Source organism: Klebsiella sp. 2019SCSN059 (genome assembly GCF_021739525.1).
GTDB classification, from domain to species: domain Bacteria; phylum Pseudomonadota; class Gammaproteobacteria; order Enterobacterales; family Enterobacteriaceae; genus Klebsiella; species Klebsiella quasipneumoniae.
On the sequence record NZ_JAKKOM010000001.1, the window covers coordinates 338,861 to 449,585 of the forward strand.

The following is a 110,725-nucleotide window of genomic DNA, read 5'->3' on the forward strand; positions in this document are numbered from 1 at the left end:
CCATCAGCCGCTGCGGCCGCTGGGCTGCCCGTTGCGCACCCTGCGCCTCGGCGACGACGGCGGGAGGCGGCAATGATGAGAGCGCTGTTGGCCCGGGAACTGCGCCTGGCGTGGCGCAGCGGGGCGGAGATCCTCAATCCGCTATGGTTCTTTCTGATCGTCATCACCCTGTTTCCGTTCGGCGTCGGCACCGCGCCGCAGCTGCTGGCGCAGATTGCGCCGGGCGTGGTGTGGGTCGCCGCGCTGCTGGCGGCGCTGCTGGTGATGGATCGGTTGTTTCGCGACGACTGGCAGGACGGTTCCCTGGAGCAACTGATGCTTCTGCCGACGCCGCTGGTGGCGGTGGTGCTGGTGAAGGTGGTCGCTCACTGGATGATGAGCGGCCTGCCGCTGCTGATCGTCTCGCCGCTGGCGGCGCTGCTGCTGGGGATGAATCTGCACGACGCCGGCGTGCTGGCGCTGACCTTGCTGCTTGGCACGCCGACGCTCAGTTTTCTTGGCGCGGTGGGGGTTGGCCTGACCGTCGGCCTGAAGCGCGGCGGCGTCCTGCTGAGCCTGCTGGTGCTGCCGCTGGCGGTGCCGCTGCTGATTTTCGCCACCGCGGCCTGCCAGGCGGCGGCCGCCGGGCTCCCGGTCGGCGGCTATCTGGCGATGCTGGCGGCGTTCTTAACCGCCAGCGCCACCCTGTGTCCGTTCGCCACCGCCGCCGCGCTGCGGCTGACCGTGCAATAATTCGCTGCGCCTGCGGGCGCGGCCATCATAACCGTGTGAGTAAGCGTCTATGTGGAAAGCGTTACATCAACTGGCGATCCCCGAGCGGCTGTACCGCCTGTGCGGATGCTGGATCCCCTGGCTGGCGGCGTTGAGCGCGCTGTTGCTGGTCATCGGCCTGGGGTGGGGCTTTGGCTTCGCCCCGGCGGACTATCAGCAGGGGGAAAGCTACCGGATCATGTATCTTCACGTCCCGGCGGCGATGTGGTCGATGGGGCTGTACCTGGCGATGGCCGTCGCGGCCTTCGTCGGGGTGGTCTGGCAGATCAAAATGGCCGACCTGGCGATCGCCGCCCTGGCGCCGGTGGGGGCGGTCTGCACCCTGGTGGCGCTGGTCAGCGGCGCGGCGTGGGGCAAGCCGATGTGGGGGACCTGGTGGATCTGGGACGCCCGTCTGACCTCGGAACTGGTGCTGCTGTTTCTGTATGCCGGGGTCATCGCCCTGTGGCACGCCTTTGACGACCGCCGCCTGGCCGGGCGCGCGGCGGGGATCCTCGTCCTGGTCGGGGTGGTCAATCTGCCCATCATTCATTACTCGGTTTACTGGTGGAACACCCTGCACCAGGGTTCGACCAACCTGCAGCAAACCATCGACCCGAGCATGCGTCTGCCGCTGCGGATCTGCATTTTTGCTTTCCTCGCGCTGTCGGTCACCCTGACCCTGATGCGCCTGCGTAACCTGATCCTCCAGCTGGAACGTCGTCGACCGTGGGTGGTGGCGCTGGCTAACAAAGGAGCCGCCCGATGAGCCCCGCTTTTTCTTCGTTCGCCGCCTTCCTGAATATGGGCGGCTATGCCCTGTACATCTGGCTGGCGGTGGCCGTGGCCATCGCCGCCTTTGGCCTGCTGACGGTTCATACCCTGTGGGCGCGGCGGGCGCTATTCCATGAGGTGCGACGCCAGCAGGCGCGTGAGCGGCGGATCGCGGCCGCTCGCGAACATGACAAGGAGGCCGCGGATGCAAGCGCGTCGTAAAACCCGGCTGTATATCGTGCTGGCGGTGCTCGCCGGCCTTGGGCTGACCGTCAGCCTGACGCTGTACGCCCTGAGCAGCAATATCGATCTGTTCTACACCCCGGGGGAAATTATCTACGGTAAAACGGAAACCCGGGCGCTGCCCCATACCGGGCAGCGCCTGCGGGTAGGGGGCTACGTTCAGCCCGGCTCCCTGCAGCGCGACCCGCAAACCCTCGACGTGCGCTTTAAGCTGTATGACGCCCGCGGGGTCGTGGACGTCAGCTATAAGGGCATTCTGCCGGACCTGTTCCGTGAAGGACAGGGCGTGGTGGCCCAGGGCGTTCTGGACGGCGAGCGGCATATCACCGCTCAGCAAGTGCTGGCCAAGCATGATGAAAATTACACCCCGCCGGAGGTGAAAAACGCCATGACGCCGGCGAAAGCGGAGGCGCAGCCATGATGCCGGAGCTGGGCAACTTTTTATTGTGTCTGGCGGCGGGGCTGGCGCTGCTCCTGAGCGTCTATCCCCTGTGGGGCGCGGCGCGGCAGGACCGGCGGCTGATGGCCCTGGCGCGGCCGCTGGCCTGCGGGCTGTTCGCCTGCATCGGCGGCGCCTTCCTGCTGCTGGTGCACGCCTTTGTGGTCAATGACTTTACCGTCCGCTACGTGGCGGAAAACTCCAACAGCGCACTGCCGGTGTGGTATCGGGTGGCGGCGACCTGGGGGGCGCACGAGGGCTCGCTGCTGCTGTGGGTCCTGCTGCTCAGCGTCTGGACCTTCGCCGTCGCCCTCTTCAGCCGCCGGATGCCGCTCGACGCCGTCGCCCGGGTGCTGGCGGTGATGGGGATGATCGCCTTTGGGTTCCTGCTGTTCATCCTCTTTACCTCCAACCCGTTCAGCCGCGGCCTGCCGCAGTACCCCATTGACGGCCGCGACCTTAATCCGCTGCTGCAGGATATCGGCATGATTTTTCATCCGCCGATCCTCTATATGGGGTACGTCGGCTTCTCGGTGGCTTTCGCCTTCGCCATCGCCTCGCTGCTGGCGGGGCGGCTGGACACCGCGTGGGCGCGCTGGTCGCGTCCCTGGACCCAGGCGGCGTGGATGTTCCTCACTCTCGGCATCGTGCTGGGCTCGGCGTGGGCCTATTACGAACTGGGCTGGGGCGGCTGGTGGTTCTGGGACCCGGTGGAAAACGCCTCGTTTATGCCGTGGCTGGTAGGGACCGCGCTGCTGCACTCCCTGGCGGTGACCGAGAAGCGCGGCAGCTTCCGCGCCTGGACGGTGCTGCTGGCCATCGCCGCCTTCTCCCTGTGCCTGCTGGGCACCTTCCTTGTGCGCTCCGGCGTGCTGGTCTCGGTGCATGCCTTCGCTTCGGATCCATCGCGCGGGCTGTTTATTCTGGCGCTGCTGATTGTCGCCATCGGCGGGTCGCTGCTGCTGTACGCCCTGAAGGGCGGCAGGGTGCGGGCGCGGGTGGAACATACGCTGTGGTCGCGCGAGTCGTTCCTGCTTGGCAACAATATTTTGCTGATGGCCGCGATGCTGGTGGTGCTCCTCGGAACGCTGCTGCCGCTGGTGCATAAAGAGCTGGGCCTCGGCAGCATCTCCATCGGCGAGCCGTTCTTTAACACCATGTTCACCGCCCTGATGGCGCCGTTTGCGCTGCTGCTGGGGCTGGGACCGCTGATCCGCTGGCGGCGCGATGACATCGCCAGGCAGATTAAGCGCCTGGTGGTCGCCCTGATGGTGACATTGTCACTTTCTCTGGCGCTGCCGTGGCTGCTGCAGGATCGTATCACCGCGATGGCGGTCATTGGCCTGATGATGGCCCTGTGGGTGCTTATCTTCGCCCTGATGGAGGTTCACGAACGGGCCACCCATCGCCACGGCTTCTGGCGCGGCCTGCGGACGCTGACCCGCAGCCAGTGGGGGATGGTGCTCGGTCACGTCGGCGTGGCGGTGACCGTTATCGGCATCACCTTTAGCCAGAACTACAGCGTGGAGCGCGATGTACGGATGCGCCCTGGCGACAGCATCGATATCCACCGTTATCACTTTGTGTTTAACGGCGTGCGCAATATCGTCGGCCCCAACTGGACCGGCGGGGAAGGCATTATTGCCGTGACCCGCAACGGCCGCCCGGAAGCGACGCTGTATGCCGAGAAACGCTTTTATACCGCCAGCCGGATGATGATGACCGAGGCGGCGATCAGCGGCGGGCTGACCCGCGATCTGTACGCCGCGCTGGGGGAAGAACTGAGCGACGGCAGCTGGGCGGTGCGTCTGTACTACAAACCGTTCGTTCGCTGGATCTGGTATGGCGGGGTGCTGATGGCCCTCGGCGGTCTGTGCTGCATGCTCGACCCGCGCTACCGGATGCGTAAGAAACTGCAGGAGGCCTCATGAACCGGAAGCTGCTGTTTATCCCGCTGGTGCTGTTTCTGGCGCTGGCCGCCGCGCTGTTCTGGCAGCTGATGCGTAACGCCGATGGCGACGACCCGACGACCCTCGAGTTGGCGCTGATTGGCAAACCGCTGCCGGAATTTCGCCTTGAAGCGCTGGATACCCCCGGCCAGGCGCTGGACCGACGGACGCTGATTGACGGCAAGCCGCTGCTGCTTAACGTCTGGGCCACCTGGTGCCCAACCTGTCGCGCCGAGCATCAGTTTCTCAACGGCCTGGCGCAGCAGGGCGTGCGGGTGGTGGGGATGAACTACAAAGACGATCGGCAGAAGGCGATCAGCTGGCTGCAGCGCCTGGGTAATCCGTACAGGCTGAGCCTGTACGACGGCAACGGCATGCTCGGCCTGGATCTGGGGGTTTATGGCGCGCCGGAGACGTTTCTCATCGACGGTCAGGGCATCATCCGCTGGCGGCACGCCGGCGACCTGAACGACCGGGTGTGGCGCGAGGAGCTCCAGCCGCTGTGGAATCAATACAACCGGGGGGCGGGCTGATGAGAGGTGTCATAGGCATCCTGCTGGCGCTGATGCTGACCGGCCAGGCGTGGGCCGCCATCGATACCTGGCAGTTTAAAGACGAGGCCCAGGAGCAGGCGTTCCGCGAGATCACCTCCCGGCTGCGCTGCCCGAAATGTCAGAACAACAGCATCGCCGACTCGAACGCGATGATTGCCGCCGATATGCGGCAGAAGGTGTACGAGCTGATGCAGCAGGGGAAAACGAAAGGGCAGATCGTTGACTATATGGTGGCCCGCTACGGCAATTTTGTCAGCTACGAGCCGCCGCTGACCGCGGGCACGGTGCTGCTGTGGCTGGGGCCGGGGCTGTTCGTCCTGGCGGGCGCGGGGGTGATTATCGCCCGCGCGCGTCGTCGCGATATTCCTGACGCGGCGCTCAGCGTCGAAGAGCGCCAGCGGCTGGCGGCATTATTGAAAGAAGGAAAAGAACGATGAGCCTGTTGGTGGTTATCGCCGGGCTGCTGCTGGCTGGCGCGCTGGGGCTGCTGTACTTCCCGTGGACGGGCAAAGGGGCGGTGGACCGCGATACCCTCAACCGCGCCCTGTACCAGTCGCGCCTGCAGGAGCTGGCGCAGGAGCGCGGCGAGGACAACCCGGCGCTGGTCGTCGAGCTGCAGCGCACGCTGCTGACGGATATCCCGCCCCAGGCACAGCCTGGCGAACGGCCGCTAAGCCGCTGGGCGCTGCTTCCGGGCGCGCTGCTGCTGGTGGTTCTGAGTCTGGGCCTGTATCTGAAAACCAGCGATATTGGCCAGGTGCTGCTCTGGCAGCAGGCGGAGCGGCATTATCCTGCGCTGTTACAGCAGGTTAAGGACCCGACCGCGCCGCCGCTGCGTATGGATGAGCTGGCGGAGCTGCGGCTTGGCCTGCGCAGCCATCTGCAGAATACTCCGCACGACCTCGCCGGCTGGCAGTTGCTTGGGCGGCTGGGTCTGCTGTTGAACGATGGCGAGACGGCGATCGGCGCCTTTGGCCGGGCGCATGCGCTGGCGGCGGACGACCCGGCGGCGGCTTTCGATTATGCCAGCGCGCTGGTGCGGGCGGGGGATAGCGGTCAGGTCCGGATGGGCGAGCTGCTGCTGCGCGACCTGCATCAGCGACAGCCGACCAGCCTGCCGGTGCTGGAGATGCTGGCCCTGAGCGCGGTGCGTAATGAAGATTACCCCGAAGCCGTGGCGGCCCTGCAGGCGTTGCTGGCCCGGCTGCCGGAAGGGGATGCGCGGCGCGAGGCGATTGTCCGCCAGCTGGCGCAGGCGCAGCAGCAGGCGCAGTAACTGCCCGGCGGCGCTGAACGTGGGGTCTGCCGCGAGGACGGTACGGACAGCCCTGGTTTTGTAGGCCGGGTCAGGCGCAGCCGCCATCCGGCACAAAATCGGCTCCGTGCCCGCTGTCCTTGCCCGGCGGCGCTACGCTTGCGCGGGCCTACGAAGGGCGCGAATAGAGCGCCAAATCGCGGGCAGCTTTTGTAGGCCGGGTAAGCGAAGCGCCACCCGGCAACATGTTGAGCTCGGAGCCTGATACCTTCCCGGCGGCGCTGCGTTAGCGTGGGCCTGGGGATATGAGCTGACGGGAGGCCTTTGTAGGCCGGGTAAGGCGCAGCCGCCACCCGGCAACATGGCGGCCACGGTGCGATATCTTGCCCGGCGGCGGGGGAGACTGTTATCGGTTTTACAGGTTCTCAGCCCGGAGAAAGCGTTTATCACGCGTGACTTCAGCGTAGTTTGCGCTCCCGGTTAGTCTTCTGCGTTATGTCAATCATGGCGCATGGAGCGCACAGGGGGCGGCCAGTCGCCGCCGCCCCCTGTACCCCCGGGCTCCGGCCAGCAAAATCGCCGCTACGCGGTCCCTTCGACTTATCCCTGCAGGCTTCGGGTCGGGCCGAGGCAGCGTCCGTGCAAAACACGGCCCTCAGCCCGCATCCATGCGGGCTGCCCCGGCCTTCCGGGAACGTCTCAGCGATTTTGAGGCCGCCAGCACCGGCAGTTTCAGTAGCCCCAGCGCCAGCGGTGATTTGGGGCTCCAGGCCGGGTAAGGTGTAGCTGTCACCCGGCAAAAATACGGCACAAGAGCGGCACAAATACGGCCCAACAGCGTAGCCGGGATAAGGTCTCACGCATCGCTCTCCGGGATTCTCCCTGCTGGCGCTATGCGCAGCCGCTTCCGTGTTAAGCTCCCAGGTGTCGCAGGAATGACTGAAGAATCTCCCCCTTAGCATCAGCAGCAGGCTGCCGCTTAGGCCCCGGAGATCACTCCATTAACGTTGCAAGCGCGGTAGATCCCGAGCACCGGAGTGAAAAAGGATTAGCTGAACGTCTTCAGCGCGGGACGCGAATCCATGCTAATCACCTGAGGGGGTTAGCTCGCTCATGTTCCCCGACGAGCCGGATAGCGCTGCCGACAACTGGCAAAAGAGTCGTTGATATAGTCGCTCAGCGGCCACTTGTCCTGATAGCCAAACGTCCTCGGGAATGGATGCAGTACGAAGCGCCAAGTAAGGAGTTCAATGTGATTGCCGCTGAAGACGCGGTGTTCACGGATCATCTCATCTGGTAACCTGTCACGCGCGCCGTTGGTAACGTGAATATTCATGGTTAACTTTGGAACTCAGACGATTAATGAAAACTAGCAGACTATTCACTTTAATTTTGCCATTGTTACTGACACTCTGCGTTGGCACAGAGGCCAGCGCCAGCACACCTTCAGGCAGCATTTCCTCTGCAAACACATCAATTACCACTCGTGATAAGAACGGAAACCTACTGCCGAGTTTCCTGCGGATTCAGTACGATGTTGATTCAGATGGCAGAGTTCAGAATGTAAAGATACTTGAATCGACAACGACTCCGGAGTTGGAACATCAAATCATTGATAAAATGATTAAAAAATGGCGCTTTGAAAAGGGCAAACCGGGAATAGCTCAAAGATTAGTCGTCAAGATCCCACCCAAATCAGACGGCGGTCCCGCGAATAAGCAATAAGCACTTTTGAGGATTAATAGCCTGACGCATCAATACAGGGTTCGTTTTACCGTAATGCTTACTCTCCAACAAAAAAAGCCCCTGCATATCAGCAGGGGCAAGCCATGTCAGAGCTTATTATTTATTAGTTAAATACCATCCCGCCGTCGATCAGCAATGACTGACCGGTCATGTAATCAGAATCCGGGCTGGCAAGATAGGAGACGCAGGCGGCGACATCTTCCGGTTCGGACAGACGACCGAGGGTGATGCGTTTGGCGAACTCGGCGGTACCGTAGCCCAGCGGTTTACCGGCAGCTTCGGACACCTGGCGGTCAATTTCGGCCCACATCGGCGTTTTGACGATCCCCGGGCAGTAGCCGTTGACCGTGATGCCCAGCGGCGCGAGGTCGCGAGCGGCGGTCTGGGTTAAGCCGCGTACGGCGAATTTACTGGAGCTATACACCGCCAGCTCCGGGTTGCCGACGTGGCCGGCCTGGGAACAGGCGTTGATGATTTTCCCGCCGTGACCCTCTTTCTTAAAGGCCTCGACCGCCGCCTGAATGCCCCAGATCACCCCTTTAACGTTGATATTGTAGACTTTATCGACAATCTCCGGGGTAATGGACTCGATCGGCGTGGACGGCGCCACGCCGGCGTTGTTGACGATGACGTCGAAGCCGCCCAGCGTTTTGCGCGCCTGTTCGACGGCGGCAAACACCTGATCGCGGTCGGAGACATCCACTTTCACCGCCATGGCGCGGCCGCCGGCCTGGTTGATTTCGGAGGCGACCGCTTTGGCGGTGGCGTCGTTATAATCGGCAATGGCCACGGCAAATCCATCCTTCACCAGACGAAGGGCGATAGCTTTACCAATCCCCTGGCCGGCGCCGGTAACAAGTGCGACTTTTTTCATTTTCCTTTCCTTATTGTGATGACTTACAGAATCTGACTCAGATGCAGCTGGCCCATCAGCAGCGGGTTATCGCGATAATCCACCGGGATGGCCACTACCGCCGGGCCGTCGACGTCCATCGCCGCGCGCAGGGTCGGCTCCAGCGCCTCGGCGCTTTCCACGGCAAACCCTTTGGCGCCGAAGGACTCGGCATAGGCTTTAAAATCCATCGGCCCGAACTCGACGCCGGACAGGCGCTGGTATTTTTTCTCTTCCTGGATGGCCACCATGTTGTAGCCGTTATCGACCCAGATCAGGTGCAGCACGTTGGCTTTCAGGCGGACGGCGGTCTCCAGCTCCATGCTCGACTGCAGGAAGCCGCCGTCGCCGGAGACGGAGACCACTTTGCGCTCAGGATTGACCAGCCAGGCGCCGATGGCCCAGGGCAGGGCGACGCCCATGGTCTGCTGGCCGTTGGAGATCATCACCTGACGGGCGCGGAAGCTGTACAGGTAGCGGGCGATCCAGATATGGAAGCTGCCCATGTCCACGGTCAGCGTGACGTCGCTGTTGACGATATCCTGCATCGCGCGAACGATACGCAGCGGATGCAGGGCAAACTGATTCAGCTGCGCGCCGCGGCGGTCCAGCAGTTCGCGCTGGTGCTGGCGGTCGCGGAGGATCTCCGCCGCCTGCGGGGAGAGCACCAGCCGGCGATCGATATTTTGCGCCAGCTTGCTGAGGGTGCCGGCGATATCGCCCACCAGCTCGACGTCCGGGGTATAGTTGCGTTCTTCATAGGCGGGCAGGACGTCGATATGCACCAGCGTCGCGTTGCCGCTGTTCCACATCGCCGGTTCATATTCCACCGGGCTGTAGCCGATGCAGATCACCAGGTCGGCGAGCTGCAGCAGACGGTCCCCGGCCTGGTTGTTAAACAGCCCGACCCGGCCGGCGAAGCGAGAGAAGTTATCCTGATTTACCGCCCCGGCGGCCTGATAGGTGCTGGTGACCGGAATATGGCTGGCCTCCAGCAAACGGCGTAGCGCCGCGCTGTTTTCCGGCTGGCTGGCCATCAGGCCGAGCAGGAAGATCGGGTTCTTCGCCTGAGCGATAAGCTTCGCCACCTGGTCGATGGCGGCATCCGGCGCGGCGCCCATCTGCGGGGCCCCGCTGGCCGGCAGCACTTTGCCGCTGACCGGGCCATCGACCACATCCTGCGGCAGACTGACGAAAGCGCTGCCCGGGCGGCCCTGCTCGGCGGCGCGGAAGGCGTTGGAGACCACTTCCGCCAGCGCGTCCGGCGCGGTCACCTCGACGGCGTATTTCGTCACTGGGCTGAACATCGCCACCGTATCCATACTCTGGTGGACCTGTTTGGCCTTATCGGCGCGTTTCACCGCGCCGCCCAGGGCCACCACCGGGTCGCCTTCGCTGTTGGCGGTGGCCATACCGGTGATCAGGTTGGAACAGCCTGGACCGGAGGTGACTAGCGCCACGCCCGCTTTACCGGTAATGCGCCCGACGGCGGCGGCCATAAAGGCGGCGTTAGCTTCGTGGCGTACCGGAATAATGCGAATGGAGGAATCCAGCAGTGAGTCGAATACCTTGTCGATTTTGGCGCCAGGGATGCCGAACACCTGACGTACCCCCTGGGCTTCCAGCTGGCTGACGACGAGATCGGCGCCGTGCGCCCACTGGCGTACCGGATACTGTTTGTCCATGTGACCCCCTTAACTTTCTACGGAACGGATGGCGGCATCGAGATTATCGGGATGCAGATTGGCCTGCAGGAACGCGCTGTCGGCGGGCAGGTCGATCATCAGCTTGTGAATTTCGCCGAAGGTCAATACCCCGTGGTCGAGCTGGTAATCCAGCAGGTGACCGCCGCCTTTGCGGTCATCGGTTATAAAGTGCTCGTGATACCCGGCGACGTTGATCCCCTGCATATGCTGCGGGGTACGGAAGCCGACCAGCACCCCTTCGCGCTGGTTAAAGCGGAACACCGGCTGATCGTCGAGGACGTCGGTCATCGCCCGGTACGGCGGCGTCTGGCGCGGCACGGTGCGGGTATGGGCATGGCGGAAATGGCCGTCGATGCGCAGGGCGCAGAACAGGTTGTCAGAGGGGATTTGCTGGTCGATCACCTCGTGCAGCTGCTGGCGGCTCACCGGATGGTCGAAGGTTTTCCGGTACTGCGGCTGGAACCAGGTCATCACCGCGAACGGCGTTTTCTGATCCGGCTGGGCTTTGCGCGCGCTGCCGTCGGCCCGCAGCTGATAGACCTGACTGCTGAAGGCGATCAGCTCCCCGTCCAGCTCATTAAAGGTGCCGAGACCGAAATCGCCGTGCTTCAGCAGGTCCGCGATGGTGGTGCTGCCTTCGTAAACCCCGCTCAGCAGGGCGCTCATGAGCGATGTCTGATAGAGCACGCTCTCGGGATGCTGCGCGGAAAACGCCCGCAGGGTTTCGCACAGACTCTCTTCGCAGGTGCATTCAGCAGAATGATTCATATACCACTTCCTCGTTCAACAAATATAAGAAAGGTTAAATAAATGTTGACCCGATTCAGCTCACAGTTCCAATATAGAAACCATGCTGGTTTGAGACGTTTTCGATATGGAACTTCGTTATCTTCGCTATTTTGTCGCCGTCGCCAGGACGCGGCACTTCACCCAGGCCGCCAAGGAACTGGGTATTTCACAGCCTCCGTTAAGTCAGCAAATTCAGCGGCTTGAGCGCGAGGTGGGGACCCCGCTGTTTCGGCGTTTGACCCGCGGGGTGGAGCTCACCGAGGCCGGTGAGTCGTTCTATGAGGATGCCCGCCAGATCCTCGCCATGAGCGATGCGGCGCTGGAGAAGGCCAAGGGCATTGCCCGCGGGATGAACGGCAGCCTGTCGCTAGGCATTACCAGTTCTGATGCTTTCCACCCGCAAATCTTCACGCTGCTGCACCGTTTTCAGCTCGATCACCCCGGGGTGACCCTGCACCAGATGGAAGACAATATGGCTAATCTGATGACCGCCCTGAGCGAGGCCGAGCTGGACATCGCCTTCGTCCGTCTGCCGTGCGAGAGCAGTAAAGCCTTTAATCTGCGGATTATCGATGAGGAGCCGATGGTTATCGCGCTGCCGCGCGACAACCCGCTGGCGACGCAGCCGACCCTGGCCCTGGAGCAGCTGCGCGACGTGGCGCCGATCCTCTTCCCGCGGGAGGTGGCCCCGGGGCTGTATGAGCTGGTGTACAACAGCTGCCTGCGCGCCGGCATCGATATGGAGCGCGCCTGGCAGTCGTCGCAGATTTCGTCATCGCTGAGCATGGTCAATGCCGGGTTCGGCTTCGCGCTGGTCCCGCAGTCGATGACCTGCATTCAACAGCCGAACGTCAGCTATCACCCGCTCAGCGGGGCGCCGCTGAAGACCGATATCGCCATCGCCTGGCGGCGCTTCGAGCGCTCGCGCACGGTGAAACGCTTTCTGGCGATGTTCTGATCGTCGCGACGCCTGCGGTTTACTGCGCCACCCAGCCGCCGTCCATGTTCCACGCCGCGCCGCGCACCTGGGCGGCGGCGTCGCTGCACAGAAACAGCGCCATTTCGCCCAGCTGCTGCGGGGTGACAAACTCCCCGGAGGGCTGTTTTTCCGCCAGCAGCTGCGCGCTGGCCTGCTGCGGGTCGACCCCTTCGGCGATGCGCTTATCGATCTGCTGCTGCACCAGCGGGGTCAGCACCCAGCCGGGGCAGATGGCGTTGCAGGTGATGCCGCTGCGCGCGGTTTCCAGGGCCACGGTTTTGGTCAGGCCGACCACCGCGTGCTTGGCGGCGACGTAGGCCGATTTCTCTTTCGACGCCACCAGGCCATGCACTGAGGCAATGTTGATGATGCGCCCCCAGTTGCGCTGGCGCATGCCTGGCAGCGCCAGGCGGGTGGTGTGGAAGACGCTGGAGAGATTGATCGCGATGATGTCGTTCCATTTGTCCACCGGGAACTGCTCCACCGGGGCGACGTGCTGGATACCGGCGTTATTGATCACGATATCGACGCCGCCGAAGGTGCTTTCGGCATAGCGCATCATCGCCTCGATCTGCCCGACGTCGCGCAGGTCGGCGTCGTGATAGCCGGGGATCTTGCCCAGCGCGGCGACTTCAGCCCGGGCGTGGCTGCTGTCGCCGAAGCCATTGAGCACCAGCTGGGCGCCCGCCTGCGCCAGCACTTTGGCGATCCCTAAGCCGATGCCGCTGGTGGAGCCGGTGACCAGCGCCGTTTTACCGTCTAAATTCATTTTATTACTCCTTCAATCTGGTCTCAGACAATGCCGGTCACATAGAACGTGGCAATGACAAACAGCACCGCGAGGCTTTTGATCACCGTGATGGCGAAAATGCCGCCGTAGGCCTGGCGATGGCTCAGGCCGGTGATCGCCAGCAGGGTGATCACCGCCCCGTTATGCGGCAGGGTGTCCATGCCGCCGCTGGCCATGGCGGCGACGCGGTGCAGGACCTCCAGCGGAATATTGGCGGCGTGGGCGGCGGCGACAAAGGTTTCGGACATCGCCGCCAGGGCGATGCTCATTCCCCCGGAGGCCGAGCCGGTGATCCCGGCCAGCACCGTGACGCTGATCGCCTCGTTTAACAGCGGATTGGGAATGGCCGCGAGGGCTTTCGACAGCACCAGGAAACCCGGCAGGGCGGCGATAACTGCGCCGAATCCGTACTCAGAGGCGGTGTTCATCGCCGCGAGAATCGCCCCGCCCACCGCCGTTCGGCTCCCCTCCGCGAGCCGGCCGCGAATATTGCGATAGCCGCAGACCAGCACCAGCACAATGCCGGAAAGCAGCGCCGCCTGCACCGCCCAGATGGCGGTGATTTTCCCCACCTCGGTGACGACAGGCTTCGCCAGACCCGGCAGGGTGAGCTCATGGCTGGCGCCGTACCATTGCGGGATCCAGTGGGTAAACAGCAGATTCAGCACCCCCACCAGCAGCAGCGGGGCGATTGCGATCAGCGGATGCGGCAGGTCGATGTCATCCGGGGTCTCCGGCTCATTTTGCAGATCGGTCCCATAGCCTTCGCCACTGGCCTGCGCTTTGCGGCGCTGGCGCTCCAGCCACAGCAAACCGAAGAGGATAATGAACAGCGAGCCGATAAGCCCCAGCCACGGGGCCGCCCAGGCGTTGGTGCCGAAGAAGCTGGTGGGAATAATATTCTGGATCTGCGGCGTGCCGGGCAGGGCGTCCATGGTAAACGAGAACGCGCCGAGGGCGACGGTGGCGGGGATCAGCCGCTTGGGGATCCCGCTCTGGCGAAACAGCTCGGCGGCGAAAGGGTAAACGGCAAAGGCCACCACAAACAGCGACACCCCGCCGTAGGTCAGCAGCGCGCACACCAGCACGATCACCGGGATCGCGTGGCGGCGGCCGAGGATGCGGATGGCGGCGGCGACAATCGACCGTGAGAATCCCGACAGCTCAATCAGCTTGCCGAACACGGCGCCCAGCAGAAACACCGGGAAATAGAGCTTCACAAAGCCAACCATTTTTTCCATAAACAGGCCGGTAAAGGCCGGGCCGACCGCGCCCGGGTCGGTGAGCAGCACCGCGCCGAGGGCGGCGATCGGCGCAAAGAGGATCACGCTGTATCCACGGTAGGCTGCCAGCATCAGTAACGCCAGCGCGGCCAGGGCTATTATCACACTCATCACGACGTCTCACTCTCATTGTTATTGTAGGGGTACAGAACGCGATACTAGGGTTTCAGGGCGAAGCGCAGCTGGTGTTCCCGGCGCGACTGGATGCGCTGGCGCCGCGCCTCGTCCCAGCGGTAAAAGCCTTGCCCGCTGCGGGTGCCGGTGTCGCCTTGCGCCACTTTCTCCGCCACCAGCGACATCATCTCCGTACCGCTGGCCAGCTCCGGCAGCAGGTGCTGGCAGATATCCTGGACTGTCGCCAGGCCGGTCATGTCCGCCGCCTCCAGCGGGCCGACCATCGCATAGCGACGGCCCAGCGAGGCGCGCATCACCTGGTCCACCACCTCCGGGGAAGCGATGCCGCTGTGGACGATGTGCAGCGCTTCGCGCAGCAGGGCGAACTGCAGTCGGTTGCCGACAAAGCCCGGCGCGGCGCGGTTGAGCACCACCGCTTCCAACGCGCAGCCGGCGCAAAAGTCGCTTACCTGGCGCGCCAGATGGGGCAGCGTGGCGCTCCCGGGCACCACTTCCACCAGCGGGATCAGGTGCGGCGGATGCCAGAAATGGGCGATCAGCAGGCGTTCCGGAAGGCGCATGCCCTGCGCCAGCCGATCCGGCGGCAGGCCGCTGGTGTTGCTGGCGATAATCGCCTCGTCGGCGATCAGCGTTTCCAGTTCGGCATACAGGGCGTGCTTCAGCGCCAGCCGTTCGGGGATCGCTTCAATCAGCAGCGTGGCGTCGGCCAGCGCCTGCAGCGCCAGGGTGGGGATTAAACGGCTCAGCACGGCGTCGCGGTCGGCGGGATCCTGCTGACCGCTCGCCTCCAGCTCGCGCAGGATCGCCCCGGCCACCGTGGGCACCTCGGCAAGACGTTGCGGATCGGTGTCATACAGGCGGACGGCGTGACCGTGACGGGCGAAATGGCAGGCAATGCCGACGCCCATCAGTCCCGCGCCGAGTACCGCCAGACGTGGTGTAAACATAGTGGCTCCTGTTAACGTTGAAGGGTCATGGCGATGCCCTGGCCGCCGCCGACGCACAGGGTGGCCAGCCCTTTACCGGCGCCCCGGCGCTGCATCTCATGCACCAGGCTGACGAGGATCCGGCAGCCGGAGGCGCCGATGGGATGGCCCAGGGCGATGGCGCCGCCGTTGACGTTGACTTTCTCGCTGTCCCATTCGAGCAGCTGACCGACGGCCAGCGCCTGGACGGCAAAGGCCTCGTTGGCTTCGATAAGATCCACTTCGTCCAGCGTCCAGCCGGCGCGCTGCAGCGCCTGGCGGCAGGCGCTCACCGGGCCGATGCCCATCACCGACGGGTCGACCCCGGCGACCGCCGCGCTGACGATGCGCGCCAGCACCGGCAGCCCAAGCTCGCGGGCTTTATCGACGCTCATCAGCAGGACCGCCGCGGCGCCGTCGTTCAGGGATGAGGCATTCCCGGCGGTGACGCTGCCGTCAGCCGGGCGAAACGCCGGGCGCAGCTGGGCCAGCTGCTGCTCGCTGGTCTCCGGGCGCGGTTGTTCATCATCGGTCACGACACGCGGCGGCTTTTTGCCCTGCGGAACGCTGACCGGGACGATCTCCTCGCGAAAGCGTCCGGCGGCGATAGCGGCCGCCGCTTTGCGCTGGGAGCTGGCGGCGAAGGCGTCCTGGCGCTCGCGGCTGATATCGAAGGCATCGGCGAGGTTCTCGGCGGTGATGCCCATGTGGTAGTCGTTAAAGGCGTCCCACAGGCCGTCCTGGATCATGCTGTCCTGCAGGCTGGCGTGGCCGAAACGCAGGCCGTCGCGGGCGCCGTGCATCAGATAGGGAGCATTGCTCATGCTCTCCTGGCCGCCGGCGATAACGATCCCGGCGTCGCCGCAGCGGATCGCCTGCACCGCCTGCTGAACCGCTTTCAACCCGGAGCCGCACACCAGATTGACGGTGACCGCCGGGGTGTCCACCGGCAGGCCGGCCCGCAGCGCGGTCTGGCGCGCCGGGTTCTGCCCGCAGCCGGCGGTGAGCACCTGGCCGAAAATCAGTTCATCGACCGCCGCGGCGGGCAGCTGGCAGCGTTCAAGCAGGCTGCGCACCACCGTCGCGCCGAGGTCGACGGCGGAAAGCGGGGCGAAGGCGCCGCGAAAGCTGCCGACCGGGGTGCGTAGTGCAGCAACAATGGCAATATCGGTCATGGTCTCTCCTTAGCTGAAGCGCATTTCGCGCACGTCGTCGGCGACGATCAGCCGTCCCGCCGTTTTACGCCTCACCTCGTCGGGGCTGACCCCCGGAGCCACTTCGCGCAGGACAAACGCCCCGTCGACAATGTCCAGCAGGGCCAGGTCGGTGAGCACCCGGCGAATGCAGCCCACGCCGGTGAGCGGCAGGGTGCACTGCGGCAGCAGTTTGGATTCGCCGTTCTTTGAGGCGTGGGTCATCACCACGATGATGTTCTGCGCGCCGGCCACCAGGTCCATGGCGCCGCCCATCCCCTTAACCATTTTCCCGGGGATCATCCACGAGGCGATATTCCCCGCGACGTCGACCTCAAAGGCGCCAAGAACCGTAAGATCGACGTGGCCGCCGCGGATCATGGCGAACGACTGGGCGGAATCGAAGATCGCCGCCCCGGTTTGCGCGGTGACGGTCTGTTTGCCGGCGTTAATCATGTCGGCGTCGATGGTTTCCTCATCGGGAAATTCGCCCATCCCCAGCAGGCCGTTCTCCGACTGGAGCATCACTTCAATACCGGCGGGGATATAGTTGGCCACCAGCGTCGGGATACCGATCCCGAGGTTGACGTAGTCGCCGTCGCGCAGCTCCTGGGCGACGCGCATCGCCATTTGTTCACGGGTTAGCATCTCAGTGCCCTCCGGCGCGCAGGGTGCGCTGTTCAATACGTTTTTCGAATTGCCCGACGATCAGCCGGTCGACATAGATCCCCGGGGTGTGAATGGCGGAGGGCGGCAGTTCGCCCGGCGGCACGATCTCTTCCACCTCCACCACCGTAATGCGCCCGGCGGTGGCCATCAGCGGGTTGAAATTCTGCGCGGTGTGGCGGTAAACCACGTTGCCGTACCAGTCAGCTTTCCAGCCCTTCACGAGGGCGAAATCGCCGCGAATGGCCTGTTCGAGAATGTAATTTTTACCGTCGAACTGGCGCACCTCTTTGCCTTCGGCGACCGGGGTGCCGTAGCCGGTAGCGGTGTAAAAGCCGGGGATCCCGGCGCCGCCGGCGCGGATTTTTTCCGCCAGCGTTCCCTGCGGGGTGAGCTCTACCGCCAGCTCGCCGCTCAGCACCAGCTGTTCAAAAAGCGCGTTTTCCCCGACGTAAGAGGCCACCACTTTGCTGACCTGGCGCGATTCCAGCAGCATGCCGAGACCGAAGCCGTCGACGCCGCAGTTGTTGGAAACCACCGTCAACCCCTGCACCTGGCGGCGCTTCACCTCGGCGATCAAATTCTCGGGTATACCGCACAGGCCGAAGCCGCCGGCGAGCAGCGTCATGCCGTCCGTTAACCCTTCCAGCGCCGCTTCGTAGCTGGCGACGCGTTTATCCAGTCCTGCCATCTTGTCTCTCCTGCCTTGCGATAGCCTTATCATTGGCGCTGGCGACTGATTTGATAATTTTGAATTTGTGACCCACTCATTTGGAAATTTTATTAATTTCCTGTTAACTAATTTCTTTCAATTAGTTAACAGGATGAAAAATGAGAATGAGTGTCAAACAGTTACGCGCGTTTTTAGCGGTAGCTCACACTCTCAATTTCGCCCACGCCAGCGAAAGGCTGAATCTGTCGCAGCCAGCTCTCAGCCTGACCATCAAAGGATTGGAGGAGGCGCTGGGGGGCGCGCTGCTGCAGCGCAGCACCCGCAAAGTGACCCTCACCCAGGAGGGGGAACTCTTTCTGCCGATGGCCCGTCAGCTGCTGGCCGACTGGGATAACGTCGAGGAGGCGATGCGTCAGAGCTTTACCCTGCAGCGGGGCAAAATCTCGGTCGCCGCGATGCCGTCGTTCGCCGCCAACGTTCTGCCGGAGGCGCTGAAAGCCTTCCGCGACCGCTATGCCGGGGTGAACGTCACGGTGCATGACGTGATAAATGAGCAAGTGATCGAGATGGTGCGCGAGGGGCGGGTGGAAATGGGTATCGCTTTCGAGCCATCGCCCAGCCACAACCTGCTGTTTACCCCGCTGGCGGTGGACCGCTTCGTGGCGATCGTTCCCCGGCAATCGCCGCTGGCGAAGAAAAAAAAGCTCACCTGGCAGGAGCTGTTAACCCTCGACTTTATTACCCTCCAGCGCCCTTCGGCGGTGCGCCTGATGCTGGAGGAGGCGCTGGCGCGCAGCGGGCGTCAGCTGGACGTGGCCCTGGAGAGCCACCAGCTGGTGACGGTGGGGAGAATGGTGGCCAGCGGGCTGGGGGGCAGCGCGGTGCCAGCGCTATGCAAAACGCAGATGGCCTCGCTGGGGGCGGTGTGCATTCCGCTTAGCGATCCGCCGATTGAAAAGTGCGTTGGGGCGATTTATGCCGGACATCTGCCGCTGTCGAAGGCGGCGCAGGCGCTGCTGGATACGCTGAAAGGGTTTTTACCCAGCTGAGGCGGGCGGGAGGCAAAAAAAAACCGGCCCGCGGGCCGGTTTGATAATCAGATTTTGCAGGCGTCGCCGCAATCGTCATCGGCAACGATCGCCTGGGCTTTTTTGTCCGCTTCTTCCAGACGCTCCGCGTTGCGCTCTTCCGCTTCATCCAGGCCGCTGAAGACCAGGTTGTCGAGATCAATTTCCATAAGTTACCTATCGTTGCTGGTTTTGGATCAGCGTCAAGTATAGGGTAAAACCGCCCGCGGATGTACCCGCGCTTCGCGCCGAACGCACAGAGCGTTAAGTCGCTGGGCGGCGGGCATCACCTACCATAATTAACCGTTGACAGGATGGCGTTAATTTTAATTATCGTCGGCAGAACAATTTCCTGCCGCAATATTAAATGAAAGGACAACGAAGGTGTAATTAAGCGTTGACGAATATCTTTTATGTTAATATGGCCGCGATTATGGATGAATCTATGGATCTTAATCAATGGGACATACTGTTGCAGGCGCCATCAAAGAATGGCGTAAACATAATAAAGTGATCGGTCAGGTCAAAATAAACTATAAAAAAATTTTACGAAAATGCAGAGAGCTCTCGCTCGCAGGAGGTAAGTACAGAGAATATCAAGGACTTTGCGCCAAATATCAGTGCGCGCGGTTGACCGCCGTAACCCAGGGGCTGGTGCCTTTCGAGGATAAACCCTTTAAGGCCTATCTTAATAAACGGATGTCAAAACGGCGCAAGCTGGATATTGCCCACGGTTCGCTGAATTTTATCGAGAAAACATTTCAGCCGGATGTGCTGCCGCAGCTCTATAACGTGGCGGATTTTGGCCGGGCGATGTTTGCTATTCCTTTGAAAAATGGCGATAAGCTTGACGTTAAGCTGCTGGCGTCGCCGTTTCAGGAGGAGGGTGAACTGATGCTGCAGCTGTTTCTCGGCGACCGTCGCGTCTATAGCGTCTGTTTTTCCTGTACCGACGATGGCCGCGCCTATATCGGCGGTATTCAGGGCGGGAAAGATATCACCAATGAAGAGGTGAAGGCGCTGACCAAAGAGCTGCATGGCGCGCGGCCGAAAAATATCATCATGAGCGTGCTGTATGGTTTCTTAGGCTATTTCAACATCACCACGGTCTACGCGATCGATTCCGATTACCACGTGAAAAGCGATCTGGTGAAAGCCAGTTACTCATCGCTGTGGCTGGAAATGGGCGGTGAGAAACAGGCTCGCGGCTGGTATAAACTGCCGGCGCAAGAGATCAAAAAAAGTATTGAAGAGGTGAAAAGTAAACACCGCAGCCAGTTTATTAAGCGCGAAGGCATTAAAGAGCTGATTCAGCTCGATATGGCCAACGCCCTGCGGCAAATCACCTTGCGTTCGCGGGTGAATTAACGCCTCTTATACGTCAGGCGGACAGCAGGGGGTTGTTGTCCGCCTGACGATATCCTCTCTTTACTGGCCGCTTTCGCCGACCGGCGGCGACGCGGAGGCGGCGAGCAGCGGGGCGCTGCGCCACCACACCATCAGCGCGACTAGCGCGATAACGCTCAGCACCCCGAAGGCGGTGGCAAAGGAGTAGCGTCCGGCGATAGCGCCGGTTAACGCCGGACTCATTGCCGCCCCGGCCCCCTGCATCAGCATCACCACGCTCTGTCCGGCGTTGACGTGCCCGCTGCCGCGCAGCAGCGAGACGATAAAGCTGGGCACCGCCACCCCCAAAATCCCTGCCGCCAGACCATCAAGAATTTGCACCGGGACCATCATCGCCGGGGCGTCGCTGGAGGCCGCCAGCGCCGCGCGGATGGGCATGATCAGCAGCGCCAGCAGAATGCATCGCCAGTAACCATATTTGTCGATGCTGCCGGCGACCCGAATGGCTACCGGGATCATCACCACCTGCGAAATAATCACCGTGGCGGCGGCAAACAGCCCCGGATTGAGGTGTCCCGGCGCGGCGGCGATCCGCATGCTCAGCATCGGCAACAGCGCGGCGTTGGCGAGATGGAACAGCATCAGGGTCACGCCGGCGATCAGCAACGGCGTATGGCGGAACAGGATGGCAAACCCAGGCAGAGAGGGCGGGACGGCCGACTCGAGGCCGCGGGCGGCGTCATCGTCGATATCGCTGCCGCGGATCGCCAGCAGGGCGATGAGGGTGAACAGGGTGGTACCGGCCATCAGAATGAAAATGCCGCCGATGCCCCAGTACCAGGCGATGGCTCCCGCTATCAGCGCAGTGAAGAAATTACCCGCGTGGTTGAAGGCTTCGTTTTTGCCCATCTGGGCGCTAAAACCGCGCTGTCGGGTCAGCCCAAGGGTGATCCCGGCGATTAACGGTCCGACAAAGGCCGCGCAGATCCCGGTGGCGACTTGCGAAAGGGCCACCACGCTGGTCTTCTGACTGAACCAGAGCAGCAGAGTGGTCAGGGTTATCACCAGGCAGACCACGGCCAGCAGCACGCGCTTATGCCGCGAGGTGTCGGTGATGAAGCCGGCGGGCAGGGTCGCCAGCAGGCCAGCAACGCCGCCGATGGTCATCAACAGGCCGATATCCTCCGCCTGCCAGTGACGCTGGGTGAGAAAGATCCCCAGAAACGGCCCAAGGCCGTCGCGAACGTCGGCGATAAAGAAGCTGGTCAAACATAAAGCCCGCAGTGAACGAAGCGACATTTTCTACCTTTAGCATGAGCGATCCGCGGATCAGCGGCGGACCAGGGCGGTCATGGCGTGCGCCACGGATAATGGCCGGGATCGGACCCGGCAGAGAGCGTCATCCTTTATCGCACAGTTCGATGAAAGCAAAATGTCCCGCTGTCTTCGGGTAACGTGGCAATGCAACATACCTGCTCGTCGCGGCTTCCGCCAGAGGTCTACGAAAGTTCTGTAACGGGGCAACCGCGCCGCAGCCTGCGCCGCGGGGCTATCAGCGTTCGTCTGCTTTAACGATCTGCAGCGCGGCGGGATTCGCCACGCTGCCGCTGGCGGTGACGAACCTCGGATGGACGGCCTCGCCGCTGACGCTATCCACCAGCGCAATATGCGGCGCGCTGTGCAGCACCTGCTGGTGGCCCCATTCCATCAGGGCGAACAGCACCAGCGCCAGGCTACGGCTTTTATCGGTGAGAACATATTCATAGCGCTCGCGAGCCCCCGCTTCCCGGTAGGGGACTTTGCGGAGCAATCCCATTTCGGTCATTGTTTTCAACCGGGTGGTGAGCGTCTGGCGGGTGATATGGGTATGCGTCTGCATCGTTTCAAAGCGCGTCACACCGTAAAACGCCTCGCGGAGGATCAGCAGCACCCAGCGGTCGCCGAGTATTTTGGCTCCTTCCGCCAGGCCGCACAGCTCCGGATCGAGGTAGGGCAGTGATTTATTTTTTGACATCGCGAGATTGACCTTCTACTCTGAGTTTGAAATATAGACTTAGATGCTAAGGAGCATAGCGTGCCATTTGTTAACGTGCAAACCATTAAAGGGATCATGACCGCGGAACAGAAAAGTGAGCTGCTGCGGCGGATGACCGATCTGCTGGTGGAGATTGAGGGGCAGGGCGATCCGCAGTTCCGCCAGTCGGTATGGATCCGCATTGATGAACATGACCCGGAACAGTGGAGCCTGGGGGGCGTCCAGCCGACGGCCGCGATGATTGCGGCTAAATTCGCCGCGGCGCGGCGCGACTGATCCCCTGAATAAACCGGGCTGCGAAGCCCGGCCCGGCGATCTGGCGCAGAAGAGGAGTCAGATCGCCGGGTAATATTGCTATTCGCTATGGTGCAAAAGCGTATTTTGCGGCTAAGGTAACGGTCAGGGAACCCAACAAACAGGGCGCGATGCCAGACGGCCAGCCTGGCGCCACTCTCACACCGGTGAAAACAACGGATGTCTACAGAACAGATGCTGCCGCTGGCGGCGCAGAACAAAAATATCATCCGCCTGGCCGCCGCTCAGGCGCTGGCCGGCGCCAACTCGGTGGTGTTCTACGCCACCGGCGCTATCGTCGGCAATACCCTCGCCCCCAGCCCGTCGCTGGCCACGCTGCCGATCACCCTGTTTGTGCTGGGGATGGCGGCCTCGATTTTGCCTTTCGGCGCGCTGGCGCGAAAGCGGGGCCGCAAAGCCGCGTTTATGGCCGGTACCGGCGCCGGGGTGGTCACCGGTCTGGCGGCCGCTCTGGCGGTGGTGCTGGGCTCTTTTCTGCTGTTTTGCTTCGCCGCGATGCTCGGCGGCGCCTATGCCGCGGTGGCGCTCAGTTTTCGCTTTGCCGCCACCGACGGCGTCGCTCCGGAACGTCGCGCCCGCGCGCTGTCGCTGGTGATGGGCGGCGGCGTGGCCGCCGGGATCATTGGCCCGATGCTGGTCACCGGCACCATGCACCTCTGGCCGACCCATACCTTCGCCTTCACCTTTCTCGCTCAGGCGCTGGTGGCGGCGCTCGCCGCCATTCTGCTGGCCGGCGTGACGTCGGCAGAGCCCGCGGCGGCCAGCGTGCGCGGAGGGCGGCCGCTGCGCGAGATTATCCGCCAGCCGGGCTTCGCCACCACGGTGTTCAGCGGGGCGGTGGCCTATATGGTGATGAATTTTCTGATGACCGCCGCGCCGCTCTCCATGCATATGCACGGTCTTTCCCAGCAGGCCGCCAACCTCGGGATCCAGTGGCATGTGATGGCGATGTACGGCCCGGGATTTGTCACCGGCCGGTTGATCCAGCGCTTCGGCGCCGTGCGCATGGCGGCGGCGGGATTGCTGATCACCGGCGCGTCGGTGGCGGTCGGTCTCAGCGGCGTCGGGGTATATCATTACTGGCTGTCGCTGATTTTGCTCGGCATCGGCTGGAACTTTGGCTTCACCGGCGCCTCGGCGAAAATCATCGATTTCCACCGCCCGGAAGAGAAGACCCAGGTGCAGTCGCTCAACGATTTTCTGGTCTTCGGCGTGATGATCGTGGGTTCGTTTTCGTCCGGCGTTCTGCTCAACGCCTTCGGCTGGAACGCGGTGCTGTGGGGCTCCCTGGTGCCGGTGGGGCTGGCGCTGTTCACCCTGCTGCTGCGCCCTTTATCGCCACCCCGCGCTTAGCGCCAGGTCTGCCGCTGCGCGGGCCGTCTTTTTGCGCTTTTCGCAAATGCGTTGCCAAACTTTATCAAAGCCAGCGCGTGGGAAAACGTCACATACGCGACATGCTGTAGTAATGTCTACTGCATGAGAATGCATCTCCTGACCCTCAACCTGACGATGTCTCAAGCCGCTGAACCCTGAAGAGCACGTCGGCACGCGGGTGACCTTCGACGTTCTGGCCCGACGCTGTGCTCTGGAGGCCGCGATCCCCGATACCCTGGGGCGGCTTATCCACTTCCTGGACGTCGGTGGGGAACCGACCCCGGAGGCGGCGGGGGGAGAAAGCATTCTTGCAGGGCTGCGGGAAACCATTACGGACGATCACCAACTGCTGGCGGCAGCCTGCTCGCTGTTCGACGGCCTACTGAGATCCTGTGAAATGAGGTCTGGCAATCATGAGCAAAACGGTGGTTCTTCCGCAGAGTGACAGTCCTTCCGTCGTCGCCTACGTCTCCTTCTGGCAGGCCTTTCGCTTCTGGCTGAAGCTCGGCTTTATCAGCTTCGGCGGGCCTGCCGGGCAGATCGCCATGATGCACCAGGAGCTGGTGGATAACCGCCGCTGGATCTCGGAAGGACGATTCCTGCACGCGCTCAACTTTTGTATGGTCCTGCCCGGCCCGGAGGCGCAGCAGCTGGCGACCTATATCGGCTGGCTGATGCATAAAACCTGGGGAGGCGTTATCGCCGGGGTGCTGTTTATTTTGCCCTCGCTGGTATTACTCATCGCGCTGGCGTGGATCTACCTCGTCTGGGGGGATGTCGCGGTGGTGGCGGGGATTTTTTATGGCATCAAACCCGCCGTGGCGGCTATCGTGCTGCAGGCGGCGCACCGCATCGGCTCGCGGGCGCTGAAAAATGGCGCCTACTGGGCCATCGCCGCCGCTGCCTTTGTCGCTATTTTTGCGCTGAACGTTCCTTTTCCGCTGATCGTCCTGACCGCGGCGATCGTCGGGTTTATCGGCGGACGGATGGCGCCGGCGACATTCGGCAAAGCGGACGCCCACCGTGCGCAGAGTCACCCCGGCGGGGCCGCCATCATTGATGATGCGACGCCGATCCCGGCCCATGCCATTTTCAGCTGGCGGCGTACCGCCCAGGTACTGATCGCCGGGATGCTGCTGTGGCTGGTGCCGATGGCCGCCCTGGCGCTAATGCTGGGCTGGGCGCATCCGCTGACCCAGATGAGCGGGTTCTTTACCAAAGCCGCCCTGATGACCTTTGGCGGGGCGTATGCCGTCTTACCTTACGTTTACCAGGGGGCGGTAACCCACTATGGCTGGCTGACCGCAGGGCAGATGATGGACGGCCTCGCCCTTGGGGAATCCACCCCCGGGCCGTTGATCATGGTGGTGACCTTTGTCGGGTTTGTCGGCGGCTACACCAAAGCGGTATTGGGCGTCGATGATGCGCTGCTGGGGGGCATCGCGGCGGCGTGCCTGGTGACATGGTTTACCTTTTTGCCCTCGTTTATCTTTATTCTCGCCGGCGGTCCGTTTATTGAAACCACGCATAATAAAGTGGGATTTACCGCGCCGTTGACCGCCATTACCGCCGCGGTGGTGGGCGTTATCCTGAATCTGGCGCTGTTTTTTATCTGGCATAGCGTCTGGGGGCCATCCGGTTTCGACCCATGGTCTGCGGCCATTGCTCTCGCCGCCGCCGGGCTGCTGTTTCGCTATAAGTGGAAGCTGACCTGGGTACTGGCCGCCGCCGCCGCGGCGGGCCTTATCGTCCATATGGCGGGACTGTCCGGCGCAGGATAAGGTCGGCGTCGGGCTGAGATAGACCTGGATAGATGGGGGAGTGGGGAAGGAGGCCAGTGCCTGTGCAGGCCCTGGCCGGATGGGGAGCACTTATTTATCTACGGGAGGCTCCACCGCGAGATGCAATTGACAATATTGTTCAACTCCTTCTTTAAGCATCTTAATAATCATTAGCAGCATGGGTAAGTACGGAACGAACTTAACAAGCAGTGAGCCTGTAGATCCGTCAAGCAGCGTCAGCGCGGCATCCACTTTCTTTTTCCATGTTTTGTTATATTCCACGCAAAAATTCTTTACATCGGCTGGCTGCGTTGAACGGGCAATCTGTTCGAGTTCTTCGATGGCGTTGAGTGCCGCTTTTATTTTCTCAATATCAGTTTGTTGTGTCATGTTAGCCTCGTAGTAACAGGAGAAAGAGGATTAACTCATTTTTACTTCCAGGTTTGTGGCTTAAAGAAAAGCCACGGTAAGGTGTAATCGTACAGCGCTTTCACCGGCACTACGGATAAGTGGAAATGCTTATCGTGCGGGCTGGCGCCATGGTAATCGCGCCATACCCATGGCTGGACAGAAGCGCTAATAATATGTTTGTTCCAGATAATGTATTTAATTCGTTTGTCTTTGCTGTCGACCAGTGCATTGACAATCGCCTGAGCATCACACCCCTGAGCGGGATCGTGCGTAATATCGATAGCCGTAACCACACCAATATTTCCATCCAACACCTGCGGGTTATGATCCGAGTTTGTGTGGGCATGATGTTCATCACCAATGGTGCCATCGCTGGCCTTATTGCGGTGCGGAGCATATTGATTAATCTGATCTCTGAGTATCAGCAGACTCTTTGCGACACGCCATACCATGTTATTTACCCTCCGGATTGAAACAGGGGTTTGAGCTGACCGGTTCTGCGCCAGGAACCATGTCCTGATAAACCGGAGATGGGGGGAGAGGATCGACTACTGCATCCGCTTTCACGCTGTTGACTTGTTGCTTCTTCAGGTTCTTCACTTGCAAAAGATAATTAAGGATAGCGTTCCAGAACGCAGACCCGCCGCTCGCCATCAAGCCAATACATAATGTCATCAGATCCGGGTGTTTAAAGGCCGAAAAACTGCCGGCGACGAAGGGTTGCGTCAAAAACGCCGTCACAATTCCGGCCCCCACCGCTAATAGCTGCAGGGCAGATTTGCGTTTTCCTTCTATGACTGGATCCTGCTTTTCCAGATTAAGCCAGGGAAAATATCCTTTAATAATCTCTACCACTCTTTCCGAGGCGATACTAATGGCGATCAGCATCGTAATGATGTTTTCAAGTTGCGAAGAAATGGCATCGCTCATATCACCCTCACTATTTCTGTGTTGAATAAAAATAAATGACAACGTTTTTAACAAGTGTTTACTGCACAGGAATAATTCCTGGCGGGTAAGTTTCACGGTCATTTTTTATTGTTCAGATAGGCAAGGGGCAAGTGATAATTTAATGATCGCGAATAATAAACTATTTGCCAGTACCTGCCAGAAATGACAATTTAACTCGAGAGCAATATTGAACCGTGAATTTAACCCGCGATAATAAATTTATCGTCGCTTTTTTGATGAGTATAACGGAGGAAACAGAGACGCCACTCATTCATATGAATGAGTGGCGTAAAAAAACTCGCCGTGCGGGTAGGGGGAAGAGAGACGGGCCCGCTCCGCGTTAGCCTGCACGCGGAGCGGAGCGGGGCGATCAGGTCGCGGGAGTTTCGCGGGTGGCCCGCGCCAGCGGGTTGCTGTCCAGTTCCAGCTGGTCGCGCAGCGCCCAGCCGCGCAGCTTGCCGGGGTTAAGCAATCCCGCGGGGTCGAGAGATTGTTTCACCGCCACCACGTCAGGGCGAATTACCCCTTGTTTGCCGTCCTCAACCTGCAGCACGTGGGGGTTGTTAATTTTGACGTCGTTATCGCGAAATATCTGCATGATCGCGTTGAGACGTTCGGGCGTGGTATAGCGCACCAGCTGCAGACCGCTGGCGGTGAGGTTGCCTTCGATATCGCGCAGAAATTCAATATGGGACATCACCTCCCCGGCGAAATGCTGTTCCATCTGTAAAATTTGCTGCGGATAGCGCTGCGGATCAAACGCGGTCTGCAGATAGGTCAGCGTATTGTCCACCTTGAGCGCATGCAGGGTGGTGTGGTTCCAGCAGTATTCCATTAACGAGCTATTGCGCGCCCGGGCCTCGTCGCTGGCCTGGCGGATGGCGTTGGCCCCGCGATGGCGCTGTAACAGGCTGGCGCACACACCTTCGCTCTCTTCGGCGATCAGGCTGATAACCGCATGCTGTCCGGCGCGGTAACGATCGTTGAGGTGGCTAAAATAGTCGGCGATCGGGGTGGCCAGCAGCGCGACCTGGCGCTTCACCAGCCCCGGCGAGCGGACGCAGGCGTTGGCATAGTTCAGGGCATCGGCGAAATCGTCAAACACGTCCAGGCGTTCTATCCACTGGTGCACGGGAGCCAGAGCCAGCTCAACCTCGAGAATGATGCCGTTGGTGCCGTAGGCATGATGCAGCAGCAGCGCTTCGGGAGCCGGGACGGTCAGTACGCGAGGGACCGGTTCGACGGTCATCACTTTGACGCTGAGCACATTGCCGGGCGCCGCCAGCGGCCCATAGTTGATGGAGCCGATGCCGCCGAACCCGCCGCCGTAAAGGCCGCCCAGGCTCGCCAGGCGGTAGGTAGACGGCATACAGCGCAGCTCCCAGCCCGTCGGGCGGGCGGCGGTTTCGATGTCCGCCAGGCGAATGCCGGCCTGGGCCCTCACCGTGCCGTTGCCGAGGGCGACGATCTGGTTGAGCCCGGTCATATCCACCAGCATCCCTCCTTCGAGAGGGACCAGCTGTCCATAGTTGCCGGTGGCGCTGCCGCGCAAGGTCAGCGGCAGCTGATGCTGCGCGCAGGCAGCGACCAGCTGGCGCAGCTCCTCTTCATCGCGCGGGCGAACCACCGCGTCCGCCTGTTTTCCCGCCAGCTGCTCGGCGAGTACCGGACTGAACCAGTGAAAATCACGGGAAAGCCGTTTGAGTTTCGCCGGCTGCAGGGTCCACTCCAGCGCCGGGAGTGCCTGCTGGATCGCCGCGACCGCTTGTTGACGCTGTTCATCAGTCATCATTCTTTTTCCTGTTCGTCAGCAAAACATTAATGAGATTGCACGGCTTCGCTTTCATGCCAGGCGCTGAGCGCCCGGCGCGAGACCCAGGACATCACGCCGAACAGCGCGATCCCGGCGAGAGAGATCAGCAGCAGCGCGGCAAACATCAGCGGGATATCCAGCTGGTAGCCGGCCTGCAGGATCTGATAGGCCAGCCCGGTATTGGTCCCGCCAGTGCCGGCGACAAACTCCGCCACCACCGCGCCAATCAGCGACAGCCCGCTGGAAATACGCAGCGCGCCGAAGAAATAGGGCAGCGCCGAGGGGATACGCAGCCGCACCAGCGTTTGCCAGCGGCTGGCGTGATTGAGGCGGAAATAGCTCAGCAGGCCGGGGGAGACGCTGCGCAGTCCCTGGGTGGTATTGGAGATGATGGGGAAGACCGCCATCAGGGTGGCGCACACCACCAGCGAGAGGGTGGCGTCCTTCACCCAGATGATGATCAGCGGGGCGATGGCGACTATCGGCGTCACCTGCAAAAACACGATGTAGGGAAACAGGGCGGTCTCCACAAAGCGGTTCTGCACCAGGATAAACGCCACGGCGGCGCCGATGACAATCGACAGCAGAAACGAGATCAGGGTGATCTTGAGGGTGAACAGCAGCGCCAGCAGCAGCGGCGTGAGATGCGTCCACAGGCTGTCCAGCATCACCAGCGGCGACGGCACCAGAAAAGCCGGGATGCGGAAATAGCTTACCGCGCCCTGCCAGAGGAGCACCACCGCCACCGCGACGAGGGTCGGATAGAGAATTTTGAGAAAACGCGGATGCTGGATCCACGGCGTTGAGGTTGTGGTCTTCATATTATGGCTCCATACCGGACTGGCTGGCCTGCAACAGACTGTCCTGCAGCTGACGGGCATACAGGGAAAATGCCGGACTGACGCGGAACGCCTCGCTGCGCGGGAACGGCTCCCGGATGGCGATATCTTCCACCACCCGTCCGGGACGGGCCGCCATCATGATCACCCGCTGCGAGAGAAACACCGCTTCGTGGATCGAGTGGGTGACGAAGACCACCGTCAGATTCTGCTCCTGCCACAGGCGCAGCAGATCGCTGTCGAGCTTGTTCCGCGTAATTTCATCCAGCGCGCCGAAGGGCTCATCCATCAGCAGCAGCTTTGGCCGGGTGACCAGGCCGCGGGCGATGGAGACGCGCATTTGCATGCCGCCGGAGAGTTCGCGCGGCAGGACGTCGGCGAACTTGCCGAGCCCCACCAGCTCAAGGACTTCACTCACCCGGGTGTTGCCCTCCGCGCGCGGCACGCCGGCCAGATCCAGCGGTAGCCTGACGTTATTGCGCACGCTGCTCCAGGGCATCAGGGTGGCCTCCTGGAAGACGAACGAGAGCGGATGCTGCGCTTTTTCCCGGCTGTCGCGCCGCCACAGCATCAGCTTGCCGTCGCTGGGCTCCACCAGGCCGGCGACCATCTTCAGCAGCGTACTCTTACCGCAGCCGGACGGGCCGAGCAGGGTAATGAACTCCCCCTGGTTGATGGTCAGATTGACGGGCAGCAGCGCCCGGGTGCCGTTGCTGTAGATCTTCTCCGCCGACAGCACTTCGATGGCCGGCGTGGCGGAGGCGGGTATAAAGCGGGTGTCGCTCATCACGGTCAGTTTCGGGGCGGTATTCATGGCATCACTCCGGCGTCTTTGACCATCTCCAGGGTATATGTCTGCTCAAACGGCACCTTGCTGGCGTCGATCAGGTTGTTTTTCACCAGCATGTCCCAGGTTTTCTTCAGCCGCGGCTCGGTGATGATGCCGATGCCGCCGGTCATGGCGTCGCCGCCGGTCACCAGCTGGTACTGTTTCATCTGGGCAATGCCAAAGGCGATCTGCTCGGCGCTCATTTGCGGGTTCGCTTTGCCGATCAGGCTGTTGCCGGGGCCAGGATCCTGCAGGTAGCTTTTCCACCCTTCCATGGAGGCTTTGACGAAGGCCGCCACCGCCGCCGGACGTTTGCGGACGGTGTCCGCCATACAGATAATCGAGTTGCCGTAGGGCGGGTAGCCCCAGTCGCTGAGCGGATAGACATAGAACGGCTGCCCGCCTTTGGCGACGGAGAACGGCTCGGAGGTCACGTACCCCTGCTGCACCAGATTTTTATCGGCGAGGAACGGCTGGACGTTAAAGGTATAGGGGCGCACTTTGCTGCCAGCCAGACCCAGCTCGCTCTTCGCCCACGGCCAGAAGGAGGTATAGGCCTCGGTGGCGAGCAGGAAGGTTTTGTCTTTAAGCTCCGCCGGGTTACTCACTTTGTCATGAGTGATAAACACCGTCGGCGAGTGCTGGAACACGGTGGCGACGGTTACCGCATGCACTCCGGCCTGCCAGGTCTCCAGCGCCTGGCCGTTGTCGCCAAGGGTGCAGTCCGCCTGGCCGGCCGCCATCAGCTGCATGACGTTGATCTGCGGGCCGCCCATTTTAATCTCGACATCAAGTCCGGCGTGCTTATACAGCCCGGTGGCCTGGGCCTGGTAAAAACCGCCATGCTCCGCCTGGGCATACCAGTTGGTGAGAAACGTGAACTTCTCCGCCGCGACGCAGGAGGCTGAGGCCGCGAGGGCGGCCACGGTCAGCAGGGTAAAAACTGGCGTTGATCGGGTATTCATCAGGGCTCCTTGGATTCAGCAGCGAAAGAGGGTGGTAGGGACTGCACAAAGCCGTGCCAGTGCTGTTTGCCCCATGTCGGTTCGCGACGTTCGACCCAGGCCATGCGGTGGATCTCGATGATTGCCTGCGCCCAGCTGGCGGCGAGGGAGTCGAGAAGCCCTTCGCCTTGCTCCCGCGTCGCCGGGGTTGGGTCGCCAATCACCCCGCTGGGGCCAAAGTCATAGGACGCCCACGCCGCCGCCGGACGGCCTTTCGACAGGGTCGGGCAGGGGAATTCCGGCGGGAAGTTGGCGACCGCCCGCTCCATATGAACGCACTCCGGCGCCAGCGCCAGCATTAGCGCCGTTTCGCTATGCCCGGCGTGCATTGCCATCCGCTGTTCATGCGGGCTGAGGAACTGTTTTTCGCAGTTGGGCACGTTGAACACGTCGTGCGGGATGGCGATGAAATCCCCGTGGCGCAGGCGCATTTCCCGGCAGGCGATCTGCAGGATCTGCGGCTGGCCGCCGTGGCCGTTGATCATCAGCAGCTTGCGAAAACCGGCCCGATAGAGGGATTCGGCGATCTCCAGCAGGGTATGCAGCAGGGTATCGCCGCTGAGGGTCAGGGTGCCGGGAAAATGCAGATGCTCCTCTGACTTACCGTAGACGATCGGCGGGATGGCGTAGGCCGGGATCGCCGCCGGCAGCCGGGCGAGGGCATGGCCCGCCACGCCGGAGGAGATCACGCTGTCCACCGAGCAGGGCAGATGGGGGCCGTGCTGTTCGATCGCCCCGGTGGGGAGGACGATAACCGTATTGCTTTTATCCGGCAGGGCGGCCACGTCCGTCCAGCTCAGAAAAGGGAGAAAGCGCGCTGCAGGAATGTAACCGTTAATCATCGCGGTGCCTCGGAGTGAATTGGCTGGGGTAACCAGACGGTTGCTTCGACTTCAATCAATACCGTGGCGTCGGGCAGCATTTCGCTGACCTGCACCACGGTGGATACGGGCGGCTGGTCGGGATAAAACAGCTTCCTGACCCGGCTGTAATAGGGAAAATGGTCAAGGTTGCGGAAGTACTGCACCAGCTTGATAACGTCGCTCATCTGCCCCCCCGCGGACGCCACGGTGCGGCGGATGCTTTCCAGTACGTACCAGCTCTGGGCGAGGATCGGCCCCTGCTTCGCATCGGTTGAAAATTCCCCGGTCGCCCCCAGCAGCTCCCGCACCGGCTCAGGCACATCCTGAAAGCCGTTGACGATGGTGCCGGTCAGGGGATTGACCGGAATAATGCCGGAGAGAAAAATAAAATCGCCGGCTCTGCGCCAGGCGGCATACCGCGCCAGCGGCGCCCCCGCGCCTGCTTCAAGACTCATGTGCCATCTCCTCCTGCCACACTCGCCGGTGGGTTAACCTGCCGTGGTTAACCACCAGACGGGCGGCGCTGTTTAAAGGCCAGGTAAAACGGTCGCTACCCGGGAAAATCACCACGCTGGCCGCCGCCCCGACGGCAAAAGGGGCCGCGTCTGCCGGCGAACCGGTTAGCGCCGCGCGATCGCAGATCAGCCGAGACTGCCGGTCGAACGGGTCGCTGAGCTGGGCGCTGAACAGGCCGCAGGCCAGGGTATCCAGCGGGTCGTAGCTTCCCGCCGGACAAAAAGCGTCCTGCACGTTGTCGCACCCAAGCAGGGTGGCCACGCCGGCGGCCTGCGCCTCGTGCAGCAGGGTGATCCCCCGCTGGCGCGGCGTGCGGCCGAACGTCGCATCCTGCAGCAGCAGGTTGGTCATCGGCAGGGCGATAAGGGTGACGCCGTGCGCCGCCAGCTGGCGCAGGATCAGCGCCGCCTGCGCGTCGCTGCCGGCGGCCAGCGCGCAGCCGTGGCTGCAGCAGATATGCCCGGGGAATGGGTGGCGGGAGAGATGATCCGCCAGCCAGGTCAGCCCCTGAGACACCTCGCTGAGCTCCTCATCGATATGCAAATCCAGATCCAGTTCCCAGCGGGCCGCGCTGCGCAGCAGGTTTGCCATGGCGGCGGCGTCCCAGTTGGAGGAGTGAATGAAGCCCCCCAGCAGGCAGCGCTCCCCGCTGTTGGCGACCGTCCTGGCAATGGCCTCGGCGTCCGCCGGATCGCGAAACAGGGGCAGCGGGACCAGCGCCACCCGTTCCAGGGTGATGCCGCCGGTATCGAGACGGGCGATCTCCTGCCAGGCGTCCGGCGCGTCGGCGGTAAACCAGTCGATATGGCTGCGTAAATGGGTCACGCCATTTGCTGCCGCCCGGGCCAGCGCGGCGGACGCCCGACGTTGAATATCCGCCCGGGTCCAGTGTCGGCGATCCTCGTGCATGGCGTGGATCGCCGCCAGCAGCCCGGCCTGCGCCGGACGGCAGCGTTCAATGGTAAAGGTTTTGTCCAGATGGGCATGGGGTTCCACCAGGCCGGGGAGCGTCAGGGTCCCCGCCAGGTCCCACAGGCCGGGAGCCGGCTCGACGGAGGGCGTCACGGCGGCGATCCGTCCATCGCGAAAGGCCAGGTCCGCCAGCCGCGGTTCATCGTTGGCCTGCGTCGGCCAGCCGTCGGGCAGCGCCCAGGCCGGAAGTCGGGCGCGGCTGATGCCGGCGAGCGGCGCGCAAGAGGAGGGGAACGTCATCGTCAGTCTCCTCACAGATCCAAAACCAGACCCGGCGATTTCGCCCGCGAACAGCAGAGCGTGATCTGGTCGTTGCCGGCTTTCTCTTCCGCCGTCAGCACGCTGTCCCGGTGCTCGGGGAGCCCGTCGAGAACCCCGGTAATACACGATCCGCACATTCCCTGTTCGCAGGAGAGCATCACCTCCACCCCGGCGTGCTGTAATACCTGAGCAATGGTTTGATCCGCGGCGACCTGCAGACGCTGCCCGCTGGAGGCCAGCTCAATATAAAATGCGTTGTTCGCCGCGATATTATTTTCCGCCGCGGGAGTAAAGCGCTCGAATACGAATTGCGACGGCGACCAGCGATATTCCTCCATGACTGACCGCAGTCGCTGAATAAAGCCCTCCGGGCCGCAGGCCACCACTGTGGTATCAGGTTGGGGCGTGGTTAAGCATTCGGGGATCCGCTGGCGAAACGACGCGCCTTCCTCGCTGCAGTGGATCGCCACCGTGCCGCTCGCGGCCAGCTGGGCCAGGCGCGATGTGAAAGCCGTCTGGCGCGAGCTGGCGACATAATAATGCAGCTCCAGCGCCCCTTTTCTGGCGGCAATCGCTTCGGCCATCGCCAGCAAAGGCGTGATGCCGATTCCGCCGGCAAACAGCAGGTAGCGCCCGGCCTCCGGCAGGGGAAAATGGTTACGCGGCGACGAAATGGAGAGTCGATCGCCGTGTTTGAGCTGCTGGTGCAAATAGCGTGAGCCGCCGGTGGACGCGTCCGTCAGCCGGACGCAAACTTCATAATGATTACCGCGGTCAGGCATGCCGCACAGGGAATATTGCCGCGGGCCAACGCCGGGAATAATAATATCGATATGCGCCCCGGCGGAATAGGCCGGTAATATTTCCCCGGCTGCCGCCTGCAATATTAAAGATAGATTTCCCTCGCCGTTGGGGCGTATTTCTCCCACCGAGACCGAAATAAGATCGTGGCTGTGCATTACCGTTTTCTCTCCCTCAATCCGCTGTCTGCAGGGCGGCCAGGGGCAGCGAAGGGATACCCGCTCCTTCGCGGTGACTGTCCGGCGTGCAAAAATGGATGAAACGATCGTTTCTCCGCTATGAATGCTACGGTATTGTGATAAAACTGTTGCGTCCAGAGCTTTGATTCGCACAACCCGTTGCAAAAAAGAGAGCACCCAAACGATGTTTGCCTTCTCCCGATTTCTGCTCTATTTCACCGAAGTGGCCCGTCAGGGGTCGTTTCGTAAAGCGTCAGAGGCGCTGCATGTGTCTGCGTCTTCTATTGACCGTCAGATTTTGCGCGTGGAACAGGAGCTGGCGATGCCGCTCTTCGAGCGCCATCCCACCGGGCTGCGGCTGACCGCCGCCGGGGAGCTGCTGCTGCACGCGGCCAATAACTGGAAAAAGGACTTTACCCGGGTCTGCGAGCAGCTGGATGACCTGCGCGGACTGCGGCGGGGACATGTGCGCATCGCCACTATCGATGCCATTAACCGGCATTTCTTTTCGACGATGCTCAAAGAGGTGCATAAACATTATCCCAACATCTCTTTTACATTGACCACCATCAACAATATCCACATCCAGCAGGCGCTGATCTCCGGCGAGGCGGATTTCGGCATCATGCTCAATCCGCAGACCTCCCGCGAACTGCAGGTGCGGGCGTTTGCCGAAATGAATATGGGGATCGTAGTGCCGACCGGCCATCCGCTGGCCAGCCGCAGCGCTGTGCGCTTTAGCCAGTGCATCGACTACCCGTTTATCCTGCCATCCGCCCCGTTGATGATCAGCGAACCGGTGGAGGCGCTGGTGAACATCAGCGGCAACGAGGTGAAGGAGGTGGCGGTATCGAATAACATCCACATGATCCGCACCCTGATCAAAGAGCAGATGGGCATCGGCATCCTGTGCCGGCTGGATATTCTCGATGAGATCGAGTCCGGCCAGCTGGCGTTTGTGCCGCTAACCGATCCGCAGCTTAAGCCTTTCACCCTGGCGCTGTGCGTCTCGCCCGCCCGCCAGCTTTCCCTTGCCGCCTCGATGATGCTGAACCAGCTGGAGATGCTCTTCAGCCAGCTGTGAGAGACCGGACAGGCACTAAAATCATTCATCAACGCACCAAAGTGGTGCATTTATTGTGTGCATGAATCAAAGGTTGCATTCCCAAGGGCGGCGGCGCAGGCGATTTTTCGCGGCCGCTCGCGGGCCATCAAATCTGGCATTGTTTTTGTATATCTGAGTGTGAGTAGAAGCGGTCAGTACGGGTTATCCATACGGGACATTGCTCAGTCACCATGTCGCGGTTCAATGTTGACCGGGATGGGAGGCTGAGCCACATTCGCTCGCTCCCCCTCCCGGCGTAAAGAGGAGAGGGATAATGAAAACAGGCGCACGCCTTCCCCGGGGCTTACGCTGGCTGGGCCTGATGGCCCTCGGCGGTGTCTCGCTGGCCGTTCAGGCCGAGGAAAAAATCGTTCTGCTGACCTCCTGGTACGCTCAGGCGGAGCAGGGGGGTTATTATCAGGCTCAGGCCACTGGGCTGTACAAAAAATATGGTCTCGACGTCGAGATCCGCTCCGGCGGACCGCAGGTCAACGGCATGCAGTTGCTGTTGTCCAATCGGGCCGATGTGATCATCGGTTACGATCTGCAGCTGCTGGAAGGCATTCAGCGCGGCTTCCAGGCGAAAGCCATTGCCGCGCCCTTTCAGTACGATCCCCAGGGACTGCTGACCCACGCCGATGTCAGCTCCCTGCAGGGGCTGAAAGACAAAACCATTCTGGTCTCCAGCTCCGGTCAGGCGACATGGTGGCCGTGGCTGAAGGCGCAATACCAGCTGAGCGACGCTCAGGTTCGCCCCTATACCTTCAATATTCAACCCTTTGTCGTCGACGACGCTGTCGCCCAGCAGGCCTATGTCAGCTCCGAGGTGTTCCAGGTGCAGAAGGCCGGGGTGAAGGCGAACTTCTTCCTATTTTCTGAGCATGGTTACCCTCCCTATGGCGGCATTCTCATCGCCCGCCCGGACACCATCGCTGAGCGTAAAGCGGCGATGGCGAAGTTTGTCCGAGCCTCAATGGAGGGTTGGGTGAGCTATCTCAAGGATCCGGCGCCGGGAAATGCGTTGATTAAGCAGGACAACCCGAAAATGACCGACGATCTGCTCGCCTGGGGCGTGACCCAGATCCGTGAGCATCATCTGATCGACGGCGGGGATGCCGCCAGCCAGGGCTGGGGGACGATGACCGACGCCCGCTGGCAAAAGACGCGCGACTTTATGGTCAGCGCCGGTCTGCTGGCGGCGGCCACCGACTGGAAACAGGCCTATACCACCGACTTTGTCCAGACCATGCAGGTAAAACCCTGAGGAGCGACGCCATGTCATTCATCATTAAAAATGCCCATGCCATCCTCAGCGGTCTGTCCGGAGAGGCGGCGCGGCTGGCTGGGCCGGATATTCGCATCCGCGACGGCAAGATTGCGGCCATCGGCAGCCTGACGCCACTGCCGGAAGAGCGACTGATCGACGCCCGCGACTGCGTGATCTATCCGGCATGGGTGAATACGCACCATCATCTTTTTCAGTCGCTGCTGAAGGGCGAGCCGCAGGGGCTGAACCAGAGCCTGACGGCCTGGCTGAGCGCCACGCCGTACCGCTTTCGCGCGGCTTTCGATGAACATACCTTTCGTCTGGCGGTGCGCATTGGTCTGGTGGAGCTCCTGCGCTCGGGCTGCGCCAGCGTGGCGGATCACAACTACCTGTACTGGCCAGATATGCCTTTCGATACGTCGGAGATTCTCTTCAGCGAAGGGGAAGCGCTGGGGATGCGCATCGTTCTGTGCCGGGGTGGGGCGACCCAGGGTCGGGCGGTGGAGCAGGATCTGCCGGTGGCGCTGCGTCCGGAAACCTTCGACGGCTATATGGCGGATATTGAACGGCTGGTCAGCCGCTATCACGACCCGCGGCCCGACTCGCTGCGCCGGGTGGTGATGGCGCCCACTACCGTCCTGCACTCCGCGCCGGGCGCCCAGCTGCGGGAGATGGCGAAGCTGGCCCGCCAGCTGGGGATCCGGCTGCACAGCCATTTATCGGAAACCGTCGATTATCTTGACGCCGCGCGGCAGAAATTCGCCATGACGCCGGTGCAGTTCTGCGCGGAGCACGACTGGCTGGGAAATGACGTGTGGTTTGCCCATCTGGTGAAGCTTCTGCCGGAGGAGATTGCCCTGCTGGGCCGCACCGGAACCGGCATTGCTCATTGTCCGCAAAGCAACGGCCGGCTGGGCAGCGGCATCGCCGATCTGCTGGCGCTGGAGCAGGCCGGGGTCCCGGTCTCGCTGGGGGTGGACGGCGCTGCCTCCAATGAAGCGGCGGATATGCAAAGCGAAGCCCATGCCGCATGGCTGCTGCAGCGCGCGCGCAAAGGGATGCTGGCGCAGCCGCGCTACGCCGGAGGCACCTTCGAGGGCGGAGCCGATGCGGCCACGGTGGAGGATGTGGTGCGCTGGGGCAGCGCCGGCGGGGCGCAGATCCTTGGCTTAGCGCAGAGCGGCACCCTGCAGGTCGGGATGCAGGCGGACCTCGCCATTTACCGGCTGGACGATCCGCGCTACTTCGGCCTGCATGATATGGCGATTGGCCCGGTGGCCTGCGGCGGCCGCGCCGCGCTGAAGGCGCTGCTGCTGAATGGCCGGCCCATCGTGGAAGATGACGCCATTCCCGGTCTCGACCTTGACGCGATGCGCCACGACGCGCTGGCGGCAGTCCGTACCCTCCAACAGCGCGCCGCTGTTTAACTGATCACAGGATAATGACAATGAACGCAACCACCCAAAATCAACGCTATGCCTTACAGGAACTGGAAAAAGAGGCGCTGATGGGCGCCCAGGGCGAAGAGACCTTCGCCCGCGAAGTGCGCTGTATCGACCTGTCTCACTTTGCAGAAAGAAAAAATGACATTGCCGAACAACTGTGGGAGGCGGCGGTGGAGATCGGTTTCTTCCAGGTCAGCCACCACGGTATTCCGCTGGCGGCGATCCGCCAGGCGTTCAGCACGACCGAGGCGTTTTTCGACCTGCCCGACGAGGTGAAGCGCCAGTATCCGCTGGCCGGCAACGCCGGCTGGGAGAGCAAGGCGCAGGTCCGGCCATCGACCCGCACGCCGGATCAAAAAGAGTCATATCAGATAACCCGTCCGCTGATGGACGGGCGCTGGCCCAGCGAACGGGAGCTGCCAGGCTTCCGACAGACGATGCTCGGATTTGAATCGCAGTGCTGGCAGCTGGGGATGAAGATCCTCTCCTGCTTTGCTTTAAAGCTCGGTTTTCCGGAATCGTTTTTTACCACCGCGCACGATCCGCAGCGTGACACCTATCAGAGCACCTTGCGCATGCTGCACTACTATGCAACCGAGCAGTCGCAGCAGGGGATGTGGCGGGCCGGCGCGCATACCGATTTTGACTGCCTGACGCTGCTGTTCCAGCGCCCCGGTCAGGGCGGCCTGCAGGTCTGCCCTGGCAAGGACCGCGAAAGCCAGCAGTGGACCAGCATTGAGCCAAGGGAAGAGGTCATCACCTGCAATATCGGCGATATGCTGATGCGCTGGAGCGACGACCAGCTGCCGTCTAACTTCCACCGGGTGAGAAACCCGCAGCCCCACGAATATCAGGGGCCGCGCTACAGCCTGGCGTTTTTCTGCCAGGCCAATAAAGATATCGAGATCCTTGGGCCGCAGAGGAAGTACCCGCCCATCAGCGCCGAGGATTATCTGCAGCAGCGGATCCAGGCCAATTTCGCCAAAGGGTAAACCTACCGGCGCGGGTCACTGCTGTTCAGGAGCGGCATGACCACGCGCCACGACCACCTTTTCCCGGCCGAGTACGGTAGCGAGATGGTCGGGCAGGGGCTGGTCAGTAATTAAACGGCTGATGCCCGACCAGCCCGCGTAGTGGTAGGGGTAGGTGAGGCCGAACTTCGAATGGTCGGCGACGACAATGCTCTTCGCGGCGCGCTGGATCATCGCCCGGTAAACCGTTCCGCTGTCGATTAACGCCTCGCTTGGTCCATCGGCGGCGATACCGCTGGCCCCTAGGAGCGTATAGTCCGCCGTGAACTGGCTGAGGAACTGTAGCGTCTGCGCACCGGTCATTGCCCCTTCGGTCGCGCAGTACTCCCCGGGAGCGACGATCACCCGGATGGTTGGATTCATCGACAGCACCGTTGCGACGCCGAAGGCGTGGGTGATGACTGTAATATCCCGCAGCTCGCTGGCCATCCGGCGGGCAACATGTACCGTGGTGGCGCCGGAGCCGATCATAAATATTTTGCCGTCGCGCATACAATGGACGGCGTCCCGGGCGATGCGCTCGCGCTCTTCGGTAAACAGCTGATGGCGCTCCGTGACCGTCGGTTCACTGTTCATGGCCCGCACCGCACCGCCGTAAGTTCGGTTCAGAACGCCCCGGCGGGTAAGTTCGTCAAGATCGCGACGGATGGTTTCGGTAGAGACACCGTGGGTGCGCGCCATATCCCCAATCCGCAGGGTCGGGGTCTCAGCCAGTTCGCGCAGGATCTGTTGCTGACGGTCTTCTTTTCTCTTCGACATGAACGCTGGTTACTCTCCCTGAAGTCGCTGATGCCGTTAATATACCTGCACGCCGAGGGCAAACAAACTGGATGTTTGCCCTCCCGGTTAGACTATGCGTTCAGGTGGCCCATTACTTTCGCCAGCCGTTCGAGGAAGAAATCTGCATCATCGCGACTGAAGCACAGCGGCGGACGGATCTTCAGGCTGTTGCCAAAGCGACCGGCCGCGCCAATCAGCACGCCCTCAAGCTTCAAGTGATAGATAACGCGACTCGTCAGCTGCGGATCCGGCTCTCCGCTGTCTGGCCGGGCAAACTCGATGGCGTTGAACAGTCCGGCGCCGCGAATGTCGGCGATGGCCGGGAAATCCTGGGCCAGCTGGCGCAGTCCGGCACGCAGATAGTCCCCGTTGCGCTGGGCGTTGGTCATCAGGGCCTCCTGCTCAATCACCTCCAGTACCGCGAGGCCCACGGCGGCAGCCACCGGGTTACCGCCAAAGGTGTTGAAGTACTCGGTCTTTTCGCTGAACGCCTGCAGAATAGCCGGGCGCGTGATGACCGCGGCCATGGGAAAACCGTTCCCCATTGGCTTGCCGAGCGTGACGATATCCGGTTGCACACTGTGACGCTGGAAGCCCCAGAAATGAGAGCCTGTCCGACCAAAGCCCGGCTGGACCTCATCGGCGATAAACAGTCCGCCCCGCGCCTGTACGCGGGCGACCGCCTGGGCCAGAAATCCTGGCGGATCGGCGAAAACGCCATCGCTGGAAAAAATGGTATCCACCAGTAGCGCCGCGCAGCCGAAGCCCCGCGCCTCCAGCGCGTCCATGGCGCGCTCAACGTCGGCGGCGAAGAGGTCTGACAGCGTCTGGCCCGCGGTCAGCCTGCGCAGGTCAGGGGCGGGAATGGTATGCACCCACGGGGGCAGGAGGGCCTCTTTGTGCCCGGAGGGAGAGACCTCCATCACCGCCGTTGTATTGCCGTGATAGGCACTTTCGGTGACGATGATCCCCTGTCGACCACTGATAAAGCGGGCCATCCGCAGGGCGATGTCGTTGCTCTCGCTGCCGGTGCAGGTGAATATCACATTCGACAGCCCGGCGGGGAAAGTCGCCAGCAGACTGTCCGCGTACTGCTCCAGTACCGGGAACAGATAGCGGGTGTTGGTGTTCAGTAACCCGGCCTGGCGCACCATCGCCTGGGTGATATGCGGATGACAATGCCCCACGCCCGGCACGTTGTTATACATATCCAGATAACGGTTGCCGGCGGAGTCCTCCATCCAGGCTCCGGAGGCCGACGCCATGACGATCGGTTGTGGATAAAACAGCACCGAACTGGTCCCCTGGGTGGCGTGGCGACGGGCAATCTGTCTGCTCAGGTTTTCGTCGGCCACGCCGGTCAGCGCGTCAAAACGGTTCAGTTGAAGAATGGGGGTTTTATTGTTCATCAGCAGGTTCCTTGCAGTTAACGGTAGCGCTAAGCGGTGACGCCTGGAGGAGAAACGCCTGGGCCAGGCGCACGGTGATGGCGCCCCACTGCGGGCTGTAGCGACGGGCGGTGGCTGTCTCGCTATGGCTGGCCAGCCAGGCCGTCAGCTGTAAACGGCGCAGCATCACTAGCACCGGAAGCATCATTTCGTCCTGCTGGCTGAAGGGGCGGACGCTACGGTAACCCGCAAGCCACGCAGCACGGTAGTCCGCAAGGGCCGGGTCGTCTTCAATGAAACTGACGGCGGTGGCAAAATCCCAGCCAAACCAGCAGATGCCGCAGTCGTCAAAATCAATCACCGTCAGCGAATTCCCATTCACCAGCAGGTTGGCCAGCCGCATGTCGCAGTGCACCAGCCCATAGCGGTCGGCGTCCTGCCCGTACGCTTCCAGTCTGGCGACCACTGTGGCCTCCACCGCCTCCAGCAGTGTAATATCGTCGGTGCTCAGTTGCGTCATTTTCCGCCAGTCCCCCCACCAGGCATGACGTCCGATAATCGTCTCGGTGTTCCACACCTTGCGATGAAACCCCTCGGGTTTTACCCAGCCTTCGCTGTGCCTGTGCAGTTCTCCCGCAACCCTTCCCAGGGCATGGTACCAGCCGGTGAGATGGCTACCGGTATCCGGTTCGCTGCCCGCAACAAAGGTGAATCCCACGACGTGGGTGACCGTTTCGCCGTCGATGAGGCTGGCGATACAGCTCCCATCATCCAGTACAAGCGGTACGGCGATGTTGATACCTCCCCGGGTATGCAGGGCGTTTAGCCACATCAGCTCAGAATGGATCTCCACCGCTGAGCTGTAGTTTGGGCGATGCACTCGCAGCACGATCTTTCTCTGCGTCGCCTTATCGCTGACCAGAAACGTGGCATTTTCTGAAACCGTCAGCAGGCCAATCTCTGCGCCTTCGCTGAGCCCCCAGCGGGGCAGGAGCGGCCGCAGCTTCAGGGTAAGTGTTGTTAAATACTCGTCGTTAAACATGCTGTCCTCAATTTGAAATGACACGCTTAACACATTTTTATGTTGTGGTTGCGGGATTTGCAAGATGTGTGAGGTTTTTTTTGTTTCCTATTGCGCTCCAATCATGGTTTTTGTTTGTTAATTACTTTAATAACATGTATTTAGTGTTATTTTGTTGGCTGGGTTCAGTCGGTTGCACCATAACAGAACGTATAATGTGTGTTTTTCTCATTCAGGCGTAAAAAACGCGAGCTTATCCTTTTTAATTTGTTGATATATATGGATAAATTAATTAGTTGTTTGCACCAGTTCTGTGCCCAATCATAGCGCATTATTTTTATGCTGAAATCTCACATTAAAATGTTGAACATTCAACATTTACGTGATTATTCTTTTCCTGCCAGCGACGGAGATCGCTGCACGGCCAGGCCATATGGATGGGATCGCAAAACTTTCACAGACGGGGAAAAATGATGTCAGATTTTATGAACAAACATGTGCTGGTGACCGGCGGGAGTAGTGGGATCGGTCTTGGCATTGCACTCGGCTTTGCCCGCGCCGGAGCGAAGGTGACCATTACCGCCCGGACACCATCGCGTATCGATAGCGCGATCGGCCAGGCGGCGGAGCAGGGACTAACGCTACGCGGCCTGACCTGCAACGTCAGTCATGCCGAAGAGGTAAAAGCCTGTGTGGCAGAAGCCGCACAGCAGTGTGGGGGGCTGGATATTGTCTGCTGCAACGCGGGGATTTTTCCTTCGGCGCCGCTGGCAGAGATGAGCGAACAGCAGTGGGATGAGGTGCAGGCGATCAACAGTAAAGGGACTTTTTTAACTGTCCAGGCGGCGCTGCCATGGCTGAAACGGGCAGAGTATGGTCGCATCATCCTCACCTCTTCGATTACCGGCCCGGTAACGGGTTATCCGGGCTGGGCTCACTATGCCGCCAGCAAAGCGGCCCAGCTGGGTTTTATGCGTAGCGCGGCGTTAGAACTGGCCGGCGACAACATTACCGTCAATGCCGTCCTGCCGGGGAATATCATCACGGAAGGGTTGAGGGATATGGGCGAGGACTATATCGCCGGGATGGCCAGCGCCGTGCCGCTCAAACGCCTTGGAACGGTGGAAGATATTGCCGCGGCAGCGCTGTTCTTCGCCTCCCGTCAGGCTGGCTACATCACCGGCCAGTCGCTAATTGTTGACGGTGGGCAGATCCTGCCTGAATCCGCCGCGTGCCTGAACTGAACGGAGCGTTCATCATGAGCAATGAAATTCTTGCCAATCCCGCGCCAGCGGCGGAGAAACATGTTGTACAGCGGCTGCGGCCAAATGCGGTAGGCCTTGGCGGGGTGCTGTTTATGACTATCGCCACGGCGGCGCCGATCACTGCGATGCTGGGCAATGTGCCGATCGCGGTGGGCAGTGGTAATGGCCAGTATGCGCCCGCGGGGTTTATGGTCGCCACCCTTATCCTTGCCCTGTTTGCCATCGGCTATGCGCAGATGGCCAGGTACATTACCGCTACCGGCGCATTTTATGGCTTCATTTCACATGGCCTGGGGCGGATCGTTGGCATGGCGTCAGGAGTGACGGTGACCATGACCTACATTGTCTTTGAGGCCGCGCTGGTCGGGATCTTCGCCTTTTTCTGCGAGGATTTAATCAATACGGTCTTCAGCGTACATATCCCCTGGCTCATCTTCGCCTTCGCCATGCTAATGACCACCGGAGTGCTGAGCTATTTCGATATTTCGCTCACTTCCAGGGTGCTCGGCCTGTGCCTGGTACTGGAAATTTTGATCCTCACCGCCGTCGCGGTGGCGGTGCTGATCCATGGCGGAGGGCCACAGGGTTTTGTCCCCGAGTCGATCAACCCGCTGAACGCCTTTACCCCGGCGAAAGGGGTGGTCGGCGCCAGTGCCGGAATTGGTTTATTCTTCGCCTTCTGGTCATGGGTGGGCTTTGAGTCATCGGCAATGTACGGTGAAGAGTCGAAGAACCCGAAAAAGATCATTCCCCTGGCCACTCTGCTGGGCGTGATTGGTATCGGCGTGTTCTACGTGTTCATTTCGTGGATGGCGATTGCCGGAACGGGACCGGAGCGGGCTATTGCCCTTGCGCAGGATCCTAACCGCGCAGGAGAGATTTTCTACGGTCCGGCACGCCAGTATCTGGGGGAGTGGGCGGTCGGGGTGTTTAAGCTGCTAGTGATCACTGGCTCTTTTGCCTGCGGGATGGCGTTTCATAACTGCGCGGCGCGCTATCTCTATGCGCTCGGGCGGGAAAATCTGTTTCCGTTCGCCGGGCGCACGTTGGGCCGTTCACACTCACGCCATGGCTCACCCCATATTGCTTCTACCGTGCAGACCGTTATCGCCACGCTGATTGTGTTGCTGTTCTTTATCACCGGGAAAGATCCTTACGCGGATATTTACACCCTGCTGGCGCTGTTGGGTACGATGGGCATTATGATTGTCCAGGCGCTTTGCGCCTTTGCGGTGATAGTTTACTTCCACGGCAATAAAGAAAATATTGGCAAAGGACACTGGTTTAAAACGGGCGTTGCGCCGTTGCTTGGGGGGATGGGGATGATCTATATCGTCTATCTGTTATTCAAAAATATGGCGTTTGCCGCCGGCGCTGCCGCCAGCTCCTCCTTTTATCATGCTATTCCGTGGATCGTGTTGGCCTGCTTCTGCCTTGGCGCCGCCATTGCGGTCTGGTTTTACCTCTTTGATACGCAAAAGTACCGGATCATAGGACGCATTGTACTGACGGATGATTGATGATGCGCACCTGCCGCCGGCTTTCGCTGGCCGCGCGGCAGGATATCCGGCGCTGGGCTTTTCAGCTACCGTGTTAAGTTCCCTGGTGTTGCTGAAATATCTGAAGAACATCCCCCTAAGCGTCAGCAGCAAGCTACCCTGGTAAAGGCCCCGGACATCACGCCCTTTATGTCGTAAACGCCGTAAAGCCCGCTCACCGGGGTTAAAAGTTCTTCATTGCTGATAGCGGGTTAAGGCTAACCAGGGCAGGGGGAAGACAGGCAGAGTTTATGAACCCGTAACCAGCTACGCCGGGCTTTCGGCGCCATTTGACTCTACAGACATATGTAACCTTGTCTGGCGCCTCCATGCCGCTGATGTGGCATTCAGAAGCTTCCCGATGCTGTAGGTGTTAACGTCTGCTCTGTGCCAAGAGCGGACGTTGCTGACCATAATCATTGACGAAAGTATTGCGCAAAGTATACTGTTCTACGTACTGGCATCATCGTCTAATTGGATAAGACACTGGAAACTAAAAATTTTTTGAAATCTAGAAATGCGGGTTCAAATCCTGACAATGCCACCAAGGTTTAAGCAGATGACTGAGACTAAATACCTTAAATTTTTTTTAAATGAAATTGGATATAGCGTACATAATCTTAATACTATAGCTGTTGCTCTCTCAAATCTGCCTGCCAATTCAGTTCCAAATCCTGAGTTAAATATCAAATGGGAACCTAAAAATTTAGAAAAATCCTGCATTGCTGCGCGTAGATTTGCAGTTCGTTCTTCTTTGGTGTTTGCAGTTGAAGCTCTATTTGAATATATGAGCAACATTAGTGATGATGAGCTTTGGAAGAAACTCAATTTTGATTTGGATTTCAAAAAAAAACTTTCTACCAATGACTCAAAAGCGAGAAGATTTTCTGAGTTTTGCAAATCTATACCTGGAATAGAAATGGAATGGTATTTGCTAGTTGAGCTTATGTGTCATTGGCGCAATCAAATAGTCCATGCCAGCACTTCAAATGCTGGATTATCCTCTTCTGACAAGAGATTCTTGGAGACTAAGATTTCTTTTTTATATGATAATTTTTATCATTTTGATGTAATGAAAACATTAGAGGACTATGATGCGGACAAAGTTACACTAAAAGAAGCAACGACACTGATTACCTTTTTAATAAAGTGTTGCAGAAAAATAGATGAGCATTATATTTCCTCTATTTCTGGTTTAAGCAACCAAGTATATAGTGAAGTATTAGACAACGATGACCAATTTAACCTATTGAAAAAACAGGTAGGCAGTGCCAAACGCAATCGCCAAATTATGAAATATATCGGAGTTAAGTTACCTTATCTATCGGCAGAAAAAATAACAATGCTCGCGAATGAATATAAATAAATATGATTGTGCGTCTAAACTCTTTTTGATTCACATGGCCATTTAGTTGGAAGTGCGTCCATTACTTCAAAAAATACAAACACCATGTTTATCTCCTGCTAAAATTAGATATGATGATGTTGTTCAGACCGGCAATTAATACCTCGAGCAACTTCAATTCCAGCTTTCCTGTGGACTTTCGATATCATTCAAAAATTCACTGCATTGTTAGTTGCATTGTCCACCCATCACTCATAGTAGTGCTTCAGTGCAGTCCGCTTCGTGCCAAAAGCGGATGCGACCCATCGGCATGTTTTAGTCGTCGCAAGCAAATCATAACGGTTAATTGTTGAGTAGATTTTTCATGTCAATTTATATTATTGTAGATAAGTCTGATAAAAATTTCAGTCACATCCTCTTGGATAATAAGGAAGTTATATGAAAGCTCGTTTAATACCACCGTACGAAAACTGCACTGGCAATGTTTTATGGCGAAAAGAGGATTTTATTAATAAAGTCGACGATATCTCAACATCTCTAAAAAAGTTAAGAGATATGGGATATTGGGCCAGTGCCTATCCTGAAGGAGATGGCATTACATTTAAATACACCAAGGATAGTTATCAAAAAAGCAGTATCGAAATTCTACAAGACTTCTCAATATGCTTTGAGTGGGTAGAAATAGAGTTAGCTAAATCAAGAAGCTCTAACCTAGAATTAGCTGAATTAGAGGGTAAAAACAAAAATATGGAGTGCATAGTTATTGTGCCGATTGAGAAGATTTTCATTCAGGAAACCATTGAGATCGGAAAGTATATTTTTTATTGCGGAAGACAATTTGATGAAGAGTCACATAAGCGATTATCAGAGCAAGATGGTTCGTATATACAGTTTAACTGTGACCTACCATATATTGATTTATTAAAACTTAATTCAAGCATTGATCATAACAGCCATGTTATAAACATGTGTTTGTCTATAGCTGAATATGCGCTTGATTTAGTCAGATTTTCTCACAGCTCATTTACAAGTATGGAATATACCCCTAATCCTGCAGGTCAACGCTCTGACGGATTTTATGATGTAGAAATCATTCCTCGTGAGATGACTCATCTTAAACCAATTAAGATAAGTGGAATATCAAGACCCCTTGCCGTGAGTAATAATTGGCTAGGCCCTCAGGTTGACAGCTTGTATTACCCTGGGTTGCAATATTTATCTTCTATCTACGATGGAATCGTTGAAAATGAACTTTCAAAATTAGTTAGCTCCGTAGTTAGGGCATGTAGGCAATCTTTTTATTCAATTGGCGCGGAATCACAATTTCTAAACCTGGTCTTTGCACTTGATGGTCTTGCTAATATTGACCCAGATTGGAAAGGATGGAAGCAAAGGACCTACATTGCAGCACTTACATGTAATAACTCACTAATCAAATTTAAGAAAAACCTAGAAGTTTATGACGAGTTATATACTGACGTAAGAAACAAGCTTGTTCATGATGGTAAAGATTTTTACGAACTTAACGTCAACGCGAACGAATCCTCTGAACAAATCTTTAAGTATATTAAGATAATTATAATACTCATCGAAAGTAACGGCTTTTCCACTTTGCAAGAATTAAAAGATTATGCAGTTCACCTACTTCAGCAGGAGGGTTATAGAACTGCTTCTGTTGAGATAATTGACAAAGTATCTCTTTTAAGAGGAAAGAAACCTAATTATCCTTCATGGTGATTAAATCAACGTGCTAATTAATTTTTAATATAACTTCTGCTCCTCGCTCTCAGCGGACCTTCAGCTCAGTTATATCGTCCGCTCTGTGCCAGAAGCGGACTATGTTAAAGAAAAGAGCTTGAGGTGGCTGAAGTCAGTATAGGTGCAACAAATGTGGTAAATGAGGGTTGAACCAATGGGAAGCAAAAGCTATTTTCGTCTATGTAGGATATATCTCCAAATAGCTTAAAATCCCCAGATGGAAGAATGGTAGTATGGTTTTGATAATTAGAACAGCGAGTACATCAGGCACTCTATTCAAATGATTTATAAGGGAAAAATGACAATGCTTAAAACCTGGAATGATTTAGAAAGTTATACCCAATATGTCTACTCGACCTTGCTTAACCCACGAGATAATGGAGTGGAAGTTAGCCGTAACGTTATCCTTAAGGGATTAAAAGGTGAATATCAAATTGATGTATATTACCAATTTGAAAATGCAGGCTTTATACATCGTGTAGCGATAGAGTGTAAATATCACAATCGCCCGCTTGATCGCGATACTATTATGCCATTTTGCAACAAAATCACAGATATTGGTAATATTATCGGGGTAATAGTCAGTAAGTCTGGTTACCAAAGTGGCGCACAAGAATACGCAGAAAAACATGGCATTACTTTACTGACAACTGATGATTTACCAAAATTTAACATATTGATTGCCGATTACTTGATAAATTCAACCTTACCTACAAAAGACTGGATCGGCGAGCCTTTTTGGATTTTGATGGAAAGAGAGGAAGATAATGTTTCAGGTTCATACTACAAGTTTGCACAAAAACATAACGGAAGAGATGTAATACCCTTATTCTTTTCAAAGCGTGAAGCAATTGACTTTCTAAATGAATCTGAGCAGTCACTGCATTTTGCAATAAGAGGTGTTCCACAACATTATTTGAAACGGTTGATAGCAATAACAGAGCGGTTAAAACCTTTATTCTTCTTAATGCTTCCTGCTTTGAATGAAGAACAAGCCAAAGGTTTATTAATTGAACCAACTGAATTAATGAAAAGATATCTACTATCAGAAATATCACCTGAAGAATATCAAGAGTTTTACGTTAAAAGGAAGTCGCGTTACAAGAATGAGCTTACTCTTTTTAAAATATTAAAAGAAATGAAAGGTAAAATTGGTGCAGAATTGGCTGAAAAAATTTTAAAAAATAAAAAAACGTAATAGCGGAGCCGTGATCACGGGAACCGTTCAAACTGATGTGCTGGCGTTAAAGGTGAAGTGAAGGGCCATTTGCTGAAAAAAAGATTAAGACTTCGATGCAAAGCAAACGGTCTGCTGTGTACCAAGAGCGGAATCTGGAGCGCCAGAGGTCCTCTAAAAATTGATAGTTCGTTTTGCAGGGATACTTACACTTACAGTAGGGCATCTAGCTTTTCAACAGGAATGATGTGTCCTAAGATTGATGAAATTTTTAACTCGAGCAAACGTTATGGCAAAAAAACTAGAGCAATGGAAAAATACACTTGCCGTAGAGAAAATTGTAGAAGGCATGAATGCTGCATCATCTAACGCACGAAGGCTTCTGAACGATGCCTCTGCTTTGTTTGATTTAGAACGCTATCCCTCTGCTACCTCTCTGGCAATCTTAGCTATAGAAGAAGCAGGAAAGGTGTCAATACTTCGAGAGATGTCGCTGTTGAAAGATGGTAAAGATATCAAACAGATTTGGCACAGGTATCGCTCACATACTGAAAAAAATATGATGTGGGTGTTTCTTGATGCAGTTAAAAAAGGCGCTAGGAATCTTAACGATTTTGCACCAATTTTCAGCGATGAATCAGAACATCCCTTTATATTGGATCAATTGAAGCAAATATCATTTTATACGGATTGTCTTGGTAAGGCACATTGGTCGATACCAGACAATGTAATCAATAGAGATACAGCTATAAGCATCATAGAAGCCGTTAAACCCTTAGTGTCGTCAAAATTACACACAGTCGAGGAGGTTGAACTCTGGGTGAAGTACTTGGGACCTGTGTGGAACACTAATGATGCTCTTAAGCGTGAGGCATTAAAAAGTTACTTCGATGCCATGTCTGCAAAAGGACTACTTTCAAATAAAACAGCCGTCTCAGCATTCTTAAGCATCTGAATCAATATTTCTTAAGGGGATATTGCTGTTGGCGCTGCGAGAGACCTGAGATGGTTGATTTGCTACCCGTTGATTAACACGCCGCAATGCTAGTAATGTGACTGTTTGGCAACGAGATCAACTGCGAACTTCCGCTTTTCGCTCGCAGCAGACTTTAAACTTACCCAGTACGTCCGCTTCGTTCTGTGAGTTCAATCGGTCGATGCAGCGCTTTCCTTAATCAAGGGGGGACGTTGTCATGAAACGAAGAACTCGGATTTACTCCACACCTGTTCGCCTTGGATATACGGAGTCGAGCTCCCGGTAACCGTTCAACCGGATGTGCTGGCGTGAAAGGTGAAGCAGAGGGCCATGTGCTGCGAATCAAGGTTCAGCGGTGCTGACTTTACTGACCTTAAGGGAAGGGGGCGGCTCACTCTGCTTCAGTGGGGGTAGCTAATCACCACAAATTGTTAGACATAAGGGACGGGAGTTGTCGATGCGGGCGACAAGGGTATCTCTGCCGCAGCCATAAAATCGATAAAACAGCGTATTCGCGGCGACAGGTAGCGGCTGGCAGGCCACAGGACGGAGAAATGCCCATCCTTGACGCAACAGCCGGGCAACACCTCCTGCAGGTGTCCCTCATTGATGGCCTCACGCACAACAAAATCAGGGATATAGGCGATACCCATCCCCGCCGCGCTTAAGCGAATGGCAGCCTCAATGTTATTGACCCTCATCACGGAAGCGGCCCTGAAATCCCCCGTCAGCCGCATATCGCGCAGTTCCCAGGGCTGGATCAGCCCCGTCGAAGGGAAGCGAAACAAAATGCACTTGTGCGCCGCCAATTCCGCTGGCGAGCCGGGAACGCCGTATTCCGCCAGATATGCCGGGCTGGCGCAGAGCACAAAACGAAAACCCCCCAGCTTTCTGGCGATCAAGCGGGAGTCCGCTAGTTCACCGCTGCGGATAGCGATATCAAATCCTTCATCGATCAGATTGACCAGCCGGTCACTAAAATCGAGATCCAGTTCAACCTGCGGATAAAGACGGCTAAAGGCGGTGAGGGCAGGGAGCAGCAGGCGGTAGCCGATGACAGGCAGTGAAATTCTCAATTTGCCGGAGGGCTGTGAGAGACTGCTCGTCAGCTCAGACTCGGCCTCCTGGATCTGCTCCAGGATACTCTGGCAGCGGGTCAGAAACGCGGCCCCCTCCGCCGTCAGGCTGACGTTTCTGGTGCTGCGGTTAAACAGCCGGACCCCCAGTTTATGCTCAAGCCTGGCGACATTCTTACCCACCGCCGAGGCTGAAATGCCCAGCAGCCTGGCGGCCTGAACAAAGCTTAGCGTTTCGGCGGTGCGGACAAAGGACGTTAGCGAGGTGAGGCTGTCCATCGATTATAAACCTTATGTCTCTTAAGAAGATATTTTCAGTCTATTTATCGGCATTAACATCCGCAATAGGATGGCGGCAGTTTATTCATTCCTTCCTTGCCGACTGATGAGGGCCGCCTGATGTTACTCACCGCCAGAACACATTCCCGATCCGCCAGCGCCCTGGCCGCGCTTTCTGTCTTTATGGCGGCCATGCTGCTGCCGTTAAGTTTTACCGGCGGCGTCATGACCACCCCGGCGATACAGCAGTCGCTGGGCGGCTCTCCCGCTGCGCTGTCGTGGCTGACCAATGGCTTTATGCTGACCTTCGGCAGCTTTTTGCTGGCCGCAGGCGTGACGGCGGATGCCATTGACAGAAAACGCATCTTTCTCGCCGGCGCCGCGCTGTTTTGCCTGAGCAGTCTGCTGTTTTGCCTGACGGACGATCTCTTCCTGTCAGGCGCGCTGAGGGCTCTGCAAGGTCTGGCCGCGGCGATGATTTTAGCCAGCGGCAGTGCGGCGCTGGCCCAGTTGTATGACGGCGCTCAGCGGACGCGGGCATTCAGCATCCTGGGCACGGTGTTCGGCGCCGGCCTGGCGTTCGGTCCGCTGCTGATCGGCTTCATGACCGACGCGGTGGGCTGGCGCGGCGTATACGCCCTGTTTGCGCTGCTCTCGGCGATGGTTCTGCTTATCGGTCTGGCGTATCTGCCCGCGGCAGAAAAAAGCGAGCCGCGGACACCCGACAATCTCGGCTTAACCCTGTTTACACTGGCCCTGATGCTGTTCACTGCCTCGCTGATGGTCATTCCGGCCCGCGGTTTTTTATCGCTGACCACGCTGGCCTTGTTCATCGTATCGGGGGGGCTGTTCGTTGCGTTTGCCGTGCGCTGCCGAAGAGTGAACAACCCGGTGCTGGAACTCTCCCTGCTGCGCCATCCGCGTTTTGTCGGCGTACTGTTGCTGCCTGTCGCCACCTGCTGTTGCTACGTTGTCCTGCTGATTATCGTTCCACTGCATTTTATGGGCGGAGAGGGGATGAGTGAGTCGCAGAGCGCGCTGTATCTGATGGCGCTGACCGCGCCGATGCTGATTTTCCCATCCGTTGCGGCCCTGCTCACCCGCTGGTTTTCACCGGGGCAGGTGGCCACGGGGGGGCTGATGATTGCCTCCGTCGGGTTGCTGTTGCTGGGTGATGCTTTTCACAGCCACCGCCTCCCGCAGCTGGTGCTGGCGCTGATCCTGTGCGGGGCGGGGGCGGCGCTTCCCTGGGGATTGATGGATGGCCTGGCGATATCCGCAGTGCCGGTCGCCAAAGCCGGTATGGCGGCAGGCCTGTTCAACACCGTTCGCGTTGCCGGCGAGGGGATCGCCCTGGCGGTCGTCACCGCGGTATTAACGGCAAGCAATAACCTGACTCTGCAGAGTCGCGTTCACGGGTATGCGCCCGAGGTGATTCACCGCGCCGCAGGCTGGCTGGGGGCTGGTAATATGCCGCAGGCGGCTGCGCTTTTGCCTGACTTTTCCCTTCGGGCGCTGCGCGAGAGCTATGACACTGCTTATACGGTACTGTTTAGCGGGCTGGCGGTCGTCACCCTGCTGTGCGCCCTGATGGTCTGGCGAACGCTATGCCGCAAGGGGGGCGCTATCCAGACCCGCAACAGCGGATCCTGAACCCCCATGACGGTGCATTGGCGTCACGCTCCCGGCAATCGCCTTTTCAGGTCTGCTCAGCGCACCGGGACTGTCATTGTTTCGCTGGCGGAACTATGCTGATTAGGGCGGCCACATGCGCCGCTCCGGCAGCGGAAACAGTGACTCACAGGTGGCGGTATGGCGAGCGATCCGGAACTGATTTACATCGAGATCCTTGAAACGGTGCTGATGGCCACCCTGGATCCTGATTTGTGGAAATCGGCGCTGCAGAAACTGGCGTTCCTCACCGGCCATCAGTACGCGGCATTTCTGTTCTACGATAAAGGCAACGCGCACCTGCTGACCGATTCACTCCTGCTGGAGGAGAAGGTTTTCACCGCCTATCGCGACGTGTTTCTGGCCATCGATCCCGCCGAAAAAATACTGACCGCGTTACCGGTCGGGCAGATGTACCGGGACCGCGAGTATTTAGGCGATAAGTTTATTGCCGGCAGCGTCTATTACAATGAGTTTCATCACCCCAACGATCTGAATAATCTTACCAGCGTCAAGCTGTGCACCCTCAATGGCTATGCCACCTATCTGTCACTGATGACGGCCAATACGGCAGCTTATCCGCAGCCGGCGCAGTTTGAGCTGTTCAGGCGCGTGATCCCGGCGCTGAAAACCGCCTGCCAGCTACACGCCCGGTTTGAACAGCTGCGGGACACCATAAAATACCAGAGCGCGGTGATGGACAATGGGATCTACCCGGTATGGCTGGTGGATCATGGCGGTAACATTCTCTACGCCAGCGCGCATGCCGAACGCTACCTGCGCGCCAACGCCCGCCTCTCCTGGTACAGCGGGGGCGATACGCTGTGCCTTGATACCGACAGCAAAAAACTGAAACGGGCTATCGAGCAGGCCACCCGAACGGCAGAGCCGCCAAGGGCAGGGCTGTGCTATACCGCCGGCCGCCAGCCGAAACCGATCCTGGTGATCCCGGCGGCCCGCCTTGCCGGGGTGGCCTGCGTGATTATTCCCGAGCCGTTTCTCACCGGCAGCGCCGTGATGGAGCTGTTTAACGTCAAGCCTGCCGAGAACGCAGTGGCGGAGCTGCTGGTGCGGGGCATGACGCCGGATGAGTGCGCCTTACATCTGGGCGTATCTATCGCCACCATCAGAACCCACCTCAGCGCCCTGTACCGGAAAACCCACACCCGTAATCAGGCAGAACTGTTGCTGATCATCCGCGCGATCCACGGCTGACAGCTTGCTCAGGAATGATGGTCGCGCAGGAAAACGGTCAGCACCTCTTTCGGCGGCACGCCGCCGCATTCGCCAATCATCCAGCCTACCGCGCCGCGGTGATAGGCGCCGTGAAAGAGCATGTGGTTGAGCATCTCCATCGCGGTCATATTGCCGTCGCCGCCGTCGACAAATTTGAAGGCGATACGTTCGTGGAAATCGGCGGGCGTCATGGCGCTGACGTACTGAATGTATTCGTCCGTACAGGCGGTCATGGCCGTTTCCAGCTCATCAACGGTTGGCGTCCCGGGGGTATTCAGCGCGGTGTAACCATGCGTCTTGCCGCGCAGATTCGCCCGGAAAATCATGTCAACGACATGGATATGGTTCATCAGCCTGAGGGTCAGGTGACGCTTTTCGCCATGTACTGTACCGTCTATCGCGCGGATCGCCTGCAAGGTGGCAAGGTCAATCCAGCGCTTGTATTTCAACAGCGTCACTACGGTGTCTTTGTCCATTGTCGGTCCCGGGTTGGTTGTGAGCCATTATCTTAGCGATGATGCCAGCGAGTTGTCACTCTCCCGCGCCAGGCACAAAAAAGCCTCGCCGGGGCGAGGCTTTTTAATCAGCAGGTGATTTAGTCAAACACACCGTTAATCACGGCGGTAACGATGGCGGTGCTCAGGGCGACCAGCACCAGGTCATCGCCGACCGCGCGCCATTCATAGCCCGGATAATAGGGCAGGTCGTTAATCATAGAAGCGGGCAGGGTCTTTTTCGCGATACCCGGAGGTAACGGTTTGCCGCGGGCGACATTTTTGGCGATACCCGGAGGTAGGGCCTGATAGCCGACCAGACCGTAGTTCACGGCAAGGGAGCGCGCCCGTGAGAAGCTAATATCGCTGTCGACGTGGTCGGGCTTGCCGTAGTTTTTGCGGTTGCCATGATCGTCATTGGACTGACCTTTATTTTGTCCTTTATTGCCATGGTCGCCGCTGTTACCGCTGTTACCATGATTGCCGCTATTGCCATGGTTACCACTGTTCCCGTGATTACCACCGCCGCCGCCATTGCCATTGCCGTTACCCGGGTTGGCATAGGCCGGAGCCGCCATGACGGCGAGAGAAATAACCGCCGCCAGTGCTGTTTTAATAGTGCGACGCTTAAGCATGATCTTGATTCCTTAATGTGGAGTACACGCATAAAAAATAAGATAAAGCTATGCCCCAGGCAATCTCATATAGTCTTATTTTTGCCGGGCTTTCGCGGGAAGGTCACAAAGGGATAGCGGGGCGCGGACGAGCAGTTCCATTGCTGCGTTTTGACAGACGGGCGACCGCGCCCCGCTAAATGTGTCGCCGGCAGGATCGCTCCCGGGCGTGTCGCAAAAAAATGCCCGAAGCCATCGGGCAAAAATGAATAAAAATATTACGCTTCATTCATAACGCGTCTCACAAGACGGAGCGGATAGTAAATCCTGGCGCCGCTGCGCACAATCGGCCGCTTGTTTAGAAATAAATAACCACGCCGACCGCGCTCAGGACGCGATCCAATGGCAGGCGACCCGATGGCCAGGGGCCACCTCGCGCAGCGCCGGCGCTTCTCTGCGGCACCGCTCGCCGACCTGCGGGCAACGGGATGAAAAACGGCAGCCGGCGGGAGGATTGACCGGATCCGGGATCTCGCCTTGCACCAGCGCTTGCGGTTCGCTGTGCGGGTCGAGGGTCGGCACCGCGGCCAGAAGCGCGCGGGTGTAGGGGTGGAGGGGGCGGCTGAACAGCGCATCGCGGCTGGCGCTTTCCACCAGTTGCCCGAGATACATCACCGCCACATCGTCACATAGATGCTCCACCACCCCGAGGTCGTGGGAGATAAACAGAAACGTGACGCCGCGGTCGTCGCGCAGGTCGGAAAACAAATTGATGATCTGCGCCTGAATGGACACATCGAGGGCCGAGATGGGCTCATCGGCGACGATAAAATCCGGGTTGAGGATCAGCGCCCGGGCAATACCGATCCGCTGGCGCTGGCCGCCGGAAAACTGATGCGGGAAGCGGGCGTAGTGTTCCGGCGCCAGGCCGCAGATCTTCATCACGTCGATCACCCGGTCATACAGCTCATCGCGGGCGCAGAGCTTGTGCTGCAGCATAGCTTCGCCTATCGCCTCGCCAATACGCAGCCGCGGGTTCAGCGAGCTGTAGGGATCCTGAAAGACCAGCTGCATCTTCGGCCGAATGGCGCGCAGGGCAGGCGCGGTCAGGTCGGCCAGCTCCTGACCGTGAAATTTCACGCTGCCGGCGCTCTTCTCGTACAGGCCAAGCAGGGTTCGGCCGACGGTGGTTTTCCCGCTGCCGGACTCGCCCACCAGGCCAAAAATGGTGCCCGGACGGATGTTAAAGCTGACGCCGTCCACCGCGCGAAGCTCGCCGGTCTGTTGGCCAAACAGGCCGTCGCGCAGCGGAAAATATTTTTTCAATCCATCCACTTCAATAACATAGCGTCCGCTCATGCTGTCGCCTCCGCAAATTCGCTGTAAAAGCAGGCGGCCCGCTGGCGCTCGCCGAGCAGCGGCGGAATCGCCTCCCGGCAGCGCGCCGTCGCCCGCTCGCAGCGCCCGGCAAAGGCGCAGCCCGTCGGCAGGGCGGCCAGATCCGGCACCTGCCCGGGAATCGAGTACAGCCGCCGACGCCGCTCGCCCGGCACCGGGCGGGAGGCGATGAGCCCACGCGTGTAAGGGTGCTGCGGATGGCGTAACACCTCCGCGGTGGCGCCCTGTTCCACAATCCGTCCGGCATACATCACCACTACCTGCTCGGCCATCTGCGCGATCACCCCCAGGTCGTGGGTAATCAGCATCATCGCCATCTGGCTGGCCCGCGCCCGGTCCCGCAGCAGGCGCAGGATCTGCGCCTGCACGGTGACGTCAAGCGCGGTGGTGGGTTCGTCGGCGATCAGCAGTTTGGGCTGACAGCTCAGCGCCATGGCGATCATCACCCGCTGCAGCATGCCGCCGGAAAGCTGGTGGGGATAGCTGACCATCAGGCTGTCGCCGCGCGCCAGGCCGACCTCGTTGAGCAGCCGGGTAGCCTGCTGCCAGGCGGCTTTCGGCGAGGCGCCGAGGTGGCGGATCGGTGGTTCGCACAGCTGCTCTCCGATGGTCAACACCGGGTTCAGGGCCGACATCGGTTCCTGAAAGATCATTGCCAGCTGGTGGCCGCGCAGGTCGGCCATCTGTCTGGCTTTTACCCGCAGCAGATCGCGGTCCGCGAAACGGATCTCGCCGCCGTCGATGCGCGCGGCCTGCGGCGGCAGGAGGCCCATCAGCGCCATCGCGGTGACGCTTTTGCCGCAGCCGGACTCGCCCACCACGCCAACGGTTTGCCCGGCCTGAATCGTGAAAGAGACGTCCTGCACCGCGCGCACGCGATGGCGTTCGCCAGCGAAAGAGACGGAGAGATGATTAAAGGAGACTAACGGTATGCTCATTTCAGCCTCGGTTTCATATTGGGATCCATGGCGTCGCGCAGGCCATCGCCCAGCACGTTAATGGCGATCACGGTGATAAAGATGGCGATCCCTGGCGGCATCCACAGCCAGGGACGGCGCTGGAAATCGATCAGACTATTGGCGGCGTCCATCATATTGCCCCACGACGGCGTCGGCGGCACCACGCCGAGGCCGAGATAGCTCAGCGCGGATTCGCTGAGGATGGCGTTGGCGACAGCCATGGTCGCCATCACCACCAGAATCGGAATGGTATTCGGCAGCAGGTGGCCAAACAGCCGGCGACGCGCCGACAGGCCCAGCACCTGGGTGGCCAGCATAAAATCGCGTTCGCGCAGGGAGAGACATTGTCCGCGCACCAGCCGCGCCAGTCGGGGCCACTCCAGCAGGCTGAGCATCACCACCACCATATAGATGCGCGAGTCCGGAGAAAAATCGAGCTCGGAAAGCATCGCCCCGGCGACAATCAACAGCGGCAATCCGGGGATGGTCATCACCAGGTCGGCCACGCGCATGATCACGCTGTCGGTTAACCCGCCGACATACCCCGAGAGAGCGCCGAGCAGATAGCCCAGGAACACCGACATCACCATGGTCAGCAGACCGATAATCAGCGAGATGCGCCCGGCCAGCAGCAGGCGGGTGTAAACATCGCGGCCGAGGAAATCGGTCCCCAGCCAGTGTTCGGCACCGGGCGGTTGGTTGATGCTCAGGGCGTCGGTGGCATCCTCTTTCCACGGCGACCAGACGGGCCCCAGCGCGCACCACACCGCCATGACCGCCAGCAGGATCAGGCAGAACATGGCCAGCCGGTTACGGCGCAGCTGTCGCCACCCCTGGCGCCAGGGAGAGGGGGTAATGTGCGCCAGCGCCGGGATAGCCGCCTGCCGCTGGCGACGACGGGAAGCAAAGTAAGACAGGATCATCATGACCTCACCCGAATACGCGGATCGGCCCAGGCGTACAGCACGTCGGCGAGCAAATTACCGACGATCGTCAGCACCGCCAGAAACAGGGTGAACCCCATCAGCACCGGATAGTCGCGGGCGGCCAGCGAGTCGATATGGATGTGGCCCGCCCCCGGCCAGTTGAATACCTTTTCGGTAATGATCGCCCCGGAGAACAGCCCCGGCAGCTCGAAGCCCAGCAGGGTGATGATCGGCAGCAGGGCGTTGCGTAGCGCATGTTTGAGGATCACCGTGCGCTCCTGCAACCCCTTGGCGCGGGCGGTACGGATAAAATCCATTTTCACCACGTCGAGCATACTGGCGCGCACATAGCGCGTCAGGCTGCCCGCCTGCAGCATCACCAGCGCCAGCACCGGCAGCGCCAGGTGGGCCGCCACCTGCAGCACATACTGCCAGCCGCTCTCGTCGCTGCCGGTATTGGTCATCCCGCCTACCGGCAGCCAGTGGAGATCGACGGCAAACCATTTAATCAGCAGCAGGCAGAGGAAAAAGGTGGGGAACGACATGGCGGCAAACACCGCGACGCTCACAAGATGATCAAACCAGGAGCCGGGTCGCAGGGCTGACACCACGCCGACCGCCAGGCCAATGCCCCAGTAAAAGACCAGCGCGACGCTGGCCAGCAGAAAAGAGTTCCAGATGTACTGGTTGAGCAGCTGGCTGACCGGGATCTGATACTGCAGCGAAAAGCCTAAATCGCCGCGCAGCAGCTGTCCCAGCCAGTGGAGATAGCGGGTGAACAGCGGCTGGTCGAGGCCATAGATCGCCTTCAGCTCAGCGGCGCGGGCGGCGGTCAGGCTGATATTGCCATCGATAAAGTCGCCGGGGGTTTTGGCAAACAGCATAAAAATAATGAACGAGGCCAGCAGCAGCATCGGCAGCGTTTGCAGCAGGCGCCTCAGGATGAAATTTTTCATGACGATCTCGCATCAGCCGCCGGTTAACCCGGCGGCCAGGGGATTTACTTGACGATTTTTACATCCGGCAGGCTGCCGGTCAGGCCGTTGTAGATATCCGGTTTAAAGCCGGTGACGCGGGCGCTGCTGGCGGAAAGAATGTTGCGATAGCCGAGCAGGATCACCGGCGGATCGTCGGCCAGCACTTTGTACAGCTGGTGATAGATCGGCTTGCGCTGTTCGATGTCGAGCACCGCGTTGCCGGCGTTAATCAGCTTATCGACCTCCGCGTTGTGGTAGCCGGACGCTTTCGCTTCGCTGCTGTAGAAATCCCATACCCCATCGTGCGGGTCGTTGAGGGTGCTGGTGCTGAACGAGGCCAGATCGTAATTTCCGGCTTTGCGCTGCGCCATCAGGGCGTTGAAATCCACCACCTGCGGCTTAAGCTGCACGCCGATCTGCCGCCAGTTCTCTTTGGCGATGGGGATCAACGCATCGTTGAGCACCTTCTTGCTCACCAGCAGGGTCAGCTCCAGACGCTGGCCCTCTTTGACGCGGATACCGTCGGCGCCAGCTTTCCAGCCGGCCTCATCCAGCAGCTTTTTCGCCTGCGCCGGATCGTAAGGGTAAGGATTGACGCCTTCTGCGTTAAAGGCCCAGGAGATAGGGGCGATCGGCTCGATGGCGACTTTGCCGTACCCCTGATAGACCACGTCGATCAGCTTTTGCCGGTCCAGGCCGTAAATCAGCGCCTGGCGCACCCGCTTATCCTGCAGCGCCGGGCGATGAACGTTGAATTCCACCTGGCTGTAGTCGCTGGAGCCGTAAAGGTTAATGTTGGCGAAGCCGAGCATCTTCAGCTGTTCGATATCGTCAGGACGTGAGGTAAAGGCGTCGTAGTCGGTCTCCCCGGTCTGGAACAGCTGGAAGTTGGTCGACGGATTGGTTACGCGATAGATAAAACGCGGCGTTGGCGGCGTCCCACGGTAAAAGTGGCTATTGGCATGGAAACGAATTTCCTGACCGGGAATATAGGTATCGTACACGTAAGGGCCGTTGCCCAGTGGCTTGCCGTGCAGTGAGCGCAGATAGTCGAGATTTCCCCGCTGATATCCTTTGCCGTACCAGGTTTTCGACAACACCGGCCCGCCAATTTTGGCCAGCGTGGTGGCGCCTGGCTGGGTGGTGGTCACCTGCAGGGTGAGCGGGTCGATGACCTTCAGACCGCTGACGCGGTCAGCCTTGCCGGCTTTGTATTCTGCGCCGCCGGCGATATTGGCCAGAGTGATGTCGGTATCGCCATCATATTTGGGGTCGAGCAGGACCGTCAGGGTAAAGGCGACATCTTCCGCCGTCAGCGGTGAACCGTCGCTGAAGGTCAGGCCAGGGCGCAATTTGATGGTATAGACTTTATTGTCCGGGCTGACCGTCCAGCTCTCCGCCAGCCCCGAGACCAGCTTGCCCTGGCTGTCCCAGTCGATCAGGCGTGAAAAAATGACGTTAGTGACGTTTTCATCCCAGCCGTTGACGAAAAAGTAGGGGTTGAAGATCCCCTGCGGCTCGGAGATCCCGGCCACTACCGTGTCTTTGCGCAGCTTAGCGCTGGCCGGGATCTGACTGGCGTCGGCGGCCGGGGTGATGCCTTCTTTCAGGAGACCCTCAGCAAAGACGGCAGAAGAAAATGCTACCACGCCGCCGAGCAGGGCCACTTTTAGCGCCAGGGCAAAGCGGGTTTTTCTGGTTTTTAATCCTTGTTGTAATCTGGACAAAAGTGCTACCTCATCAAGTGATTGCGTGGTGATTTACAATTCATGACGAAAGATAAGAGGCGCACTTCGCCCTGTCTAACACTGAAACGCTATGATTTATAACCAATTATCCTTAGCAAAGGATCGGAAATATAATCCCATTCTATGGCTATAAAACAGTGGTTTCCGCTGTGCGATGAGGGAGGCAACATGCTGTCCGCGACCCAGCCTTTCCATCGCGAGGTTCTGAACAGGCGTCACACCTGCGCGGTATTCGCCGGCTGGGCGAGAACGATGAAAGTGAACCCGTACCGACCGCCGTGTACGGCGTAAGGCACCGTGACGGTCGGTTCCGGGCAGACGTTAACGCTCCTTCGCCGCAGGGGGAAGCAGTGAGGGGGCGGTTGCGGCTAGCGGCTGCCAGAGCCGCTCGGGGTCGCAAAACCCCTCTTCGATGAGGGCATAAAAGCGGCTGGCGTGGAGACCGTCGACGAAGGCATGGTTAAATCGCCCGGCCACCGGGATCACGCCGTTCTGCAGTTTCCCCCAGGTGAGCGCCGGAACCGCGGCGCCCACCGCGTATTCCGCATGGGTCATCGAGGTGAAGTGGAGCCACGGCAGACAGCTGGCGCAGATAAAATGTTCGCCATCGACGATGAGCGGCGCAGGCGATGTCTCTCTTGCCGCGACGATCTTTGGCGTTGCCGCGGCGCTGAAGGTGGTGAACTCGGGAGCGTTGTCGCACCATACCTGGCGGAAGCCCTCCTCGACGGTCATCACCGGCGTCATGACCGCCAGACTGTCATATTCAATCACTTCGCCATTGCGCATGCGCTGTCGGAGCTGCGGTACCCCGTTGGCCGCGCGCAGCAGGGCATAGAGCGCGAGCTGAAAAAACGAGACCCGACGGTCCTTCGCACATTCGTACAGGCGCTGCGCCTCTATCGGAACGCAGAGATTAAAGCTGGGGTTGGCAAATTGTCGGTAAAAGGTGAAATGGTCCCGGCGGGGCCAGGCCGCGGTGTCGATGATCCGGTAATGTGCCATGGATGCCTCCTTATGGCTGGCGGTCTGCTGACTATGCGACGATTTCAATCAGGTTGCCATCGGGATCGGCGATCACCGCCTCATAATAGCCGTCGCCGGTGGTGCGCGGCGGTGAAACCAGTATTCCCGCCGCGCCGGCGCGCTGGGCAAGGGCATCGACCTGTTCTGCGCCGCCCACCGAGAGGGCCAGGTGCGCCCAGCCGGTATGGTTATTATCGGCGCTGGCCTGCTGCAGGCCAGGCTTGGTCATCAGCTCGATCACCACCTCGTCGTCGATGGTGACAAAATAGGAGGCAAAGCCGGGATTGGTCTGGCTGAGGTATTTTTCATTGATGCTGGCGGCAAAGAACTCGACCCAGAAGCGGGCCTGAGCCTCAAGCCGTTGGGTCCACAGGGCGAAATGGGCAATTTTCATGGTAAACCTCCGGGCAGGAACATTGACAATCACGGCAGGGCAGACGATCATGCTTGCTGTTGCTCGTTTATGATGATTTAAGGAGTTTCTTTGCTCGATTATGCTGCTTTTCCTCAACAGCGACAAGCGCTGATTTGCCAGATCCTGCAGGAAAACGGCAGGGTGGTGTGTGCGGAGCTGGCGGCGCGTCTTCAGGTGTCTGAGCATACCATCCGCCGCGATCTGCATGAGCTTAGCCGCGAAGGCGTCTGTAAAAAAGTCTACGGCGGGGCGGTGTTGAGCCTGCCGGAAGCGGGAGATTACAGTGAACGGAAAGATAAAAACCGAGCAACAAAACTCAGGATCGCGCAGCAGTGCGCCCGGCTGGTGAAACCCGGCGGCATCCTTTTCATTGATACCGGCACCACCAATCTGGCGATGGCCGAGGCGCTGCCCGCCGAGCTGGCGCTGACGGTGGTAACGAACTCTCCGGAGATCGCCGCGGTGCTGGTGAAAAAGCCGCTCTACGAGGTGGTGATGCTCGGCGGCCAGGTGCAGCGGGCGAGCGGGGGCTGCGTTGGGGCCGCGGCGGTGGCTCAGGTGCAGGGAATGTTATTCGACCAGGGGTTTATCGGCGGCTGCGCCATGGCGCCAGAGTCGGGCCTGACCGGCTTTGACTATGCCGACTGCGAGTTTAAGAAAGCGGTGATTAAGCAGTGCAGCGAAATTATCATCGGCCTGACCTCGGATAAAATTCCGGCGGTGGCGCGATTCGTGGTGGCCGCGAGCAGCGATATCGATGTGCTGGTGGTGGAGGAGAACATCAGTCGCGAATATCGCGTTGCCTTTCAGCAACACGATATTCGCATCCATACCGTGTAGCCGCTAGCGGGTGAGGGAGGTGGCGATAAGCCGCAGTCCCAGCGCCCCCAGCACCGTCGCGGTGGCGATATCGATTCGCCGCTTCAGCCGCAGGTAGACCCGACGCGGACGATCAGCGGAGAGCACCAGCGCCACCAGCGAATACCAGCTGACGTCAATCAGGAAACTCATCAGCGGCACGATGTAATAGAAGGCGGTGGGGATCTGCGCCGGCAGCACGGCGGTAAAAATCGAGGCAAACACCAGCGCGGTTTTGGGATTGCTCAACTGAGTATACAGCCCGTCGCGGAAAGTCTTCAACAACGAACGGTTGCCGTCCATGCCGCTGGCGGAAAAATCCATCGGCTGCGCCGAACCGCGGAAAATCTTATAGCCCAACCATAACAGGTAGAGCCCGCCCGCTACTTTCAAGCCAATAAACAGCTCCGGCACCGCGGTGAGTACCTTCTGCAGGCCCAGCATCGCCATAATAGAAAAAATGGCGGCGCCGGCGCCGGTGCCCAGGGCGGTCACCAGACCGTGCAGACGCGAGCGGGCGACCGCATTGCGCGCGACAAAAATAAAGCTCGGGCCGGGACTGATCACCCCCATGATCAGCACCGCGGCAAGGGCCATCAGGCTGGATAAGAACATAGCAACTCCTGGTATGTCCGCCGCCGGCAGGCGGTCGGCAACGTGGGGACGGTACGAGCAAACAGAGTAACAAACTGGCTCAGGAAAGCACGTGAAAACCCTGTGGAAAAGGCGAGGCTGAACGGGCATCCGCGGCGCGCGTTTTCTGCGCAACTGTTTGAATAACGATTCCCATTCCTGTCAGCGATGGTAAACTGAATAACTGTGATCTTTGTCATACCGTAATAACTACAGAGAAGAGACACTGCTATGCAACATATCATTGAGGGCTTCCTCAACTTCCAGAAAGAGATCTTCCCCCAGCGTAAAGAGCTCTTCCGCAGCCTGGCCTCCAGCCAGAATCCCAAAGCGCTTTTCATCTCCTGCTCTGACAGCCGTCTGGTGCCGGAACTGGTTACCCAGCAGGAGCCGGGACAGCTCTTTGTTATTCGTAATGCCGGGAATATCGTGCCGTCTTTCGGGCCGGAGCCGGGCGGTGTATCCGCGACCATTGAGTATGCCGTGGTTGCGCTGGGCGTGACGGATATCGTAATCTGCGGCCACTCTAACTGCGGGGCGATGAAAGCGATCGCCACCTGCCAGTGCCTGGAGCCGATGCCGGCGGTGTCTCACTGGCTGCGCTACGCTGATGCTGCGAAAGCGGTGGTGGAAAAGAAAACCTGGGCCAGCGAAACCGATAAGGTCAACGGCATGGTGCAGGAAAACGTGATCGCTCAGCTGAACAACATCAAAACCCATCCGTCGGTGGCGGTCGGTCTGCGCGACCAGACCCTGCGCCTGCACGGCTGGTTCTATGACATTGAAAGCGGCGAGATTCAGGCGCTGGATAAAAACACCAAATCCTTTGTTTCGCTGTCGGAAAATCCGGACGTCTTTTTCGAATAAAGCTGTTCCCAGGGCATGGAGGCCCTGTTCATCTCATCTCCTCACCACTACCACTCCACGCAAATTTTGCCGAAATGGGCGCCGCTTTGCAGATAGCGGAAGGCGTCTGGTAAGGCAGCAAAATCAAACACTTTATCGATGACTGGCCGCGACGCCTGCAGGTTCAGCGCGTTGACGTAGTCCTGTTGTTGCCGGCGATGACCCACCACCAGCCCCTGCAGTCGGGCCTGTTTACTCATCAGCAAATGGGTGGGCACATGACCTTCGAAGCCAGTCAGGACGCCGATCAGCGCGATGTGTCCGCCAACACTGACGGCCTCGAACGACTGGCCCAGGGTGCCCGGTCCGCCGAGCTCCAGGATAATATCGGCCCCGCGATGACCGGTGATGTCCAGCACCGTCGCGCCCCAGGCAGGGGTGGTGCGGTAATTGATGAGATGGTCAGCCCCCAGGGCGCGCGCGCGGGCGAGCTTTTCATCGGATGAGGAGGTGACGATGACCTGCGCGCCCATGCTTTTCGCCAGCTGCAGGGCGGTTATCGACACGCCGCCGGTGCCGAGCATCAGCACCGTATCGCCCGCTTTTAGCCGCCCCTCCACCACCAGCGCGCGCCAGGCGGTGAGGCCGGAGGTGGTGATCGTCGCCGCCTCCCTGAAGCTCCATCCGTCAGGCGCATGGGTAAAATGACTGGCCGGTCTGACCACATACTGGCAGGCGAACCCCTCGGCGCCGTCGCCCGGCGTCTGGCTGAAGTCCTTCACCTGCGGGCCCGGACGGCCATCCAGCCACTGCGGGAAAAAGCCAGCGACCACCCGGTCGCCTGGTTGAAACTCGCTGACCCCGGCGCCAACCGCTTCGACCACCCCCGCGCCGTCCGCCATCAGGATCCGCCGATCGGCAGTGGGAATCACCCCCGTCGCTACCAGCAAATCGTGATAGTTCAGGGAGGTGGCGTGTAGCGCTACGCGGATCTCGCCTGCCGCCGGCGCGCCGGGGTCGGCAAGATCGACAAGCTGCAGATTATCCAGCGAACCGGGTTTGTTGACGATCCAGGCTTTCATCATGGGGCTCTCTTTTCCAGGGGATGCGCTAAGTATTGGCCCGTCATCGGCTGAACGCCACAGTGCGCCGGTCAGGAAATCACTGCCCGGAGAAAGAGGCGAAAAAAAAGCGCCGTTTTTGACGGCGCTTTTTTTTTAATCGCGAAAGAGGGAAGAGATTATTTGCTCAGCTCAGCCGTCATATGAACGCGATTATTAAACTGGGCGCTGGTGATTTTATAGGACGCACCCTGCTCAGCGGCCTGGGCGGCGATTTTGGCTTCTGCACGGTCCAGGGTGGAAGCGGTGGCGCTGACGCTCTGGGCGAAGCTGACGGAAGAGAACAGCGACAGTGCAGCAACAGCAACGAAAGTTTTGATGGATTTCATGGTCATATTCCTTAATCTGGTGTCTGATATAGGGCTTGTCGCCCTGATGTGATAAAGAATACGCGCAAAGCCTGGCGGTTAAAATCAAAACAATTTGCGAAACTCATTCAAATAATATGAATGATTTTCGGCCGGTCGCGATGCAGCACGTCGTTGCCGGGCTGGCCGTAGCCCTGGTCTATAGCAACTCAGATCGGCGCAGAGGCGGCTAAACGTGGCCTCCGCGGTCATAAAATGATGAAAATGGGTATGGCTGACGAGGCGAAAATTACTTTTGATCCGCTCCAGTCCGTTGTAAACCCGCTTGCGATTGACGCCCAGCGTGTCTGCCATTTGATTAATCGACTGTCCGCTGACCACGCCACGGATCATCTGCATCTCCAGGTCATTGAGTGGGGCTCGCAGCCGGGAGGAGCGACTCTGACGCTGATGGCGCGGCGCGAAAGGGCGGCTGCGATCTGCCAGACGGAGCAGAAGGCGGCGGATCTCCTGAACGCCTTCCCGCTGGCTGACCCACAGGAGGGTATCCGCGTAAAAGGCACGTCCGCGTTTAACGTTGTTGGCGGAGGTAAATCCGACCACCAGGCCGGGATAGCGCTGGGCTAATTCAGCAGCGGCCTGATAATCGTGATAGTTTTCCAGCGCTAAAATAATCACATCCAGCCCGGCCGGATCGGGCAGATGGCTGAGCGGCAGTGAATGAATAATGTTCAGACCGGGCAAGGTTTCCTGAATATCTCTGAAACACTGGGCGAGGCCGATATTAAAATAAATATTATTGCTGTGAATTAAAATATTCAAAGAATAAACCCTGTTACAAGCGATCTAAACGGCGCGGGAAGGAGATTAGCTGCGAACCAGAAGTTTATTCATATCAGCAGGCGAGGTGTTTATATAATTCATCATGCCCGGCGGTTTGAAGGAATAAATTTCGGCTACACAAGCAGGATTAATATAATACCCTGCGCACTTAACGCGGATAATTAACACGCTTTCGACCCCCGCCTGGTTTAAGCGAGATTTTAAGGTCTGAATGACCTGCCATAATCGCTGCGCGGACGGACGGAGATTATTTTTCTCCCAGACGTTAATCATTAACTCTTCATCACTGACCAGACGTTCTCTGCCATGCGCCAGCAAATATTCCAGTAAACACGCCATGGTGCTGCGCAGCTGAACTTGCGTTCGCGTCCCACGTAACGCGATAATTTCCCGATGATGCAGGCAGTAGAAAATATTATCCGCTAACTTATAGCCAAGTAGTTTATAGCCTGTAGTCATCCACCACTCCCTGACAAATCCCCGTATTGCCGGTGCAGAGTACCCGCCTGCGGCGGTCTGACCAAGTGAATTTTATGAGCTAGAATAATCAAAACAATTAACCACATTAGCATACATAACTAGAATAAAAATCTGATAAAATCGCTCACTTCTGTTGGATTATGTGGTATAGGAAAAGTCTTAATCAAGAGGTGTGCGAAGTTAAATGGTTGAAAATATAGGTGGTGGAAACAAAAAATTGCATTTACCTTGATCTAGATCAATTTTATGCCTTTCAGGTGGCAATCACCATTTACATAGCAAAACAAAGATTGAAATAACAACGTTTAAGTGATGATAAGCTGATTCTGAACTTATGGAATTACCCAGGGAACTGTTCATTACTTTTCAGGAGCGTTTTTATGGTCATTGCAACTCGTAAGCCTCTGTGCAACAAACGCTGGGCCGCCAGCCCGGCCTCTCAGGATCTTCAGTTGACCCAGCTGCGTCACCCCTGGGTCGCCACCACAGCCAGCTGCAAAAGTAAAAAAGGCTGGAAGCGCCGCGGTTAACGGCTAATCCACTTCCCCAGACACCACGCCCCGGTCGCGTTAATGCCACGACCGGGGTTTTGCTGTGATCGGTGTTCTGCGTGAAGGTCACACCGGGCGCAGGCAGAAGCCTGAGGCGGTCTTCTCCACGCTGGCGAAGCCCGGCAGGCCAAGATGCATACCGCCGACGAGCCACCGCTCGCTGGCGGCCTGGCGCAGGAGACTTTCCCGTGTACGCCGCGCCTGGTCAGGATCGACGTCAAAGGCCACCGATGCCTCTGGCCGGGCGCTCTGGATCGAGGGAAAGTGGACGATATCCCCCCAGATCAGTAGCGACGTTCCGCCCGCCTCGAGGCGATATCCGGTATGCCCCGGCGTATGGCCGGGCAGGGGACATGGTCGGATCCCGGCGATCCGCTCATTTTCATCGATAGCACGAATTTGCGTCGCGCAGATCGCTATTACGCGCCGGACGAGCAGCACGTTGCGTTGTCCACGCTCGCTGGCGTTGTCCAGTGTCGACGGCGCCAGCCAGTAAGCGCTTTCCCTCGAGGGCAGGAACACCGTGGCGTTGGGATAAGCCGGTGTACCGGCGGAGGTCAGCAGGCCGCCGATATGGTCCGGGTGCGCGTGGGTGAGGAGGATGGTGTCAATGTCCTCAGGGCGGACGCCGAGCAGCGCCAGATTGGCGATAAGCGCGCCGCCGACGCCGTTGGCCCCGCCGGTGCCGGTATCCACCAGCACCGTATGCCCGCGTCCGCGGATCAGGTAAGCGCCGATCTCGATGGTTTCCGGCGAGATTACCCCGGCCTGGCGCTGCAGACGCGCCGCCTCTTCAGGGGCAATCCCCGCCAGTAACGTCAGCGGCGCCGTCATCTGGCCATCACTGATGGCGCTTATCGTCAGGTCGCCTGCTGTCAGGGAATAAAAGGGAGCTGGTGTCATGTTGACCTCACGCTTGCTCCGCCGGGTGACGCAATCGGGCGGTAATGGGCTGATAGACAAAGACGGCGGCCGTGGCGGCGTGGTGATGCAGGTCGTCACGCGGGACGATGGCGGCATAGCGGGCATGCCGGGTGGCCAGACCGCCGGGCTGCAGGACGACCGGCGCAGCGACGGGCAGGGCTTCCGCGGTATCGCTCAGCAGCAGCACCTCGTCCGGAGCAACCTCCCGCAGCGCGTTAGTTGTGAGATAGAGGTGGCGATGCCAGTCGGCGATCGCCGATTGCCAGCGGGCAAAATGACCGCCGCCGTTGCGGCGATAGGCGTCGCTGTCGATGACGGCGGCATCGCGGATATCGTGTAGCGCCAGGTAGCGAGGGCAGCCCTCGCTGAGCACGCAGAAGCGCTGCGAGGCATGAAAACCGGGCACTGAGACCAGCGCCGGTAATTTTTCCAGATTGTAAAAGGTATTCCACGCCGCTTCGCTTTGCGGGTCGGTGTAGGCGCATTCGACGACATAGAGCATAGTGACCTCGAGAGACAGATGATTGAGCGCATAAGGCGCTTCAGTGAATTTACTTCATCCTATCTGGCGAAAATGGCGCTGAAAAACGATGTTTATTCAAGCCTCAGTGATATTCTGTCACTGACTTTCAGTCAGCCCGCACAAGGAGCATTGGCTATGCGTCGTAAAATTCCCAGCAGCGCTGCGCTACTGGCCTTTGAGGCCGCCGCCCGCCACGGCAACTTTGCCCGCGCGGCGGCGGAGCTCGCGTTAACGGAAGGGGCCATCAGCCGGCAGATCGCCCGTCTGGAAGCGCTCCTCGACAGCAAACTATTCGACAGAATCGGGAGCCGGGTACGGCTCAATCCGGCCGGCGCCCGCTATGCCAGACAGGTCCGCGAGATCCTCAGCAGGCTGGAGCGGGAAACCCTCGACGTCAGCGGGATGCCGGCCGATGGCCGCAGTCTGGAGATCGCCGTGCTCCCCACCTTCGCCAGCCGTTGGCTCATCCCCCGCCTCGGGCAGTTTACAGCGCAGCATCCGCATATCGTGGTCAATATCGCCGCTCGCAGCGACCCCTTCATTCTGCCGGGCAGCGGATTTGATGCGGCTATCCATTTTGATCACCCGGCGTGGACCGGAATGGATGTGACGTTTTTGTTTGCGGAGTATCTGCTGCCGGTCTGTCATGCTGCGCTGCTGACGGATAACGATCTCCCGGGGCTGCTGAATCGGCTGCCGCGCATTCATCGGCGGCAAAATCCGGATGCCTGGCTGCACTATGCCCGGGAGTGTGGTCTGTCGCTGGATAACCCGGCGCAGGGGCCGCGCTATGATCTGCATGAGATGGCGATCGCTGCGGTACTCAGCCAGCAGGGCGTGGCCCTGGTGCCGAAGATGTATGTGGAGAGCGAGCTGCGTAACGGGACGCTGGTCGCCCCGTGGCCGGGCTCCCCGACGCTGGCCAAGCGCTTCTGCCTGATCAAACCCGGCGGCGGCGAGGGGGAGCCTGCGCTGCAGGCGTTTGAGCGCTGGCTGCAGACGACGATTGCGGCAGGTTAGCTTAAGGCGGGCCCGGGCGTACGCTGCGCCGCCCGCTGGCGGGCATATTTGCCCGGCGATGTCCCGGCATAGCGGGTAAAAGCCACGCTGAACGCGCTGGCCGAGCCATAGCCGAGGCGCTCGGCGATATCCGCCATGCTGATGCCCGGCTCTCCCAGCCACCGCATCGCCAGGGTCATGCGCCAGCTCAACAGATAGCCCATCGGGGTCATTCCGGTCAGGCCGGTAAAGCGTTCAAATAACGTCGAGCGAGACAGCGCGCAGTCGGCGGCCAGGGCGTTGACGGTCCAGCGTCTGGCGGGGGCCTCATGCAGCAGACGGATTGCCTGGGCGATCCGCGGGTCGCTCAGGCCGCGCACCAGGCCTGGGGTGGCGAGTGTTTCGCAGGAGCGGATGGCCTCGATAAACAGCAGCTCAACCATCCGCGCCAGAACGAAAGATTTACCTGCGCGATCCGCCTGGGCTTCCTCTTTCAGCAGTCCGACAAAGGTGGCCAGCCGCGGCTGGTCGCGAACCACCACCAGGGCGGGCAGCAGCGAGGTCAGCAGGCTGGCGTTATCCGAATCGGCAGCGCAGTGGCCAATCAGCGCCAGCATCTCCGCCGGCTGGTCGAGGGCTCCCAGGCGAAAGTGTTCCTCCGCCAGTTTCACCGGGGTGGTCTCCAGCGCCGGTGAAGGCGGCGGGGTCAGGCTGGTAAGCGCGAAGCGGTACGCCGCCGGGATCAGCATAAAATCCCCGGCGCGCAGGGTCTGCGGCGGATGCTGGTCTGTTTCCAGCCGACAGCCTCCTTCCAGCACCACGCCATAGAACGACATGCCCTGGTCCGAGCGAATGACGCGCCATTCTCCCGCCCCCTCAATGGTTTTGGTCAGCACCGCTCTGAGATTTAGCATCGCAATGATTTCCGCCAGCGGGTCGCTCATTTCCGGACTCCTGCTAAAGAATGATGGATTATTGACCCTATATCGTCCGGAGCGGGCTGTCTATGATGAAAAGGAAGAAGCCAATCGGAGACAGAGAGATGCAAACGATTATGATCACCGGCTGTTCATCGGGTTTTGGCCTGGAGACGGCGCGTTATTTTCTTGAACAGGGCTGGAAGGTTATCGCCACGATGCGGGTTCTGCGAGAGGATCTGTTGCCAGCCAGCGACCGTCTGCGGCTGGTGCGCCTTGACGTCACCTCAGCGCAGAGTATCGCCGAGGCGATTGCCGAGGCCGGAGAGATTGACGTTCTGGTCAATAACGCCGGAGTGGGGATGCTCAACGCCCTGGAGGGGGCGTCGCACGAGGCGATAGCGAACCTGTTTGCCACCAATACTCTTGGGACTATCGCCATGACCCAGGCGGTACTTCCCCGGTTCAGAGCGCGCCGTAGCGGGACGATCGTGAATATCACCTCGGCGGTCACCCTACAGCCGATGCCCCTGCTGGCGGTCTATACCGCGAGTAAGGCGGCGGTGAACGCCTTCACGGCGTCCCTGGCGCTGGAGCTGCGGCCCTTCAATATTCGCGTCGGGGTGATCCTGCCGGGACGCGATCCCCAAACCCGCTTCGGGGAAAACGCGCGTCGAACGATGGGCCAGCTCCCGGAGAGCTATGCGGCGCTCGGCCAGCAGATCCTCGACAGCATCCAGGAAAACGCCAGCGTAACGCGGGCTGTCGATGTGGCTCAGGCCGTCTGGCGAATGGTGAACGATCCTGATGCCCCTTCGCGGCTGCCGGCAGGGGAAGATGCCCTGGCGATGGCGCAGGCCAGTCGGAGTCGCGAATAATCGGCTTTAGCTTTGTCGTTGGCAGGGTTCAATAACGTTCAGGCGGGAAGCGCAGAAGGCGTGCGTTTTCCGGTCAAGATGCTGCAGGGTAATGTTGAGAGGGAATGATAAGAAACAAGATTGGTGCGTCTGAATGGACTCGAACCATCGACCCCCACCATGTCAAGGTGGTGCTCTAACCAACTGAGCTACAGACGCATTATGGTGCGTTTAATTGGACTCGAACCAACGACCCCCACCATGTCAAGGTGGTGCTCTAACCAACTGAGCTATAAACGCATAATGGTGCGTTCGATTGGACTCGAACCAACGACCCCCACCATGTCAAGGTGGTGCTCTAACCAACTGAGCTACGAACGCAATGTTGTGGTGACAACGGGGACGCATATTAGCGGCAGGCAGGGGATGTGGCAAGAGGTAAACGTCACTTTTCTTGTACATTGCTTGCGATTGCGGATCTTTTACCCATTCCGGCGATATTTTACTGAACCACAAGGATATTTCTTCGCCAGCAGGCGCCTCGCCTCTCTTTTCTCCGCGGGTCTCAACCTGCGCACAAAGGTTGCCGTTGTGTTAAATTATCGCCCACCAGAAGAGAGGAGTAATAACGAAGATGAAATCGATAGGTATTTTCTGCGGTTCTTCAGCTGGCGAACATCCGCTGTATCTCGACACTGCCCGACGGGTTGGCCACACGCTGGCGCAGCAGGGACTGGCTGTTGTCTATGGCGGCGGCAAAGTTGGCTTGATGGGGGCGGTTGCCGATGCGGCGCTTGAGGCCGGGGGCGTGGTGATTGGCGTGATGCCGCGCGGCCTGGTGGAACGGGAAATTGCCCACCGCGGGTTGACGGAGCTGCATGTGGTTGAGGATATGCACGAACGGAAAACCAAAATGGCGGCGCTGGCCGACGGCTTTATTGCTCTGCCGGGCGGAGCGGGGACGCTGGAAGAGATTTTCGAACAGTGGACCTGGGCGCAGCTGGGCATCCATGAAAAGCCGTGCGCATTTCTGAATATTAAAGGGTATTACGATCCGCTGCAGGCGATGGTCAATAACATGGTGCGGGAAGGGTTTATGCACCCGCGCTACGCGGAGATGCTGCCGTTTGCTGCCTCGGCAGAGGAGATTATCGCCGGTTTTCGCGACTATACGCCGCCGGCGCGTAAATGGGTTCAGCAGCCCGCTATTTAAACATCAAGCGAAGGGTAAACAGCGCGCAGACGATGAGCAGAACCAACAGCAATTCGAAGCGATAGCGTTGCAGCATGATGTCCTCCTGAAAAAAAACCGGCGCTATTCAGCGCCGGTTTATCACCTTAACGCTCTGACCGTTATGCCGCCGGTTGTACCGCCGGTTTGGCTGCGTGGTGCGCCGCTTTGTGGTGCTTCTTCGCCGCCTGGGCTTTCTGCGCTACTGCCGGTTTCGCTGCGGCTTTGTGGTGCTTCTTCGCCGCCTGGGCTTTCTGCGCTACTGCCGGTTTCGCCGCCGCTTTATGATGTTTCTTGTGATGAACGGTGGTGTGGCTGGCTGCGGCAGCCGGGGTGGTGGTCGCGGCATCGGCGGCGAAAGCAACAGATGACAGACCCATAGCAGCGGCAACAACCAGAGCTAATACTTTTTTCATGCTGAAATCCTCGAATTGGTTTCCTGAGTAACCCCACTGCGGGGCTGTTGGCCACACTATATGCATCTCCGGGGCGCTCATCAGTGAGTCTTTGGTGTCGGGGAGTAACGGAATGTACAACGCCGGAACAAAACTGAAGAAAGAAAAAGCCCGCCGGGGTGGCGGGCTTTGGCAGGATTAGCGCGCGGCGCGCTGTAAGATAGTGCTGGAGGGCTGGCGCTGCAGAAAACGCATCCGCAGCATCATCATAATGGCGGCGGAGGTCAGGCCGATGATAAATCCGCACCAGAAGCCGGCGGGCCCCATGCGGGGGACAATCACGTCGGTCAGCGCCAGCAGGTAGCCGCTGGGCAAACCCAGCACCCAGTACGCGGTAAAGGTGATAAAAAAGATAGACCGCGTATCTTTATAGCCACGCAGGATACCGCTGCCGATCACCTGAATGGAGTCGGAGATCTGGTAGACCGCCGCCAGCAGCATCAGATGCGAGGCCAGCATCACCACCTCAGGGTTATCGTTATACAGCAGGGCAATCTGCTTACGCATCAGCACGGTAAAGATAGCGGTAAACACCGCCAGGCAGACGCCCACGCCCACGCCCGTGCGGGCGGAAACCTGGGCATCGATCGTTGAGCCCTGGCCGAGGCGGAAGCCGACGCGAATGGTGACCGCGGCCGCCAGCGACAGCGGCAGAACGAACATCAGCGAACTGAAGTTCAGCGCAATCTGGTGGCCGGCGACGTCAATGATCCCGAGCGGAGAGACCAGCAGCGCGACGACGGCAAACAGGGTCACTTCGAAGAACAGCGCCAGGGCGATGGGCAGCCCCAGCTGCACCAACCGCAGCAGAACGGCGAAATCGGGGCCGCTGAAGCCCTCGGCGCAGCGGATATCGCGCATCGAACGCGCCCGGCGCACCCACCACAGCATGCTGGCGAACATCACCCAGTAAACGGAGGCCGTCGCCACGCCGCAGCCGACGCCGCCCAGCTCCGGCATGCCAAAATGGCCATAGATAAAGATGTAGTTCACCGGAATGTTGACCAGTAAACCGATAAAGCCCATGACCATCCCGGGCTTGGTTTTCGCCAGCCCTTCACACTGGTTACGGGCGACCTGGAAGAACAGGTAGCCCGGCGCTCCCCACAGCAGCGCGCGCAGATAGCCAACCGCTTTCTCCGCCAGCAGCGGATCGATGTTGTGCATGGAGCTGATGATATACCCGGCATTCCACAGCACGATCATGATCAGCACCGAGACCAGCCCCGCCAGCCAGAAGCCCTGACGCACCTGAGGCGCGATACGCTCCCGCCGCCCGGAGCCATTGAGCTGCGCCACCACCGGGGTCAGCGCCAGCAGCAGGCCGTGGCCGAAGAGAATGGCCGGTAGCCAGATGGAGGTCCCGATGGCCACCGCGGCCATATCGGTGGCGCTGTAGCCGCCCGCCATCACGGTATCGACAAAACCCATCGCCGTCTGCGCCACTTGCGCAAGAATGACGGGTATAGCCAGAGCTAATAACTGACGCGCTTCAATGAAATACTTCTGCACGTGAACACCTTTGTATTGTTGTTTTTTTGAGACTAAAAAAGCCGCCGTAACTGGCAGCAAGGGGATAAAAATGAGGAAATTCCAGTCTATTGTAGCGAGGATTAGCCATTAAGCCAGTGAAAAAAGAGTCGAGGCACGAAGCGCGCTGGCAACCGCTCAGCCCTCCTGTTATTGTTCCCGATAGCGAAAACGGTAATGATACCGTCATGATTTTCAACAGGAGCCAAACATGTTTACTGGTATTGTTCAGGGAACCGCGAAAGTGGTCTCCATTGATGATAAACCCAATTTTCGCACCCACGTGGTGGAGCTGCCGGCGCATATGCTGGAGGGGCTCGAAACCGGGGCATCGGTAGCCAACAACGGCTGCTGCCTGACGGTGACCGACATCAACGGCGCGCGCATCAGCTTCGATCTGATGAAAGAGACGCTGCGGATTACCAACCTCGGCGATATTCAGGTCGGGGATGAAGTCAATGTCGAGCGGGCGGCGAAATTCAGTGATGAAATCGGCGGGCATTTGATGTCCGGCCATATTATGACCACGGCGGAAATTGTGAAGATCCTCACTTCCGAAAATAACCGTCAGATCTGGTTTAAGGTACAGGATCCGACGCTGATGAAATATATCCTTTATAAAGGATTCATCGGTATCGATGGCATCAGCCTGACGGTAGGCGAGGTGACGGCAACCCGATTCTGCGTGCATCTTATTCCGGAGACGCTGCAGCGGACCACGCTAGGGGCGAAGAAGCTGGGTGACCGCGTCAATATCGAGATCGACCCGCAAACCCAGGCGGTTGTCGATACGGTTGAACGCGTGCTGGCGGCGAAAGAGGTCGCGGCTAAGGTCAGTGAAGCCTGACAAAAAATCCCCCGCCGGTGAGCGGGGGCGTGTTTTTTAACGGGCGACGCGCAGTCCGTGTTCAATCCCGCGCGAGAACACCACCTGCCAGAGCTGAATGTCGCGGGCGCGGAAGGCGCCGGCGCAGGCGTTCAGGTAATAACTGAACATGCGTTTGAAACGCTCAGAATAGTTATCGGCAATTTCCGGCCAGCTGGCGAGGAAACGCTCATACCAGGCCATCAGTGTGGTGTCATAATCGGCGCCGAAGTTGTGCCAGTCTTCCATCACAAAGTGCTTCTCGCTGGCATCGGCGATCTGCCGTACCGACGGCAGGCAGCCGTTGGGGAAGATATATTTATTGATCCACGGGTCAACGTTATGGTCGGTGACTTTGGAACCGATGGTGTGCAGTAAGAAGCGGCCGTTGGGTTTCAAATTTCGATCGGCGACCTCAAAGTAGGTGGCGTAATTTTTGGGACCCACGTGTTCAAACATGCCGACGGAGACGATGCGGTCGAAGCTGTCGTGCAGATCGCGATAATCCTGAAGACGAATATCCACGTCAAGGCCATCGCAGCGCGCCTGGGCCATCTTTTGCTGTTCGGCGGAGATGGTCACGCCGACAACGCTCACCTGGTAATTCCGCGCCATATATTCGGCAAGACCGCCCCAGCCGCAGCCGATATCCAGCACTCGCATGCCTGGCTCGAGCTCCAGCTTACGGCAGATGAGATCCAGCTTATCCTGCTGCGCGGCTTCGAGGGTCTGCGCCTCTTTCCAGTACCCGCAGGAATATTGCATGTAGGGATCCAGCATCCGGCTGAAAAGATCGTTGCCGAGGTCATAGTGCTCTTTGCCGACGATCCAGGCGCGTTTTTTACTTTGCAGGTTAAACAGGCGAGCGCCTGCGATGCGGAGTGTGTCTTTGAAATGGTGAGGGAGTTGTTTTTCCAGCCCGGCGCGGAGCACTTTATGGAAGAATATATCCAGACGCTCGCAGTCCCACCAGCCGTCCATATAGCTTTCGCCTAAACCCAGCGACCCCTCCTGCAATACGCGTTTAAAAAAAAGAGGGTTTTTAATCCGCAGGTCTGACGGCGCGGAGCCATTGATTTCAATTCCCGCACGGCCCAACAATTCAGCTGCAATCCGGTACCAGTCATCATTTGGTACACTTACTTCTTCTATACACGATGAACTCATAGCTTCTCCATCACGCCCAAGTGATCAGAACCTTAAAACAGCGTAGACGCTTTTTTGGCTTTGTGAGAAATCTCACGGATAATCCGTGAAGTCGCTATCCGACGTAGAACAGAGGAAGGGAGATAACCCTTGCCGAAAGGCCTTCCATGGTGAAACGGAGGCATCCTGCATCCGTTAATCTGTTAAAAATTTTTTATTTATGTGAACCCGGATCCAGTATAGGACGCTAAGTACTGGCTTTCAATAAAAATATCTTAGCGTGCTAACCACTGGTCCGGGCTCTGGCGACGGGCGTCAGGCGTGGGAAGAGTGGGCCGCCAGCGCTGGCGTCTGCTGCAGGCGATAACCCACTCCGGCTAACAAAATAGAGACCAGCATCACGCTGGTGGTGGTCAGCAGCGGCGTGGCGATCAGCGCGGAGACTAGCAGGCTGGTCAGGAAGCACAGGCCAAGCTGGAGGGTGTTCTGCAGCGCCGCCGCGCGGCCGGTTGCCTGCGGGAAAGGCTTCAGCGCCTGAGCGACCACGATGGGGTAGATCCCGCCGTTGACCACCGCCATCAGGCAGAACGGGATCATTAACGCTACCAGCGAGGCATGCGTTTGCAGACCCACCAGCCAGGTGGCGGCGACGCTGACGGCGAAGACCACCAGCAGCCACGGGAGCATCTGTTGCCCGGACCATTTTTGCAGCAGCGCGCGACAGCCATAGCCGCCCACCAGAAAAGCGATGGTCTGCGGGATATAGCTCAGGCCGATGGCGGTCGGGCCGTAGCCCATCTCATGTAGGATAAACGGCGAACCGGTAAGCCAGGCGAAGAAGCTGGCGGAGCAGGCGGCGTAGATCAGGACGTTGCCGCTGTATTCCCGGGAGCGCAGCAGCGCCAGAAAAGTGATTTTCTTTTCAGCCACAGTGGCCGACTTAGCGGCGGCCTTCAGGCGCAGGGCAGGCAGCATCAGCAGCAGAGTGATGGCAAACAAGGTGGCGAAGATGGCTTGCCACTCGAAGTGCACCAGCAGCCAGCTGCCCAGCAGCGGGGCCAGCGCAGGGGACAGTCCTACCAGCGGCATAATAGTGGCGAAGATGCGGTTGGTGCGCTGGGCGGGATAGTAATCGGTCACCATCGCCTGCCAGGTAACCGCCGCGGCGCAGACGCCAATCGCCTGCAGAAAACGCAGCGCCAGCATCAGCGTGGCGTTCTGCACCCACAGCATCCCCAGGCAGCCGACCGCGAAAATCGCCAGGCCGCTCAGCAGCACCGGTTTGCGCCCGTAGCGGTCTGACAGCGGCCCCCAGAAGAGCTGGCCCAGCGCGAAGCCGGCGAGGAACAGGCTCAGGCTGGCGCTAATGGATGCGGCGGAGGTGTCGAGATCCTGCTGCATGGCGGCAAATGCCGGCAGGTACATATCGGTGGCCAGAAAGCCCAGCACGCTCAGGCCGGCCAGCCAGACTAAAAATCCTTTTCCAGGTTGTGACATAACGTTCTCATTTTTGGAGTACAGGTACGATGCCGCAGAGTGTAGGGAGTGCATTGTGGCTTGTGAAACGCTAATATTTGTCACATGTATTCAAAAATTTTGCAGGCAGAAAATGTGGTCTGAATACTCTCTGGAAGTGGTTGATGCCGTCGCCCGTAACGGCAGCTTTAGCGCGGCGGCGCAGGAGCTCCATCGGGTGCCTTCCGCCGTCAGCTATACCGTGCGTCAGCTCGAAGAGTGGCTGGCCGTCCCGTTGTTTGAGCGCCGTCATCGTGATGTGGAGCTGACCCCCGCCGGGGTCTGGTTTTTACAGGAAGGGCGCTCTGTTATCAAAAAAATGCAGATCACCCGCCAGCAGTGCCAGCAAATTGCCAACGGCTGGCGCGGGCAGTTGTCGATCGCGGTGGACGATATCGTGAAACCCGCGCGGATGCGCCAGATGATCGTGGATTTCTATCGCCATTTTCCCGACGTCGAGCTGATCGTTTTTCAGGAAGTGTTCAATGGGGTATGGGATGCGCTGGCCGACGGCCGCGTGGAGCTGGCGATTGGCGCAACGCGCTCTATTCCGGTTGGGGGCCGCTATGCGTTCCGCGATATGGGGATGCTGAGCTGGGACTGCGTGGTGGCGAGCGCTCACCCGCTGGCGAAGATGGCGGGGCCGCTGAGCGACGATGTCCTGCGCAACTGGCCGTCGCTGGTGCGGGAAGATACCTCGCGTTCGTTGCCCAAACGGACAACGTGGCTGCTGGATAACCAGAAGAGGGTGGTGGTCCCCGACTGGGAATCGTCGGCAACCTGTCTGTCGGCAGGGCTCTGCGTCGGCATGGTGCCAAGCCATTTCGCCCGGCCATGGGTGGATCGCGGCGAGTGGACCGCGCTGGCGCTGGAAAATCCGTTTCCGGATGCGGCCTGCTGTCTGACCTGGCAGCAGAATGATGCTTCGCCGGCGTTAAACTGGATGCTGGACTACCTGGGGGACAGCGACACGCTGAATCGGGAGTGGCTGCGGGCGCCGGAGTGATCCGCGCCCGCCAGTGCTTTAGCGACGATAGTCGACAAACGGGCCATCCGCCACCGAGCGGCGTTCGACCAGCCGAGGGTGCACTTCAATAGACTGCGACTCTTCGCGCTTGTTGACGATACGATCCAACAGCATATTGAACGCGGCTTCGCCCAGCGAATCTTTCGGCTGATGAATGGTGGTTAACGCCGGGCTGAAATAGCGGGCGTTGCGCACATTATCATAACCGATCAGCGAAATGTCCTGCGGCACGCGCAGCCCCATTTCATCCGCGGCGCAGATAGCGCCCATCGCCATAATGTCGCCGCCGCAGAAGACCGCCGTTGGACGGTGTTGTTGGCTCAGGATCTGCTGCATGGCGCGGTAGCCGGACTCCGGCTCGAAGTCGCCCTGTACAATCCAGTTTTCCGGCACGCTGATATGCGCCTCTTTCATCGCCTGCATGAAGCCGGCCAGTCGCCCCGCGCCGGTGTTGCGCTCCAGCGGGCCCGGGATCACGCCGATTTCGCGGTGACCGCGTTCAATCAGGTAACGTCCGGCGATATACCCGCCCTGGAAGGCGTTATCGATTACCGCATCGGTAAAGTCGGCTTTTGCTTCGCCCCAGTCCATCACCACCATCGGAATATGGCGATACTCTTCCAGCATGCTCAGGACGGAATCCGGGTATTCGGAACACATCACCAGCAGACCGTCGACGCGTTTTTGCGCCATCATCGACAGATAGGCCCGCTGTTTTTCCGGGTCGTTCCAGGCGTTGCCGAGAATCAGGGTATAGCCCTTCTGGAAGCAGCTCTTTTCAACGGACTCAATGATTTCAGCGAAATAGGCGGCTTCGCTACTGGTCGCCAGCAGGCCAATCGATTTTGTATGATTGACTTTCAGGCTGCGGGCCACGGCGCTCGGCGAGTAGTGCAGCTCTTTAATCGCCGCCCATACCGCATTGCGCGTCTCTTCGGCAACGAAACGGGTTTTGTTAATTACATGTGATACAGTTGTAGTGGAAACGTTTGCGCGCTTCGCTACATCTTTAATAGTTGCCATTACATCTCACTCCATGCCTTGACCTGATCGCCTGATCATCGATACGTAAACGTTTGCCTACACACACCCTGAATACAATTTTCAACATTGCATCACGTCGGGAAAACGACACAGAACGACAGGAAGGGGTCAATGGCCGATACGCTTTTAAATTAGCGTGGGATTTTGTCCGATCTTGGGGCAAAGTGGAAGAGCAAAAATGTGCATCGCCCTAAATCCCGGAAGATTTTTGCGATTTTTTGTGCAAAAATGAGCAAGCTCACTTTTGGTGTGGGGATAACAAGAGGGAAAAATGATGGATACCAATTTAAAGTTTTCGCTGATCACCACGATTATTGCCCTCGGCGTGATCGTCGCATTCAGCCTGACCGCCATACTGCACTAATGTTCCGATGAGGGAGGAGCGCGGCTTCCTCCCCGTATCCCGCCATTATTATCAATTCTGCAAAAATCTTTTGTCATTTCGTTCACTTTTGTTTTTTTGTGATTGATGTCATGCTTTTGGCTTCTGATGTTACGCCGTCCTCCCTGACGGTCTGATGGAGTCATTGAATGAAAATCAACTTTCCTTTACTCGCGCTGGCGATCGGCGCCTTTGGCATCGGGACCACCGAGTTCTCCCCGATGGGATTGCTGCCGGTGATTGCCAAGGGCGTGGACGTCTCGATACCGGTAGCGGGAATGCTGATCAGTGCGTATGCCATCGGCGTCATGGTCGGCGCGCCGCTGATGACCCTGCTGCTGTCCCATCGCGCCCGACGCAATGCGCTGATTTTTCTGATGGGGATCTTCACCGTCGGCAACCTGCTGTCATCCATTGCGCCGGATTACACCACGCTGCTGCTGTCGCGCATTATAACCAGCCTCAACCACGGCGCCTTTTTTGGCCTGGGGTCGGTGGTGGCGGCCAGCGTGGTGCCCAAGCACAAGCAGGCCAGCGCGGTGGCCACCATGTTTATGGGCCTCACCATCGCTAATATCGGCGGCGTGCCTGCCGCGACCTGGCTTGGAGAAACCATCGGCTGGCGGATGTCCTTCCTCGCCACCGCGGGGTTAGGCCTGCTGGCGATGGTGAGCCTGTGGTTCTCCCTGCCGAAGGGCAGCGCGGGCGAACGGCCGGATGTCAAACAAGAGCTTTCGGTCCTGTTACGGCCGCAGGTGCTTTCTGCCTTACTGACCACCGTGCTGGGCGCCGGGGCGATGTTTACGCTGTATACCTACATTTCGCCGGTACTGAATACGCTGACCCATGCTTCATCGCTGTTTATCACCGCGATGCTGGTGCTGATTGGTGTTGGTTTTTCGCTGGGCAACTATCTGGGCGGCAAATTCGCCGACCGGTCGGTCTCCCGCACGCTGAAAGGCTTTCTGCTGCTGCTGATGGCGATCATGCTGGCGATACCGCTGCTGGCGCAATCCCCGGCGGGTGCGGCCATCAGTATGATCGTCTGGGGCGCAGCCACCTTTGCGGTAGTGCCGCCGCTGCAGATGCGAGTGATGCGCGTGGCGCATGAGGCGCCGGGTCTCTCTTCTTCGGTGAATATCGGGGCGTTCAACCTGGGCAACGCGCTGGGCGCCGCCGCCGGCGGGGCGGTGATCTCCGGCGGACTGGGATATGCGTTTGTGCCGGTGATGGGCGCGATTATTGCCGGTCTGGCGCTGCTGCTGGTCTGGTTTAGCGGACGAGCGCAGCCGGAGGAGGCCTTTGCCAGCCAGTCATAAACGGTGGGGAAGGGTGTAAAAAAAAACCGCAGCAGGGGTCACTCTGCTGCGGTTTGTCGTTTATGCGGCCAGGTTAGCGGCAACAAACTTCCAGTTAACCAGCGCCCAGAAGTGGTCCAGATAGCTTGGACGGGCGTTGCGGTAGTCGATGTAGTAAGCATGTTCCCAGACGTCAACGGTCAGCAGCGGCTTCGCGTCGGTGGTCAGCGGAGTACCCGCGTTGCTGGTGGAGACGATAGCCAGGCTGCCGTCGGCATTTTTAACCAGCCAGGTCCAGCCAGCGCCAAAGTTTTTCGCCGCGGCGTCGGTAAATTTGGCCTTAAACTCTGCGAAGCTACCGAAGGATTTGGCAATCGCGGCCGCCAGCTCGCCTTCCGGTTCGCCGCCGGCGTTCGGCGCCAGGCAGTTCCAGTAGAAGGTGTGGTTCCAGACCTGCGCCGCGTTGTTGAAAACGCCGCCTTCAGAGGTGCGCACGATCTCTTCGAGCGATTGACCTTCGAACGCGGTGCCTTTGATCAGGTTGTTGAGGTTAGTGACATACGCCTGGTGGTGTTTACCGTAGTGGTATTCCAGGGTTTCTGCGGAAATGTGCGGCGCCAGGGCGTCTTTTGCATATGGTAATGCAGGTAATTCAAACGACATTGCTACTCTCCTTATAACTTTTTTGTTTTATCTCACATTGACAAGATGAGGTTTTCACCTGAATCGCGTTCTGACCGCCCGACGCTGTCGCGTCCCGGGCCTGTTATTGTATTGAGAATGTTAACATTTGCCGCAGGCAGTGAAAAGCCTTACAACGATAAAGGCTATTATCGCCGGCGCAACTGCCGAAGGCTTAACCGTTTTCTGCGGAGCGGCGCGTTAATATGCCCGCAGATGTTGCAAAAATGTATAAGTAAAAGGAGGCTGGGTCTCCAGCCTCTCACCGCGATGGTTAATTTCTCAGCAGGCCATCTTAAGGCCCCGCAGCACAAACGACTGAGTGAAAATAAGCATTTTAAATCAAATGATTAATGACGCTATGCTTTCAGGCAATCGCCGCTATGCCAATAATTCATTGTCTATTTTGATATTTGTATGACAAATATAGCCGCCGGCAGTAATTTCCACAGGATGGCTACGATGGCAAAAACAGATGAAGTGGTAAGCCCGAAAATGATCCCGGTCGTGCAGGGGATCGTTGACTGGATCGAAGCACATATTTTTGACACCCTGCCGGTAAGCGCGATAGCGAAAAAGTCCGGCTACTCGCACTGGTATTTCCAGCGGCAATTCGCCATGGTGACCGGCTGCACGCTGGCGAGCTACGTCAGCCGCCGGAAGATGACCATCGCGACAATCTACTTAACGCAGACCGAGGCCTCCATGCAGAGTATTTCCCAACGTCTGGGGTACGACGGGCAGGCGGCGTTCTGCCGCACCTTTCACCGTCACTTTGGCATGTCGCCCACCCGCTATCGTCGGGAAGCGCCGGTCACAGAGGCGAATATGCAGTTTCCCCTGACGGTGGGGGCGGAGAACGCGCAGGTGAAGAGGGCTGCCGCCGTAGCGGCAGACCGGGATCAACGAATGGTCTTCGGGGTCATGACGCGACGGGCGCCGACGTAATGACGTACCCAGTAATCTTCGCTCAGGGAGGTGATTTGAATATCGCGCCCCGTGCGCGGGGACTGAATGAATTTCCCGTTGCCGACGTAAACGCCAACGTGGTCGGCAGTGCCGCGTCCGCGGGTGCGGAAGAAGACCAGGTCGCCGCTCTGCAGTTCGTCACGATCGACCGGACGCGCATCGCGCAGGTGGTACATTTCATTGGCGGTACGCGGGATATGAATCTTGACCAGGTCTTTGTAGGCGTAATAGACCAGCCCGCTGCAGTCGAACCCGGTGCGCGGCGAGGTGCCGCCCCAGCGATACGGTTTACCCAGCTGGCCCATCAGTTTGTTCATGGCGGTACTCTGCGCTTTTTGCACCCGGACTTTATGCGCGTCGGCGATCGTCAGATTCGCTTCGCTGGCCTCGGGTTTACAGCGTTTTTTATAGCCCTTACGCACCACGCATTTGCTTTTGACGCTGTTCAGCGCCAGGGCCGGCTCGGCGCTTGCGGTCACCGTTTTTGCGCACTGCTTTTTATACCCTTTACGCAGCACGCATTTTTTCGTGGCGCCGGCGGCCTGACGATGAAGCGCGGTTTGGCTTGCTGCGGTAGAGCGGGTAGGGAGCCGGGTGCTCGAGGATTTTTTACTGGTGGTTTTAGCGGTGGTTTTACTTTTTTGACTGGTTGCTTTTTTCTTGCGCTCTGAGCCGCTTTTCGCGGGCAACGCCTTTGGCGAGGCGGAGGCGTGCGTATGCCCTGAAGCCTGAGCCAGTGGCGTGAATGAGATAGATGTGAACAGTAATGCACAGAGCGATATCGCGATTTTGTTTAGCCGCGCCACTGAGCAATCCCCTGATTAATTACAGACATGTACAAATGCCTGACGATGAATGACAAACCGGAACGATTCTAAAGCATAAAAACCCGGAAAGTTAATATTCTTTTGTATCAAAAATGTCGATTGGTTAACGATTGCAAGAAAACGCGTCAGACATTGACCGCCTCGCACAGAAAATGCGCAACGCGCGCCTGCCCGCGACGGCAAAATGATATTTTTAAGGCAACTTCGCGCAACAGAAGATAAAATATGAATAGTGAAAAAAATGTTATTATCGGTCCTGCCCTCGGGACGCTACAATGACAAGTTACTGCCGTAGAAAGAAGTTTAAGGAAGCACGACAATGAGCTCGACTTTAGAAAAGATCCAACGCCAAATCGCTGAAAACCCGATCCTGCTGTACATGAAAGGTTCGCCGAAGCTGCCAAGCTGCGGTTTCTCCGCTCAGGCCGTTCAGGCGCTGTCCGCCTGTGGCGAACGTTTTGCTTACGTTGATATCCTGCAGAACCCGGATATCCGCGCCGAGCTGCCAAAATATGCCAACTGGCCGACCTTCCCGCAGCTGTGGGTGGACGGTGAACTGGTGGGCGGCTGCGATATCGTCATCGAGATGTACCAGCGCGGTGAACTGCAGCAGCTGATCAAAGAGACAGCGGCGAAATACCACACTGACGAGCCGAAAGCGGAATAATTCCCGCGGTCAGTAAAAAAGCGACTTCCTGGAAGTCGCTTTTTTTATCACTCCGGCGTCGCCACCGGCAGCGGCCAACCGCCCAGACGCTTCCAGCGGTTCACTATCTCGCAAAACAGCTGTGCCGTCTGCTCGGTATCGTAGAGGGCGGAGTGGGCCTGCGCGCCGTCGAACGGCATACCCGCGGCAATACAGGCTTTCGACAACACCGTCTGGCCCAAAGCCAGCCCGCTCAGCGCGGCGGTGTCGAAGGTGACAAACGGATGGAACGGGTTGCGTTTTAGCCCCGCCCGTTCGGCGGCGGTCATGGTGAAGCTGTGGTCAAATGTGGCGTTGTGCGCCACCATGATAGCCCGACTGCAGTCGCTCTCTTTCATCCCTTTGCGTACCATTTTGAAGATGGCATGCAGAGCGTCGTATTCGCTAACGGCGCCGCGCTCTGGATCGTGCGGGTTAATCCCGTTAAAGGCCAGCGCTTCGGGCTGAAGATTGGCGCCCTCGAAAGGTTCAACATGGAAATGCAGCGTTTCATCGGGCATCAGCCAGCCTTGCTCATCCATCTTCAACGTAATGGCGGCGATCTCCAGCAGGGCGTCGGTTTTGGCATTAAATCCTGCGGTTTCAACATCAATCACCACTGGATAAAAACCGCGGAAACGGTCGCACAGACCATTCAGTTGAGCGTTCTCGGACATCAGATTCTCTTAGCTGGAAAAAAGTAGCGCGCATTATGGCAAATTTTGCCACGGCTTGCAGCAGGCAGGGGTGAAAACAACGGGCGCCGCAGCGCCCGGGCGAACGAGGATAATGAAGTCGCTATGGTCGGGGGGGTTAGTTGCCCAGCCCTTTGCCGGCGTCTTTCTCTTCAATCAGCTCGATTTTGTAACCGTCAGGATCTTCCACGAAGGCGATAACGGTGCTGCCGCCTTTTACCGGCCCGGCTTCGCGGGTAACGTTGCCCCCGTTCTGGCGGATCCGCTCGCAGGCTTCGGCGGCGTTGTCGACGCTCAGCGCGATGTGACCGTAGGCGGTGCCCAGCTCATAGCTGTCCACGCCCCAGTTGTAGGTCAGTTCGATCACCGCGGTATCGCTCTCTTCGCCGTAGCCGACGAAGGCGAGGGAGTATTTGTACTCCGGGTTTTCGCTGGTGCGCAGCAGCTTCATGCCCAACACATTGGTATAGAAGTCGATAGAACGTTGCAGGTCGCCAACGCGCAGCATGGTGTGGAGTAAGCGCATAATGTCCCCTATGCAGTTTATTTGATAGATCAGAGCCTTGAGTATAGCGGCGATACGTCGCCGCTATCAATGGAGGGATTACAGCGTAGGATAATCGGTGTAGCCTTCCGCGCCGCCGCCGTAGAAGGACTCCGGGCGCTGCGGGTTGAGCGCCGCTTTTTTCTGCAGGCGGGCAACCAGATCCGGGTTGGCGATGTAATCGCGGCCAAAGGCCACGGCATCAATCAGCCCTTTGCTGATCAGGTCGTTGGCTTTTTCAACGGTGTAGGCGCCAGCGCCAATGATCACGCCCGGGAAGCGGTCGCGAACTTTCTGACGGAAGGCTTCGCTGTACGGCTTGCCGCCCGCCCAGTCCGGCTCGGACATGTGCAGATAGGCGATACCGCGTTTCGCCAGCTCGCTAATCAGATACAGCGCGTCTTCTTCTTCGTTCGGGCCATTATCCACATTCTGGAAGCTGCCAATCGGCGACACGCGGATGCCAATCCGGTCGGCGCTCCACTCTTTGCTCACGGCGTCAACCACCTCCAGCACCAGACGGGCGCGGTTTTCCACGCTGCCGCCATACTGGTCGGTACGCTGGTTTGCCGACGGCGAGAGGAACTGGTGCAGCAGATAGCCGTGAGCCGAGTGCAGTTCAACCAGATCGAAACCGGCGTCACGGGCATTGCCCACCGCCTGACGGAAATCATCGACGATCCCCGGGATCTCTTCGGTTTCCAGAGCGCGAGGCATCGAGGTATCGGCGCGGATGGCGTGGCCGTTTTCGTCGCGCAGCGAGGTGCGGGTGCCGGCGCTCAGCGCAGATGGCGCTACCGGGGCGGCGCCGCCGGGCTGCAGGCTGCTATGGGAAATTCGCCCGGTATGCCACAGCTGCACGGCGATATGGCCGTTTTCCGCGTGAACGCCGGCGGTGATTTTCTGCCAGGCGGCAATCTGCTCCGGGCTGTGCAGCCCTGGCGCGCCGGCATAGCCTTTGGCCTGGGCGGAAATCTGCGTCGCTTCGCTGATGATCAGCCCGGAGCTGGCGCGCTGACGGTAATATTCGCCCATCAGCGGGGTAGGGATATCGCCCGGCTCGATGCTGCGCAGACGCGTCAGTGGAGCCATAAATACGCGATTAGGGACGGTGACGGCACCGACTTTCAACGGGGTGAATAATTTTGATTCCGACATAATGACTCCTGAGTAGACCGGTCGTCTAGGAACTGATGAAATAAAAACGCCTGTTAAACAGCAGGCGCCGCAATAATCTGTTTCGCGTGGGCAAGGGCGCTCTCCAGCGGCGTTGCGCTACGCGTTATTTTGGCCTGCAGGTTGGCGCCGAGCCACAGGGAATAGAGCACCTGCGACAGGGTCATGGCCTCGCCGTCAAATGTCAGACTGCCTTCCTGACGTCCTTTCTCCAGCGCGTCGCCCAGCAGGGCGATGATCTGGCTGGCGCCGTGGTTCATGGCGGTGCGCATGTCTTCCGACAGATCGCAGACCTCTGCCGACAGCTTGACGGTAAGACACCCGCTAATAATTCCCTGCTGGTAAAACTGATTCAGCGTGTGCTGATAGTAGGCCAGCAGCCGATCGCGATAGTTGCCGTCGCCATGGGCGAAATGCTCGACCAGGCGCTGCAGATATCCGGCGAAATGGTTTTCCAGCAAGGCGACGCCGAAGGCTTCTTTAGAGCGAAAGTAATGATAGAAAGAGCCCTTGGGCACTTCCGCCGTCTTCAGGAGTTCGCTCAAGCCCATGCCGGTAAAGCCGCGATGCATGCAAAGCCGCTCGCCGGTGGCCAGAATATGTTCTCGGGTATCGCAATCGCTGTGTCTGTTCATGGGGCACACTGTAGTAGACCGATTGGTCTAATGCAAGACCCGGCGCAAAAATGTTAGCTGGCGCAGCACGTAGTGAACAAAATTTGCGTCAGCGCGGGGAAACGTCTTCAATGAAAGGAGATGAGGGGACAGGAGGCGTGTGGTGGCAGAGCAGTTAGAATTTTTCCCGGTGCAGAGCCCGTGCCGGGGAATTTGTCAGACCGATGAGCGCGGCTACTGTCGCGGCTGTTTCCGTAGCCGTGAGGAACGCTTTAACTGGCAAACGATGAGCGATGCGCAGAAACAGGAGGTATTGCGTCTGTGCCGTCAACGCCTGCTGCGCAAAATCCGCGCAAACAGGCCAGAGGCGGCGGAAGAACCGCAGCAACCCTCACTGTTTTAAGCCAAAAATTACGTATACTCAGAGCACTTTTTTATTGAGGAAGCGGTTATGGTTCAGCGTATTGCTATGGCTCCCCAGGGGCCGGAATTTTCGCGTTTTGTGATGGGCTACTGGCGTCTGATGGACTGGAAAATGTCGCCAGGCGAGCTGGTCGGCTTTATCGAACAGCATCTCGATTTAGGTATTACCACCGTCGATCACGCCGATATCTATGGCGATTACCAGTGCGAATCCGCCTTTGGTGAAGCCCTGAAGCTGGCGCCGCATCTGCGTAGCCGAATGGAAATTGTCAGCAAATGCGGCATTGCCACCCGGGCGCGCGCTGAAAACACCATCGGTCACTACATTACCGACCGGGACCACATCGTGCTCAGCGCTGAGCAATCGCTGCGTAATCTGGCGACGGACCATCTCGATCTGCTGCTGATCCACCGGCCGGATCCGCTGATGGACGCCGACGAGGTGGCTGAAGCCTTCCTCGCGCTGCATCACAGCGGCAAAGTACGTCATTTCGGCGTCTCGAACTTTACCCCTGCCCAGTTCACCCTTCTGCAGTCGCGCCTGCCGTTTACGCTTGCTACCAACCAGGTGGAGATCTCGCCGGTGCATCAGCCGTTGCTGCTCGACGGCACCCTCGATCAGCTGCAGCAGCTGCGTATTCGCCCGATGGCCTGGTCCTGCCTCGGCGGCGGCCGCCTGTTTAATGAAGAGGGCTTTCAGCCGCTGCGCGACGAGCTGGCCCAGGTGGCCCACGAGCTTAACGCCGACAGCATCGAGCAGGTGGTTTATGCCTGGGTGCTGCGCCTGCCATCGCAACCGCTGCCGATTATCGGCTCGGGCAAAATTGAGCGCGTGCGCTCGGCGATTGTGGCTGAAAAGCTGAGTATGACCCGCCAGCAGTGGTTCCGTATCCGCAAAGCCGCGCTTGGTTACGACGTGCCATAACCGGCATTTCGCCTCCGGAAACCTGTTCCTGGTTTACACTTAACAGGGAGACAGCCATCCGGAGGTGTTATGCAACGATGTATTCTCGCTATCCTTTCCCTCGCATTTTGCGCTGGCGCGCAGGCCGTCAGTGAAGATGTGCAACTTAATCTCGTGACCAGCCAGGGCGTTGGTCAATCCATCGGCAGTGTAAAAATCACCGAAACCGACCGCGGACTCGAATTTGCTCCCGATCTGCGAGCGTTACCGCCGGGCAAGCACGGCTTTCATATCCATGCTGAAGGCAGCTGCCAGCCGGCGATGAAAGAGGGCAAAGCCGTGGCCGCCGGAGCGGCGGGCGGACATTACGATCCGCAACATACCGGTAAACATGAAGGGCCGCTGGGCACCGGACATCTTGGCGATTTGCCCCTGCTGGTGGTCAACGACGCGGGCGTGGCTGACCAGCCGATTATCGCTCCGCGTCTGAAAACGCTGGCGGAAGTGAAAGGCAAAGCGCTGATGGTTCATGTCGGCGGCGATAATATGGCCGACAGTCCGCAGCCGCTGGGCGGCGGCGGCGAACGGTTTGCCTGCGGGGTGATTAAGTAATCTTTTCGCCAATCGTTCCGGCGACCGGAGCCTGTTCCAGCTGCGATAGCGCGCAATACAGTCGCCAGATCGCGGCGGCCAGCTCCCGGGCCGCCGGCTGATGATGGTGGTTCAGAACCTCGCAGATCCGCAGCAGCTCCTGCAGCGTGGTGGCCAGCGGCCGCTGCTGCACGCCGCGCTCGCTCATGACATCGCGCAGCAGGTTGATACACAGATCGCGCACCTGGGCGAGCGGATCGGAGCGGGTTTCCCACTCACGAAGCTGCCAGACCACGTGGGAGCAGTTCAGCAAGACCACCCCCCAGCGCAGTAGCCAGCGGCGGGCCAGCGCATCCTGGCTCTGACTGAGCTGGCTGACGTGGTGATATACCAGCGATTCAAATTCGTGCTCGCTGTGCTGGGGGCGGCGGCTGAGCTGATCGACAAAGTGACGCCGTAACGCTCTGATGTGCCGTCGCCCTTTGCGGGCGTCCGAGCCGGGACTGAGCACCGCAAAAGCCAGCCACGCAAAGCCCACGCCGACAATCTTGCTTAAATTGTCATTGAAAAAGGCCGCATAGTCGTACACCGGTGGGTTGGTGACGGAGATAAACGAGCCCATAAAGACGATAAGCTGCCCCCACAGGCCGGCAAATTTTGGCCACTGCAGCTTGAGTAACTGCATGGTGGTCAGCAACGGGAACAGAAACAGCAGGAACTGCCACAGGTCGGTGATCTGCACCATCAGGCCAAATTTCACCACAAAACTGAACAGCGACAGCAGGACCAGGGTCTGCATCAGCAGGGTCAGCGAGCGAAACGGCGAGGCCGACACCGAGTAGAGTACGCAGCAGATGGAGGCCAGGGTCAGGGCCGCCGCGCAGCTGGTCCACTGGGTACTGATCCCCCACGCGCCTATCGCCACCAGGGCGCAAAAGGTACGAATGCCATTGAGCAGGGCTTCCGCCTGGTCCGTGTGGCGGGTCAGCGCGGGTGCGGAAGGAACATTGAACTCGGCGATCGCTGAGGCATTTTCAACCCGGCGGATCCAGCGGCTGCTTTCCAGATAAATGCGACAGAAATAGCGTAACCGCGCCCAGAAGGCGAGGTGGCGGTAATCCGCGCCCGGCGGCGGCGCCAGCGGCGCCAGAATGCGGGCGACGTGATAGCTGTCAGCATTGGCGGTGGCGAGCTCCGCAAGCAACGACTCCAGCACCTGGCGGGTATTGGCCGGGGCGTCAGGCCAGTTCAGCAGCATACGCCGCAGGCTGGAAATGACGCTGGTCATTCGGAGCTGTTGGTGCAGCAGGTAGTTCAGCAGGGGATTCTGCCGACGGAAGCGGTAGTGGCTCCAGAAGGCCTGGATGCGCAGCAGGTTCATGGTCAGGATCTGGCCAATTACGCTTTCATGGGCGGTGCGGATAGCATCCGTCGTTTCCGGTACCCACAGCAGACTGGCGTGCTCCAGCAGGCGGGCGTGCATGGTTTTCAGAGCCGTCAGCAGGTTGCTGCCATCGGAGGTGCTGGGCAGGATCATCATCATCAACCCGCCGCACAGGATCCCGACGATGACTTCGCAGACGCGCGACTGGGCAATCACCCATAGCTCGTAGCTGTCGCTGATATTAATCACCGGAAAGGCGATGATGGCGCAGGTATAGCCCGCCAGCTGAAAGGCGTAGGCCACGTTGTTGGTGAACAGGGCGCAGGCCCAGGTGCAGAGCGCCAGCCAGCCGGAGATACTGAACAGGAACAGCCAGGGATCGTTGAGCGTATGGCCCGCCAGCAGCAGGGCGGCGCAGGCGCCGAGCAGGCTGCCGGCAATGCGGCCGAAACTTTTACTGATCACCCCGCCGACGGTGGGAAAGCTGACCACCGCCGCGGAGGTCATCGCCCAGTAGGGCTCATCCAGATCCAGCGCATAGGCGATGCTCAGCGCAAGACACATGGCGATGCCGTTACGCAGCGCGTATCGCCACTGCGGTCGGGTGGCTTTAACCCAGGGCAGCGTGCGCCATGACAGGGTCTGCAGATTCATCACTGTCCGCCGATCGAGACGGTGCAGGTGGTGCCGGAGACCAGAGTGACATCGGCCGGCAAGCTATCAAAGGCAATCCGCACCGGGACGCGCTGGGCGAGGCGGACCCAGGGGATATTCGGTTTGATATTGGCCACCAGCCCGGTTCCCTGTTCCACGCTCTGGTCGACAATCGCGCGACCGATGCTGGCGACATGCCCCTGCAGCGTCTGCTGATTGCTGTAGAGAATGATTTGCGCCGGATCGCCGATGCGAATATGGCGCAGTTTGGTCTCTTCAAAGTAGCCCAGCACATAGAACGAATGGCTGTCCACCAGGGCAAAAACCGGATGGCCGGTGGTGGCGTAATCGCCGACCCGGGTGGAGAGGTTAGTCACCCAGCCGTCCACCGGCGCTTTGACTACCGTCTGGCTGAGCTGCCACTGCGCATGCTTTAGCGCCGCCTCGGTGACACCGACTCCCGCTCTGGCGGCCGCCAGGGTGGTGGTGGCGGTATTCAGGGCGGTATTGGCGTTTTCAAGGTCTTCAGCCGAGATGGCATTCTGCGACAGGTTTCTGCGACGGCGGGCCTCGCTGGCGGCTTTGCTTTGCTCCGCCTGCGCTTTCGCCACTTCAGCTTGCGCTTTCGCCAGCTGAGCCTGGGCGTTCAGCACCGCAATGCGGTAGGGGGTGTCGTCGATGGTAAACAAGACTTCACCGGCCTTGACTCGCTGGTTATCGGCCACGTTAAGCTGCAGAATACTGCCGGAGACCTGAGGGGTGATCCCGACCTGCTCGGCGCGCACTTTCCCGTCGCGGGTCCAGGGGGACTGAGTGTAGAAATTCCATAACAACCACGCGGCAACCAGTGCGATGGCCGCCACCAACAGCGTTGACAAATATTTTAATTTTTTCATAGCAGGTAGATCACCAGGCAATCAATAACAGCAGGGCCAGACAGACCGCGAGCGCGAACAGGGAGAGATCCATCAGCAGGGGATGCCAGATGTCGCCCGCATACATCCAGTCACGCAGCTGGCGATGTAAAAACAGCCAGATAAAGAAGCCCAGCAAGACGGCTTTGAACAACGGAGGGAAATAGACGGATGCGCCGAACATCAGGTCCTGCAGCGGCAATCCGGATGAATTAAGACTTAGTTTCACAAGCAAAAATCCTTTGCCATAACAGGGATAACCTCAGGACGTGCTACTCTTTAACAGTGTAAATCATTGTTTTGGTTTTTGTTGAATCAAGTAATTCATTTGTTTTGATTATTCAAATGCTGCACACTATTCTAAAATCAGTATAATAACTTAGCAAGCTAATTATAAGGAGATGAAATTGGAATCGCCACTTGGTTCTGATCTGGCACGTTTAGTTCGCGTCTGGCGCGCGCTAATCGACCATCGCCTGAAACCTCTGGAGTTAACGCAGACCCACTGGGTCACGCTGCATAACATCCACCAGCTGCCGCCTGAGCAGTCGCAGATCCAGCTGGCGAAAGCCATCGGTATTGAACAACCGTCGCTGGTGCGTACGCTCGATCAGCTGGAGGAGAAAGGGCTTATTTCTCGCCAGACCTGCGCAAGCGATCGGCGGGCCAAACGCATCAAGTTGACTGAAAAAGCCGAACCGCTGATCAATGAGATGGAAGAGGTGATAGGCAAGACCCGCGATGAAATCCTCTCGGGGGTCTCGAAGCAGGAAGTGGAGACGTTGCTCCACTTAATTCGTAAACTTGAACAAAATATCCTCGATCTCCAGGCAAAAGATTAATCCTTTTGCGGCCCGGGTTATCCCGGGCCTTTTTTTACCCACCCTGGCGTCGCCAGATCACCACCCGATTACGTCCGCTGTTTTTTGCTTCATACATGGCTTCGTCCGCACGCTGGACGCACTCCTCCGCCGTCACACTTCTGTCATGGGTGGTATACACCCCCATGCTGATGGTCATCCGCTCTGGCAGAGCGGTCTGCTCGGCGCTGACCGCCAGACGGATGCGCTCGGCGATCGCCTGCGCCTCGTTCTCTGAGGTGTTGACCAGCAGCAGGGCAAACTCCTCACCGCCGATGCGGGCGGCGACATCATCCTTGCGCGAATGGCTGTCCAGCACCGAGGCGGCAAATTGGATCACCTTGTCGCCGGCGATGTGGCCGTAGTTATCGTTGATGCGTTTGAAATGGTCGAGGTCGCTGATAATCACCGACAGCGGATGCTGGGCCTTCACCTTCGCCAGTTGCTGGTTTAGGGTGTCATAGAAGAAGCTGCGGTTATAGAGGCGGGTCAGCGGGTCGCGGATCGAATTCTGGTAGGAGTTGACATACTTGTGGTTAGACTCCCGATAGAGGATAAAGACGTCGACCAGCAGCACCAGGATCAGGAACAGGGTGCACAGCGTTTCAAAAAAACGCGCCTGATACCAGGCCTGATCGAGTTCCCCAACGGTAGAGAGCAGCCGGAAGAGGGTGAACAAATATGCGCTACAAAAAAAAGCGCCGCTATACCAGAAAATATTGCGCAGTTTGCTCAAGCAAATTATTAATATTAGCGTGATAAACCAGACTGCCATCAGCAGCCAGCTGATAATACTTTGCCACAGCGGGGTGAAAGTATGATTCAGGTCGTCGATAAAATTGATGCTCAGCTTCGGCGAGTGGCTGGAGTACAGCCATGATAAATAAATAATGGTTAATACAAGAACAATACATGCCGCGAAAGTCATTACATGGGCTTTCCAGGAATGCATGATGCGCCGGCGGAAGTAATACAAAATAATTGATGACATGAATAAGATAGCCATCATTATATTGCGAAAGAAATAATATATGACGGCGTCATTTTGTTTCACCACCGGCGAGGGATTGCAGCTGAGCCAGTCCGGATAGCTGCTGAGCGTGCCCAGCATCAGCAACGCCGAACAGGCAAAGCCGAAAGCGACAGGGGTCAGATACAGGCGACGCTTGCTGCTCCAGTATTTCATGCCCATAAAACAGGCAATAGTGATATGAAACACCATCAGAAAACTGGTCAGCATAGGAAATAGTGTAGATGAAGTGCTGTTGAATCTGGTGTGAAAAAAGTCCGTCAACCCGGTCATGCCGACCCCGGCCAGTAAACAAATACAAATATAAACGATAAGACGTTTAACGATATGATTCATGTGTTTGGGCATAGACAATATTCCACAGGGAAAAGCAAGGGCAACGATATTGCGTCGACATAAAAAGAGTAATGTGCAGAAGAGTAGTCGGGGATGACTGATAAAATATTGCGCAGGCGCAATGATTAATGCAATTCAAAAATTAAGATGTCTGAATGCTAATGCGAAGCTATTAGGGTGTAATAAATGCAGAGGAAAAATACGATGCGGCATAACTGGCCGCATCGTCAGAGGGATTATCGAGGAGAGACGGTGACCTGGCTGCCGCTGCCGGCAATCGCCACGCGCTGACCCACGGAGAACGGGGTGCTGCCCTGTTTCTGCACCACCATAATGGTATTGCCGTCATCCTTACGGATTTCCAGTTCTACGCCCTGGGTTTTATTCATCGCACCCTGCACGCCCTGACCGGCTACGCCGCCCGCGACCGCACCTGCCGCTGTGGCCAGAGAGCGTCCGGTACCGCCGCCAATGGTGTTCCCGAGGAACCCACCCAGCACCGCACCGCCAATCGCCCCGATGGCATTGCTGTCGTCGCCGCTCTGGATCTGTACGGCGCGGGTATGCACGATGGTACCGTATGTCACGCTCTGCACCTGTTTGGCTTCAGATGCGGAATACACATCGCCGGACAGGCCGCTGCTGCTCACGCAGCCTGCGAGCGTGAAACCAATCATCGATACAGCCAAAACACGTAAAATCATTTATGAATCTCCTGTTCACCGAAGGTGTTCAATTGAACGTCCATGCGGTTAATTATATGGCATTTAGTCGTCGGCGGGCATAGCTTCTCTCCGGACTATACAAAAAATAATAATTAATGGTGCTTCAACCATAACTAAACGCCGGTTCTTTACGATGTTCTCTGAATTGTCGCTCTATTGTTAAAAAGTATTATTACAACATAGCATTAGCGGACACTTTATGGTGGAGTGAAGGATATACAAGGGTCATGGAATGAAGGAACAACGTATGAGATCGGGTCGCTTTATTGGCGTTATGTCTGGTACCAGCCTTGATGGTATCGATGTCGTTTTGGCTGCCATCAATGAAAACATGGTGGCGCAGCAGGCCAGTCTCACCTGGCCCATCCCACACGCGATAAAAGAAGAGATTCTGGCGATTTGCCAGGGCCAGTCATTGACCCTTTCACAGCTAGGTCGTCTGGACACCCGACTGGGGCGGCTGTTTGCCGATGCCGTGCTGGCGCTGATGCGTCAGGAAAAGCTCAAACCCACCGACGTTATTGCCATCGGCTGCCATGGACAGACCGTATGGCATGAACCCCAGGGCGACGCGCCGCATACGATGCAAATTGGCGATAACAACCAGATCGCCGCCCACACCGGCGTCACCGTGGTGGGGGATTTTCGTCGCCGGGATATGGCGCTTGGCGGGCAAGGGGCGCCGCTGGTGCCGGCATTCCATCATGCGCTGCTGGCGCACCCCGTTGAGCGGCGGATGGTGCTCAATATCGGCGGGATCGCTAATGTATCGCTGCTGGTGCCGGGCCAGCCGGTGCGGGGCTATGATACCGGACCGGGAAATATGTTGCTGGACGCCTGGATCTGGCGCCAGCAGGGCAAACCGTACGATAAGGACGCCCAATGGGCCAGCGAAGGCAAAGTGCTCCTGCCGCTGCTGCAGGATATGCTGAGCGATCCATGGTTTGCCCTGCCGGCGCCGAAAAGCACCGGTCGGGAATATTTCAATTACGGCTGGCTGGAGCAGCATCTGGCTCGTTATCCGGGGCTGCGCGGGCAGGATGTGCAGGCAACGCTCGCGGAATTAACCGCCGTGACCATCAGCGAGCAGGTATTGTTAAGCGGCGGCTGCGAGCGTTTGTTAGTGTGCGGCGGCGGCGCGCGTAACCCATTGTTAATGGCGCGCCTGGCGGCCCTGCTGCCAGGAACCGAAGTCTCCACCACCGATGAGGCGGGGATCAGCGGCGATGATATGGAAGCGCTGGCCTTTGCCTGGCTGGCCTGGCGCACGATCGCCGGCCTGCCGGGTAATCTGCCCTCCGTGACCGGCGCCAGCGAAGCCACGGTGCTGGGCGCCATTTTCCCTGCTAACCCGCCGCAGAATCGGAGTTAACTGAAATCTTAAAGACGACGCGACCGGTAAACTGGACAAGTTAAGCGGAGGGCGGAGTGCCCTCCGTGACCGGGAAAGTCGAAGGCAAACGAATGAAAAAAATTCTTATCGCAGTTGTACCTTTTATGCTGGCGGGCTGTAGCTACTACAACCAGTTTGTCGAGCGGATGCAGACGGACACGCTGGAGTATCAATGCGACCAGAAACCGTTGACGGTCCATCGCAATAACCAACGCCAGCAGGTTAGTTTTATCTATGACAATCAGCAGCTGAATCTGTCAGAGGGGCTGTCGGCTTCCGGCGCGCGCTACACCGACGGCGTCTATGTCTTCTGGTCGAAAGGCGATACCGCCACCGTCTATAAGCGCGACCGCATTGTCCTCGATAACTGCCAGCTGCAGACCGCCAAACGTTGAGATTTCTGTCCGGGGGGCGCACAATAACGCCACCTTTTGACTATATCCTCAATGGCCATGTCTGATAACGACGAACTCCAGCAAATCGCGCACTTGCGCCGTGAATACACCCGTGGCGGTTTGCGTCGCCACGATCTTCCTGCTGAACCTCTGCCGCTGTTTGAGCGCTGGCTGCGTCAGGCCTGCGACGCGAAACTCGCCGACCCAACGGCCATGGTGGTTGCCACCGTCGATGAGCGCGGCCAACCCTATCAGCGCATTGTGCTGCTTAAGCATTACGACGAAAAAGGGCTGGTGTTTTATACCAACCTCGGCAGCCGCAAAGCCCATCAGATTGAAAATAACCCGCAGGTCAGCCTGCTGTTTCCGTGGCATATGCTGGAGCGCCAGGTGATGGTGATCGGCAAAGCGGAACGCCTGTCGACGCTGGAGGTGGTCAAATATTTCCACAGCCGCCCGCGTGACAGCCAGATCGGCGCCTGGGTCTCGCAACAGTCGAGCCGGATCTCTGCCCGCGGTATCCTGGAGAGCAAATTCCTCGAGCTGAAGCAGAAATTCCAGCAGGGTGAAGTGCCGCTGCCGAGTTTCTGGGGCGGATTCCGCGTCAGCATCGAGCAGATGGAGTTCTGGCAGGGGGGTGAACATCGCCTGCACGATCGCTTTTTATACCAGCGCGATAACGGCGCCTGGAAAATCGACCGCCTGGCACCGTAATTGCCGAAATTAGTTATCGAAGCGCTGGCGCTGAAAGGGCCGGCGCTTTATTCTATGTACTTTTCGCATCTGGCGAAAAGTCGTGTACCGGCAGAGGTGCAGTCGTTTATACATGGAGAATTTGATGGCAAGCAGTAACTTGATTAAACAATTGCAAGAGCGGGGGCTGGTAGCCCAGGTGACGGACGAGGAAGCGTTAGCAGAGCGACTGGCGCAAGGCCCGATCGCGCTCTATTGCGGCTTCGATCCTACCGCTGACAGCTTGCATTTGGGGCATCTTGTTCCATTGTTATGCCTGAAACGCTTCCAGCAGGCAGGTCATAAACCTGTGGCGCTGGTGGGCGGCGCTACCGGTCTGATTGGCGACCCAAGCTTTAAAGCCGCTGAGCGTAAGCTTAATACCGAGGATACCGTGCAGGAGTGGGTGGATAAAATCCGCAAACAGGTAGCCCCGTTCCTTGATTTTGACTGCGGCGACAACTCGGCGATCGCGGCGAACAACTATGACTGGTTTGGCAGCATGAACGTGCTGACCTTCCTGCGCGATATTGGTAAACACTTCTCTGTTAACCAGATGATCAACAAAGAAGCGGTGAAGCAGCGCCTGAATCGTGACGATCAGGGCATCTCCTTTACTGAGTTTTCTTACAATCTGCTGCAGGGTTACGACTTCGCCTGCCTGAACAAGCTGCACGGCGTGGCGCTGCAGATTGGCGGCTCCGACCAGTGGGGCAACATTACCTCCGGTATCGATCTGACGCGTCGTTTGCACCAGAACCAGGTGTTTGGCCTCACCGTGCCGCTGATTACCAAAGCGGACGGCACCAAGTTCGGCAAAACCGAGGGCGGCGCCGTGTGGCTGGATCCGAAAAAGACCAGTCCGTATAAATTCTACCAGTTCTGGATCAACACTGCGGATGCTGACGTCTATCGCTTCCTCAAGTTCTTCACCTTTATGGACATCGCAGAGATCAATGCCCTGGAAGAAGAAGATAAAAACAGCGGTAAAGCGCCGCGCGCCCAGTACGTGCTGGCAGAGCAGGTGACGCGTCTGGTGCACGGCGAAGAGGGCCTGGAAGCGGCGAAACGCATTACCGAGAGCCTGTTCAATGGCAACCTGAGCGACCTGAGCGAAGCTGACTTCGAACAGCTGGCTCAGGACGGCGTGCCGATGATTGAGATGGAAAAGGGCGCCGATCTGCTGCAGGCGCTGGTGGATTCCGAGCTGCAGCCGTCCCGCGGCCAGGCGCGTAAAACCGTCGCCTCTAACGCAGTGACCATCAACGGTGAAAAACAGGCCGATCCGGAATATGTTTTTGCCGACAGCGATCGCCTGTTCGGCCGCTACACCTTGCTGCGCCGCGGTAAGAAGAATTACTGCCTGGTCTGCTGGAAATAAAAAAATACTACCAGGGCGTGGGAAACCACGCCCTTTTTCTTTTTAGGGTTGTGGTAAGAAAATGAAGAACATCCTCGCCATTCAGTCTCACGTTGTGTTTGGCCACGCCGGCAACAGTGCCGCCGAGTTCCCGATGCGCCGCCTGGGCGCCAATGTCTGGCCCCTCAATACCGTACAGTTCTCTAACCACACGCAGTACGGCAAATGGACCGGCTGTGTGATGCCGCCTTCGCACCTGACGGAGATCGTCCAGGGCATCGCCGCTATCGATAAGCTGCAGACCTGTGATGCGGTACTGAGCGGCTATCTCGGCTCTGCTGAACAGGGCGAGCATATCCTGGGCATCGTGCGTCAGGTAAAAGCGGCCAATCCGGCGGCGAAGTATTTTTGTGACCCGGTGATGGGCCATCCGGAGAAGGGCTGCATCGTCGCCCCGGGCGTGGCGGAGTTCCACGTGCGCTATGCGCTGCCGGCCAGCGATATCATTGCGCCTAATCTGGTGGAGCTGGAGATCCTCTGCGGTCATCCGGTCGCCAGCGTGAGCGAGGCGGTGGCCGCCGCGCGGGAGCTGATTGCCCAGGGGCCGGAGGTGGTGCTGGTTAAGCATCTTTCCCGCGCCGGCATGAGCATGGACCGTTTTGAGAAGCTGCTGGTGACCGCAGATGAAGCCTGGCATATCAGCCGGCCGCTGGTGGATTTTGGCCTGCGTCAGCCGGTGGGCGTTGGCGATGTGACCAGCGGTCTGCTGCTGGTGAAACTGCTGCAGGGCGCCAGCCTGCGCGACGCGCTAGAGCACGTCACCGCCGCAGTGTACGAGATCATGTTGACCACCAAAAACATGCAGGAGTATGAACTGCAGGTGGTGGCGGCGCAGGATCGTATTGCTGTGCCGGAGCACTGCTTCAGCGCCACCCGACTGTAACTTTCCGACTCTGCCCGGCAGAGCGCCGGGCAGTCTCTGGTCTTACTTTAAGCCTTCCGCTGCCAGTGCGTCAGCCACTGCCGGACGCGCCGCCACCTGCGCCATCCAGCTGCCGATATGACCACAGGCGGCCATATCCAGTTTAATCGCATAGCCCCAGCGCAGCACCGTGAACAGATAACCATCGGCGATAGTGAAGCGATGGCCGGTGAGCCACTGTTTATCCGCCAGCGAGGCATCCACGTACTGCAGTTTCTTCTCGAGCAACGCGCGTGCAACGGGCTTATAGTCCTCCGGGGTGTCCGGGCGGAACAGTGGCGTAAAGCCTTTATGCAGTTCGGTAGCGACGTAGTTCAGCCATTCCAGGGTCTGGTAACGGGCAACGGAGCCCACGGGTGCCAGAAGATGGCGGTCCGGCACCTGATCGGCGATGTACTGCATAATAGCCACGCCCTCAGTAAGCAGGATGTCATCATCCAGCAGCAGCGCCGGCACCTGACCTTTCGGGTTGATCAGCAGATAATCTTCCCCGTTTTCCAGCTGTTTCCTTGCCAGATCCACGCTCTGCAAAGTGAAATCCAGGCCGCTTTCGCGCAGGGCGATGTGTGAGGCGAGGGAACAGGCGCCGGGTTTGTAGAACAGTTTCATGCGTTACTCCTCGTGGCTGCAGTTTTCTGTATGTTAGTCCCGCCAGGGGTAAAAAAAAAGCCGCTAACCTAACGTTAGCGGCTTAAAAATAATTGGTTTTCCCTGCGGCGTCAGGCTGCCGCGGTTTCGCGTGCTTTTACGTCCGCGCTGTCGTCCTGAGTCATTCGGTTCAGCTTCGGCGCGGTCAGCAGCATCAGGGCGGCGATGACCGCGGTGACGATACCGATCTGCAGGAACACGTGGCCATACACTTCCAGCGACACCAGCGGATCGGTGACGTTTTCCGGTACCGCCATCAGGTTGGCGATTTTCCCGGCGATGATTGCCGCACCGGCGGTGGTGAGGAACCAGCTGCCCATAATGAAGCCCATCAGACGCTGGGGAACCAGCTGAGCGACCATCGCCAGGCCGAGGCCGGAAATCATCAGCTCACCGATAGACTGCAGCGCGTAGCTCAGAATCAGCCAGTTAACCGAGACGATACCGGCGTCGCTGGCGAACTTCGCCCCTAAAGGCAGGACGAGGAATGCGCCGGAGCACAGCACCATACCGATAGCGAACTTGTGCGGCATCGGCAGGCGGTCGCCCATCTTGTTATAGATGGCGGCCAGAATAGGGCTACCAATCATGATCCAGAACGGATTCAGCGCCTGATACTGTTCCGGCTCGAAGGCGAGGCCGAGGATCGAGTGCTCCACGTTGCGGATAGCAAAGAAGTTCAGAGAGGTCGGCATCTGGCTGTACAGTACGAAGAAGACGATCGCTTCTACCATCAGCAGGAAGGCGACGATCATTTTGCGACGCGCGGCGCCTTTCAGGCCCATCGCCTCTTTGGCGAAAATCACCACGATACCCAGCGCGATGACGCCCAGCGCCATGCGTGCGATACCCTGGTTGTGCAGCAGCCAGGTAGCGATAGCGACCAGCACCACCACGCCAGCGATGGTCGCCAGCAGTTTACCCATATGCACCGGGGCAAAGTCCGGTTTCGAACCGTACTGTTTCACCCATTTCTGGCAGAAGGCGAAGTTAATGATGGTGATCACCATCCCCACCACGCTCAGGGCGAAGGCGACGCTCCAGCCGAAACGCGCGGCCAGCCACGGAGTTGCCAGCATCGAGAAGAACGAACCGATGTTGATGGACATGTAGTACATGGTAAATGCACCGTCCAGACGCGGATCGTTTTTGTCATAGCAGGTAGAAAGCAGGGAAGACGGGTTGGCTTTAAACAGGCCGTTACCGACGGCGATAGTCGCCATACCCATATAGACGATAGCGGCGTCATGACCGGACCAGGCGACCAGCGCATAGCCGATGGCCAGCACGATAGCGCCCAGCATAATGACGCGTTTGGTACCCAGCACTTTATCGCCCAGCCAGCCACCAATGGCGACCAGGCCATAAACCAGCGCGCTAAAGGAGGAGAACAGAGTAATGGAATCCGCTTCCGACATACCCAGCTGTTTTACCAGGTAAACGGCCATGATCCCTTGCAGGCCGTAGTAACCAAAACGCTCCCACAACTCGATCGAGAAAATGAGATAGAACGCGCGTGGTTGTTTGAAAGCGTTCAGACTCACGCTTTCTGCTGGTTTATTGTTTGCAGTAGACACATATACCTCTTTTTTTACATCCCATATTTACTGGGGGGTGTTCGGGGCGCAATCTCGTTGGACCGCCGCCTTTATAGTTATTCTTGGAGGGAAAACGGCAGGTAATGTTCACTATCCTGGCGCATCAGGCAAGGCCTTTGTAATAATCTGTTACACATAATCAGAGTGGTATAATGCTCCGGACTTATGAATGTTATACAGAGTTAAATTTCACCGTTACGTTATCGCTGCTATTTTTATCTTTTTGATTCGCCCATTTTTCCCGTAAAGGCGATATATTCTACTGATTGCGCAATAAAGCAGTGATATGGTCCATTATCCTAAAAATTCATGGCTTATTATCCTGGTGATCGTTGATCAGCCGTTGTATTGCCTGACTTTTATTTCCATTTTAATAACATTCTTTCAACATCGAGTTGCGAGCATGATCTGGATCACAAATACATAGAAATTTTGCGCCGCTAAAAAATGAATGAGCTGGTTGTTTGTTCTATAACCGGATATTAGCCCATGAAAATGCGGTTTATGTGGTGTTAACGGCGGGTTAAATAGCTAAATGCGGACCATAACCTAAAGTTAGGCTATGGTCGTGAGTAAGACGATCAGGCGTAAACTTTGTCTTTGAATTCGCAAAGGTCTTCAATCAGGCAGGAGCCACAGCGCGGCTTGCGAGCGATACAGGTGTAACGGCCGTGCAGAATAAGCCAGTGATGGCAGTCGACCTTAAACTCGGCGGGAACCACCTTCAGCAGCTTCTCTTCCACCTGTTCGACGTTTTTCCCTGGGGCGAATTGCGTCCGGTTGCAAACGCGGAAGATATGGGTGTCTACGGCGATCGTCGGCCAGCCAAAGGCGGTATTTAGCACCACGTTGGCGGTTTTGCGGCCCACGCCGGGCAACGCCTCCAGGGCCGCTCTGTCCTCCGGTACCTCGCCGTTGTGCTGCTCCAGCAGGATCCGGCAGGTTTTGATGACGTTTTCCGCTTTGCTGTTAAACAGGCCGATGGTTTTGATATAGGATTTCACGCCCTCCACCCCCAGCGCCAGCATCGCCGCAGGCGTATTGGCCACCGGGTAGAGTTTGGCTGTCGCTTTATTGACGCTCACGTCGGTCGCCTGCGCCGAGAGCAGGACGGCAATCAGCAGCTCAAACGGCGAGCTGAAGTGCAGCTCGGTGGTGGGGTGGGGATCGTTGTCCCGCAGCCTGGTAAGGATCGCCAGGCGTTTGGCTTTGTTCATATTACGCTTTCCCTGTCGCGTCAGACGGTGCGACAGCGTCGGCCTGGGCCGCCTGCGCCTTCCGCTGCTTGCTACGTTCATCGATAAGGTATTTTACCGCCAGCATCATGCCGAGGCCAATAAAGGCGCCTGGCGGCAGCATAGCCAGCAGGAAAGGAGTGTCTGTATGGAAAACCTCGATGCGCAGGACCTTTGCCCAACTGCCAAGCAGGCTGTCGGCGCCGTCAAACAGCGTGCCATTGCCGAGGATTTCGCGCAGGGAGCCCAGCACGAACATCGCGCAGGTGGCCCCCATACCGATAGAGAAGCCGTCCAGCGCCGACAGCGCCGGTCCTTTTTTGGCGGCAAAGGCTTCGGCGCGGCCCACCACGATGCAGTTGGTGACGATAAGCGGGATGAAAATCCCCAGCGACTGATACAGACCGAACGCATAGGCGTTGATCAGCATCTGCACCACGCTCACCACCGAGGCGATAATCATCACGTAGATCGGGATCCGGATCTCCGCCGGGGTCCAGCGGCGCAGGCTGGAGATGGTCAGGTTGGTCAGGGTCAACACCAGGGTCGTCGCCAGACCCAGCCCAAGGGCGTTGGTGGCGGTCGAGGTTACCGCCAGCAGGGGACACATCCCTAACAGCTGAACCAGAGCGGAGTTGTTTTTCCACAGACCCTGGACGATGACGTCTTTAACTTCGCTCATGGTTACTCTCCACAGGCGCTGAATTCAGGAAGTTGCGCAGGCAGCGTTTGTGCATACAGGCCTGCGCGCTTAACGGCATTGACCACCGCCCGGGGGGTGATGGTGGCGCCGGTGAACTGGTCAAAATCGCCGCCGTCTTTTTTGACCGCCCAGTGGCTGTCGCCCTGGCCGTGGATGACTTTCCCGGTAAAATGGGTGATCCAGTCCGACAGGCGCAGCTCGATTTTATCCCCCAGACCCGGGGTTTCATGATGCTCGGTCACGCGGGTGCCGAGGACCGTGCCGCTAAAATCGGCGGCCACCAGCAGCTGGATCGCTCCGGAATAGCCATCCGGCGCGGTGGCTTCCATGACCGCGCCGATCGGCTGGTCGTTATTTTTGGCTATCCACACTTTATGCTGGCCTTTGCCCAGCGCCGGGGCGCTGACCAGATAGCAGCTCTTGAGCAGATCGTTATTATAGCGGTCGGCAGGTAAAACCTGGTCGAATAACGCTTTCTGCTGCTGGGCCGCCTGCTGGTCGATGGTGCTTTTGGTCAACTCATTGATCGCCGCCGTTAGCCCGGTGGAGCCGGCGGCAAACAGCGCCAGCGTGACGCCGTGTTTTCGCATGGTTTTTAACATCTTCGCTCTCTCAACGGTGGCCATACGCGCGCGGACGGGTGTAGTAATCGATCAGCGGCACGGTAATATTCGCCAGCAGAACGGCAAACGCCACGCCGTCCGGGTAACCGCCGAAGCTACGAATAAGCCACACCAACAGGCCGGCGAGGGCGCCAAAGATCAGACGGCCGCGGTTGGTTGTCGAAGCCGTCACCGGGTCGGTCAGAATAAAGAAGGTGCCAAGCATGGTGGCTCCGGAGAGCAAATGCATCTGCGGCGAGGCCAGACTCTGCGGCGAGAAGATCCAGCCAAGGGTCGCGCACAGGCCAAGGCTGACGAGGAAGCTGACCGGGATATGCCAGCGGATCGCTCTCTGCCACAGCAGAAACAGTCCGCCCGCCAGCCAGGCGATATTCACCCACTGCCAGCCCAGGCCCGCCAGAACGCCGCCGTAAACCGGCAACTGCAGTACCTGCTGGACGCTATGTCCGGCATGCAGGGAGGTTTTGAAGGTATCCAGCGGGGTTGCCTGGCTGATGCCGTCGATACCCAGCCGCAGGCTGGCCATGTCGCCTCCGGCGGCGGTATGACCGGTAAAGATCATCTGCAGCGTATCGCTGAACGCCGGGATATGGGCGGCAATCTCGTATGAAGGCAGCCAGGAGGTCATCTGTACCGGGAACGAAATCAGCAGCACGACGTAGCCGATCATCGCCGGGTTGAAGGGGTTATGGCCGAGTCCACCGTACAACTGCTTGGCGATCACTATGGCAAAGGCGGTGCCGAGCACCACCATCCACCAAGGGGCCAGCGGCGGAATACTCACCGCCAGCAGCAGGCCAGTGAGCAGGGCGGAGTTATCCCTCAGGGTGGACGCAACAGGCTGTTTGCGCAGTTTGAGAATAGCGGCTTCCATTGCCCAGGCCGTCAGAGCGGCGAGGACAATCTGCAGGACGGTGCCCCAGCCGAAAAACCATGTCTGGACCACAATGCCAGGCACGGCGGCGAGCAGCACCAGCAGCATAATGCGCGAAGTCTGCCGCTGGTTATGGGTATAGGGGGAGCTTGCGATTCTGAAAACCATTTATTCCTCGTTAACTGCCTGCTGTGTTGCTTTACGCGCCTGAACGCGGGCGATCGCCGCGGCGACGGCCGCTTTGCGTGGGTCGTCATTGGCTGCGGTTGACGCGATTTCCGCCTGGGCGGCCTGCTGTTCGGCTTTGCGCGCTTTGGCGCGGGCGATGGCGGCTTCCACCGCGGCTTTACGCGGGTCGGCCGGCTCGGCCGCCGGGGCTTCCGCCGGCGCGGCCTGCTGTTCGGCTTTGCGCGCTTTGGCGCGGGCGATAGCGGCTTCCACCGCGGCTTTACGCGGGTCGGCCGGCTCGGCCGCCGGGGCTTCCGCCGCCGCGGCCTGCTGTTCAGCTTTGCGCGCTTTGGCGCGGGCGATAGCGGCTTCCACCGCGGCTTTACGCGGGTCGGCCGGCTTGGCCGCCGGGGCTTCCGCCGGCGCGGCCTGCTGTTCGGCTTTGCGCGCTTTGGCGCGGGCGATAGCGGCTTCCACCGCGGCTTTACGCGGGTCGGCCGGCTCGGCCGCCGGGGCTTCCGCCGGCGCGGCCTGCTGTTCGGCTTTGCGCGCTTTGGCGCGGGCGATAGCGGCTTCCACGGCCGCTTTGCGTGGATCGGCAGCGTCGGCCGCCGGGGCTTCCGCCGGCGCGGCCTGCTGTTCGGCTTTGCGCGCTTTGGCGCGGGCGATAGCAGCTTCCACGGCCGCTTTGCGTGGATCGGCAGCGTCGGTCGACGGAGTTTCCGCCGGCGCGGCCTGCTGCTGCGCTTTACGCGCCCGGGCTTCGGCCTTCCGCGCTTCGCGGGCGGCGATCGCCTCGCTGTTGTCCGGTCTGGCGCCGGCCTGAATCACGATAGGCTGCGCGGCGTCGCGCTGTTTATCACGTACCCGGGCCAGGGCGGCGTTAATCGCATCCTGATCTTTGGCGGCAGGCTGGACGGCGGCTTTTTTATGCCGCTCGGCGCGGGCCGCTTTCTCACGCTCCAGGCGCGCCTGTCGGGCCTCGAATCGCGCTTTGGCTTCCGCAGCGCGCTGCTCTTCCTGACGAATCGCCGCGATCTCGGCTTTCTCCTGACGGAAGTACTGCACCAGCGGAATATTGCTTGGGCATACCCACGCGCACGCGCCGCATTCGATGCAGTCCGCCAGATTGTGGGCGGTGGCTTTATCGTGCTGCTGGCCTTTGCTGAACCAGTAAAGCTGCTGCGGCAGCAGATCGGCCGGGCAGGCGTCGGCGCAGGCGCTGCAGCGAATGCAGCCTTTCTCTTCCTGCGGCTCGCCCATCTCGCTGGCGGAGGGCGCCAACAGACAGTTGGTGATCTTCACCACCGGGACGTCGAGCCCCGGCAGGGTAAAGCCCATCAGCGGCCCGCCCATGATCACCATCGGCTCGGCGCTGGCGCAGAAGCCGGCGTCGTTCAGCAGATGGCGCACCGGCGTGCCAAGGCGCGCCCAGACGTTGCCCGGCCGGGTTACCGCCTCGCCGGTGAGGGTGACCACGCGCTCGGTTAACGGCTCGCCGTCAATCACTGCGCGTTTCACCGCATAGGCTGTACCGACGTTCTGCATTAGCACGCCAATATCCGAAGAACGACCACCGTGGGGTACCTGTTTGC

General features: G+C 58.7%; 117 protein-coding genes, 3 tRNA genes and 3 pseudogenes (2 of these 123 cut by a window edge). 52 read left to right on the top strand and 71 right to left on the bottom strand.

What is annotated here, in order from left to right:
• The 9 genes in view from ccmA to ccmI are tightly spaced (at most 49 nt apart) and all read left to right on the top strand, a layout consistent with a single transcriptional unit that may run on beyond the window.
• Positions 1-76 carry the 3' end of a cytochrome c biogenesis heme-transporting ATPase CcmA gene (gene ccmA, locus L2I46_RS01695; protein ID WP_023290027.1) on the top strand. 548 nt of this gene lie to the left of the window's left edge, so the window shows 76 of its 624 coding nt (coding positions 549-624); its start codon lies off the left edge, out of view; the stop codon is at positions 74-76.
• Positions 73-732 (top strand): heme exporter protein CcmB, encoded by a 660-nt coding sequence (ccmB, locus tag L2I46_RS01700; protein WP_085551013.1) that lies wholly within the window; start codon positions 73-75, stop codon positions 730-732. The genes ccmA and ccmB overlap by 4 nt, the downstream gene beginning before the upstream one ends.
• Positions 733-781: 49 nt before the next feature.
• On the top strand, positions 782-1,519 hold the full coding sequence (locus L2I46_RS01705; protein WP_023290025.1) for a heme ABC transporter permease: 738 nt from the start codon (positions 782-784) through the stop codon (positions 1,517-1,519).
• Positions 1,516-1,746, top strand: a complete 231-nt coding sequence (gene ccmD / locus L2I46_RS01710; protein WP_085551014.1) for a heme exporter protein CcmD — start codon at positions 1,516-1,518, stop codon at positions 1,744-1,746. The genes L2I46_RS01705 and ccmD overlap by 4 nt, the downstream gene beginning before the upstream one ends.
• Positions 1,730-2,188, top strand: a complete 459-nt coding sequence (gene ccmE, locus L2I46_RS01715) for a cytochrome c maturation protein CcmE (protein WP_032453185.1) — start codon at positions 1,730-1,732, stop codon at positions 2,186-2,188. The genes ccmD and ccmE overlap by 17 nt, the downstream gene beginning before the upstream one ends.
• Positions 2,185-4,137: a heme lyase CcmF/NrfE family subunit gene (locus tag L2I46_RS01720; protein WP_236947490.1), complete on the top strand. Its 1,953-nt coding sequence runs from the start codon at positions 2,185-2,187 to the stop codon at positions 4,135-4,137. The genes ccmE and L2I46_RS01720 overlap by 4 nt, the downstream gene beginning before the upstream one ends.
• Positions 4,134-4,688 (top strand): DsbE family thiol:disulfide interchange protein, encoded by a 555-nt coding sequence (locus L2I46_RS01725; RefSeq protein ID WP_236947491.1) that lies wholly within the window; start codon positions 4,134-4,136, stop codon positions 4,686-4,688. The genes L2I46_RS01720 and L2I46_RS01725 overlap by 4 nt, the downstream gene beginning before the upstream one ends.
• Positions 4,689-4,699: 11 nt before the next feature.
• The gene (locus L2I46_RS01730) at positions 4,700-5,146 is read left to right on the top strand and encodes a cytochrome c-type biogenesis protein (RefSeq protein ID WP_072096566.1); all 447 of its coding nucleotides are present in this window, start codon (positions 4,700-4,702) and stop codon (positions 5,144-5,146) included.
• Positions 5,143-5,985, top strand: coding sequence for a c-type cytochrome biogenesis protein CcmI (gene ccmI, locus L2I46_RS01735; protein WP_023290019.1), 843 nt, complete (start codon positions 5,143-5,145; stop codon positions 5,983-5,985). Before L2I46_RS01730 ends, ccmI begins: the two co-directional genes overlap by 4 nt.
• A gap of 1,090 nt (positions 5,986-7,075) precedes the next feature.
• On the opposite strand, the gene L2I46_RS01740 is transcribed toward ccmI, so the two are convergent.
• On the bottom strand, positions 7,076-7,300 hold the full coding sequence (locus L2I46_RS01740) for a hypothetical protein (RefSeq protein WP_152842651.1): 225 nt from the start codon (positions 7,298-7,300) through the stop codon (positions 7,076-7,078).
• 26 nt (positions 7,301-7,326) lie between these two features.
• On the opposite strand from L2I46_RS01740, the gene L2I46_RS01745 reads away from it, so the two are divergent.
• Positions 7,327-7,689: a TonB family protein gene (locus tag L2I46_RS01745; protein ID WP_236947492.1), complete on the top strand. Its 363-nt coding sequence runs from the start codon at positions 7,327-7,329 to the stop codon at positions 7,687-7,689.
• Between the two features lie 124 nt (positions 7,690-7,813).
• On the opposite strand, the gene L2I46_RS01750 is transcribed toward L2I46_RS01745, so the two are convergent.
• The 3 genes from L2I46_RS01750 to budA are packed head-to-tail and all read right to left on the bottom strand — an operon-like array spanning position 7,814 to position 11,076.
• A complete protein-coding gene (locus tag L2I46_RS01750) occupies positions 7,814-8,584 on the bottom strand; it encodes a (S)-acetoin forming diacetyl reductase (RefSeq protein ID WP_004151179.1) in 771 nt (256 codons plus the stop codon).
• 23 nt (positions 8,585-8,607) lie between these two features.
• Complete coding sequence (gene alsS, locus L2I46_RS01755) at positions 8,608-10,287, bottom strand: acetolactate synthase AlsS (protein ID WP_023290012.1); 1,680 nt, start codon at positions 10,285-10,287, stop codon at positions 8,608-8,610.
• A 9-nt stretch (positions 10,288-10,296) separates the two neighbouring features.
• Positions 10,297-11,076: an acetolactate decarboxylase gene (budA, locus tag L2I46_RS01760; RefSeq protein ID WP_032453177.1), complete on the bottom strand. Its 780-nt coding sequence runs from the start codon at positions 11,074-11,076 to the stop codon at positions 10,297-10,299.
• 106 nt (positions 11,077-11,182) lie between these two features.
• Between budA and L2I46_RS01765 the strand changes: the two genes are divergently transcribed.
• Complete coding sequence (locus L2I46_RS01765) at positions 11,183-12,055, top strand: LysR family transcriptional regulator (RefSeq protein WP_004145376.1); 873 nt, start codon at positions 11,183-11,185, stop codon at positions 12,053-12,055.
• Positions 12,056-12,074: 19 nt separating this feature from the next.
• On the opposite strand, the gene L2I46_RS01770 is transcribed toward L2I46_RS01765, so the two are convergent.
• Genes L2I46_RS01770 through L2I46_RS01795 form a run of 6 tightly spaced genes read right to left on the bottom strand, consistent with a single transcriptional unit; the run spans position 12,075 to position 17,799 of the window.
• Complete coding sequence (locus L2I46_RS01770; RefSeq protein ID WP_087775500.1) at positions 12,075-12,845, bottom strand: 3-hydroxybutyrate dehydrogenase; 771 nt, start codon at positions 12,843-12,845, stop codon at positions 12,075-12,077.
• 23 nt (positions 12,846-12,868) lie between these two features.
• Positions 12,869-14,263 (bottom strand): GntP family permease, encoded by a 1,395-nt coding sequence (locus L2I46_RS01775; RefSeq protein ID WP_197743183.1) that lies wholly within the window; start codon positions 14,261-14,263, stop codon positions 12,869-12,871.
• 44 nt (positions 14,264-14,307) lie between these two features.
• Positions 14,308-15,231, bottom strand: a complete 924-nt coding sequence (locus L2I46_RS01780) for a 3-hydroxyacyl-CoA dehydrogenase family protein (protein WP_236947493.1) — start codon at positions 15,229-15,231, stop codon at positions 14,308-14,310.
• Positions 15,232-15,242: 11 nt separating this feature from the next.
• A complete protein-coding gene (locus tag L2I46_RS01785) occupies positions 15,243-16,424 on the bottom strand; it encodes an acetyl-CoA C-acetyltransferase (RefSeq protein ID WP_236947494.1) in 1,182 nt (393 codons plus the stop codon).
• Between the two features lie 9 nt (positions 16,425-16,433).
• Positions 16,434-17,090 carry a CoA transferase subunit B gene (locus L2I46_RS01790; protein WP_025712147.1) on the bottom strand — a complete coding sequence of 219 codons (657 nt, stop codon included), beginning with the start codon at positions 17,088-17,090 and terminating at the stop codon, positions 16,434-16,436.
• A 1-nt stretch (position 17,091) separates the two neighbouring features.
• Positions 17,092-17,799 carry a CoA transferase subunit A gene (locus L2I46_RS01795; protein ID WP_023290007.1) on the bottom strand — a complete coding sequence of 236 codons (708 nt, stop codon included), beginning with the start codon at positions 17,797-17,799 and terminating at the stop codon, positions 17,092-17,094.
• Positions 17,800-17,939: 140 nt separating this feature from the next.
• Between L2I46_RS01795 and L2I46_RS01800 the strand changes: the two genes are divergently transcribed.
• Entirely contained in the window at positions 17,940-18,830 is an 891-nt protein-coding gene (locus L2I46_RS01800; protein WP_023290006.1) for a LysR family transcriptional regulator, read from the top strand.
• A 47-nt stretch (positions 18,831-18,877) separates the two neighbouring features.
• Here L2I46_RS01800 and L2I46_RS01805 read toward each other — a convergent pair whose 3' ends face one another.
• Positions 18,878-19,018: a hypothetical protein gene (locus tag L2I46_RS01805; RefSeq protein ID WP_002908189.1), complete on the bottom strand. Its 141-nt coding sequence runs from the start codon at positions 19,016-19,018 to the stop codon at positions 18,878-18,880.
• 289 nt (positions 19,019-19,307) lie between these two features.
• Here L2I46_RS01805 and L2I46_RS01810 point away from each other — a divergent pair, with 289 nt between their 5' ends.
• Entirely contained in the window at positions 19,308-20,216 is a 909-nt protein-coding gene (locus L2I46_RS01810; RefSeq protein WP_044523663.1) for a DUF535 family protein, read from the top strand.
• A 60-nt stretch (positions 20,217-20,276) separates the two neighbouring features.
• On the opposite strand, the gene L2I46_RS01815 is transcribed toward L2I46_RS01810, so the two are convergent.
• A complete protein-coding gene (locus tag L2I46_RS01815; RefSeq protein WP_236947495.1) occupies positions 20,277-21,494 on the bottom strand; it encodes an MFS transporter in 1,218 nt (405 codons plus the stop codon).
• A gap of 253 nt (positions 21,495-21,747) precedes the next feature.
• Positions 21,748-22,209, bottom strand: a complete 462-nt coding sequence (locus L2I46_RS01820) for a winged helix-turn-helix transcriptional regulator (protein WP_032453171.1) — start codon at positions 22,207-22,209, stop codon at positions 21,748-21,750.
• Positions 22,210-22,269: 60 nt separating this feature from the next.
• Here L2I46_RS01820 and L2I46_RS01825 point away from each other — a divergent pair, with 60 nt between their 5' ends.
• The 4 genes and pseudogenes from L2I46_RS01825 to chrA all read left to right on the top strand — a co-directional run bounded on the left by L2I46_RS01825 (position 22,270) and on the right by chrA (position 25,700).
• A complete protein-coding gene (locus L2I46_RS01825) occupies positions 22,270-22,506 on the top strand; it encodes a tautomerase family protein (protein WP_004202976.1) in 237 nt (78 codons plus the stop codon).
• Between the two features lie 198 nt (positions 22,507-22,704).
• Positions 22,705-23,898 carry an MFS transporter gene (locus L2I46_RS01830; protein WP_223825687.1) on the top strand — a complete coding sequence of 398 codons (1,194 nt, stop codon included), beginning with the start codon at positions 22,705-22,707 and terminating at the stop codon, positions 23,896-23,898.
• 175 nt (positions 23,899-24,073) lie between these two features.
• A pseudogene (locus L2I46_RS01835) lies at positions 24,074-24,364 on the top strand (chromate resistance protein ChrB domain-containing protein); the annotation flags it as partial.
• Complete coding sequence (gene chrA / locus L2I46_RS01840) at positions 24,333-25,700, top strand: chromate efflux transporter (protein ID WP_236947497.1); 1,368 nt, start codon at positions 24,333-24,335, stop codon at positions 25,698-25,700. The pseudogene L2I46_RS01835 and the gene chrA, both read left to right, overlap by 32 nt.
• Before the next feature lie 90 nt (positions 25,701-25,790).
• Here the strand turns inward: chrA and L2I46_RS01845 are convergent, their stop codons facing one another.
• The 11 genes from L2I46_RS01845 to L2I46_RS01895 all read right to left on the bottom strand — a co-directional run bounded on the left by L2I46_RS01845 (position 25,791) and on the right by L2I46_RS01895 (position 35,118).
• Positions 25,791-26,090 carry a hypothetical protein gene (locus L2I46_RS01845; protein ID WP_044523654.1) on the bottom strand — a complete coding sequence of 100 codons (300 nt, stop codon included), beginning with the start codon at positions 26,088-26,090 and terminating at the stop codon, positions 25,791-25,793.
• A gap of 41 nt (positions 26,091-26,131) precedes the next feature.
• Positions 26,132-26,563: a hypothetical protein gene (locus L2I46_RS01850; RefSeq protein WP_032453166.1), complete on the bottom strand. Its 432-nt coding sequence runs from the start codon at positions 26,561-26,563 to the stop codon at positions 26,132-26,134.
• A gap of 1 nt (position 26,564) precedes the next feature.
• Positions 26,565-27,041: a hypothetical protein gene (locus tag L2I46_RS01855; RefSeq protein WP_048336104.1), complete on the bottom strand. Its 477-nt coding sequence runs from the start codon at positions 27,039-27,041 to the stop codon at positions 26,565-26,567.
• Between the two features lie 391 nt (positions 27,042-27,432).
• On the bottom strand, positions 27,433-28,854 hold the full coding sequence (locus L2I46_RS01860) for an FAD-binding oxidoreductase (protein WP_072413304.1): 1,422 nt from the start codon (positions 28,852-28,854) through the stop codon (positions 27,433-27,435).
• Between the two features lie 26 nt (positions 28,855-28,880).
• A complete protein-coding gene (locus L2I46_RS01865; protein WP_023289996.1) occupies positions 28,881-29,696 on the bottom strand; it encodes an ABC transporter permease in 816 nt (271 codons plus the stop codon).
• A gap of 1 nt (position 29,697) precedes the next feature.
• Positions 29,698-30,528, bottom strand: coding sequence for an ABC transporter ATP-binding protein (locus L2I46_RS01870; protein WP_023289995.1), 831 nt, complete (start codon positions 30,526-30,528; stop codon positions 29,698-29,700).
• Positions 30,525-31,508 (bottom strand): ABC transporter substrate-binding protein, encoded by a 984-nt coding sequence (locus tag L2I46_RS01875; RefSeq protein WP_109547244.1) that lies wholly within the window; start codon positions 31,506-31,508, stop codon positions 30,525-30,527. The genes L2I46_RS01870 and L2I46_RS01875 overlap by 4 nt, the downstream gene beginning before the upstream one ends.
• Complete coding sequence (locus L2I46_RS01880) at positions 31,508-32,389, bottom strand: creatininase family protein (protein WP_032453162.1); 882 nt, start codon at positions 32,387-32,389, stop codon at positions 31,508-31,510. Before L2I46_RS01880 ends, L2I46_RS01875 begins: the two co-directional genes overlap by 1 nt.
• Complete coding sequence (locus L2I46_RS01885; RefSeq protein ID WP_016161230.1) at positions 32,386-32,865, bottom strand: RidA family protein; 480 nt, start codon at positions 32,863-32,865, stop codon at positions 32,386-32,388. The genes L2I46_RS01880 and L2I46_RS01885 overlap by 4 nt, the downstream gene beginning before the upstream one ends.
• Positions 32,855-34,138: an amidohydrolase family protein gene (locus tag L2I46_RS01890; RefSeq protein ID WP_236947498.1), complete on the bottom strand. Its 1,284-nt coding sequence runs from the start codon at positions 34,136-34,138 to the stop codon at positions 32,855-32,857. Before L2I46_RS01890 ends, L2I46_RS01885 begins: the two co-directional genes overlap by 11 nt.
• An 11-nt stretch (positions 34,139-34,149) precedes the next feature.
• Complete coding sequence (locus tag L2I46_RS01895; protein ID WP_101861692.1) at positions 34,150-35,118, bottom strand: PDR/VanB family oxidoreductase; 969 nt, start codon at positions 35,116-35,118, stop codon at positions 34,150-34,152.
• 205 nt (positions 35,119-35,323) lie between these two features.
• Between L2I46_RS01895 and L2I46_RS01900 the strand changes: the two genes are divergently transcribed.
• From L2I46_RS01900 to L2I46_RS01915, 4 genes are all read left to right on the top strand, one after another.
• Positions 35,324-36,223, top strand: coding sequence for a LysR family transcriptional regulator (locus L2I46_RS01900; protein WP_004202952.1), 900 nt, complete (start codon positions 35,324-35,326; stop codon positions 36,221-36,223).
• Positions 36,224-36,518: 295 nt separating this feature from the next.
• Positions 36,519-37,508, top strand: a complete 990-nt coding sequence (locus L2I46_RS01905) for an ABC transporter substrate-binding protein (protein ID WP_236947499.1) — start codon at positions 36,519-36,521, stop codon at positions 37,506-37,508.
• 11 nt (positions 37,509-37,519) lie between these two features.
• The gene (locus tag L2I46_RS01910) at positions 37,520-38,938 is read left to right on the top strand and encodes an amidohydrolase family protein (protein WP_023289989.1); all 1,419 of its coding nucleotides are present in this window, start codon (positions 37,520-37,522) and stop codon (positions 38,936-38,938) included.
• A gap of 20 nt (positions 38,939-38,958) precedes the next feature.
• Positions 38,959-39,948, top strand: coding sequence for an isopenicillin N synthase family dioxygenase (locus L2I46_RS01915; protein ID WP_236947500.1), 990 nt, complete (start codon positions 38,959-38,961; stop codon positions 39,946-39,948).
• A 15-nt stretch (positions 39,949-39,963) separates the two neighbouring features.
• Here L2I46_RS01915 and L2I46_RS01920 read toward each other — a convergent pair whose 3' ends face one another.
• From L2I46_RS01920 to L2I46_RS01930, 3 genes are all read right to left on the bottom strand, one after another.
• Positions 39,964-40,746, bottom strand: coding sequence for a DeoR/GlpR family DNA-binding transcription regulator (locus L2I46_RS01920; RefSeq protein ID WP_023289987.1), 783 nt, complete (start codon positions 40,744-40,746; stop codon positions 39,964-39,966).
• Between the two features lie 92 nt (positions 40,747-40,838).
• Positions 40,839-42,176 carry an aspartate aminotransferase family protein gene (locus L2I46_RS01925; protein ID WP_032453151.1) on the bottom strand — a complete coding sequence of 446 codons (1,338 nt, stop codon included), beginning with the start codon at positions 42,174-42,176 and terminating at the stop codon, positions 40,839-40,841.
• Positions 42,166-43,221, bottom strand: coding sequence for a phosphotransferase enzyme family protein (locus L2I46_RS01930; RefSeq protein WP_223825688.1), 1,056 nt, complete (start codon positions 43,219-43,221; stop codon positions 42,166-42,168). The genes L2I46_RS01925 and L2I46_RS01930 overlap by 11 nt, the downstream gene beginning before the upstream one ends.
• A 428-nt stretch (positions 43,222-43,649) precedes the next feature.
• Between L2I46_RS01930 and L2I46_RS01935 the strand changes: the two genes are divergently transcribed.
• The 6 genes from L2I46_RS01935 (at position 43,650) to L2I46_RS01960 (ending at position 51,214) form a co-directional block, all read left to right on the top strand.
• Complete coding sequence (locus L2I46_RS01935; protein ID WP_023289984.1) at positions 43,650-44,420, top strand: SDR family oxidoreductase; 771 nt, start codon at positions 43,650-43,652, stop codon at positions 44,418-44,420.
• 14 nt (positions 44,421-44,434) lie between these two features.
• Positions 44,435-45,961, top strand: a complete 1,527-nt coding sequence (locus tag L2I46_RS01940; protein ID WP_236947501.1) for an APC family permease — start codon at positions 44,435-44,437, stop codon at positions 45,959-45,961.
• 577 nt (positions 45,962-46,538) lie between these two features.
• Positions 46,539-47,345 (top strand): hypothetical protein, encoded by an 807-nt coding sequence (locus L2I46_RS01945; RefSeq protein ID WP_236947502.1) that lies wholly within the window; start codon positions 46,539-46,541, stop codon positions 47,343-47,345.
• A 417-nt stretch (positions 47,346-47,762) separates the two neighbouring features.
• Positions 47,763-49,061, top strand: a complete 1,299-nt coding sequence (locus L2I46_RS01950; protein WP_236947503.1) for a hypothetical protein — start codon at positions 47,763-47,765, stop codon at positions 49,059-49,061.
• 325 nt (positions 49,062-49,386) lie between these two features.
• The gene (locus L2I46_RS01955) at positions 49,387-50,280 is read left to right on the top strand and encodes a restriction endonuclease (protein WP_236947504.1); all 894 of its coding nucleotides are present in this window, start codon (positions 49,387-49,389) and stop codon (positions 50,278-50,280) included.
• A 268-nt stretch (positions 50,281-50,548) separates the two neighbouring features.
• Positions 50,549-51,214: an AbiV family abortive infection protein gene (locus tag L2I46_RS01960; RefSeq protein WP_072094084.1), complete on the top strand. Its 666-nt coding sequence runs from the start codon at positions 50,549-50,551 to the stop codon at positions 51,212-51,214.
• 439 nt (positions 51,215-51,653) lie between these two features.
• Here L2I46_RS01960 and L2I46_RS01965 read toward each other — a convergent pair.
• Positions 51,654-52,590: pseudogene (locus L2I46_RS01965) on the bottom strand (LysR family transcriptional regulator).
• Positions 52,591-52,710: 120 nt separating this feature from the next.
• On the opposite strand from L2I46_RS01965, the gene L2I46_RS01970 reads away from it, so the two are divergent.
• The 3 genes and pseudogenes from L2I46_RS01970 (at position 52,711) to L2I46_RS01980 (ending at position 55,476) form a co-directional block, all read left to right on the top strand.
• Positions 52,711-54,243, top strand: coding sequence for an MFS transporter (locus tag L2I46_RS01970; protein WP_085551033.1), 1,533 nt, complete (start codon positions 52,711-52,713; stop codon positions 54,241-54,243).
• Between the two features lie 159 nt (positions 54,244-54,402).
• Positions 54,403-54,516: pseudogene (locus L2I46_RS01975) on the top strand (helix-turn-helix transcriptional regulator); the annotation flags it as partial.
• A gap of 822 nt (positions 54,517-55,338) precedes the next feature.
• Positions 55,339-55,476: a hypothetical protein gene (locus tag L2I46_RS01980; RefSeq protein ID WP_229583961.1), complete on the top strand. Its 138-nt coding sequence runs from the start codon at positions 55,339-55,341 to the stop codon at positions 55,474-55,476.
• An 8-nt stretch (positions 55,477-55,484) separates the two neighbouring features.
• Here the strand turns inward: L2I46_RS01980 and L2I46_RS01985 are convergent, their stop codons facing one another.
• The 9 genes from L2I46_RS01985 to L2I46_RS02025 form a co-directional block, all read right to left on the bottom strand.
• Entirely contained in the window at positions 55,485-55,973 is a 489-nt protein-coding gene (locus L2I46_RS01985; protein ID WP_032453143.1) for a DinB family protein, read from the bottom strand.
• A 119-nt stretch (positions 55,974-56,092) separates the two neighbouring features.
• A complete protein-coding gene (locus L2I46_RS01990; RefSeq protein WP_023289974.1) occupies positions 56,093-56,626 on the bottom strand; it encodes an anti-virulence regulator CigR family protein in 534 nt (177 codons plus the stop codon).
• 366 nt (positions 56,627-56,992) lie between these two features.
• The gene (locus tag L2I46_RS01995) at positions 56,993-57,964 is read right to left on the bottom strand and encodes an ABC transporter ATP-binding protein (RefSeq protein ID WP_236947505.1); all 972 of its coding nucleotides are present in this window, start codon (positions 57,962-57,964) and stop codon (positions 56,993-56,995) included.
• Entirely contained in the window at positions 57,961-58,941 is a 981-nt protein-coding gene (locus L2I46_RS02000; protein WP_117133078.1) for an ABC transporter ATP-binding protein, read from the bottom strand. Before L2I46_RS02000 ends, L2I46_RS01995 begins: the two co-directional genes overlap by 4 nt.
• A complete protein-coding gene (gene opp4C / locus L2I46_RS02005) occupies positions 58,938-59,888 on the bottom strand; it encodes an oligopeptide ABC transporter permease (protein ID WP_236947506.1) in 951 nt (316 codons plus the stop codon). Before opp4C ends, L2I46_RS02000 begins: the two co-directional genes overlap by 4 nt.
• Positions 59,885-60,844 (bottom strand): ABC transporter permease, encoded by a 960-nt coding sequence (locus tag L2I46_RS02010; protein ID WP_236947507.1) that lies wholly within the window; start codon positions 60,842-60,844, stop codon positions 59,885-59,887. Before L2I46_RS02010 ends, opp4C begins: the two co-directional genes overlap by 4 nt.
• Before the next feature lie 44 nt (positions 60,845-60,888).
• Positions 60,889-62,592, bottom strand: coding sequence for an ABC transporter substrate-binding protein (locus L2I46_RS02015; RefSeq protein ID WP_236947508.1), 1,704 nt, complete (start codon positions 62,590-62,592; stop codon positions 60,889-60,891).
• 342 nt (positions 62,593-62,934) lie between these two features.
• Positions 62,935-63,618 carry a CatA-like O-acetyltransferase, family 1 gene (locus tag L2I46_RS02020; RefSeq protein ID WP_032453135.1) on the bottom strand — a complete coding sequence of 228 codons (684 nt, stop codon included), beginning with the start codon at positions 63,616-63,618 and terminating at the stop codon, positions 62,935-62,937.
• A 31-nt stretch (positions 63,619-63,649) separates the two neighbouring features.
• The gene (locus L2I46_RS02025; RefSeq protein WP_032453134.1) at positions 63,650-64,033 is read right to left on the bottom strand and encodes a VOC family protein; all 384 of its coding nucleotides are present in this window, start codon (positions 64,031-64,033) and stop codon (positions 63,650-63,652) included.
• A gap of 90 nt (positions 64,034-64,123) precedes the next feature.
• On the opposite strand from L2I46_RS02025, the gene L2I46_RS02030 reads away from it, so the two are divergent.
• Positions 64,124-64,894: a DeoR/GlpR family DNA-binding transcription regulator gene (locus L2I46_RS02030; RefSeq protein ID WP_032453133.1), complete on the top strand. Its 771-nt coding sequence runs from the start codon at positions 64,124-64,126 to the stop codon at positions 64,892-64,894.
• 3 nt (positions 64,895-64,897) lie between these two features.
• On the opposite strand, the gene L2I46_RS02035 is transcribed toward L2I46_RS02030, so the two are convergent.
• The gene (locus tag L2I46_RS02035) at positions 64,898-65,527 is read right to left on the bottom strand and encodes a LysE family translocator (RefSeq protein WP_032453132.1); all 630 of its coding nucleotides are present in this window, start codon (positions 65,525-65,527) and stop codon (positions 64,898-64,900) included.
• 249 nt (positions 65,528-65,776) lie between these two features.
• Here L2I46_RS02035 and L2I46_RS02040 point away from each other — a divergent pair, with 249 nt between their 5' ends.
• Complete coding sequence (locus L2I46_RS02040; RefSeq protein ID WP_023289965.1) at positions 65,777-66,412, top strand: carbonic anhydrase; 636 nt, start codon at positions 65,777-65,779, stop codon at positions 66,410-66,412.
• 47 nt (positions 66,413-66,459) lie between these two features.
• Here L2I46_RS02040 and L2I46_RS02045 read toward each other — a convergent pair whose 3' ends face one another.
• From L2I46_RS02045 to L2I46_RS02060, 4 genes are all read right to left on the bottom strand, one after another.
• On the bottom strand, positions 66,460-67,476 hold the full coding sequence (locus L2I46_RS02045; RefSeq protein WP_236947509.1) for a zinc-dependent alcohol dehydrogenase family protein: 1,017 nt from the start codon (positions 67,474-67,476) through the stop codon (positions 66,460-66,462).
• A gap of 155 nt (positions 67,477-67,631) precedes the next feature.
• Positions 67,632-67,841 (bottom strand): YdgH/BhsA/McbA-like domain containing protein, encoded by a 210-nt coding sequence (locus L2I46_RS02050; protein ID WP_004202908.1) that lies wholly within the window; start codon positions 67,839-67,841, stop codon positions 67,632-67,634.
• A gap of 84 nt (positions 67,842-67,925) precedes the next feature.
• Positions 67,926-68,642, bottom strand: a complete 717-nt coding sequence (locus L2I46_RS02055; RefSeq protein WP_085551036.1) for a hypothetical protein — start codon at positions 68,640-68,642, stop codon at positions 67,926-67,928.
• A 45-nt stretch (positions 68,643-68,687) separates the two neighbouring features.
• Positions 68,688-69,122 (bottom strand): winged helix-turn-helix domain-containing protein, encoded by a 435-nt coding sequence (locus L2I46_RS02060; protein WP_023289962.1) that lies wholly within the window; start codon positions 69,120-69,122, stop codon positions 68,688-68,690.
• A 401-nt stretch (positions 69,123-69,523) separates the two neighbouring features.
• Between L2I46_RS02060 and L2I46_RS02065 the strand changes: the two genes are divergently transcribed.
• Positions 69,524-69,673, top strand: coding sequence for a hypothetical protein (locus L2I46_RS02065; RefSeq protein ID WP_023289961.1), 150 nt, complete (start codon positions 69,524-69,526; stop codon positions 69,671-69,673).
• Positions 69,674-69,760: 87 nt separating this feature from the next.
• Here L2I46_RS02065 and L2I46_RS02070 read toward each other — a convergent pair whose 3' ends face one another.
• Positions 69,761-70,597, bottom strand: coding sequence for an MBL fold metallo-hydrolase (locus L2I46_RS02070; protein WP_236947510.1), 837 nt, complete (start codon positions 70,595-70,597; stop codon positions 69,761-69,763).
• A 7-nt stretch (positions 70,598-70,604) separates the two neighbouring features.
• Positions 70,605-71,120: a hypothetical protein gene (locus tag L2I46_RS02075; protein ID WP_236947511.1), complete on the bottom strand. Its 516-nt coding sequence runs from the start codon at positions 71,118-71,120 to the stop codon at positions 70,605-70,607.
• 156 nt (positions 71,121-71,276) lie between these two features.
• On the opposite strand from L2I46_RS02075, the gene L2I46_RS02080 reads away from it, so the two are divergent.
• Positions 71,277-72,161 (top strand): LysR substrate-binding domain-containing protein, encoded by an 885-nt coding sequence (locus L2I46_RS02080; RefSeq protein WP_101861682.1) that lies wholly within the window; start codon positions 71,277-71,279, stop codon positions 72,159-72,161.
• On the opposite strand, the gene L2I46_RS02085 is transcribed toward L2I46_RS02080, so the two are convergent.
• Positions 72,158-73,084 carry an AraC family transcriptional regulator gene (locus L2I46_RS02085; protein ID WP_236947512.1) on the bottom strand — a complete coding sequence of 309 codons (927 nt, stop codon included), beginning with the start codon at positions 73,082-73,084 and terminating at the stop codon, positions 72,158-72,160. The genes L2I46_RS02080 and L2I46_RS02085 overlap by 4 nt on opposite strands.
• Positions 73,085-73,182: 98 nt before the next feature.
• On the opposite strand from L2I46_RS02085, the gene L2I46_RS02090 reads away from it, so the two are divergent.
• Positions 73,183-73,935, top strand: coding sequence for an SDR family oxidoreductase (locus L2I46_RS02090; RefSeq protein WP_048297651.1), 753 nt, complete (start codon positions 73,183-73,185; stop codon positions 73,933-73,935).
• A gap of 121 nt (positions 73,936-74,056) precedes the next feature.
• Here the strand turns inward: L2I46_RS02090 and L2I46_RS02095 are convergent.
• The 3 genes from L2I46_RS02095 to L2I46_RS02105 form a co-directional block, all read right to left on the bottom strand.
• Positions 74,057-74,133: transfer RNA gene (locus tag L2I46_RS02095), tRNA-Val, on the bottom strand.
• A 4-nt stretch (positions 74,134-74,137) separates the two neighbouring features.
• A tRNA-Val gene (locus tag L2I46_RS02100) sits at positions 74,138-74,214 on the bottom strand.
• Between the two features lie 4 nt (positions 74,215-74,218).
• Positions 74,219-74,295 (bottom strand) — tRNA-Val (locus tag L2I46_RS02105).
• Between the two features lie 253 nt (positions 74,296-74,548).
• Here L2I46_RS02105 and L2I46_RS02110 point away from each other — a divergent pair.
• Entirely contained in the window at positions 74,549-75,127 is a 579-nt protein-coding gene (locus L2I46_RS02110; protein WP_049013570.1) for a TIGR00730 family Rossman fold protein, read from the top strand.
• A 140-nt stretch (positions 75,128-75,267) separates the two neighbouring features.
• On the opposite strand, the gene asr is transcribed toward L2I46_RS02110, so the two are convergent.
• Complete coding sequence (gene asr, locus L2I46_RS02115; RefSeq protein WP_236947513.1) at positions 75,268-75,561, bottom strand: acid resistance repetitive basic protein Asr; 294 nt, start codon at positions 75,559-75,561, stop codon at positions 75,268-75,270.
• A gap of 177 nt (positions 75,562-75,738) precedes the next feature.
• On the bottom strand, positions 75,739-77,112 hold the full coding sequence (gene mdtK, locus L2I46_RS02120) for an MdtK family multidrug efflux MATE transporter (protein WP_023289948.1): 1,374 nt from the start codon (positions 77,110-77,112) through the stop codon (positions 75,739-75,741).
• A 229-nt stretch (positions 77,113-77,341) separates the two neighbouring features.
• Here mdtK and L2I46_RS02125 point away from each other — a divergent pair, with 229 nt between their 5' ends.
• A complete protein-coding gene (locus tag L2I46_RS02125; RefSeq protein WP_023289947.1) occupies positions 77,342-77,977 on the top strand; it encodes a riboflavin synthase in 636 nt (211 codons plus the stop codon).
• A gap of 36 nt (positions 77,978-78,013) precedes the next feature.
• Here L2I46_RS02125 and cfa read toward each other — a convergent pair whose 3' ends face one another.
• Positions 78,014-79,162: a cyclopropane fatty acyl phospholipid synthase gene (gene cfa / locus L2I46_RS02130; RefSeq protein WP_023289946.1), complete on the bottom strand. Its 1,149-nt coding sequence runs from the start codon at positions 79,160-79,162 to the stop codon at positions 78,014-78,016.
• 294 nt (positions 79,163-79,456) lie between these two features.
• Entirely contained in the window at positions 79,457-80,638 is a 1,182-nt protein-coding gene (punC, locus tag L2I46_RS02135; protein ID WP_032453123.1) for a purine nucleoside transporter PunC, read from the bottom strand.
• A 112-nt stretch (positions 80,639-80,750) separates the two neighbouring features.
• Between punC and punR the strand changes: the two genes are divergently transcribed.
• The gene (gene punR, locus L2I46_RS02140) at positions 80,751-81,662 is read left to right on the top strand and encodes a DNA-binding transcriptional activator PunR (RefSeq protein WP_032453122.1); all 912 of its coding nucleotides are present in this window, start codon (positions 80,751-80,753) and stop codon (positions 81,660-81,662) included.
• A gap of 18 nt (positions 81,663-81,680) precedes the next feature.
• On the opposite strand, the gene purR is transcribed toward punR, so the two are convergent.
• The gene (gene purR / locus L2I46_RS02145; protein WP_004202888.1) at positions 81,681-82,706 is read right to left on the bottom strand and encodes an HTH-type transcriptional repressor PurR; all 1,026 of its coding nucleotides are present in this window, start codon (positions 82,704-82,706) and stop codon (positions 81,681-81,683) included.
• A gap of 292 nt (positions 82,707-82,998) precedes the next feature.
• Between purR and cydH the strand changes: the two genes are divergently transcribed.
• Both cydH and L2I46_RS02155 read left to right on the top strand, forming a co-directional pair.
• A complete protein-coding gene (gene cydH / locus L2I46_RS02150) occupies positions 82,999-83,091 on the top strand; it encodes a cytochrome bd-I oxidase subunit CydH (RefSeq protein WP_002907776.1) in 93 nt (30 codons plus the stop codon).
• Between the two features lie 167 nt (positions 83,092-83,258).
• The gene (locus tag L2I46_RS02155) at positions 83,259-84,428 is read left to right on the top strand and encodes an MFS transporter (RefSeq protein ID WP_101861678.1); all 1,170 of its coding nucleotides are present in this window, start codon (positions 83,259-83,261) and stop codon (positions 84,426-84,428) included.
• Positions 84,429-84,488: 60 nt separating this feature from the next.
• On the opposite strand, the gene sodB is transcribed toward L2I46_RS02155, so the two are convergent.
• Positions 84,489-85,070 (bottom strand): superoxide dismutase [Fe], encoded by a 582-nt coding sequence (sodB, locus tag L2I46_RS02160; protein ID WP_023289943.1) that lies wholly within the window; start codon positions 85,068-85,070, stop codon positions 84,489-84,491.
• A gap of 480 nt (positions 85,071-85,550) precedes the next feature.
• Between sodB and L2I46_RS02165 the strand changes: the two genes are divergently transcribed.
• Complete coding sequence (locus L2I46_RS02165) at positions 85,551-86,036, top strand: helix-turn-helix domain-containing protein (RefSeq protein ID WP_023289942.1); 486 nt, start codon at positions 85,551-85,553, stop codon at positions 86,034-86,036.
• Here the strand turns inward: L2I46_RS02165 and L2I46_RS02170 are convergent.
• On the bottom strand, positions 85,991-86,863 hold the full coding sequence (locus tag L2I46_RS02170) for a C40 family peptidase (RefSeq protein WP_072420065.1): 873 nt from the start codon (positions 86,861-86,863) through the stop codon (positions 85,991-85,993). The two genes, L2I46_RS02165 and L2I46_RS02170, sit on opposite strands and share 46 nt — an antisense overlap.
• 340 nt (positions 86,864-87,203) lie before the next feature.
• Between L2I46_RS02170 and L2I46_RS02175 the strand changes: the two genes are divergently transcribed.
• Positions 87,204-87,551 carry a Grx4 family monothiol glutaredoxin gene (locus tag L2I46_RS02175; protein WP_002907768.1) on the top strand — a complete coding sequence of 116 codons (348 nt, stop codon included), beginning with the start codon at positions 87,204-87,206 and terminating at the stop codon, positions 87,549-87,551.
• Positions 87,552-87,598: 47 nt separating this feature from the next.
• Here L2I46_RS02175 and rnt read toward each other — a convergent pair whose 3' ends face one another.
• From rnt to L2I46_RS02195, 4 genes are all read right to left on the bottom strand, one after another.
• Positions 87,599-88,246 carry a ribonuclease T gene (rnt, locus tag L2I46_RS02180; protein WP_004202881.1) on the bottom strand — a complete coding sequence of 216 codons (648 nt, stop codon included), beginning with the start codon at positions 88,244-88,246 and terminating at the stop codon, positions 87,599-87,601.
• 136 nt (positions 88,247-88,382) lie between these two features.
• Positions 88,383-88,790 (bottom strand): lactoylglutathione lyase, encoded by a 408-nt coding sequence (gene gloA / locus L2I46_RS02185; protein ID WP_032453119.1) that lies wholly within the window; start codon positions 88,788-88,790, stop codon positions 88,383-88,385.
• A 78-nt stretch (positions 88,791-88,868) separates the two neighbouring features.
• A complete protein-coding gene (locus L2I46_RS02190; RefSeq protein ID WP_044523573.1) occupies positions 88,869-89,966 on the bottom strand; it encodes an alkene reductase in 1,098 nt (365 codons plus the stop codon).
• A gap of 53 nt (positions 89,967-90,019) precedes the next feature.
• The gene (locus tag L2I46_RS02195) at positions 90,020-90,619 is read right to left on the bottom strand and encodes a TetR/AcrR family transcriptional regulator (protein ID WP_032428869.1); all 600 of its coding nucleotides are present in this window, start codon (positions 90,617-90,619) and stop codon (positions 90,020-90,022) included.
• Between the two features lie 139 nt (positions 90,620-90,758).
• On the opposite strand from L2I46_RS02195, the gene L2I46_RS02200 reads away from it, so the two are divergent.
• The 3 genes from L2I46_RS02200 to sodC all read left to right on the top strand — a co-directional run bounded on the left by L2I46_RS02200 (position 90,759) and on the right by sodC (position 92,537).
• Complete coding sequence (locus L2I46_RS02200) at positions 90,759-91,001, top strand: DUF1289 domain-containing protein (protein ID WP_017901094.1); 243 nt, start codon at positions 90,759-90,761, stop codon at positions 90,999-91,001.
• Between the two features lie 48 nt (positions 91,002-91,049).
• Positions 91,050-91,946, top strand: coding sequence for an aldo/keto reductase (locus tag L2I46_RS02205; protein ID WP_023318436.1), 897 nt, complete (start codon positions 91,050-91,052; stop codon positions 91,944-91,946).
• A 69-nt stretch (positions 91,947-92,015) separates the two neighbouring features.
• Positions 92,016-92,537: a superoxide dismutase [Cu-Zn] SodC gene (sodC, locus tag L2I46_RS02210; RefSeq protein ID WP_023289937.1), complete on the top strand. Its 522-nt coding sequence runs from the start codon at positions 92,016-92,018 to the stop codon at positions 92,535-92,537.
• Here the strand turns inward: sodC and L2I46_RS02215 are convergent.
• The 3 genes from L2I46_RS02215 to L2I46_RS02225 are packed head-to-tail and all read right to left on the bottom strand — an operon-like array spanning position 92,530 to position 95,697.
• Positions 92,530-94,554, bottom strand: coding sequence for an FUSC family protein (locus L2I46_RS02215; RefSeq protein ID WP_085551043.1), 2,025 nt, complete (start codon positions 94,552-94,554; stop codon positions 92,530-92,532). The genes sodC and L2I46_RS02215 overlap by 8 nt on opposite strands.
• Positions 94,554-95,450: an efflux RND transporter periplasmic adaptor subunit gene (locus L2I46_RS02220; protein ID WP_023289935.1), complete on the bottom strand. Its 897-nt coding sequence runs from the start codon at positions 95,448-95,450 to the stop codon at positions 94,554-94,556. Before L2I46_RS02220 ends, L2I46_RS02215 begins: the two co-directional genes overlap by 1 nt.
• A 10-nt stretch (positions 95,451-95,460) precedes the next feature.
• Positions 95,461-95,697 (bottom strand): DUF1656 domain-containing protein, encoded by a 237-nt coding sequence (locus tag L2I46_RS02225; protein WP_032453115.1) that lies wholly within the window; start codon positions 95,695-95,697, stop codon positions 95,461-95,463.
• A gap of 172 nt (positions 95,698-95,869) precedes the next feature.
• Between L2I46_RS02225 and slyA the strand changes: the two genes are divergently transcribed.
• Entirely contained in the window at positions 95,870-96,310 is a 441-nt protein-coding gene (slyA, locus tag L2I46_RS02230; protein WP_004143833.1) for a transcriptional regulator SlyA, read from the top strand.
• A 34-nt stretch (positions 96,311-96,344) separates the two neighbouring features.
• Here the strand turns inward: slyA and L2I46_RS02235 are convergent, their stop codons facing one another.
• Positions 96,345-97,706 (bottom strand): sensor domain-containing diguanylate cyclase, encoded by a 1,362-nt coding sequence (locus L2I46_RS02235; RefSeq protein WP_236947514.1) that lies wholly within the window; start codon positions 97,704-97,706, stop codon positions 96,345-96,347.
• Positions 97,707-97,930: 224 nt separating this feature from the next.
• A complete protein-coding gene (slyB, locus tag L2I46_RS02240) occupies positions 97,931-98,398 on the bottom strand; it encodes an outer membrane lipoprotein SlyB (protein WP_002907749.1) in 468 nt (155 codons plus the stop codon).
• Positions 98,399-98,666: 268 nt separating this feature from the next.
• Between slyB and anmK the strand changes: the two genes are divergently transcribed.
• The 6 genes from anmK to pdxY all read left to right on the top strand — a co-directional run bounded on the left by anmK (position 98,667) and on the right by pdxY (position 103,242).
• Positions 98,667-99,791 carry an anhydro-N-acetylmuramic acid kinase gene (gene anmK / locus L2I46_RS02245; protein ID WP_023289931.1) on the top strand — a complete coding sequence of 375 codons (1,125 nt, stop codon included), beginning with the start codon at positions 98,667-98,669 and terminating at the stop codon, positions 99,789-99,791.
• Positions 99,792-99,883: 92 nt separating this feature from the next.
• Complete coding sequence (mliC, locus tag L2I46_RS02250; RefSeq protein ID WP_032428867.1) at positions 99,884-100,207, top strand: C-type lysozyme inhibitor; 324 nt, start codon at positions 99,884-99,886, stop codon at positions 100,205-100,207.
• A 57-nt stretch (positions 100,208-100,264) separates the two neighbouring features.
• A complete protein-coding gene (gene pdxH / locus L2I46_RS02255; RefSeq protein ID WP_032428866.1) occupies positions 100,265-100,921 on the top strand; it encodes a pyridoxamine 5'-phosphate oxidase in 657 nt (218 codons plus the stop codon).
• A complete protein-coding gene (locus L2I46_RS02260) occupies positions 100,922-101,059 on the top strand; it encodes a hypothetical protein (RefSeq protein ID WP_017901085.1) in 138 nt (45 codons plus the stop codon).
• Positions 101,046-102,320 (top strand): tyrosine--tRNA ligase, encoded by a 1,275-nt coding sequence (gene tyrS / locus L2I46_RS02265; protein ID WP_004175868.1) that lies wholly within the window; start codon positions 101,046-101,048, stop codon positions 102,318-102,320. The genes L2I46_RS02260 and tyrS overlap by 14 nt, the downstream gene beginning before the upstream one ends.
• Before the next feature lie 61 nt (positions 102,321-102,381).
• Positions 102,382-103,242: a pyridoxal kinase PdxY gene (gene pdxY, locus L2I46_RS02270; RefSeq protein WP_101861675.1), complete on the top strand. Its 861-nt coding sequence runs from the start codon at positions 102,382-102,384 to the stop codon at positions 103,240-103,242.
• Between the two features lie 42 nt (positions 103,243-103,284).
• Here pdxY and gstA read toward each other — a convergent pair whose 3' ends face one another.
• From gstA to rsxC, 7 genes are all read right to left on the bottom strand, one after another.
• Entirely contained in the window at positions 103,285-103,890 is a 606-nt protein-coding gene (gene gstA / locus L2I46_RS02275; RefSeq protein ID WP_004202856.1) for a glutathione transferase GstA, read from the bottom strand.
• Between the two features lie 110 nt (positions 103,891-104,000).
• Entirely contained in the window at positions 104,001-105,506 is a 1,506-nt protein-coding gene (dtpA, locus tag L2I46_RS02280) for a dipeptide/tripeptide permease DtpA (protein WP_023289927.1), read from the bottom strand.
• A gap of 602 nt (positions 105,507-106,108) precedes the next feature.
• On the bottom strand, positions 106,109-106,744 hold the full coding sequence (gene nth / locus L2I46_RS02285) for an endonuclease III (protein ID WP_023289926.1): 636 nt from the start codon (positions 106,742-106,744) through the stop codon (positions 106,109-106,111).
• A gap of 1 nt (position 106,745) precedes the next feature.
• Positions 106,746-107,444, bottom strand: coding sequence for an electron transport complex subunit E (locus L2I46_RS02290; protein WP_032453111.1), 699 nt, complete (start codon positions 107,442-107,444; stop codon positions 106,746-106,748).
• 2 nt (positions 107,445-107,446) lie between these two features.
• Positions 107,447-108,067 (bottom strand): electron transport complex subunit RsxG, encoded by a 621-nt coding sequence (gene rsxG / locus L2I46_RS02295; protein ID WP_032453110.1) that lies wholly within the window; start codon positions 108,065-108,067, stop codon positions 107,447-107,449.
• Positions 108,068-108,077: 10 nt separating this feature from the next.
• Complete coding sequence (gene rsxD, locus L2I46_RS02300; RefSeq protein WP_194859593.1) at positions 108,078-109,130, bottom strand: electron transport complex subunit RsxD; 1,053 nt, start codon at positions 109,128-109,130, stop codon at positions 108,078-108,080.
• Positions 109,131-110,725 carry the 3' portion of an electron transport complex subunit RsxC gene (gene rsxC / locus L2I46_RS02305; protein ID WP_236947515.1) on the bottom strand. 769 nt of this gene lie beyond the right edge of the window, so only the last 1,595 of its 2,364 coding nucleotides appear in the window; its start codon lies beyond the right edge, outside the window; the stop codon is at positions 109,131-109,133.

Excerpts from the sequence above, each read along its gene's own strand:
- ccmB (WP_085551013.1), top strand. The coding sequence starts at position 73 with ATGATGAGAGCGCTGTTGGCCCGGGAACTGCGCCTGGCGTGGCGCAGC.
- L2I46_RS01705 (WP_023290025.1), top strand. The coding sequence starts at position 782 with ATGTGGAAAGCGTTACATCAACTGGCGATCCCCGAGCGGCTGTACCGC.
- ccmD (WP_085551014.1), top strand. The coding sequence starts at position 1,516 with ATGAGCCCCGCTTTTTCTTCGTTCGCCGCCTTCCTGAATATGGGCGGC.
- ccmE (WP_032453185.1), top strand. The coding sequence starts at position 1,730 with ATGCAAGCGCGTCGTAAAACCCGGCTGTATATCGTGCTGGCGGTGCTC.
- L2I46_RS01720 (WP_236947490.1), top strand. The coding sequence starts at position 2,185 with ATGATGCCGGAGCTGGGCAACTTTTTATTGTGTCTGGCGGCGGGGCTG.
- L2I46_RS01725 (WP_236947491.1), top strand. The coding sequence starts at position 4,134 with ATGAACCGGAAGCTGCTGTTTATCCCGCTGGTGCTGTTTCTGGCGCTG.
- ccmI (WP_023290019.1), top strand. The coding sequence starts at position 5,143 with ATGAGCCTGTTGGTGGTTATCGCCGGGCTGCTGCTGGCTGGCGCGCTG.
- L2I46_RS01740 (WP_152842651.1), bottom strand. The coding sequence starts at position 7,300 with ATGAATATTCACGTTACCAACGGCGCGCGTGACAGGTTACCAGATGAG.
- L2I46_RS01745 (WP_236947492.1), top strand. The coding sequence starts at position 7,327 with ATGAAAACTAGCAGACTATTCACTTTAATTTTGCCATTGTTACTGACA.
- L2I46_RS01750 (WP_004151179.1), bottom strand. The coding sequence starts at position 8,584 with ATGAAAAAAGTCGCACTTGTTACCGGCGCCGGCCAGGGGATTGGTAAA.
- alsS (WP_023290012.1), bottom strand. The coding sequence starts at position 10,287 with ATGGACAAACAGTATCCGGTACGCCAGTGGGCGCACGGCGCCGATCTC.
- budA (WP_032453177.1), bottom strand. The coding sequence starts at position 11,076 with ATGAATCATTCTGCTGAATGCACCTGCGAAGAGAGTCTGTGCGAAACC.
- L2I46_RS01765 (WP_004145376.1), top strand. The coding sequence starts at position 11,183 with ATGGAACTTCGTTATCTTCGCTATTTTGTCGCCGTCGCCAGGACGCGG.
- L2I46_RS01770 (WP_087775500.1), bottom strand. The coding sequence starts at position 12,845 with ATGAATTTAGACGGTAAAACGGCGCTGGTCACCGGCTCCACCAGCGGC.
- L2I46_RS01780 (WP_236947493.1), bottom strand. The coding sequence starts at position 15,231 with ATGTTTACACCACGTCTGGCGGTACTCGGCGCGGGACTGATGGGCGTC.
- L2I46_RS01785 (WP_236947494.1), bottom strand. The coding sequence starts at position 16,424 with ATGACCGATATTGCCATTGTTGCTGCACTACGCACCCCGGTCGGCAGC.
- L2I46_RS01790 (WP_025712147.1), bottom strand. The coding sequence starts at position 17,090 with ATGCTAACCCGTGAACAAATGGCGATGCGCGTCGCCCAGGAGCTGCGC.
- L2I46_RS01795 (WP_023290007.1), bottom strand. The coding sequence starts at position 17,799 with ATGGCAGGACTGGATAAACGCGTCGCCAGCTACGAAGCGGCGCTGGAA.
- L2I46_RS01800 (WP_023290006.1), top strand. The coding sequence starts at position 17,940 with ATGAGAATGAGTGTCAAACAGTTACGCGCGTTTTTAGCGGTAGCTCAC.
- L2I46_RS01805 (WP_002908189.1), bottom strand. The coding sequence starts at position 19,018 with ATGGAAATTGATCTCGACAACCTGGTCTTCAGCGGCCTGGATGAAGCG.
- L2I46_RS01810 (WP_044523663.1), top strand. The coding sequence starts at position 19,308 with ATGGGACATACTGTTGCAGGCGCCATCAAAGAATGGCGTAAACATAAT.
- L2I46_RS01815 (WP_236947495.1), bottom strand. The coding sequence starts at position 21,494 with ATGTCGCTTCGTTCACTGCGGGCTTTATGTTTGACCAGCTTCTTTATC.
- L2I46_RS01820 (WP_032453171.1), bottom strand. The coding sequence starts at position 22,209 with ATGTCAAAAAATAAATCACTGCCCTACCTCGATCCGGAGCTGTGCGGC.
- L2I46_RS01830 (WP_223825687.1), top strand. The coding sequence starts at position 22,705 with ATGTCTACAGAACAGATGCTGCCGCTGGCGGCGCAGAACAAAAATATC.
- chrA (WP_236947497.1), top strand. The coding sequence starts at position 24,333 with ATGAGCAAAACGGTGGTTCTTCCGCAGAGTGACAGTCCTTCCGTCGTC.
- L2I46_RS01845 (WP_044523654.1), bottom strand. The coding sequence starts at position 26,090 with ATGACACAACAAACTGATATTGAGAAAATAAAAGCGGCACTCAACGCC.
- L2I46_RS01850 (WP_032453166.1), bottom strand. The coding sequence starts at position 26,563 with ATGGTATGGCGTGTCGCAAAGAGTCTGCTGATACTCAGAGATCAGATT.
- L2I46_RS01855 (WP_048336104.1), bottom strand. The coding sequence starts at position 27,041 with ATGAGCGATGCCATTTCTTCGCAACTTGAAAACATCATTACGATGCTG.
- L2I46_RS01860 (WP_072413304.1), bottom strand. The coding sequence starts at position 28,854 with ATGATGACTGATGAACAGCGTCAACAAGCGGTCGCGGCGATCCAGCAG.
- L2I46_RS01865 (WP_023289996.1), bottom strand. The coding sequence starts at position 29,696 with ATGAAGACCACAACCTCAACGCCGTGGATCCAGCATCCGCGTTTTCTC.
- L2I46_RS01870 (WP_023289995.1), bottom strand. The coding sequence starts at position 30,528 with ATGAATACCGCCCCGAAACTGACCGTGATGAGCGACACCCGCTTTATA.
- L2I46_RS01875 (WP_109547244.1), bottom strand. The coding sequence starts at position 31,508 with ATGAATACCCGATCAACGCCAGTTTTTACCCTGCTGACCGTGGCCGCC.
- L2I46_RS01880 (WP_032453162.1), bottom strand. The coding sequence starts at position 32,389 with ATGATTAACGGTTACATTCCTGCAGCGCGCTTTCTCCCTTTTCTGAGC.
- L2I46_RS01885 (WP_016161230.1), bottom strand. The coding sequence starts at position 32,865 with ATGAGTCTTGAAGCAGGCGCGGGGGCGCCGCTGGCGCGGTATGCCGCC.
- L2I46_RS01890 (WP_236947498.1), bottom strand. The coding sequence starts at position 34,138 with ATGACGTTCCCCTCCTCTTGCGCGCCGCTCGCCGGCATCAGCCGCGCC.
- L2I46_RS01895 (WP_101861692.1), bottom strand. The coding sequence starts at position 35,118 with ATGCACAGCCACGATCTTATTTCGGTCTCGGTGGGAGAAATACGCCCC.
- L2I46_RS01900 (WP_004202952.1), top strand. The coding sequence starts at position 35,324 with ATGTTTGCCTTCTCCCGATTTCTGCTCTATTTCACCGAAGTGGCCCGT.
- L2I46_RS01905 (WP_236947499.1), top strand. The coding sequence starts at position 36,519 with ATGAAAACAGGCGCACGCCTTCCCCGGGGCTTACGCTGGCTGGGCCTG.
- L2I46_RS01910 (WP_023289989.1), top strand. The coding sequence starts at position 37,520 with ATGTCATTCATCATTAAAAATGCCCATGCCATCCTCAGCGGTCTGTCC.
- L2I46_RS01915 (WP_236947500.1), top strand. The coding sequence starts at position 38,959 with ATGAACGCAACCACCCAAAATCAACGCTATGCCTTACAGGAACTGGAA.
- L2I46_RS01920 (WP_023289987.1), bottom strand. The coding sequence starts at position 40,746 with ATGTCGAAGAGAAAAGAAGACCGTCAGCAACAGATCCTGCGCGAACTG.
- L2I46_RS01925 (WP_032453151.1), bottom strand. The coding sequence starts at position 42,176 with ATGAACAATAAAACCCCCATTCTTCAACTGAACCGTTTTGACGCGCTG.
- L2I46_RS01935 (WP_023289984.1), top strand. The coding sequence starts at position 43,650 with ATGTCAGATTTTATGAACAAACATGTGCTGGTGACCGGCGGGAGTAGT.
- L2I46_RS01940 (WP_236947501.1), top strand. The coding sequence starts at position 44,435 with ATGAGCAATGAAATTCTTGCCAATCCCGCGCCAGCGGCGGAGAAACAT.
- L2I46_RS01945 (WP_236947502.1), top strand. The coding sequence starts at position 46,539 with ATGACTGAGACTAAATACCTTAAATTTTTTTTAAATGAAATTGGATAT.
- L2I46_RS01950 (WP_236947503.1), top strand. The coding sequence starts at position 47,763 with ATGAAAGCTCGTTTAATACCACCGTACGAAAACTGCACTGGCAATGTT.
- L2I46_RS01955 (WP_236947504.1), top strand. The coding sequence starts at position 49,387 with ATGCTTAAAACCTGGAATGATTTAGAAAGTTATACCCAATATGTCTAC.
- L2I46_RS01960 (WP_072094084.1), top strand. The coding sequence starts at position 50,549 with ATGGCAAAAAAACTAGAGCAATGGAAAAATACACTTGCCGTAGAGAAA.
- L2I46_RS01970 (WP_085551033.1), top strand. The coding sequence starts at position 52,711 with ATGTTACTCACCGCCAGAACACATTCCCGATCCGCCAGCGCCCTGGCC.
- L2I46_RS01980 (WP_229583961.1), top strand. The coding sequence starts at position 55,339 with ATGACGCCGGATGAGTGCGCCTTACATCTGGGCGTATCTATCGCCACC.
- L2I46_RS01985 (WP_032453143.1), bottom strand. The coding sequence starts at position 55,973 with ATGGACAAAGACACCGTAGTGACGCTGTTGAAATACAAGCGCTGGATT.
- L2I46_RS01990 (WP_023289974.1), bottom strand. The coding sequence starts at position 56,626 with ATGCTTAAGCGTCGCACTATTAAAACAGCACTGGCGGCGGTTATTTCT.
- L2I46_RS01995 (WP_236947505.1), bottom strand. The coding sequence starts at position 57,964 with ATGAGCGGACGCTATGTTATTGAAGTGGATGGATTGAAAAAATATTTT.
- L2I46_RS02000 (WP_117133078.1), bottom strand. The coding sequence starts at position 58,941 with ATGAGCATACCGTTAGTCTCCTTTAATCATCTCTCCGTCTCTTTCGCT.
- opp4C (WP_236947506.1), bottom strand. The coding sequence starts at position 59,888 with ATGATGATCCTGTCTTACTTTGCTTCCCGTCGTCGCCAGCGGCAGGCG.
- L2I46_RS02010 (WP_236947507.1), bottom strand. The coding sequence starts at position 60,844 with ATGAAAAATTTCATCCTGAGGCGCCTGCTGCAAACGCTGCCGATGCTG.
- L2I46_RS02020 (WP_032453135.1), bottom strand. The coding sequence starts at position 63,618 with ATGGCACATTACCGGATCATCGACACCGCGGCCTGGCCCCGCCGGGAC.
- L2I46_RS02025 (WP_032453134.1), bottom strand. The coding sequence starts at position 64,033 with ATGAAAATTGCCCATTTCGCCCTGTGGACCCAACGGCTTGAGGCTCAG.
- L2I46_RS02035 (WP_032453132.1), bottom strand. The coding sequence starts at position 65,527 with ATGTTCTTATCCAGCCTGATGGCCCTTGCCGCGGTGCTGATCATGGGG.
- L2I46_RS02040 (WP_023289965.1), top strand. The coding sequence starts at position 65,777 with ATGCAACATATCATTGAGGGCTTCCTCAACTTCCAGAAAGAGATCTTC.
- L2I46_RS02045 (WP_236947509.1), bottom strand. The coding sequence starts at position 67,476 with ATGATGAAAGCCTGGATCGTCAACAAACCCGGTTCGCTGGATAATCTG.
- L2I46_RS02050 (WP_004202908.1), bottom strand. The coding sequence starts at position 67,841 with ATGAAATCCATCAAAACTTTCGTTGCTGTTGCTGCACTGTCGCTGTTC.
- L2I46_RS02060 (WP_023289962.1), bottom strand. The coding sequence starts at position 69,122 with ATGACTACAGGCTATAAACTACTTGGCTATAAGTTAGCGGATAATATT.
- L2I46_RS02065 (WP_023289961.1), top strand. The coding sequence starts at position 69,524 with ATGGTCATTGCAACTCGTAAGCCTCTGTGCAACAAACGCTGGGCCGCC.
- L2I46_RS02070 (WP_236947510.1), bottom strand. The coding sequence starts at position 70,597 with ATGACACCAGCTCCCTTTTATTCCCTGACAGCAGGCGACCTGACGATA.
- L2I46_RS02075 (WP_236947511.1), bottom strand. The coding sequence starts at position 71,120 with ATGCTCTATGTCGTCGAATGCGCCTACACCGACCCGCAAAGCGAAGCG.
- L2I46_RS02080 (WP_101861682.1), top strand. The coding sequence starts at position 71,277 with ATGCGTCGTAAAATTCCCAGCAGCGCTGCGCTACTGGCCTTTGAGGCC.
- L2I46_RS02085 (WP_236947512.1), bottom strand. The coding sequence starts at position 73,084 with ATGAGCGACCCGCTGGCGGAAATCATTGCGATGCTAAATCTCAGAGCG.
- L2I46_RS02090 (WP_048297651.1), top strand. The coding sequence starts at position 73,183 with ATGCAAACGATTATGATCACCGGCTGTTCATCGGGTTTTGGCCTGGAG.
- L2I46_RS02110 (WP_049013570.1), top strand. The coding sequence starts at position 74,549 with ATGAAATCGATAGGTATTTTCTGCGGTTCTTCAGCTGGCGAACATCCG.
- asr (WP_236947513.1), bottom strand. The coding sequence starts at position 75,561 with ATGAAAAAAGTATTAGCTCTGGTTGTTGCCGCTGCTATGGGTCTGTCA.
- L2I46_RS02125 (WP_023289947.1), top strand. The coding sequence starts at position 77,342 with ATGTTTACTGGTATTGTTCAGGGAACCGCGAAAGTGGTCTCCATTGAT.
- cfa (WP_023289946.1), bottom strand. The coding sequence starts at position 79,162 with ATGAGTTCATCGTGTATAGAAGAAGTAAGTGTACCAAATGATGACTGG.
- punC (WP_032453123.1), bottom strand. The coding sequence starts at position 80,638 with ATGTCACAACCTGGAAAAGGATTTTTAGTCTGGCTGGCCGGCCTGAGC.
- punR (WP_032453122.1), top strand. The coding sequence starts at position 80,751 with ATGTGGTCTGAATACTCTCTGGAAGTGGTTGATGCCGTCGCCCGTAAC.
- purR (WP_004202888.1), bottom strand. The coding sequence starts at position 82,706 with ATGGCAACTATTAAAGATGTAGCGAAGCGCGCAAACGTTTCCACTACA.
- cydH (WP_002907776.1), top strand. The coding sequence starts at position 82,999 with ATGATGGATACCAATTTAAAGTTTTCGCTGATCACCACGATTATTGCC.
- L2I46_RS02155 (WP_101861678.1), top strand. The coding sequence starts at position 83,259 with ATGAAAATCAACTTTCCTTTACTCGCGCTGGCGATCGGCGCCTTTGGC.
- sodB (WP_023289943.1), bottom strand. The coding sequence starts at position 85,070 with ATGTCGTTTGAATTACCTGCATTACCATATGCAAAAGACGCCCTGGCG.
- L2I46_RS02165 (WP_023289942.1), top strand. The coding sequence starts at position 85,551 with ATGGCAAAAACAGATGAAGTGGTAAGCCCGAAAATGATCCCGGTCGTG.
- L2I46_RS02175 (WP_002907768.1), top strand. The coding sequence starts at position 87,204 with ATGAGCTCGACTTTAGAAAAGATCCAACGCCAAATCGCTGAAAACCCG.
- rnt (WP_004202881.1), bottom strand. The coding sequence starts at position 88,246 with ATGTCCGAGAACGCTCAACTGAATGGTCTGTGCGACCGTTTCCGCGGT.
- gloA (WP_032453119.1), bottom strand. The coding sequence starts at position 88,790 with ATGCGCTTACTCCACACCATGCTGCGCGTTGGCGACCTGCAACGTTCT.
- L2I46_RS02190 (WP_044523573.1), bottom strand. The coding sequence starts at position 89,966 with ATGTCGGAATCAAAATTATTCACCCCGTTGAAAGTCGGTGCCGTCACC.
- L2I46_RS02195 (WP_032428869.1), bottom strand. The coding sequence starts at position 90,619 with ATGAACAGACACAGCGATTGCGATACCCGAGAACATATTCTGGCCACC.
- L2I46_RS02205 (WP_023318436.1), top strand. The coding sequence starts at position 91,050 with ATGGTTCAGCGTATTGCTATGGCTCCCCAGGGGCCGGAATTTTCGCGT.
- sodC (WP_023289937.1), top strand. The coding sequence starts at position 92,016 with ATGCAACGATGTATTCTCGCTATCCTTTCCCTCGCATTTTGCGCTGGC.
- L2I46_RS02215 (WP_085551043.1), bottom strand. The coding sequence starts at position 94,554 with ATGAATCTGCAGACCCTGTCATGGCGCACGCTGCCCTGGGTTAAAGCC.
- L2I46_RS02220 (WP_023289935.1), bottom strand. The coding sequence starts at position 95,450 with ATGAAAAAATTAAAATATTTGTCAACGCTGTTGGTGGCGGCCATCGCA.
- slyA (WP_004143833.1), top strand. The coding sequence starts at position 95,870 with ATGAAATTGGAATCGCCACTTGGTTCTGATCTGGCACGTTTAGTTCGC.
- L2I46_RS02235 (WP_236947514.1), bottom strand. The coding sequence starts at position 97,706 with ATGCCCAAACACATGAATCATATCGTTAAACGTCTTATCGTTTATATT.
- slyB (WP_002907749.1), bottom strand. The coding sequence starts at position 98,398 with ATGATTTTACGTGTTTTGGCTGTATCGATGATTGGTTTCACGCTCGCA.
- anmK (WP_023289931.1), top strand. The coding sequence starts at position 98,667 with ATGAGATCGGGTCGCTTTATTGGCGTTATGTCTGGTACCAGCCTTGAT.
- mliC (WP_032428867.1), top strand. The coding sequence starts at position 99,884 with ATGAAAAAAATTCTTATCGCAGTTGTACCTTTTATGCTGGCGGGCTGT.
- pdxH (WP_032428866.1), top strand. The coding sequence starts at position 100,265 with ATGTCTGATAACGACGAACTCCAGCAAATCGCGCACTTGCGCCGTGAA.
- tyrS (WP_004175868.1), top strand. The coding sequence starts at position 101,046 with ATGGCAAGCAGTAACTTGATTAAACAATTGCAAGAGCGGGGGCTGGTA.
- pdxY (WP_101861675.1), top strand. The coding sequence starts at position 102,382 with ATGAAGAACATCCTCGCCATTCAGTCTCACGTTGTGTTTGGCCACGCC.
- gstA (WP_004202856.1), bottom strand. The coding sequence starts at position 103,890 with ATGAAACTGTTCTACAAACCCGGCGCCTGTTCCCTCGCCTCACACATC.
- nth (WP_023289926.1), bottom strand. The coding sequence starts at position 106,744 with ATGAACAAAGCCAAACGCCTGGCGATCCTTACCAGGCTGCGGGACAAC.
- L2I46_RS02290 (WP_032453111.1), bottom strand. The coding sequence starts at position 107,444 with ATGAGCGAAGTTAAAGACGTCATCGTCCAGGGTCTGTGGAAAAACAAC.
- rsxG (WP_032453110.1), bottom strand. The coding sequence starts at position 108,067 with ATGTTAAAAACCATGCGAAAACACGGCGTCACGCTGGCGCTGTTTGCC.
- rsxD (WP_194859593.1), bottom strand. The coding sequence starts at position 109,130 with ATGGTTTTCAGAATCGCAAGCTCCCCCTATACCCATAACCAGCGGCAG.